Consider the following 115,074-nt stretch of genomic DNA (forward strand, 5'->3'; position numbering starts at 1 on the left):
CGCACCGAGAAGAGCGTGCTCTTCGTGATCCCGTGGGGCCGGCACTGGCTGGTCGGCACGACGGACACCGACTGGTACCTCGACAAGGCGCACCCGGCGGCGACCGCGGCGGACATCGACTACATCCTCGAGCACGTGAACAAGGTCCTCGCGGTCCCGCTCACGCGTGAGGACGTCGAGGGCGTGTACGCCGGACTCCGGCCGCTGCTCGCGGGGGAGTCCGACCAGACGTCGAAGCTCAGCCGCGAGCACGTCGTCGCGCACACGGTCCCCGGGCTCGTGGTCGTCGCCGGCGGCAAGTGGACCACCTACCGCGTGATGGGCAAGGACGCCATCGACGAGGCCGTCGCGGCGATGGACGGGAAGATCCCGGGCTCGACCACCGAGGACATCCCACTGCTCGGTGCCGAGGGGTACCCCGCCGCCTGGAACCGACGCGGCCGCACCGCGCGGAGCTTCGGCGTGCACAAGGTCCGCATCGAGCACCTGCTGAACCGCTACGGCACGCTCGCGACCGAGGTGCTGCGGCTCGTGAAGCAGGACCCGTCCCTCGCCGAGCCGCTCCCCGGTGCCGACGACTACATCGGCGCCGAGGTCGTCTACGCGGCCTCGCACGAGGGCGCCCTGCACCTCGAGGACGTCCTCGCCCGCCGCACCCGCATCTCGATCGAGGCGTGGGACCGCGGTGAGTCGGCGGCCCCCGTCGCCGCGAAGCTCATGGCGGACGTGCTCGGCTGGGACCAGGAGACCACCGAGAACGAGGTCTCGAACTACCTCAAGCGCGTCGCCGCGGAACGCGAGTCGCAGCTGCAGCCCGATGACGCCTCGGCGGACCGCGTCCGGCTCGAGGCGCCGGACATCGCGTTCGGCTTCGACGAGGACGACGTGGTGGTCGGCGGTGGCCGGTCGAGCGGCGCCGAGGGTGCCAAGGCGTCCGACGAGCAGGTGGTCGGCGAGAAGACGAGCGAGCCCGAGTAGGACGCGCCCCGTGCCTCCCGGCTCTCGACTGCCTGGAGGCGCGGGTCGGCTCCGTCAGGCAGCGCGCGACCGGTGCGTGGTCCGGCGAACACTGATCGCCTGGCCGATCACGAGGACGAACGGGACCGCGGCCAGCGCGATCGCGCTGGTGACGAGGAGGACACCGGCCCAGGCGGTGTGCGCTCCACCGCCGACGCCGTACGCGTCGGCGACGTCCATGCCGAGCCAGAAGCCGCTCCACCAGGTCATCGGACCGCCGAGCGCGACCACCCCGAGCAGGACCGCGGCGGTGACGTACGGTCGCGCGCGGGTGACGACGAGGGAGCTGCCGAGGCCGATCGCCAGGGCGACGCCGACGACGGCGATCCCGACGACGGCGGCGATGTCGGTGCCGACCGAGAACCCCTCGCGCTCGAGGTGCGCGTGGATGCTGCCGAGCGACGCACCCGGCACCGCGGCGAGCGGATCGAGCACGAGTCCCTGGACGGCGAGCAGCGCGGCGTAGAGTGCCACCACCGCGATCCCGGTGCCGGCCACCAGCCGGTTGGTCCTGTCCTGCTCGTCCACAGCGTTCCCCCTGTCGTCCCCGTCCACCGGACTGTAGCGGAACGGAATGGACGGACCATCGCGGTGGTTATCATCGGGGTACTCGAAAAGGGAGCCATCATGGTCGACGTCCATCGCGTCAAACTCCCCGGAGTCGGCGTGCTGCACAGCTTCTACACCGACGACGGTGGCAAGTGCGGTGTCATCACGCACCGGTCGGGTCACTCCGACCTCATCTCCTTCGCCGACGTCTCGGACGGCGCCGACAAGTCGGAGAAGGTGTCGCTGCGCCTCAGTGAGGACGAGGCGCACACGCTCGCCGAGCTCCTCGGCGGCACGCGCATCACCGAGGGCCTCGACAAGCTCGACGAGATCCCGGGCCTCAGCATCGACTGGTTCTCGGTCGACTACGACGACGCCATCGCCGGCAAGCCCCTCGGCGACCTGCACGACTCGGGCTTCATCGGCCTGACCGTCGTGGCGGTCGTCCGTGGTGACAGCGCCAACCCGGCCCCGTCGTCCGACTTCGTCGTGTTCCCGGGCGACACCATCGTCGTCGCCGGTGCACCCGAGAAGGTCGCGAAGGCGTTCTCGTTCTACCGCAGCGGAGAGCTTGCGGCCGCTGCGGCCGAGGCCCCGCCGAGGAGCTAGCCCGTGCACCTGGGTGGTGAGCTCCTCACCATCGGCATCCTCTTCATCATCGCCTACGTCCTCGGACGACTCGGCAAGACGATCGGGTTGCCCGCGATCCCGATCTACATGGTCGTGGGGCTCATCGCGAGTCCCCACACCCCGTGGATCGGGCTGAACGTCGAGTCGCACACGATCGAGCTGATCGCGACGTTCGGGCTCATCCTGCTGCTGTTCAACCTCGGGTTGGAGTTCGACCAGGAAGAGTTCTACGGCAACGCCGGCAAGCTCCTGGTGTCCGGTGGCACGTACGTCGCCATCAACATGGGCGTCGGGTTCGCCTTCGGGTTCTCGCTCGGGTGGGGCACCCGCGAAGCCCTCATCATCGCCGGCATGACGGCGACCTCGTCGAGCGCGATCGTGACGAAGCTCCTCATCGAGCTCCGTCGCCTGGCGAACGACGAGACCCCGATGATCCTCGGCGTCACCGTGATCGAGGACGTCTTCATCGCGATCTACCTCGCGATCGTCTCGGTGGTCCTCTCCAGCGACACGAACGTGTGGGGCGTCGTCGGCAAGCTCGCGCTCGCGTTCGGGTTCCTCATCGTGATGTTCACGCTGGCCCGGTTCGCCGGCAAGTGGGTGTCCCGGATCTTCGCGACCCGTGACGACGAGCTGTTCACCGTGCTGTTCTTCGGCCTCGCGGTCATGTTCGGCGGCATCGGCGACCTGCTCGGCGTCACGGACGCGATCGGGGCGTTCGTGATCGGCCTGCTCTGCGGCGCCACGCGCTACCGCGACCGCATCGAGCAGCTCGCCCTGCCGATGCGCGACGTGTTCGCGGCGTTCTTCTTCGTGAACTTCGGGCTCGGGCTCGACCTGTCGACCTTCGGCGAGGTGCTCTGGCCGGTGCTCGGTGCGATCGGCATGACCGTCGCGCTGAACGCCATCGCGGGACAGCTCGTCGCGCGCATGAACGGCTTCACCGTCCAGCAGGGGATCAACACCGCCGTCATCCTGGTGAACCGCGGCGAGTTCGCGCTGATCCTCGCGACGCTCTCGGCCGCTGCCGGGCTCGAAGCCCGCATCACCGCCTTCGCGGGTCTGTACGTCCTCGTCATGGCGATCCTCGGGCCGTTGCTCGCGGTCAACTCGGACCGCATCGGTCGGCTCGTGATCCGCCCGGCCCGTCTGGCACGCCTGCGGACGCGTCTCGGTGGCCGTCGAGCGGTCGCAGCGGCTGCCGCGGCCGAGGCGGCAGAGGCCGAGTCGGACGCCGCCGCTGCCGCTCGTCGGGCGGAGCGCGACCGCCAGTTCGCCGAGGAGTTCGCCCTGGTGGAGGCCGCTGGCAGCCAAGAGCGGGAGAATGAGTCTCCGGAGACGGTGTCCGAGCCCCGGACGTCGTCGGTCGAGACCCCCGCCGAGCGCCCCGAGCGCCCGGTCCGCCAGCGCGATCCGGAGTACTGATACAGATGTGGGCCGTAGCCCGACGACCGAGGTGGATTGCGCTGCTGTTGCTGGCGCTCGTGCTCGCGGCGGTGTTCGCCGGGCTGGGCAAGTGGCAGCTCGAGCGGAGCATCGCCAACGGCACCCCCCTCCCCGCGACGACCGAGAACCGGAAGAGCCTCGACGCCGTGACCGGGCCGATGCAGCCCGCGACCGAGAAGATGGCCGGGCAGAAGGTGACGGTCACGGGGACGTTCGTCGCCGGTGACACCACCGTCCTGACCGGCCGGACCGGTGGCGGGACGTACCAGACCGTCGGACACCTGGTGGACGACACGAGCGGCGCGAGCCTCCCGGTGGTGATCGGGTGGTCCGACCAGCGGTCCGCCGCCGTCGCCGGTGGTGCCCGTCTGGCGGACGGCACGCGGCTCACGGTCGAGGGGCGCTACTACCCGGCCGAGTCGCCCGACCAGGACACCTACGACAAGGGCGAGTACTCGGCGGTCGCGCCGGCCCGGTTCGTGAACACGTGGAAGGCGTTCGACGACCGGATGTACCTCGGGTACGTCGTCGCCGACGGCACCACGGCGAAGGCGGCCGACCTCGGCACCATCGCCGACCGTGCGCCCTCGCGCGAGGTCCAGTTCGACTGGCTCAACCTGTTCTACGCGATCGAGTGGGTCGTGTTCGCCGGATTCGCCGTCTTCCTCTGGTACCGGTTCGTGAAGGACGCCTGGGAGCGTGAGGAAGAAGAGCGGCGTGAGGCCGCACTCAGCGTCGACGGTGCCCTCGTCGACCGACGGTAGGATGGCCGATATGGCTCTGACCGTCCGTACCCGCGACATCCCGAAGATCCCGGGCGCGGTGAAGTGGTACCGCGTCTCGGCGTACATAACCGGCGTGCTGCTGCTCGCCCTGGTGGTCGAGATGGTCATCAAGTACACGCCGCTGCACCTCGAGATGCAGCTCGGCGGCGGTGCGTTCTTCGTGCCGGAGGGCACGGCGGGCAAGGAGCCCGGCACCTTCAACCTGTCGATCGGCATCCTCATCGCCCACGGCTGGCTGTACGTGCTCTACCTCTTCACCGACTTCCGTCTGTGGAGCATCATGCGCTGGAAGCCGATCCGCTTCCTGCTCATCGCCCTCGGGGGCATCATCCCGTTCATGTCGTTCGTGGTCGAGCACCGCATGCAGAAGATCGCCATGGACACCTACCACGAGCTGACCGCTGCCCAGCAGCGTGAGAAGGAGGCCGCTCGGTGAGCGAGACCGAACAGCGTCCCGTCCTCGTCGTCGACTTCGGTGCCCAGTACGCGCAGCTCATCGCGCGTCGGGTCCGTGAAGCGAACGTCTACAGCGAGATCGTCCCGCACTCGATCACGGCGGACGAGGTCCGTGCGAAGGACCCCGCGGCCATCGTGCTGTCCGGCGGTCCGTCGTCCGTGTACGAGACCGGTGCGCCCGCGCTCGACGGCGACATCCTCGACCTCGGCGTCCCCGTGCTCGGCATCTGCTACGGCTTCCAGGCTATGGCGACCGCACTCGGTGGCGAGGTGGCGAACACCGGGCTGCGCGAGTACGGCGCGACCGACGTCACGCTCTCGCCCGGCACGAGCACACTTCTCGGCGACCAGCCGGAGTCCCAGGTGACCTGGATGTCCCACGGCGACTCCGTGGCGAAGGCACCCGAGGGCTTCGAGGTCCTCGCGTCCAGCGCCTCGACTCCCGTCGCCGCGTTCGCCTCCGACGAGCGCAAGCTCTACGGCGTGCAGTGGCACCCCGAGGTCAAGCACTCGGTGTACGGCCAGGCCGTGCTCGAGAACTTCCTGCACCGTGCCGCCGGGCTCCCCGGCGACTGGAACTCCGCGAACGTGATCGAGGAGCAGGTCGAACGCATCCGCGCACAGGTCGGTTCCGCCCGGGTCATCGCCGGGCTCTCCGGTGGCGTCGACTCCGCCGTCGCCGCGGCGCTCGTGCACAAGGCCGTCGGCGACCAGCTCACGTGCGTCTTCGTCGACCACGGGCTCCTCCGCGCCGACGAGCGCAAGCAGGTGGAAGAGGACTACGTCGCCTCCACCGGTGTGCGGCTCATCACGATCGACGCCGAGCAGCAGTTCCTCGACGCCCTCGCCGGCGTGAGCGACCCGGAGCAGAAGCGCAAGATCATCGGGCGCGAGTTCATCCGCACGTTCGAGGCCGCGGCCGAGGCCCTCGTGCTCGAGGCCCGCGCCGAGTCGGCCGAGGGGTCGGACGCCGGCGAGGTCGAGTTCCTCGTGCAGGGCACGCTCTACCCGGACGTCGTCGAGTCCGGCGGTGGCTCGGGCACGGCGAACATCAAGTCGCACCACAACGTCGGCGGTCTCCCCGACGACATGACGTTCGAGCTCGTCGAGCCGCTCCGCACCCTGTTCAAGGACGAGGTCCGCGCGGTCGGTCGCGAGCTCGGTCTGCCCGAGGTCGTCGTCGGTCGCCAGCCGTTCCCCGGCCCGGGGCTCGGCATCCGCATCGTCGGCGAGGTCACGAAGGACCGCCTCGAGCTCCTCCGCGCGGCCGACAAGATCGCCCGCGAAGAGCTCACCGCGGCCGGCCTCGACGAGGAGATCTGGCAGTGCCCGGTCGTCTTGCTCGCCGATGTCCGTTCCGTGGGCGTCCAGGGCGACGGTCGCACGTACGGCCACCCCATCGTGCTCCGTCCGGTCTCGTCGGAAGACGCCATGACCGCCGACTGGACGCGCCTGCCGTACGACACCCTCGCGAAGATCTCGAACCGCATCACGAACGAGGTGCCCGACGTGAACCGTGTCGTGCTCGACGTCACGTCGAAGCCGCCGGGGACGATCGAGTGGGAGTAGTCCTCCCGCGCTGACGGCCCGGCACGCGTCCTGCGTGCCGGGCCGTCCTGCGTCCGGGGGCCAGTCGGCGAGGTCGTGCGTGCGGCGAGGTCGTGCGGCACGTTGTGCGACCTCGGCGATGCACGTGCGGCATGTCGTGCGATCTCGGCGTGGGAGGGTCGTCGGCCGCCCCCGAACCGGGAACGACGAAGGGCCCCGGCGTGTTCGCCGGGGCCCTTCGGGTCGTGCCGAGTACTAGTTGCGCTGGCTGCTCGCCACGATGGCGAGGATGCGCAGGATCTCGAGGTACAGCCACACGATCGTGACGATGAGCCCGAACGCCGCCGTCCACGCGTAGATCCGGGGAGCGCCACGACGGACGCCGGTCTGGATCTGGTCGAAGTCGAGGATCAGCGAGTACGCCGCCATGACCACGACGAGGATGCCGATGATCACGCCGAGCGGGATGCCGAAGATCTCGAACCCGAGGGCACCGAACGCGGTCTGCGTCACGCCGGTCCACATGAGGACCAGGTTGATGAGCGAGAACACCAGGTACCCGACCATCGCGACGAGGAAGAAGCGCGTGGCCTTCGGCGTCGCGCGGACCTTGCCGGAGGCGAACAGCGCGAGCGTCACGGCGAAGACACCGAGCGTGCCGAACACGGCCTGCACGACGATGCCCCCGAACGCGTTCTGGTAGTAGTGCGAGATGCCACCGACGAACAGGCCCTGGGCGAAGGAGTACGCCAGGACGAGCCCGGGCGACGGCTTCTTCTTGAACATGTTGACGAGCGCCAGCACGAACCCGGCGACGGCGCCGATGATCCAGACGATCATCGGTGCGTTCCAGCCGGCCACGGCACCCACGACGAGCACGCCGAACGCGAGCAGCGTCTTGACTATGGTGTCCTCGTAGGACATGCGGTCCGTGTCGACCGTGCTGGCCGCCGGGCGGTCGTACATGTACTGCAGCTGCTCGGGGGTCATCCCGCCCTGTGCCTGCTGCGGGGTCTGTCCCCAGCCAGCCTGCTGCTGACCAGCGCCGCGCCCACCCCAGGTGTTGGGCCCCTGGTTGTTGAAGGCGGGGGACTGGTCGAAACCGGGCTTGAAGGCCATGGTGTCCTCTTCCTTGGAGATTCGAGTCCTCTCAGCCTAGGTGGGCTCGGTCGCGGAAGGCTGAGGATTCGCGGCGAGCGGAAGGTTCGTTCCATCGCCGCCTGCGGTGATCGTTGCACCTCCGGCTTCGGATCCGCCGTGCATCGGGACGTCCGCGTGGTGCCACCCGATGTGTCCGACCCACCTGCGTCGGAGCCTCTTGCCCGACCGGACCATCGCTTGCACCCCGGCGTGCGCCCACCGACGGGTGCGGATGAGTCGGCGTCGCGAGATGCCGGTCCCTCGTCGACGCCATCGGCGCCCGCGTGCGTCGGTGAGGTCGACCCAGAGCACGTCGACCGCGATTCCCACCAGCTGTTCGCGGGTGAAGCCGCTCGGCGGATCGTGCAAGAACATCGAGAGCACGAATCCCAGAGCGTCGCCGAGGTCTCTGACCACGGGCTCGTCATCCGTGGTCCATGGGAGTTCCTCCCGGCCTTCCATACCCGGCCAAACGACCCGGACGCCTGCGGCGAACGTCGGTGTCAGTGATTCGGTGTGCAGGTGTCGCCGAGTGGTCCGTCGCCGGAGACCCCGCGACGTCCCCGCACCCGGGACGAGGAACCAGGTGTGCTGGTACTCGTCGTCGCGCGGGTCCAGGTCGATCGCGGCCGTCCACCGGAGCCGGATGTTGTCGATGCGCACGGGGCCGCCGCTGTCGTTCCGCAGGTGGAACACGGGCGCGGCGGTGCGTGCGTAGGGGCTGCCGTCGACGCTGCCCGTGGTCCACCCGCCGATTTCGAGGTCTTCCGGAGAAGCGCGGAGAGGAGAGAATCCGTAGTCCTCGGAGACACACCGGACGTACCGATCGTCCACCCACACGTGGGTGCTCGCCGCCTGGGCGCTCGCCGCGTCGTTGACCGACCGGCGGTAGGTGACGAGTGCTGCGAACCCGCCGACGCCGGTCACCGCGGCAGTCACCCATGTGGCGAGCCCGACCGAAGCGGTGGTCGTCGAGAGCAGCCACGTTCCGAGGTCCATGTTCATGAGCACAGCTCGTATCTGAGCAGATGGGCTGCCGGATGACGGCGAACGACACGCGCCCCGTTCGGGTCACCCGGATTCGACATGAGTCCTGCCGGTACGGTGCACGCATGACCCTGGTGATCGCCCACCGCGGCGCGTCCGGCTACCGTCCCGAGCACTCGCGGAGCGCGTACGAGCTCGCGATCGAACTCGGTGCCGACGCGATCGAGCCGGACCTCGTGCCCACGAAGGACGGCGTGCTGGTGCTGCGGCACGAGAACGAGGTCTCCGGCACGACCGACGTCGCCGACCACCCCGAGTTCCGGCACCTGCGCACGACGAAGACGGTCGACGGGCAGAAGACGACGGGCTGGTTCACCGAGGACTTCACGTGGGCCGAGCTGCGGACGCTGCGGACCCGCGAGCGCCTCCCCGCCCTGCGACCGGGGTCGGCGGAGCACGACGGCGAGGAGCCGGTCCTCCGCCTCGAGGACCTGCTCGCGATCCTCGACGCGGCTCCCCGGCCGGTCGGACTCGTCGCGGAGGTCAAGCACGCCGACTTCTTCGACCGAGCGGGCTTCCCGATGGGGCAACTCCTCGACGGGGTCCTCGCCAAGACCGGGTGGCGCGGGGACGAGCGCCTCACCGTCGAGAGCTTCGAGAAGGGCGTGCTGCGAGACCTCCGGGAGCGCGGGACCGGCGGGCGGCTCGTCTACCTCCAGGAGGCGCGGGGCAGCGCGGCGGACGAGGTCGCGTCCCACGGGTCGTTGGCTCCCACCTACGCGGCCGAGCGGTCCGACGACGCGCTCACGGCCTTCGCGACGGAGTTCCACGGCATCAGCGTCGACCTGGGGACGCTGATGGCCGGGGTGGACAGCGTCGCGCTCGAGGATCCGGCACCCGTGCGGAGCGCCGTCGTCGACCGCGCGCACGAAGCCGGGCTCGCCGTGTACACGTGGACGCTGCGGCCGGAGAACCGCTTCCTGCCGGCGCCGTTGCGTCGCGGCGGCGAGGTCGCGGCGTTCGGCGACTGGGAGCGGTGGTTCACCTCGGTCGTCCGCACCGGCGTCGACGGGGTGTTCGCCGACCACACCGACCTGGCCGTGCTCGCCCGCTCGGCTGTCGGAGGCCCGGCCTAGACTGTCCCGGACATGACGATCGTGCTCGACCCCTTCGACTCGACGCCCGGCCGTGCTGACGGTTCCGGCGCCGGTGACCGCGCCTACGACGACCCCTTCACCGCGGGTCTGAACCCCCAGCAGAAGGAAGCCGTCGAGTACCGCGGCGAGTCCCTGCTCATCGTGGCGGGTGCGGGCTCCGGCAAGACGAGCGTGCTGACCCGCCGCATCGCCCTGCTGCTCGCCAACCGAGAAGCCTGGCCGTCGCAGATCCTGGCGATCACCTTCACGAACAAGGCCGCGGCCGAGATGCGCGAGCGCGTGCGGGCGCTGGTCGGGCAGGCGTCCGAGGGGATGTGGATCTCCACCTTCCACTCGGCGTGCGTGCGGATCCTCCGGCGCGAGGCCGAGCGCTTCGGGTTCGCGCAGTCGTTCACGATCTACGACTCCGCCGACTCGAAGGCCCTGCTCAAGCGGATCATCAAGGAGCTCGAGGCGGACTCGCTCGGGCTGACCGTGGGCGCTGCGGCCTCGAAGATCTCGAAGCTCAAGAACGAGCTGCAGGACATCGACTCCTACGCCCGGAACATCAACGCGAACGACCCGCAAGAAGTCATGTTCACCGAGGTCTTCCGGCGGTACACGAACGAGCTGCGCCGGGCGAACGCGTTCGACTTCGACGACCTCATCGGCCAGACGGTGTTCCTCTTCCGCGCCTTCCCCGAGGTCGCCGCGCTCTACCAGCGCCGGTTCCGGTTCATCCTCGTCGACGAGTACCAGGACACCAACCACGCGCAGTACGCCCTCATCCGCGAGCTCACGCGGCCGGTCCCGGTCGAGCAGGTGGACAAGCTCGAGGACGCCGGGCAGCACGTCGCCCGCATGCGCGAGGCCGACGGGTCGATCGCCCCGGCGTCGCTGACCGTCGTCGGCGACTCCGACCAGTCCATCTACGCCTTCCGCGGGGCGGACATCCGCAACATCGTCGAGTTCGAGCGGGACTTCCCGAACTCGAAGGTCGTCCTGCTCGAGCAGAACTACCGGTCGACGCAGAACATCCTCGACGCCGCGAACGCCGTCATCGCGAACAACTTCGACCGGCAGGCGAAGAACCTGTTCACGGACGTCGGCGCCGGCGACAAGATCGTCGGGTTCACCGGCTACACCGGGCACGACGAGGCCCAGTTCGTCGCCGACGAGATCCAGCGCCTGCACGAGGACGGCATGTCCTACCGCGACATGGCCGTCTTCTACCGGACGAACTCGCAGACCCGTGCGCTGGAGGAGATCTTCATCCGGGCGGCGATCCCGTACCGGGTCCTCGGCGGCACGAAGTTCTACGAGCGCGCCGAGATCAAGGACGCCATGGCGTACCTGATCACCGTCGCCAACCCGGCCGACCCGATGGCACTCCGACGGGTCCTCAACGTCCCGAAGCGCGGCATCGGCGCGGTCACCGAGACCACCCTGCAGCGCTACGCCGACGAGCACGAGACGACGATGCGGGACGCCCTCCGGCACGCTGACGAACTCGGGTTCGGGCCGAAGGTGCGCAACGCGATCACGGCGTTCGCCGCCCTGCTCGACGATGTCTCGTCCCGCGCCGGTACCCAGCCGGTCGTGGACACCCTCACGCAGCTGCTCGACGGCTCGGGGCTGCTCGAGAACCTCCGGAAGTCGCCCGACGCGCAGGACGCCGCCCGTGCGGACAACATCGACGAGCTCGTCGCGGTGACGCGGGAGTTCCAGAAGAACAACCCCGAGGGCACGCTGTCCGACTTCCTGACCGAGGTCTCCCTCGTCGCCGCTGCGGACGAGCTCGACGACTCGTCGGGAACGGTGTCGCTCATGACCCTGCACACGGCGAAGGGGCTCGAGTACGACGCGGTGTTCCTCACCGGCGTCGAGGAAGACCTGCTGCCGCACCGGATGTCGGCGAACGAGCCGGGTGGCCCGTCCGAGGAACGCCGGCTCTTCTACGTGGGGATCACCCGCGCCAAGAAGTCCCTCTTCCTGTCGCTCGCGATGACCCGCGCGCAGTTCGGTGACGTCAACGTGGCGATGCCGTCCCGCTTCCTGCAGGAGATCCCCGAGGGGCTCATCGAGTGGAAGCAGTCTCCCGGCATGGCGAACAGCCGCGGCGGGACCGAACCCCGGGCCCTCAACGCCCGACGGGGCGGCGGGATCGGCGGCTCGGGCGGCGGCGCCGGCGGCGGGTACCGCGGCGGTGGCGGCTGGGGCGGTGGCTCGTACGACCGGGCGGCCGCAGCGCAGAAGACCCGTCCGAAGACCGAGTGGGCGAACCGCGTGTCCGGGCAGGTCCGCGACAACGGCGACATGGAGCTCGTGGCCGGCGACCGCATCAAGCACGTCGACTTCGGCGAGGGGACGGTCTCGGCCGTGACCGGCATCGGCGCCAAGCGCATCGCCGAGATCGCGTTCGACTCCGCGGGCCGCAAGAAGCTCCTCATCAAGATCGCGCCCATCGAGAAGCTCTGAGGCGCTGAGCTCCTGACGCCGACGCGCCCGGCCATGTCGGGAGCGCGCTGCCGCGCGTGACAATCGCCGCGAGGTGAGGTTAGCCTTACCTAACGTGACAGCCCTCATCGAATTGCTGACCTCTGCCAACGCCGAGCGCTACCGGACCACCGTCACCACGACGGTCGACCGGCTCGCGGACCGCATCTCCGACGTCGACCGACCGACGACCGACACCGCCGCGGACGAACTCCGGGCCCGCGTCGCCGCCGTCGACCTCGACGCGGAACCCCTCGGGACGGACCGGGCGCTCGCCGAGCTCGACGACCTGTTCGTCCGCGAGGCCGTCTGGTTCCACGACCCGGCGTACCTCGCCCACCTCAACTGCCCCGTCGCGCTGCCCGCGGTCGCGGCGGAGTCGGTGCTCGCCGCCGTGAACACCTCGGTGGACACCTGGGACCAGTCACGGATCGGGACCGACATCGAGCGGCACGTGGTGGCGTGGCTCGCCGGGCGCATCGGGTTCGCGAGCGGTGACGGGGTGTTCACCTCGGGCGGGTCCCAGTCGAACCTGCAGGCGCTGCTGCTGGCGCGAGAAGCAGTGACGGCAGCGACGGCCGCGACAGCCGCGACGGCCCCGATGCTCACCGTCTTCGCCACCGCCGAGTCCCACTTCAGCGTGCGCAAGTCCGCCCGGCTCCTCGGCCTCGCCGACGACGCCGTCGTCGACGTCCCCACCGACCGAGCTGGCCGGATGCGTCCCGCGGCTCTCGCCGAGGCGATCGCGGCCGCCCGCACGGTCGGCCGCACCCCGATGGCCGTCGTCGCCACGGCGGGCACCACCGACCGCGGCGTGATCGACCCGCTCGAGCCGATCGCCGACGTGTGCGACCTCGAGGACGTCTGGCTCCACGTCGACGCGGCGTACGGCTGCGGCCTGCTCGTGTCCCCGACCCGTCGGCACCTGCTCGACGGGATCGAGCGTGCGCGGAGCGTGACCGCCGACCTGCACAAGTCGTTCTTCCAGCCGGTGTCGTCGAGCGCTCTGGTCGTCCGCGACCCCGCCGACCTCGGCCGCACGGCCTGGTACGCGGACTACCTCAACCCCGAGGACGCCGCCGAGCCGAACCAGGTCGACAAGTCCCTGCAGACCACCAGGCGGTTCGACGCGTTGAAGCTCTGGGCGACCCTCCGAGCGTCCGGCGCCGAGGCCGTCGGGCGGGCGTTCGACGCGGTGATCGACCTCGCGGCGGCGACGCACGCGATCGTCGACGAGCACCCGGACCTCGTGCTCGTCGCGCCGACGCAGCTCAGCACCGTGCTGTTCCGGTGGCAGCCCGCCGGCGTGACCGACGCGGACGCCGACGCACTGGTGGCCCCGATCCGTGCGGCCCTCCTCGCCGAGGGGCGGGTGCTCATCGCGAAGACCGTGATCGACGGGCGCCCCTGCAACAAGCTGACGCTGCTCAACCCGGAGACGACCCCGGCGCAGATGCGCGCCTCGCTCGACCACGTCGCCGCGACGGCAGCGCGCGTCCGCGCGGCCACCTCCGCCCCGGAAGGAGCAACGCGATGACCACCGCCGACGACCTCCGGACCGCCGACCGTCCCGCCGACGAGACCGCCGACCGCCCCGTCCACGACCTGATCGGCATCGGCATCGGGCCGTTCAACCTCGGCCTCGCCTGCCTCACCGACCCGCTCGACGACCTCGACGCGGTGTTCCTCGACGCCGCCGACGGCTTCGCCTGGCACCACGGCATGATGCTCGACGACGCCACGATCCAGGTGCCGTTCATGGCGGACCTCGTGACGATGGCGGACCCGACCTCGCCGTTCTCGTTCCTGGCGTGGCTCAAGGAGACCGGTCGGCTCTACCCGTTCTACATCCGCGAGGACTTCCACCCCCTCCGCAGCGAGTACGACGCGTACTGCCGGTGGGCCGCCGACCGGCTCGACACCCTCCGCTGGGGTCGTCGGGTCACGGCCGTCGAGCACGACATGACGACCGACGTGTTCACGGTGCACGCCGAGACCGATCAGGGTCCCGAGACGTACCGCGCACGCCACGTCGTCGTCGGCATCGGCACGGAGCCGTCCGTCCCCGCACCCCTGCGGGGCATCGACGGGCCGGCGATCCACTCCGCCGAGTTCCTGCCGAACCGTGACGACCTGCGCCGTGCCGGGTCGATCGCGGTGATCGGCAGCGGCCAGTCCGCCGCCGAGGTCTACCGCGAGCTGCTCGAGGACGTCCGGCGGGACGGCTACCGCCTCGACTGGATCACCCGCTCGCCGCGGTTCTTCCCGATGGAGGACACCAAGCTCACGCTCGAGATGACGAGCCCGGAGTACACGGACCACTTCCACGCCCTGCCCGAGGACGTCCGCGACCACCTCGGTCGCGAGCAGCGCGGACTGTACAAGGGCATCAGCGCGGACCTCGTCGACGCGCTCTACGACCAGCTGTACCGGCTCAGCGCCGCGGGACCGGTCCCGACGACGCTCCGCACCGAGACGAGCGTGGTCGACGCCGTGTGGCTGGCGGACCGGGGGACGTACCGGCTGACGCTCCGGCACGAGCAGCTCGGCGAGACGTACGAGCACGAGGTCGAGCGGCTGGTCCTGGCGACCGGGTACCGACCGCGGTCCGCGGCGTTCCTCGCACCGGTCGAGCACCTCGTCGCCCGCGACTCCCAGGGGCGCCTGGCGGTCGCACGCGACCACCACGTCGACCGACTCGGCGGCCGCATCTGGGTGCAGAACGCCGAGGAGCACACGCACGGCCTCACCGCACCCGACCTCGGCATGGGGGCGTGGCGGAACGCGTCGATCATCCGCTCGGTCACGGGTCGGCCCGTGTACGGCCTGGAGGCGCGGATCGCCTTCCAGGAGTTCGGCCTGCCCGCCTCGGCCCGCTCCACGGCACGTGGCAGCACCGCGGACGGCGCGCCGCCCCGGCACGCGGCCGAGCGCGCGGAGGTCTCCGCATGACCGTCGACGCGACCGCCCTGCCGGACGTGACCGAGGTCGGCGGGGCCGAGCCGCGCCTCCTGGCCGTCGAACCCGTGGACCCGGATCGTGACGCCGCCCTCGTGCAGTCGTGGCTCGCGCACCCCGCGTCGTCGTGGTGGGGCATGGGACACCTCGACGTCGACGCGGTGCGGACGTACCTCGCGGACGTACAGGCGGATCCCGCGCAGGCCGCGTGGCTCGGCCTCCGTGACGGCGTCGCGGTGTTCCTCGCGGAGACGTACGACCCGGCACGGGTCCTGCTCACCGACGTGTTCGCCGCCGAACCCGGCGACGTCGGCATGCACCTGCTCGTCGCGCCGCCGCCCGCCGACGGACGGGTGCACGGACTGACGAGCGCCGTCATGCGCACCGTCGTCGAGCACTGCCGCGACGTCCTCGGAGCACGCCGCGTCGTCGTCGAGCCCGACGTCCGGAACACCGCCGTGCACGCGAAGAACGCCGAGGTCGGGTTCCGCGTACTGCGCGAGGTCGACGTCGACATCGACGGCAAGCGCGCCCTGTTGTCCGTGCTCGACACCGACCGGATCGGGCTGCCCGACGGCGACGGGCCCGCGGCGCACCTCCGGCCGGAGCACCTCGAACCGGCCCAGCGGCACCTCGTGGCGAAGGCGATCGCCGAGTTCACGCACGAGCGCCTCGTGGAACCGCAGCCGGACGGCGACGCCTGGCGGCTCGACGCGGGGGAGTCGACCTACCGGTTCCGCGCGCGTCGGCACGTGCTCGAGCACTGGTCGATCGACGAGGCGTCGCTGACCCGCACCCGCGCCGGTGCGGCGGCCCCGCTCAGCGCGCAGGAGCTCGTCCTCGAGCTGCGCGACGGGCTCGGGATCCCCGACGCGCTGCTCGGCACGTACCTCGAGGAGATCGCCTCCACCCTCGCCAGCGCCGCCGCGAAGCACCGTCGCGGTGGGCCGTCCGCAGCGCAGCTCGCACGGGGGCGCACGGAGGGGGCCGACCGCGTCGTCGCGTCGTTCCAGGATGTCGAGTCGGCGATGACCGAGGGGCACCCGGCGTTCGTGGCGGCGAACGGGCGGATCGGGTTCGGGTTGGACGAGTACCGCGCCTACGCTCCCGAGGCCGGCGGTCGGTTCCGCTACCGCTGGCTCGCCGCACGCCGGGCCTGCACACACGTCGCGCTCGCTGCGGACCGCACCGAGCGCGACCACTGGGCGGCCGAGCTCGACCCGGAGACCACCGCCGGGTTCCGGGCCGTGCTCGTGTCCCGGGGACTCGACCCCGACGACTACGTCTGGATGCCCGTGCACCCCTGGCAGTGGCAGCACCGGATCGCCGTCACGTTCGCGCCGGACCTCGGGCGGCAGGACCTGGTCGACCTCGGCGAGGGGCCGGACGAGTACCAGCCGCAGCAGTCGATCCGGACGGCGTTCGACCGCTCCCACCCGGAGCGCTCCTACGTCAAGACAGCGCTCGCCGTGCAGAACATGGGGTTCCTGCGGGGAATGTCGCCCGCGTACATGCGGAACACCCCGGCGGTGAACGACTGGGTCGCGGCGCTCGTGTCCGCGGACGAGACGCTGGCCGGAGCCGGGTTCTCGGTGCTCCGGGAGCACGCGGCCATCGGGTACACCGGGGACGCATACCACCGGGTCGACGTGTCCTCACCGCAGCGGAAGATGCTCGCGGCGCTGTGGCGGGAGAGCCCGCTGCCGCGGGTGACGGACGGCGAGCGACTGCTGACGATGGCCGCCTTGCTGCACCGGGACGCCTCGGGTGACGCCGTCGTGTCGGCGCTGATCGAGGCATCGGGGCTGCCGGCCGACGAGTGGGTGCGGCGCTGGCTCGACGCGTACCTGCTGCCCGTGGTGCACTGCCTGACCGTGCACGACCTGGTGTTCATGCCGCACGGCGAGAACCTCGTGCTCGTCGTCCGTGACGGGGTCGTGGTGCGCGCGGTGATGAAGGACATCGGCGAAGAGGTCGCGGTGCTCGGGCGGCACGCCGACCGCCCGGTGCCCGCCGACATCGAGCGCATCGTGCACCCGGTGGACGACGACGAAGCGGCGCTCGCCGTGTTCACCGACGTGTTCGACGGGGTGCTGCGCTTCGTCGCGGCGATCCTCGACGACGATGGGGTCCTGCCGGAGTCGCGATTCTGGCAGGTGGTGGGGGAGTGCGTCGACGCGCACGCCGCGGCCCACCCGGAGCGCCGGCGGCCGCTGGACCTGCGGGTGCCGGCGTTCGAGCACTCGTGCCTCAACCGGCTGCAGCTGCGGAACACGCTGTCGATGGTGGACCTGGCGGACCAGTCGTCGTCGCTCATCCGGGCGGGGGCGATGTCGAACCCGATCGCGCGGTAGCGCGGGCGCGCGCGGCGCGGCCGCGGCGCGGCGCGGCCGCGGCGCGCGGTCCGGGGCGCGCGGCGCGGCGCCCCGCCCCGCGCGCGCGCGGCGGCTGGGACGGTTCGCGTTCGCACAACGAAAGTGCGCTCGAGCCACGGGATTGCGTGGTTCGAGCGCACTTTGGTTGTGCGGCAGGCAGGCAGGCAGGCGGGCCAGCGGCCGCCCGCCGCCCGCCGCCCGCGCCGCGTTACGGCTGCAGCCGCGCCGACGACCACGCACCGTCGGCGAGCACGTACTGCAACCGCCGGTGCATCCGGTCGCGGCTGCCGTGCCAGAACTCGACGCGGTCCGGCTCGAGTCGCCACGCCACCCAGCCCTCCGGGCGGGGCACGTCGTCCTCGGACTCGTCGAGCAGCGCGTTCGCGTCGTCGATGAGGTCCTGCAACGTCCGGGGCTCGAGCACCGAGGACTGGTCGGCGATCGCGGTGGCGGCGCGGGACTTCGGCGACCGGTCGGCGAACAGCGCGTCGGACTCGGCGTCGGAGAGCTGCACGGCCCGGCCCTCGAACCGCAGCTGCTGCATGGTCTCCCGCCAGTACACCTGGAGCGCGGCGAGCGGGTTGTCGTCGAGTTGCCGGCCCGTCGGGCTGAGCGTCGAGGTCCCGAACACGAGCCCGCGGTCGTCGAGCCGCTTCACGTCCACGGTCCGCGCCGAGACCCGGCCGTCGGACCCCGCGGTGGCGAGCGTCATCGACATCGGCTCGGACACGTCGCCGTCCCGCGCCTCGTCGATCCAGGTGCGGGCGACGTCGAACGGTGATGCTGGCGGGTCGGTGTACTCCGGGAACGCGAACGAGGTGTCACCGGACAGCGGGGCGGAGGGCATGCCCCCACCCAACCGCGATCAGCCCGCCCACGTCCAGGTTGCCGGGGGACGGCCGCCACGGACCGCGGCCGTGGCCGGTGCGTCGGCCCGGACGAGCGCCGGGTTGGTCCGCAGCGCCCGGTTCGTGTTGCCCGGGTCCGGCTGCACGCCCGTCAGTGCGGTCTGCAGCGCGGAGGCGTCGGAGGTGGTGAACACCTCGCCGAGCAACGCGCGCGTGAGCGGCAGGTCGCGCCAGATCCGGGTACGGACGTGGTCGAGGGCGGCTCGGATGATCGCGTCGTGGTCGAACGGGAGGCGCGGGTCGTCTCCCCCGGGCACGCGCCAGACCGCGGGTCCGGCGGCCGAGGGCGGGGCCACCACAGCGGCCGCCGCGGCCGGCGTCGGGGTCGTCACCGCCGGTGCCACGACGGCCAGGAAGGCGACGCTGATCGCGGCGCTCCGCGGGTCGCGGTCGGGTCCGTCGAACGCACCGACCTGCGCGAGGTGCCGGACCGCCGCCGCGTCGATCCCGGTCTTGGTGCGCAGTGCGCGTCGTGCACCGTCGGCGAGGAGTTCCGCACCCTCCAGGAGCACGCCGGGGAGCGCCTCCTGGCCCGCGTACGGCGCGTACTGCCGACGCGCGGTGGCGACCCGCAACCCGTCGCTCGTCGTGAACGACATCGGGACGACGTCGATCGCGATGAGCGGCTGGTCGCGGGCCGCCGAGGTGGCGTCGGTCACGCCGTCGCCCGACGGGCCGCGCGGTCGGCGCGCTCGGTGCGTTCCCGGCGGAGGGTCTCCCGCACGTCCGCGAACGACTGCAGGACCCGGAACCGGCCGTCGACCCACACGGGCTGGAGCAGGCTCGTCGCCTCGTCCTCGGCGGTGGCCTGGTCGGTCTGGCGGATCTCGCCGGTCGCGTCGCGGTGCAGGGCGATCCGGCCCTTCGCGCTCTTCTTGCCGCTGCCCGTCTTCGGGTCCTTCTGGATGTCGACGGGCTCGCCGTCCACCAGCGCCCAGGTGGCCTTGACCGCGCTGCCGAGGTTGTCGCGGGTCATGTACTGGTACGTGTACGAGCCGATGCCGAGCACGATGTTGTCGCTCGCGTAGCCCTTGGCGGCGAGCCGCTCGTAGATGCGGCGGGCACGGTCGAGGGTGATGCTGTCGCCGTAGATCACGCCGATGTGCTGGTCGAGGACCTTGAAGCCCTGGTCGTTCACGGTGTGCCCGAAGATCTCGTCGAGGAGTTCGACGACGCCCTTCTCCTCGTGGCTGCGGGCCGGGTCGGTCAGCGCCGCGGTGTCGACCCCGTGGACGGTGCCGGTGACGATGTCCACCGGGTCGCCCGAGTCCGGGCGGATGACGAGCTTGCCGTCGCGACCCGTGATGCGGTCCTTCAACTGCGGGAGCGTCTCGGTGATCACCTTGAAGAGGTCGAACCCGTCGCTCACGGCCGACACGATGCCCGTCGGGTACACGTCGAGGATCTGCTCGAAGGTCGCCAGCTCGCCCTCGGCGCCGCGCACGCACATCACGCTGTGCTCGGTGGCCGGGACGCTCGCGGCCACCCAGCCGTTGTCACCCGGGTAGTAGCGGTCGATGAAGTCGAGCGACGGCATCGAGTCGGTGCCGAGGAACGAGAGGAGGTGCCCGGCGCCACCGGCCGCGGCCGACTCGATGCTCGACTGTCCCCGGAAGGAGAAGTCGTGCGCGGCGAAGTCGATGCTGGCCGGGTCGGCGCCGGTGCGGGCGGCCCAGTCCTCCATGAGGTCGCGGTACTCGAGCGCCTTCGTCGCGACGGTCGACGGGTGCCAGATCGAGGCCGACAGGGCCGTCTCGATGTAGTTCGGCAGCCAGAAGAACTCGTCGACGGTGTTCTCGACGGTGAGGGTCGCGACACCGATCGGGGCGAGGGTGCCCTCGGGGAGCGCGCGGATCTCGAGCGGGAGGTACCCGAGGCGGTGGAGTGCCCGGACGTGGTCGGTGCCGATGTGGTTCGGGCCGAAGTACCCCTGCAGTGCCTGCTCGAACAGGCCGGCGACCTCGTCCTCGTCCGCGGCGAAGAACGGCGCCCACGCCTCGACGAGGGAGCGCTGGATGAACGCCTGCAGGCCGAACACCACGGCGTGCGTCGACTCGGGCATGTGCGCGTTCGAACGGTTCGTCCAGTTGATGAGGATCCGGGTGGTGCCGGCCGGGTAGACCTGCCGGTGCGAGTGCTTGTAGCCGTCGACGGCGAGGAGCGGGGCGATCGGGCTCTGGGCGGTGAGGCGGGGCGCGATGCCGGTGGTGCCGTCGGTGCCGGTCGTGGTGGTGTCGGTCTGCGTCATCGGATCTGCTCCGTCAGGTAAGGGGTGAGTTCGATCGTGCGCAGGCCCTCGATGGCATTCTGCGCGGGGTAGGAGTCCGTCGTGACGATCTCCCCGAAGTGCTCGGCGAGCTGCGGGGCCCGACCGGAGAAGACGCCGTGCGAGACCCACAGGCCGAGGCGGTCCTTCGTCAGCCCCGTCGCGGTCGCGAGGCCCATGAAAGTGCCGCCGCCGTCGCAGATGTCGTCGACGACGAGCAGGCGACCGGTGTCCGGCAGCGGCTCGCACGTGAAGCCGTCGAGCTTGCCGGTGTCCGGGTTGCGGTGCTTCTCGGCGCGGAACACCGGCAGCCCGCAGGCGTCGGCGACGGCGGAGGCCCGCGCGACCGCGCCCTTGTCGGGGGCGATGATCCCGCTGTAGTCCGAGCCGGCGACGACCTGGTCGCGGACGACGGTCTCGCTCGTGACCACGGTCAGGCGCTCCACCAGGTCGACGATCACCGGCGAGTGCGGGTCGAACGCGATGACCTGGTCGATCCCGAAGCCGTTGATGACGTCCGCGTAGACCTTCGCGCCGAAGGGGAGGCCGCGGTCCTGCCGGGCGCCGGGCAGGTACGGGACGAGGGCGACGGACCGGGATCCGCGCTGCCGGACGGCGTCCGCCCACATGCCGAGCATGAGGAGGTCGTCGCCGTTCGTGCCGCGCAGGGTCGCGATCTCGATGAGGTCCCCCGCGTCGGCGTCGTGTGCGACCTTGACGTGTGCTTCACCGGCGGGGAACCGCATGGTGGAGAACGTCGGTGTCGCCTGGGTGCCCCGGGTGGTCCGGGTGCTGAGTTCGACTGCCATGACCCGACCGTACCACGGTATTTGTCATTTTGACAAGAACTGGAGCGTGGTCACGGGACCGGCACCTGCACCGACACCAGTTCGCCGTCACCGAGGTGCACCAGCGCGGAGCCGACCTGCACCCGTTCGACGATGCTGCTGCGCGGCAGACGCATGCCGAGCAGGTCGCCCTCGGTGATCGCCTGCGGGCTGAGGAGCGCGCCCGAGCGACGTCGCTTCATGTCCACCTGCCAGCCCGTGAACCCGACGCCGAACTCGGCCGTCAACCCCGCCGCGACGATGGCCTGGCCGTTGTCCGCCGCGCTCTTCACGAAGCCCTGCAGCCAGCTCTTCGCGGGTGCGTCCTTGACGAGCTCGGCATCGTCGATGACGAGGACCCGGCGGCCGGGTTGCCCGTCGAACAGCGGCGCGAGGTCGGCCTCGGTGACGTCGACGCCCTCGTGCGCGCCGAGGACGCCGGGCTCGGACGCGAGGGCGCGCAGGGGCGACTGCCGCGGGGTGACGAGCACGATCTCGCCCCCCTCGCGCAGCACCGACCGTGCGATCGACAGCAGGACGGAGCTCCGACCGGACTTCGCGGGACCGCCCACGACGAACGAGCCCGCGGCGGCGAGGTCCGGCCCGATGGCGGTGAGGTCGTCCCCGCCGATGCCGACGAGGCCGAACAGGGCGGCGTCGTCGTCGCGCATCTCCCACGCCCGGTCGAACGGCACGGGCCCGGACAGCTGGTCGACGCGGAACGGCCGACGGGCACGCTCGACCGCGCGGTCGCGCTCGGTCGCGAAGGTCGCGAGGGCGGTGATCGCCGCGGCCTGCGACTGACCGGTGCCGGCGGCGGCGAGCAGGGCGATCTGCGTCTCGGTGGCGGACTCCGACGCGAACGCCCGTCCGTCCGGGACCTGCTCGGGCAGCTTGCGGGGGTTGAGCGACGCGAGGCCGTAGTCGCCGCGGTCGGAGAGCCGGAGGACGAGCTTGTCCTCGACCAGGGTCGCCATCCGGCTCGACAGGAGCTGACGGTCCCCGGTGACCACCAGGTGGATGCCGACGCTCGCCCCTTCGCGCAGGAGGGTCATCACCTGGTCGGTCGGTGCACCGTGGTCGAGTTCGCCGAGCGAGCCGACGAACCCTTCCCACCGGTCGAGCATGAACACGATGTGGGGGAGCCGGTCGGCCGGCACGACCGCGGCCGCGCGCTGCTCGACGATGCTCGCGAACCCGCCGTCGGCGAGGACCTGCTGCCGGCGGGCGAGCTCCTGGGTGAGCTTCGTGAGGAGACGCTGCGCGCGTTCGGTCTGCACGCGCTGCACGACGGCGCCGGCGTGCGGGAGGGCCTGGATCGGCAGCAGCGCTCCGTTGCCGCAGTCGAGCGCGTACACGTGGACGTCGGCTGCCGAGGTGTTCCGGGCGACCGCGGCGGCGATCGTGCGGAGCACCTGCGACCGACCGCTCCGCGGAGCACCCACCACGTAGAGGTGCCCGTCCGAGTCGAGGTCGAGGCTCCGGACCCGCTGCGCCTGCTCGGCCGGGAAGTCCTGCAGCGCGAAGGGCAGCGGGCCGACCCGGGCATCGGTCGTGCTGCTGTCGTCGAGTTCCCACGCCCGGTCGTTCAGGTCGGTGAAGAGCAGCGTCTCCGGCAGGGCGTCGAGCCACGGACGGTAGGGCGCCGGTCCACCGAGCTCGGTCGCCGCCTCGGCCACCGCGCCGACCAGTTCCTGCAGGTCGGTGCGTTCCTCTGCCTGCAGCTCCTTCGACTTCGGTGGCGCCGGTGGGGTGGTGCCGAGCGACGACCACGAGACGGCTCCGGCCCAGACCTGCTTGCGTCCGGTCGACAGCCCCGGACGCCGGCCGCCCACCCGACCGGCTTGGAACGGCAGCAGCGCGCCGGCCCCGAGCCGGATGTACCCGCGGCCGGGCGTGCTCTTCTGGATCTGCGCCGCGTCACCGGCGTCGATGACGTCGGTGCTCTCGCTCGAGTCCGTGACCCGGAGCGCGATCCGGAGGTTGGTGTTGGCGCGGATGTCGTTCGACACGACACCCGTCGGACGCTGCGTGGCGAGGATCAGGTGGATGCCGAGCGACCGTCCCCGCTGTGCGATGTTGACCAGGCCGGTGACGAAGTCCGGGAGTTCGCGCACGAGACTCGCGAACTCGTCGATGACGATGAGCAGACGCGGCATCGGCGGCAGCGGCTCACCGCGGACGAGGCGGTCGACGTAGTCCTCGATGTCCTTCGCGGCGGCGTCGGCCAGCAGGTGCTCGCGGCGACGGAGCTCGGCGCCGAGCGACTCGAGGGCGCGTTCCACCAGGTGCGTGTCGAGGTCCGTCACCATGCCGACCGTGTGCGGCAGCGGCGCGAAGTCGCGGAACGCCGCACCGCCCTTGTAGTCGATGAGGACGAAGTTCATGCCCTCCGGGGTGTTCGTCGCCGCCAGGGACGCGACGATCGTCTGCAGGAGCTCGGACTTCCCCGACCCGGTCGTGCCGGCGACCAGGCCGTGCGGGCCGTCCCTGCGGAGGTCGAACGCGAACGGGCCGTCGAGGCTCTCGCCCACGACCACCTCGGTGGTGCGCGCACGCACGTTCCACTTGCCCGTGATCGCCCGCGCCGTCGGCGGTTCCAGCAGCATCACGTCGAGCAGTCGCGACGACGACGGCAGCCCACCGGCATCGCTCTCGTCGTCGGCGTCGACCATCGGCGCCACCGCCCGGGCGACGGTCTCGAACCAGCCGTCCGGGATGCGGTCCGGTCGGACGTCGGTGACCGTCGCCTGACGCTGGGCGGCGACACGGATGCGCTCCGGACCCACCGTGACGACGACCGAGCACTCCTCGGGCAGCAGGCGTGCCTCTTCCTCGATGCAGATCGCCCGGACACCGACCGCGGGGCCCTCCTTGAGGATGCGGATCAGGCCCGGCAGTGCGCGCAGCCGTCGAGCGCCGTCGAGCACCACGACCACGTCGGGACCGGGGATCCCCCGCACGTTCGACTCGCGCATCGCCCGCTGCCGTGCGTCGATGAGCTGCCCGATCTCGGCGACGCGCGCGCCCAGCGTCTCGGCGTCGTTGCCGATCGCGATGACGGCGTCCTGCCCGAACCCCGGTCGCGCCTGTGGCACCCAGCGCAGCCAGGCCCACTCGTCGGCGGACTGCGCGTCGGTGAGCACCACGAACTGGGTGTCCCGCGGGCTCTGCAGCACCGCGAGCTGCGCCACGAGCCACGACGTGAGGTGCCTGGTGTGCTCGTCGCGTCCGGCGACACCGACCACCCCGTGCTCGCCGAGGTCGACCACGACCGGCACGTCCTCGGCCAGCTTGTCGACCGCCCGCCGGTGCTCCAGCGCTGCCGGGTCCTCGAGCACGACGCCCGACGGCACGTCCGCCGTGCCGACGCGCAGCGTGAGGTAGTCGGGGTCGGTCCGCCGACGCTCCCACAGCCGGGCGCGACGGCGCAGGGCGATGTCGAGCACCGTCGCCGGATCGGGCGCGCTGGTGCGTGACTCGCGCTGGTACCGGACCACTGCCTCCAGGGCGTCCGCCTCGACCGCCTTCTTCGTCTCCTCGTACTCGGCCACCCGCTGCCGGTGCGTCTTCTTGCCGTTGCGGCGGTCCCACCAGGCGTTGCCGAACATGATGATCGGCGACATGAGGCCGAAGGCCAGGTACGCGACGTTGTGGAAGATCGAGATCATCACGGCCGCCATGCCGAGCGGCGCGAGCGCCGCGATGATCGGGATGGAGCGGCGCGACTGCTGCCCCGGCGCGGCCGGCAGCTTGAAGACCGTCGGCGTCTCCTCCGGCAGCAGGCGCGGCGGCCGGGTGTAGTCGAGCGTCCCGCCACCTGGTGTCAGCGTGATCGCCGCCCGGTCGGCGTCCGGGACCGCGACCGACAGCAGCGTGTCGCCGATCGTGACGACGCTGCCGGGCTCGACGGACGTCTCCTCGTCGAGCTCCGTGCCGTCGAGGAGGACGCGCGAGCCGCGCGTCGGGATGATCGAGAACCGCCGGTTGAGGTCGAGGCGCAGGATCGCCGCGTACTCCGGGGCGGTGCGGTCCGGCAGGTGCACCGTGGCGTCCGGAGCGGAACCGACGTGTGCGATGCCCGCGTCCAGCACCACGACCGTGCCGGCTCCGGGCCCGCCCACGATGCGGACGCTCGGCAGGTCGGCCGGCAGCGGGAGGACCGGCGCGGGGGCGCCGAAGGTCAGGCGGGACCCCTCGAGCAGGACACCGTCACCGAGCCGGGCGTGCGGGGTCGTCGGGACGGCGTCGACCGCGACCTCGACGATGGACTCGGCGCTCAGGCCGAAGCGACGGGCGACGATCTCGACGACCCCGCCGAGGACGGTGTCCTCGTCGCACTCGACCACGAAGTCCGCGGTGGCGTCGGTCGGCAGGTGGGTCGCGGTGAACGTCAGGCGCACGCGGCACCTGCCACGTCGTGGGTCCTGGTCGTCGCGGAGCACCCCGTCGAGGCCCCCCGCAGCGTCGTGCTGCCGCTCATGGGTCGATTCTCGCAGGTTCCTGCGACGTGCAGGCCGGGTTGCGTCCGGCTTGTGGATGGGCGGTCGGACTGGAGGCGCGGTGCAGGGGAACGGGCTCTGCTCACCCATGCGTGCGGTTGCGGGCTCAGCGAGGCGGGTCGCTATCCTTCGTGCTGTGCACGGCGCCCCACCGGAGATCCTGGAGTTCAGTCCGGTGCAGCTCTCCAAGTGGCGGATCATCTTCGGCGGTCTGGGGCCGACAGCGCTCTGTGCACTGATCGGCGGCATCGTCGTGCTCTTCCCTGCTGGCAGGAGCGCCGCGATCGGCCTGGCGTTCTACGGTGCGCTCTACGCGGTCATGGTGTGGCCGGCGATCGGCCTCGCCGTGTGGCAACGCAGGGTCGCGACGATCCGGATCACCGACGATGCGGTCGAGTTCCGAGGGATCGTCCGGCGCCGACTCCTCCCGCGGGACGCGGACCTTCGCTGCCTTCGCTCGGCGTTCGACAACTGGCCCGCCAACGAGATCCTCTTCATCGTCCACGGCGGCCGTAGGAGGCGTCGGATCAGGATCGACTCCTGGAACTGGACCACCCCGAGGATCCGCGAGATCAGCGGGGTGCTGCGTGCCCGGACGCGGTTGCCGAGCAAGGGGAAGAAGATCGAGCAGCTGGTACCGGGCGCCACCCGCTACTGGGAGCGGTCGATCGTGAAGCTCTTCGCGCTCATCTTCGCGGGGTGTTTGTTGGCGATCATCGCGGTCGTCATCGTGTTCGGGTTCATCATCCCGATGGGGTGACACCGCACCGCGCAGCGTCTGGACATCTGTCCCGACGGGTCGTCATCGTCCGCCACGCGCTCGACGGGATGACCGCAGGTGGCGGCTCCCGATGCTGACGCCGACGACCAGCGCGAACGCCCACACGATGTACCGGATGAGCCACGCGGTCGGTCCGTCCCAGGGGCCCGTGTCGTACTTGCCTCCTGGGAGGAGTGAGACGCCGACACCGATCGCGAGCACGATCACCGTGTCACGGGCGAATGCGACCCAGCGGCGTCCGGGCGTGAGGGGGCGTCGTCGTGTCATGGCTTCCTTGGTGGTGCGGTTGTCGTCATTGACGTCATTGGGAGTCCGGGTTGAGCACCAGCCCGAGCGCGAACTGATCGACCAGTGGCGCAGCGAACGACTCGTCAGCACGTTTCGGGATGAAGGTGGTCAACACCGCGGTCAGCGGATCGGGCAGCTGCGCGATCGGCTGCACCCAGCGGATCGTCGTGGCCGGGACCGCACGGCGCACGAGTGAGCGTCCTGGTGTTTTCGCCCGGTCGAGGATGCGCGTGGCCGGGCCGAGCGCCGTCACGCAGGTCGACACATCGGGATCGCCGGTTCGTCCGGCGAGCGGGAGCAGTGCGTCGTCGACCGCCTGGGCAGCAGAATCCAACCCAGGGAAGTACTGGATGACCGTGTACGCGAGTACCTCGACCGTCGGAGCGTCCGTCGTCAGGACGAAGAAGTCGTGGGCATCGACCTCGTTCCGCAATTGCGCCAGTTTGGTCATGGTCGATTCGAGCGACGATTCCAGGCGCTTCGGGACCGGCCGCTGGAGGTGACTGATCACGTTCGCTGTCGCGGCGCGCCCGGTGGTGGTCGGGTCGCCCTCGATGAACTTCGTCCAGGCGTTGACGTAGTCGAATTCGAGTCCCATCAGGTGCTCTCCGTCCTCGGTTGCCCGGTCACTTCGGCAGTCCTCAGCGACGACGCTCACGCCCAATCGACACGCACGTCGCGCAGAAGCTCGTCGAGCATGGGCCGAGCGAGGACGCTGTCGTTCTCGTCGCGGACGAAGAACGACACGACCACCGTGAGCTCGTTCAGGCCGTCGACGATGGGGATGATCGCACGAACGACCTGCATCACCGGCCGCCCCCGGCCGCCGGCGCTGCGTTCCCGCATCTCCACGAGCGTTGCTCTGCCGAGGGGCAGATCCAGTGTCCCGACACTGGCGTCGCCGATGCCGGACGCCCGCGGTGCACGAGCGTCGTCGATGAAGGTGTCCGCGCGGTCGACACCGGCGACGGTGTGCACGACCGCGTACGCGATCGCTCGGACCGTCGGTGCCGTGGTCGAGAGCACGAAGCAGGTCTCCGCCTTCGCCGCGGTCTGGAAAGCGGCGATGTCGCGCACGACCGTTCGGAGCACAGTGCGTTCTCGACGCTTCGGCCGCTGCTTCGCCTGCGCGAGAGCGTGCTCCACCGCTGCGTCGGTGACCTCGTCGATCGCACCCTCGTCGTCGAGCAGCGTCCAGGCGCGGTTGTAGTTCCACAGCAAGCGAATCAATCAAGTCCCCTCGTTGCACCGCACGCGACCGCTCGAGGCATCGCGGTCGGTGTTCGGTCTGTGACCCGGACGCCGCCGTGCTCAGCAACCGGACTCATCGCGCCGAGACATCCTGTACGAGCCGATCGATCATCGGCAGCGCGACAGGCAGGTAGAGCTCGTCGGGGATGAAGGACGACTGCGCAACAGCCAGGTCGTGTCCGTGGCTGTCGATCCGGATGATCCACCGCACGATCGTCTGCAGACTGGACTTGCGACCTTCACCGATCCGCTCACGCGTCAGTATGCGGGTTGCTTCCCCGACCGCGAGTTGGTGACGACTCACGTCCGCGTCACCGAGGCCAGAGGGCCTCGAGGCGAGAGCGCTCTCGACGAACTCGTCCACGAGGTGCGCTCCCGGCGACGAGTGCACGAGCGTGTAGGCGATCACCTGCACTCTCGGCGTGGTGCTGCAGAGCGCGAAGCAGGACTCGGCCCGGACCTCGTCCTGCAGCCGCGCCAAGTCTTCCATCCGCGAGCGAACCGATGACCGCTCTCGTCGCGTCACCTTCTGCTGAGCCTGCGCCACGGCTTCGCTCGTGGCCAGATCTGCGACCATCTCAGGATCGCCGTGTTCCAGCAGCGTCCAAGCCCGACTGTATGAGTACAGGACCTCGGTCATTCGTCACCTCTCTGCGCCCCGGTACGAAGCCACCGGACGAATCCGAGCGGCCGGTGGCCGCGTTCGGCCAGCCGCCTTCGGCTCATGAGCCAACTGCCGATGACGAAGGCACCGGCGAAGAGCGCTGCGTCGATGGCGCCCAACCAATTGTCTCTGTGGAGAAACCACCCGAAGAGGGCTCCGCCAGCAAGGACGGCGATCGCAATGTTCCGCTGGCCCCGAGTCGGGAACCGCCCTGGAGTCGGTGCCTGGTCTTGGACGTGTCGGGCGACGGGGATCCGGGTTGCAGACTCGATGATGATGGTCGCGAACACGGCGACGACCACCGCTATCGCGAGCACCCATCCGATGATGCGCAGGGGCAGCGCCTCCTCAGTCATCGGCACGGACGCAACCATTCCGCAGAAGAACGCTGCCCCAGCGACCAGGGGTATCGGCTGGACCCCGAGCCGACCGTTGGCGAGTGACTCGACCGAGATCGACCTGCTCCGTTGCGGATCGAGGCTCCTGCTCGCAGCCCATTCCGTGGTCGAAGTCGAGGAGGTCAGGATTCCGCGACCCGTGAGCCACTCCCACAGCTCCGACCGCCGAACCTCATCCGGGAACCACGCCCACGCCGGAAGTTGCGCGCGGATGGTCCCCGTACCGTCGCGGAGCACGGCGGCAGCGCCGTATTCACCTTGAACGAACTCTGCGCGGCGGAGAGCCGCGTCGCCTGAACCGGCCTGGTCGACCGACAGCAACTGCTCGGCACCTTGACCGTCGCGGAGCACGACGAGCTCGTCCCGGAGACCGATGCAAGCCGTCCTACGGAACCACGAAGGACCGTCCGCCGGTGCGATGCCGTGGTCTTCGACGCGCTTGCGCCGGACACGTCCAGACAACGCGACGAACACTGCCGTCGCGAGCCCCAGGAGGACGGTAGTCTTGATCGCGACCCAGACAGCGTCGGAATCGGGCCCGTTCATCAGCGTGGTGACCAAGGGTCCGTAGACGACGGCGAGGAACGCGAGACCACCGCCGATCACGATGGCCGTCATCAAGGCTGTCGAGCGGGCTGCGCGGTGACCCGCGGGCCGAACCAGATTCGCCTCTCGTACCAGAGCTCCGACACTGCTTTCGTCATGACGCGGGAAACGTTCGAGGAGCACGCTCAGCCCACTTGACCGCAAGGCAAGCTCCCTTGACGTCACCGTGACCGGCTCCATCCACCAGTCGTCGACAGCAAGCAGCCATGATCCGTTGTCACCACTGAGCAGGATGCCTCCGTTGCCAGCTGTCAAGGACACTGTCGGGGGGAGTTCGGTCCAATCGATGAACGTCGCGTTGCGGAGCGTCGAGGTGACGTTCCGGCGGCCCCGGTCCGACTCCGCGACCAAGGCGTCGTCCACCAGCCACAGTTGGCGTGTGTCGAAACGCGCAGCCCATCGATCGCTGGTCAACGCGGCTCGGGCGAGCGGCTCAGTCATCGAACCTGATTATCGCAGCCAGTTGATCGACGATGGCGATCACGGCCTCCACATTGACTGCTTCCATCGACTCCGTCGAGAGGACCGCGATCGAGTCCGCGACGTGCCACGACCAGGAAGCATGCGTTGCGACGACCATCCCACGCTCGGGGAAGGGCTGGGGGAACCGTTGGACGAGCCGGAGAGCGGGGCCGGCGTGAGTCTGGATGATGCGTTCGTCGGGATCTTCGAGCACATCTGAAGCGCGGAGCCCCCGACGCACCTCACCCGGGCTGCGTCCGTCGAGCGGAACGACCCTGCCCACCAGCCATCCGATCGGACCACGGCGTTCGTCCACGACGAGCCATGCGGCGTTCGCTGCGCCGCTCAGAAGCAGTTCGGCGAGCGGATCCAAGTCATGTTCGCCGTCGCGGACGAGTGGAAGTGGAACCAGGGCGGGCGTGTCTGGCCAGCGAATCGAGATCATGCGGTCGTCCAGGCGAATCCGCTCATCAGGATGTCGAAATGTGCCACCCGCTGATCAACGAAGTCGGTGCCGACTCCTCGGAACGAGACGACGACGAATGTCCCTGACTCATCCGGCACTCTGATGAGGTATTCGACGCGAGTCTGGTCGAGCGTTCCTGCTGCGTCCTCATCGCCTCGCAGGGCGCTCGTGTAGGCAAGGAGTCCGTCCGGCGTCGTCGTGTCGCCCGAAGCGCCCGCGAGCGTCGAAGAGATGCTGTCTCGCGTACGGACCGCCGGACCCGCTGGCAGCTCGATCAGATCGCCGCCCAGGCCCGCGGCGAGGTCGTCGGAACGCAGCTCAGCAACCTTCGGCCCGAGGTACGCGGCCGTGACGGTGATCATCATGTTCGCCCGGTAGCCGCCGAACTGCCCATCGAAAAAGAAGACGTCAGCCGTACCGATGTCACGCAGACCGGAGAGGGCGCGTTCGATGTCGCGTTCTGCTCTCTGGCGAGCGACAACCCGATCTCGTTCAGGCAGGTCCGAGCGCTTCGCGAGCATGGGGATGTGCCGCTCGACGAACCGTTGAGCCATCGACGGTCCAGCGTCTGCGGTCCGGTAGCGGTACCACCCGTCAGGCGTCAGGAAGCGGTAGGCCGTCGTCACAGTGACCCGACGTGGATCTCTGTCTTCGAGTGCCAGTAGCTGTTCCAACCGGATTGAAGGTCGGTCTTCACGTCGCCCAGGGTCTGGATCGTCGACATGTTGCCGAGCGCCTGCGTCTCGATCGTCACGAGCGACGGCTTGACTGCCCTGATGTAAGCCTCACGCATGAGCGGTGCATTCCACGCGAGCTTCCGGACCATCACGGCCTCGGCGAGTCCGCCTGAGATCAGGTTGTCCGCGAGCCGGACAGAGCGGCCGTTCTCGACTGCCTTCGCAGCGTCGACTCCTCGAGTCGCCCCTCGGAGGAACGCGTTCGTCTCCTCGGCGACGGACCCGCCCCTTGCCACAACGCCAGCGGCGGCTTCTGAAGCCGTCTTGGTACCCACAGTCGCCCGGAGCATCTGCATTGCTGGCTTGGCTGCCGAGGCCGCTTTCAGCCCGACGGCGGAGAGTGCGAACATCACTGCGTCGTTGGTGACGTCGCCAGCCGTGGCATCACCGGCCACCGCCTGCGCTGAGGTCAGCAGGAGCTTGGTACCCGCTGCCACGAGCCCGATCACCGCGATGGCGAAGAGTGCACCGGGGATGAACAGGGCGGCGAGGACGGTCGCGAGCAGCAGTACCGGGCCGAGGGCGTCCAGGGCGTCCTTGATCACGTTGATGACGCCCCGCGCCCCGTGGATGGCCTGCTTCACGTGGTCGAACCAGCCGTCCTTCAGCCCGTCGTCCGCGCCCTGTCGGATGCGATCGGCGACCCGACCTGCCAGCTCCCCGTACTCGCCCTCTTCGCCGAAGGGCCCGGCGAGCCGGTGGATGATCGCCTTCGCCGCGTCGATGTCGCTCTGCGCCGCACTCAGCGCCCGGTCCTGCGCGTCGACCTGGTCCTGGTGTTCCGGACTGTCGGCCTCGGCCGTGATGGTCTGGTTCGCCGCAGCGCGGTGCGCGTCCCGCGCGTCCTGCGCCTGCAGCAGGGCTGCGTCGGCCTCGCGCTGGAGCCCCTCGAGCCCGTCCGCCCACTGGTCGAGCGCGGCGGCGAGCTCGGTGTAGCGGCCCTTGGCCTTCTCGATGGCACCGGCGAGGTCTCCGGCGGAGTCGCGGAACTTCGTCCCCGACTCGCTCTCCCAGCCCTCGCCGTCCTTCAGGCTGTTGAGGCGGTTGACCTGCTCGGTGATGGCCTGCTCGATCGAACGGGCACCGGAGGCGGACTGCCGGATCTCGGCCGGGTCGCCGGGCACCGGGTCGAGCTGCATGTCGACGGCGCTCCAGTCGCTGGGCCGTGCCATCAGCTGTCCTTCCCGAGGATCTTGTTCGCGAGCTCGACCTCGGTCTGGGTGAAGCCGTCGTGCGCGCTCTCGGCCATCTCGGCCACGGCCTTGATCGACTCCTGGAGGCGCCCGCGCCGGATGTCCCAGTTGCCGGCGAAGTCGTCGATCGCACTGCCGACCGTCATCGAGCCGATGCCGGTCTTGTAGTCGGATGCGGCAGAGGCGACGTGTTGGAAGTCGCCGTGCAGTCTCGAGAGGTCGGATGCGAGATTCCCGATCAGGTCGAGATCGAGCTTGATGGTGCCGGCCACGGTTCCCCCGGTGGATTCCTACTGCTGCTGGTCGTTCGACGCCGCCCCTGCGGCGAGAGCGGTGGCCGGCACCCCCAGGCGCCGGCCACCGTCGTGCTTGTCCTGACTAGCCGATGCTCGAAGCGAGCTGCTCGTCCGTCGACTCGAGCGTGTTCGCCGCGCTCTCGAGGAACCCGGCCATGCCGTCGATCGCCTGGATCGTCTGCGTCGCGCCGGAGTTGAACTCCGAGTACGTCGCGTCGAAGGCCTTGGACGACTTGTCGGTGACGTAGCCCGACGACACGAGGTTGTCGATCTGGCTCTTGAGCTGGCTCAGCTGGTCCTCGATGGACTTCTGGCCGTTGCGCAGCTGCGAAGCCTGGTTGCGGAGATCGTCGTAGGTGACGTTGACGTTTGCCATGTGCATACCCTCCCGATGCGGTATTTGATGTACCGGGAGCCCCCGGCGGTTCGACGATACTTGATTCCGTTGCATCTCGCACCAGGTGGGGACAAGAACCAGAACGAGGGGTACACCGTGGCACGACGTCGCAAGGACGAGGGGACACCGGAGCGTCCGGTCGTCACCCACGCCGAGGTCGAGCGCGATCGACAGGCCGGTCACCTGTCGCGGGCGTGGGTGCTGCCGAGCGCCCCGGTGTCCGACCGCGAGCCGGACGCCGTGGTGCACACCGACCAGCCGCTGCCCACGATCGGCGTGGTGCCGCGGCTCGTGCTCGAGGTCGCACCGGGCAACGTGGTGCCGCTCGACCAGCCGGTGGTCCTGGGGCGCAAGGTCCAGACGGCACCCGGGCGGCGTGCGGTGCTGCTCGACGACCCGGGTCGTTCGGTGTCGCGCGAGCACGCGGCGATCCGGCCGACGGGCGACGGTGGACTCGTGGTCGAGGACCTCGGCTCCGCGAACGGCACGGTCGTGGTCCGGGCGTCCGGGGCGCAGGAGCCGAGCGTGGGTGGCGCGCAGGTCGTGGCCCGACCCGGTGACGTGGTGATGGTCGGCGACTACGCCGTCCGGGTCCTCGCCGGCTGACCACCGGCCGCGTGCCGCCGCATCGCCCGCAGGAGCAGCGGCCCCGGCAACCGCAGCAGCCACCCGGGCAGGATCGCCCGTGCGACCCGCACCCGGCGCACGGTCCGCCGGAAGCGCCGCTGTTCGCGCGGCCCCCACGCGAAGCCGTACTCCGACCGGAGGGCGTCCGGGAGCATCCCGACGGTGACGACCCGCACGAGCGGCATCGCGGCCCGCACCCACAGCGGCGCGAACCGGGGGTGCAGCAGGTCGCGCACGACGCCGCGGGCGTCGTCGGTGACGCGGAGCCCGGCGAGCGTGCGGGTCCAGTACCGGTCGAAGTCCGGCACCGTCGCCGGCCACCGGTCCGCCGGCACGCGCAGCGCCGTGCCGATCGGGGCGTAGGCGTCGAGCACGCGTTCGGCCAGCGCGGGTCCCGCGGGCGTACCGAACAGCTCGTGGGCGCGCATCGCGGAGTCGTACAGGGTCGCGGCCACCCAGAGCTGCCGGTCCACGTCGTCGGCTCCGGCGACCGGCCGGTGGGCGCGGTCCACGAAGCCGGCCGCGACGGCAGCGTCGGCGTCGGTGCCGACCACCACCGCGTACACGAACGTGAGGGTGTGGGCGAGCCGTTGCTGCGGCCGTCGAGCGAAGTCCGAGTGCCGCCGGACCCCCGCGGCGACCACGGGGTCGGCGATCTGGAGCAGGATGGCCCGGCCTCCGGCGGCCACGGGCGTGCTGTCGGCGAGGAACCGACGCAGGTCGCGTTCCGGGACCCCGCCCGAGGACGGACTGGAGGGACGGCGCGGGCCCGGCCCCGTTCCTCCCGTCCGGCGACCGCTCACGGTCGTGGCCCGCGCCGTCCGGCGCGGAGGCGGGGGAGCACGTCGATCAGGATGGCAGCGGCGAGCGCGAGCGTCCCGCCCACCAGGGCGGCGACGAGGAACGCCGCGCTCCCGACCTGCCCCGTCGCGGCGGCGACCAGGACGGCGACCAGCCAGATGGCCGGGAGCGGCCAGAGGTGGCTCGGCGATCCGGCGACCACCGCGAGCAGCACCCCGGCGACGACCAGCGGCACCCAGAGCACGTTCGTGCCGCACGGTGGTCCGTACGTGCCCGGACCGCAGTCGGTCACGCCGGACCGGACACCCGTGTGCGCCGCGGCCGCGACGAGCAGGAGCGATGCGAGGGCCAGCAGCCGAGCCACGGGGGGCATGCTGCGGACACTGTCCTGGACGCGACGGAGCACGGCCCGATCGTACTGGGCCGTGCTCCGTGGGGGCCGTCGGTCAGAGGGGCTTCGTACCGAGGTCGTTGCCGAGGTCGGGACGGTCCTCGTCGTCGTCGTGCTCCCACAGGTCGGGGGAACCCTCGCGCGGCGAGCCACCGGTCGGCCCGTCGTCGGTACCGTCACCGGGCTGCGGCTCGACGGTCTCGCCGGCGACGGCGTCGTTCGTGACGGTCTCGAGGGACTCCTCGGACTCGTCCACCTCGTACGGGCCGACGTGCTCGCGGTCGACGTCGTCGTCGCGACGCTGCTGGGCCTCGAAGTCGTCGACGGGGCTGATGCCGGGATCGCTCATGGTGGTTCCTTTCCGTTGCGGGCTTCCTGCCTACCCGTCAGGCCTCGACGGGCGTCCGGTTTCGTGTCGTGTTCACCCGGGGGACACCTGCCGGTCACGCCGCCACGGCAGCATCGCGGGTGCTCGGGGGAGTGGAGCGCGGTCGCCGACGGGTGGTCGAGCGACCGCGCCTTCCCCGCCCGGGCGGTCGCGGCGGGTCAGAGCCGTTCGAGCAGGTCGTGCCGCTCGATGTCGGCCAGCGCGAGCGTGCGGTAGCCGGCGGACTCGAAGAACACCGTGATGCGGTCCTCCTCCGTGCTCATCACGACACCGGTGCCCCACTCGGCGTGCTCGACCCGGGCGTCCGGCGGCCAGGCCGTGTCGTTGGCGCCGTCGGCGACGTGTGCGGCGGCCTCGTAGGCCGTCCCCGACGAACAGGTGTCGCAGTTCCCGCACGGTTCCGGCAGCTCGTCCCCGAAGTAGCCGAGCAGGAACTGCCGCCGGCAGCCGGTCGTCTCGGCGAGCTGGCGCATCATCGCGATCCGGGACTCCTCCACCCGCTCCCGCTCGGCGGCGCGGTCCGCGGCGGCACGGGCCGCACGGTCGGTGTCCCGCGGACCGTCCGGCACCCGGGCGATCCCTTCCACGTCCTCGCGCAGGGCCCGGGCGTCGAGCAGGGCGTTGAGCGCGCGACCCGCGGTCCGGCCGGAGAGGCCCGAGGCCTCCTCGACCGCCGAACGGGGCGACGAGCCGGTGGCCGGGACGGCGTCGAACACGGCACGGACCGAAGCGGGGCGCGGTGCCCCGGACGCGAAGAACGTGCGCAGGCCGAAGTCCTCGGCGCGGTAGTGCAGGGTGGCGCCGGCGGGTTCGGCGTCCCGTCCGGCACGCCCGATCTCCTGGTAGTAGGCGTCGATCGACTCGGGCACGTCGGCGTGCACGACGTACCGGACGTCCGGCTTGTCGATGCCCATGCCGAACGCGCTGGTCGCCACCACGACGTCGACGTCGCCGTCCAGGAACCCGGTGTGCACGGCCTCCCGCTCGCGGACCGGCATGCCGGCGTGGTACGGCCGGGCCCGACGACCCCGGGCGGCGAGCGCGTCCGCGTACTCCGTGGTCGCGGCACGAATGGCGACGTAGACCACGGTGGCGCCGTCGAGCTCGGCCACCTGCTCGACCACGGCCGCGCGCTTCTCGGCGTCCTCGGCGTGCCGGACGACCTCGAGCCGGATGCCGGGCCGGTCGAAGCCCGACGCGAGCACGAACGGGTCGCGCATGCCGAGCCGTTCGACGATGTCGTCCCGCACCGGAGCGGAGCCGGTCGCGGTCAGCGCGAGCACGGGCGGACGGCCGAGACGCTCCGCGACCTCGCCGAGCGCCAGGTAGTCCGGGCGGAAGTCGTGGCCCCAGGACGAGATGCAGTGTGCCTCGTCGACGGCGAGCAGCACGACGCCGGCGTCGCGGAGTCGCTCGAGCACGTCGTCCTTCGCGAGCTGTTCGGGCGCCAGGAACACGTAGCCGACCGCACCGGTGGCGACGGCGTCCCAGGCCTCGGCGACGGCGCGGGCCTTCCTCGTGGCGTTCATCGCGACGGCGCGGGGAGCGCCCTCGTGGTGCTCGAGTCCGACGACCTGGTCCTCCTGCAGCGCGACGAGGGGTGAGACCACGACGACGACGCCGTCCAGCTCGATGCCGGCGACCTGGTAGATCGCGGACTTCCCCGATCCGGTCGGCATCACGGCGAGCGCGTCACGCCCGTCGAGCACGGCGTCGATGACGGATTCCTGGTCGGGGCGGAGGTGCCAGCCGAACACGTCGGCGGCGCGGGTGCGGAGGGCGTCGTTCACCGTTCCACACTGCCGGGCGGATGCTGGGGGACCGTTCGACGGGTGCGCCCAGCGGATCGGGCGGGGCGGAGGTGATCCGCGCCTCCCGACCGACGGGTGCGCGCGCGACGTGACGGGCGCGCACCGCGCGTCCACCTGCCGGCGCTAGGCTGGCTCCCGGCCGTTGTCTCGACATCGAGCGACCCTCGATGGTGAGTGTGGCGACCGGGTAACCGATGCCGATCGCACGGAACGTGCGGGAAGAAGAACAGCGTGGATCTTTTCGAGTACCAGGCCAGGGACCTCTTCGAGTCCTACGGCGTCCCCGTGTTGCAGGGGATCATCGCCGACACCCCGGACGAGGCGAGGGCGGCGGCCGAGAAGATCGGCGGAGTCGTCGTCGTCAAGGCGCAGGTGAAGGTCGGCGGTCGCGGCAAGGCCGGCGGCGTCAAGGTCGCGAAGACCCCGGACGAGGCCTACGAGCACGCCCAGGCGATCCTCGGCCTCGACATCAAGGGCCACACGGTCAAGCGGGTCATGATCGCCCAGGGCGCGGACATCGCCGAGGAGTTCTACTTCTCGGTGCTGCTCGACCGGGCGAACCGCTCGTACCTCTCGCTCACGAGCGTCGAGGGCGGCATGGAGATCGAGCAGCTCGCCGTCGAGAAGCCCGAGGCCCTCGCCCGCGTCGAGGTGGACCCCCTGACTGGCATCGACGCCGCAGCCGGTCGTGCGATCGCCGAGCAGGCCGGGTTCCCGGCGGAGCTCGTGGACCAGGTCGCCGACGTCTTCGTCAAGCTCTACGACGTCTACAAGGGCGAGGACGCGACCCTCGTCGAGGTGAACCCGCTCGTCCGCACGGGCGACGGCCAGATCCTCGCGCTCGACGGCAAGGTCTCGCTCGACGAGAACGCCGACTTCCGGCACGAGGGCCACAAGGCGCTCGAGGACACCGCGAGCGAGGACCCGCTCGAGGCCAAGGCGAAGGCCCACGGTCTCAACTACGTCAAGCTCGACGGCCAGGTCGGCGTGATCGGCAACGGTGCGGGGCTCGTCATGTCGACCCTCGACGTCGTCGCCTACGCCGGTGAGCGCCACGGCGGCGTGAAGCCCGCCAACTTCCTCGACATCGGCGGCGGCGCCTCGGCCGAGGTCATGGCCAACGGCCTCGACGTCATCCTCGGCGACCCCCAGGTGAAGAGCGTCTTCGTGAACGTCTTCGGCGGCATCACCGCCTGCGACGCCGTCGCGAACGGCATCGTCGCCGCGCTGGGCATCCTCGGCGACGCGGCCACCAAGCCGCTCGTCGTGCGCCTCGACGGCAACAACGTGGAAGAGGGTCGTCGGATCCTGGCGGAGGCAGCGCACCCGCTCGTCACCGTCGCCGCGACCATGGACGACGCGGCCGAGCAGGCCGCCGAACTCGCCGCCGCAGCGGCCTGAAGGGACTGACCATGTCGATCTTCCTCAACAAGGACTCCAAGGTCATCGTCCAGGGCATCACCGGCGGCGAGGGCACCAAGCACACCGCGCTCATGCTCAAGGCCGGCACGCAGGTCGTCGGTGGCGTCAACGCCCGCAAGGCCGGCACCACCGTGACCCACGGCGACGTCGAGCTGCCGGTGTTCGGCTCGGTGCGCGAGGCCATCGACACCACCGGAGCCGACGTCTCCATCGTCTTCGTGCCGCCGGCGTTCGCGAAGGACGCCGTGACGGAGGCCATCGACGCCGAGATCCCGCTCGTGGTCGTCATCACCGAGGGCATCCCCGTGCAGGACTCCGCGGAGTTCTGGGCGCACGCCAAGGCCCTCGGTGGCAAGACACGCATCATCGGCCCGAACTGCCCCGGCATCATCACCCCCGGGGAGTCGCTCGTCGGCATCACCCCGGCGACGATCACCGGCAAGGGCCCGATCGGTCTCGTCTCGAAGTCGGGCACGCTGACCTACCAGATGATGTACGAGCTGCGTGACCTGGGCTTCTCGACCGCCATCGGCATCGGCGGCGACCCGGTCATCGGCACCACGCACATCGACGCGCTCGCCGCGTTCGAGGCCGACCCCGAGACCGAGGCGATCGTCATGATCGGCGAGATCGGCGGCGACGCCGAGGAGCGTGCGGCCGACTACATCAAGGCGCACGTCACCAAGCCGGTCGTTGGCTACGTCGCGGGCTTCACCGCGCCGGAGGGCAAGACGATGGGTCACGCCGGCGCGATCGTGTCGGGTTCCGCCGGGACGGCCGAGGCGAAGAAGCAGGCGCTCGAAGCTGCCGGGGTGCGTGTCGGCAAGACGCCGTCGGAGACGGCGGCGCTGCTGCGCGAGGTGGTCGCGAGCAAGTAGCGCTCGCGCCTCCCGTCCGTCAGGCGGGCACGTTCAGCGGCTCACCGCCGGTTCGGTTGTAATCGCCCGCAGGACATCCGAAGTCCACGCCGAACGGACCTGATGGTCGTTGCCGGCCTCGTCGACGTTGGTCGAGGCCAACGTCGGCCCGTTCCCGATCGGCATGTGCAGGATCTGTCGATGGTCGTAGATGCCCACGGACTTCGGACTCGTCCCGGTCTCGACGGCCACGCGGTGCAGCCAGATGTCGTCGGCCCTCGGGGCGCTCTTGCGGAACTCAGAGCGACGGTCGCGCAGCGCCTCGAGCATCTTCGGCACCATGACGTGTCCCCAGCCTCCGGTTGCCAGGTGTCGTGCTGATGGTGGTCCGGCGGCGATCCGCTTCCAGTCGATGTACGGGGCGACGATGCCGCCGTGCATCTCGATACGCCGCGCGCGGTGCGTCGTGTTCGTCGACTGATCGGTTCGGTGCACGGACATCAGCGTCTCCAGCCACCGTCGCGGGAAGAGCCAGTCGTCGTCTGCGGTCACCAGCGGCACGCGGTGGACCGGGATCGACTGCACGTAGGGGTAGTACTTCTTGTGCGGGCCGTCATCCTCGGTTTGGAGAACTTCCGCTCCGCGTGCGATGAGCCGCTGCAGGCCCGGCGTCGGGTTCGCCACCGTCGAGGCGTCGTCGAGCCACAGGATCAGCCGGCTCGGGCGGGCGGTCCCTCGGGCGATGCTCTCGAGCGCGAGGTGCGCGGTGGCGATGCGCTCGCCGAAGCTCGTCATGCTCACCACGGGGCCACCGGAACGCGTCACCTGTTCCGCGGAGGTCATGTTTCGTGCCTGCAGGGTGAGGAGGCGCTGTCGAGTGCGGGCGACGAGTACTGGATTGCGCATACATCCAGTATGAAATACAAAATTTTGAATAGCAACGCGTCAACGCTGTCAGGAGCCACGCCTCGCGCATGAGCGTTGGCTTGCGCCGAGCCGCCGCGCGGCTGACACGGGATCGCGACGACGGCACGTATCCTCGCTGCGATGAACCGCCTGGGAACCGCAGTGCTCGCCGCGATCGAGGCGGTCGTGACGGTCGGCGTCGGCATCGGGATCGCCCTCGTGCCGCTGACGCTCCTGTGGGGCTTCGAGTACGGACTCCAGGTCGACTGGGACGTGTTCTGGAAGGCCACGGGGAGCGTGTGGCTCGTCGGGCACGGGGTCGACGTGTCGTTCGTGCTCGGCTCGGCGCTCGCGAGGTCGTCCGGGGTGAGCGGCGCCACCGACCCGATCCACGTGACGCTCGCGGCGCTCGGGTTCGCCCTCGTGACCGCCTGGCTCGCCGGACGTGCCGGGCGCCGGTTCGCCGAGACCGAGCACCGCACGACCGGGCTCCTCGTCGGCACCGGCGTCGTCGCCGTCCTCGGGCTCCTCGTCGCACTGTCGTCCCGGTCCGCGGCGACCGTGCCGACGCTCTGGCAGGCGATCGTCCTCCCGGCGCTCTGGTTCGGGATCCCAGCCCTCGTCACGAGCGAGGTGTGCCGACGGCGGCGGGGGCTCCCGGCCGACCCGGTCACCGGGCGCGTGCTCGACCAGCTCGACCGTGTCCCGACCGCCTGGCGTGCGATCGCTGCGTTCGGCCTCCGTGCCGGCACCGCCGCGACGGCTGCGGTCGTCGCCGTCGCCGGGGTCGTCGTCGCCTTCCTGCTCTTCGCCTCCTTCGCCGAGGTCATCTCCCTGTACGAGCGGTCGCACGCCGGCGTGGTCGGCGGGATCGCCCTGACGGTCGGCCAGCTCGCGTTCCTGCCGGACTTCGTCGGCTGGGCGACGTCGTGGCTCGTCGGGCCCGGCTTCGCGATCGGGACCGGTTCCAGCGTGTCGCCGATCGGCACGACGCTCGGGCCGATCCCCGGTCTGCCGGTGTTCGGTGCGCTGCCGGCGTCCGGGCACGCGTTCGGCCTGGTCTGGGTCCTCGTGCCGGTCGTGGCCGGGTTCGCGGCCGGCGGCTTCCTGCGCCCCCGGCTCGTGCAGGCCCTCGGCAGTGCGAACTCCGCCCTGCACCGGGCGCTCGGCGGCGTCGCGGCGGGCATCGTCGCCGGTGTGCTGACCGGGCTCGTGGCCTGGCTCTCGGCGGGGTCGTTCGGCCCGGGCCGCCTGGCCGACGTCGGTCCGCACGCGCTGGTCGTCGGGGCGTCCGCGGCCCTCGAGGTCGGTGTGCCCGCCGTGGTGGCGCTCGCGGCCGGCAGCGACCTCGTCCGGATGCCCGAGCGCGGGTGGGCCCGGGAACAGTGGCACGAGACGGACGACGGCCCTGCGGACATGGACGCCGAGACCGCTGCCGACGGCTCGCTGCTCGCCGCACTCGACCGTGCCGGTGCCGGTCGGACCACCGACGTGCACCGCTTCGTGGTCGAGGAGACGCACGGCGGCACCACGGCCGAGGCCGCACGCGCGGACGACGCCCATGCCGACGGCGGCCGCGCCGACGGTGCCCACGGCGGCGACGCCCGGGGTCTGCCGGGGCGCGGCGGACCCGAAGAGGGCGATCGGGCACGCGTCGCCGCCACGCGGTACGACCGCGACGACGCGACCGTGGGCAGCGCCCCGACAGCACCACGCGGCGAGCACGCCCCTGGGGTCGTCGCGGAGCACGACGGCACGACGGAACCGACCCGCACCGAGACCGAGGCGGGTGGCCCGGCGGAGTCGAGCCGCGCCTCCCGGACCGCCCCCGACCCCGCACCGGACCGCGACCCGGACGCCGACGTGGCACTGCCGGACTGGGCCCGCACCGACGCCGTCGCCGCCGACCGGGTGCCCGCCGACCGCGTCACCGATCGCTCGCGTGCCACCGGCCGCGGGGGAGTCGGCGCGATCCGCGACCGCCTGCGCGGAGCGGCCGACGGCGTCCGCGAGCGCGCCGGCGACCTGCGTGACCGGGTCACGGGAGCCGACGTCGACCGCGAGCCGGACGAGGCCGCCACCGCCGTGCCGCGTGCGCCGGGGACGGAGCCGCAGCCCGCGTTCCCATGGAGCACCGAGGAGTTCGTCGCGGGTCGAGACGACGTCGAGGACGTCGACGACCGTCACAGCGACCGTCGCGACGACCGGGGCAGTGCCGAGGGCGGCTCGGTGCCGTCCGCGCCGCCCGTGCAGCAGCAGCGGTGGGACGCCACGGACCAGATCCCCGAGGACGAGCTGCCGTGGTGGCGCCGCCCGAAGGACGACCGGTGACCGCAGCCCGGTAGGGTTGTCCCGTGCTCGAACTGGTCGTCCTGATCTCCGGTGCCGGCTCGAACCTCCGGGCCCTGCTCGAGGCGACCCTCGACGCGGAGTACCCCGCTCGGGTCGTCGCCATCGGTGCCGACCGCGACGCCGAGGGGCTCGGTCTGGGCGAGGAGTTCTCCATCCCGACGTTCACGGTGCCGTTCTCGCGGTTCGACTCGCGCGAGGAGTGGGGCCGCGAGCTCGCCGCCCAGATCCGGCCGTGGTCGCCGGACCTGCTCGTGCTGTCGGGCCTCATGCGGCTGCTGCCGCCGGCGGTCGTTTCCGAGTTCGGCCCCGCGGTGATCAACACGCACCCCGCGTACCTGCCCGAGTTCCCGGGTGCCCACGGCGTGCGGGACGCCCTGGCCGCCGGCGTGGAGCAGACCGGTGCGAGCGTGATCCAGGTCGACGACGGCGTCGACAGCGGTCCGATCCTCGCCCAGGAGCGCGTCCCCGTGCTCCCCGGCGACTCCGAGTCGACGCTGCACGACCGGATCAAGCCGGTCGAGCGACGCCTGCTCATCCAGACCATCCTCGACATCGCCAACGGCACCACCGACCTGAAGGGCACCCCGAGCGCATGAGCGTGCACGCAGCCGACCCCAGCCTGTACCGCGACCGGGACCTCGTCCCCGTGCGGCGGGCGCTCATCTCGGTGAGCGACAAGTCCGGCCTGCTCGAGCTCGCCGGGGCCCTCGCCGACGCCGGTGTCGAGATCGTGTCGACCGGTTCCACGGCGCAGACCATCCGTGACGCCGGGTACGCGGTCACGGACGTGTCGAGCGTCACGGGCTTCCCGGAGTCGCTCGACGGTCGGGTGAAGACGCTGCACCCGTCGGTGCACGCCGGGCTCCTCGCCGACCTCCGACTCGAGTCGCACGAGCAGCAGCTCGCCGACCTCGGCATCGAGCCGTTCGAGCTCGTGGTGGTCAACCTGTACCCGTTCGTCGAGACGGTGGCCTCGGGTGCCGACACCGCGACCGTGGTCGAGAACGTCGACATCGGCGGCCCCGCGATGGTCCGCGCCTCGGCGAAGAACCACCCGAACGTCGCGATCGTCGTGTCGCCGTCGTCCTACGCCGAGGTGGTCGAGGCCGTCCGCGCCGGCGGGACCACGCTCGAGCTGCGGAAGCGCCTCGCTGCCCAGGCCTTCGCGCACACCGCCGCGTACGACACCGCGGTCGCCGGGTACTTCGCGAGCGACGTCGTGGCGGACGCCGCGGCACCGACCACGCGCGGGGACATCGAGACGCCGGGGTCGTTCGACGAGCACCTGACGGTGGACGCCGACCTCGCGGCGACGCTCCGGTACGGCGAGAACGCCCACCAGGCCGCGGCGCTGTACACGAGCGCCGGTGGCACCGGGATCGCCCAGGCGGCGCAGCTGCACGGCAAGGAGATGTCGTACAACAACTACGTCGACGCCGATGCCGCCGTCCGCGCGGCCTACGACTTCGCCGAGCCCGCCGTCGCGATCATCAAGCACGCCAACCCGTGCGGGATCGCGATCGCCCCGGCGGACGCGGCCGACCCGATCGCCGCCGCGCACGCCGCCGCGCACGCGTGCGACCCGCTCTCGGCGTTCGGCGGGGTCATCGCCGCCAACCGACCCGTCACGAAGCAGATGGCCGAGACGGTCGCCGACATCTTCACCGAGGTCGTCGTCGCGCCGGCCTTCGACCCCGAGGCGATCGAGATCCTCTCGCGGAAGAAGAACATCCGCCTGCTCACGCTGCCGACCGACTTCGCCCTCGCCCCGCGCGAGGTCAAGCAGATCTCCGGCGGGTTCCTCGTGCAGGACGCCGACCGCTTCACCGCGTTCGACCAGTCCACGTGGACCCTCGTCGCGGGCGGACCGGCCGACGAGCAGACCCTGGCCGACCTCGCCTTCGCGTGGAAGGCGAGCCGTGCGGTGAAGTCGAACGGGATCCTCCTGGCGAACCAGGGCGCGAGCGTCGGTGTCGGCATGGGCCAGGTGAACCGGGTCGACTCGTGCCACCTCGCGGTGAACCGTGCGGGTGAGCGCGCCACGGGCAGCGTCGCGGCCTCCGATGCCTTCTTCCCCTTCGCGGACGGGCTGCAGGTGCTCCTCGACGCGGGCGTCCGTGCGGTCGCCCAGCCCGGTGGGAGCGTCCGCGACGACGAGGTCATCGCCGCGGCCACGGCTGCCGGCGTGACGATGTACTTCACGGGCGAGCGGCACTTCTTCCACTGAGTCGAACAACGGGCAACTCCGGGAAACGCTTGCGCACCACGTTCGACTGTGAATAGTCTGTAAGGCTCCGCGACAGGCACGCCGACGGCCCCAGTGTCCACGACAGACACCGGCCGGCGGCACCGCGGACACAACGGTGACGATGACGACGACTGGAGTGACGATGAACACGACGACCGGAACCGTGGCGACGGCTGCCCGTGCGGGTCTCGTGCTCTTCGTGGGGACCGCTCCCGACGCACGACCGTTCGGTGGGGCACGTGGCATCCGCCCACGTCCCGCACACGCGGCCGTCGCGCCGTACCCCCACCGGGGTGCGCCCGCCGTCACGGCACCGCTGTCCGCGTAGGGCTGCCTCCCACAGCCAGCGACGAGCCGCCGCGACACCAGCGACGACGACGAGCACGGGCCAGCGCGAGCCCACGCCTGAACCCGGGGGACGACTGTCTCCCGGTGCACTCCGACCGAACCGACGCCGCGCGCGACGCGGCGGCGGGCGACCGCGACGAGGACCGAGCACGCCCCACCGGGGTGGGCACGGCCCGGGACGCGACCGACCCGCTCGGCCGACGACCACCACGCAACGGACACCGAGCCTCCAGATCGACGGCTGCGACAGCAGCGGCCGGTCCAGAGGGTCTCGGCACGACGCACGAGGACGCAATCCATGTCCAAGACGCCAGACCAGGCGCGCCCGTCCACCGACCGCCCCTCGACCTTCCGCGCGATCGCGCGGATCTACCCCTACGTGAAGCCCTACCAGGGCCGGCTCATCGGCGGCATGTTCGCCGCCATGGGCGCCTCCCTGGTCGCGCTCGCGATCCCCTACGTCCTGCAGTGGCTCGTCGACGGCCCGCTGTCCTCGAAGGACTCCGCACAGATCTGGCCCGCGGGTCTCGGTGTGCTCGCGCTCGGCGTGCTCGAGGCCTTCTTCATCGCGTCCCGGCGCCGGATGGTCATGCGGCCGTCGACGCGCATCGAGACGAGCATGCGGAACGCGCTCTACGCGAAGCTGCAGGACCTGCCGGTGGCGTTCCACGACCGGTGGGAGTCCGGGCAGCTACTGTCCCGCTCCGTGTCAGACCTGTCGCTGATCCGCCGGTGGCTGGCCTTCGGCGTCGTGCTGCTGGTCGTCAACATCGTGACGATCGTCGTCGGCTTCGTCGTGCTGTTCACCTTCGGGTGGCTGCTCGGCCTGGTGTTCCTCGTCGCGTCGATCCCGCTGTGGATCAACGGCCTGCTGTTCGAACGCCGGTACTCCGTCGTCGCGCGCCGCAGCCAGGACCAGGTCGGCGACCTCGCCACGAGCGTCGAGCAGTCGGTGCACGGCATCCGCGTGCTCAAGGCGTTCGGGCGCGGTCGCTACAAGCTCGACGAGTTCAGCGAACAGGCCGAGGCGCTGCGCGGCACCGAGATCGAGAAGGCGAAGGCGATCGCGGGCATCTGGCTGTGGCTGCTGCTCGTGCCCGACGTCGCGTTCGCGCTCTGCCTGCTCGCCGGCATCTGGCTCGCGAGCCAGGGGGAACTGTCCGTCGGGCAGCTGTTCGCGTTCTTCGCGACGGCGACGGTGCTCCGGTTCCCGATCGAGTCGATCGGCTTCCTGCTCTCGATGACGTTCGACACGCGCACCGCGGTCGACCGCTTCTTCGAGGTCATGGACTCCGAGAACACGATCACGGACCCCGAGCACCCGGAGACGATCGCGGAGCCGCACGGTGCGCTGTCGTTCAACGGCGTGCACTTCCGGTACCAGGACTCCCCGCCGCAGTTCCCGGACCTCATCAACGGGGTCGACCTGCAGCTCCGACCCGGTGAGACCATGGCGCTCGTCGGGCTGACCGGCTGCGGCAAGACCACGCTGCTGTCGCTCGTGCCACGGCTGTACGACGTCACGGGCGGCTCCGTGACGATCGACGGCGTCGACATCCGCTCGCTGACCCGTGCGGAACTGCGTCGCCACGTCGGTGTCGCGTTCGAGGACGCCACGCTGTTCTCGACGACCGTGCGCGAGAACGTGCTGCTCGGTCGCCCGGACCTGTCCGGCGACGAGGCCGAGGCCCTCATGCGCGAGGCCCTCGACATCGCCCAGGCGTCCTTCGTGGACGACCTGCCCGACGGGGTCGACACCCGTGTCGGCGAAGAGGGCCTGTCCCTCTCCGGCGGGCAGCGGCAGCGCCTGGCGCTCGCCCGTGCGATCGCGGCGCGGCCGTCGGTGCTCGTCCTCGACGACCCGCTGTCCGCGCTCGACGTCGACACCGAGGCGCGGGTCGAGGCCGGTCTCCGCCGCGTCCTCGCCGAGACCACGTCGCTCATCGTGGCGCACCGCCCGTCGACCGTGACGCTCGCCGACCGGGTGGCGCTCATGGAGAACGGCGTCGTCACGGCCGTCGGCACCCACTCGGAGCTGATGGCGAACAACGACCACTACCGCTACGTCATCTCGTCGCTCGACGACGACGACGCCACCGCACGAGAGGAGGCGATGGCATGAGCCAGCAGGAGAAGAACCTCCCGGTCGACACGTCGGCCGGTCCAGGAGGCGCGGATCCTGTCGTCGACGACATCGCCGACACGCAGGCTGCCGCGCCCGTCACCGCGTCGATCACCACGCTCGGCGTGCGCGGCGAGGAGCGCGAGGACTTCACCAAGGCGGAGAGCAAGCGCCTGCGGCGCCGCTCCCTCGCCCTGCTCGGGTCGCTCGCCGCGCCGCTCAAGGCCCGGCTCGTCGTCCTCGCCGTCGTGGTCGTGGTCTCGACCGCGGGCACGGTCGCGGGCCCGGCGCTCATCGCCTGGGGCATCGACAACGCGCTGCCGGCGGTGATGGAGCAGAACGACTGGGTGCCGGCCTTCGGCGTCGTCGCGACGTACATCGTCGTGGCGGTCCTCGGCGCCGTGCTCACGGCCTGGTACACGGTGCTGGCGGCGCGGATCAGCCAGGCGATCCTGTTCGACCTGCGCAAGCGGGTGTTCCTGCACACGCAGCGGCTCTCGCTCGAGTTCCACGAGACCTACACGTCCGGTCGGATCATCTCCCGCCAGACGAGTGACCTCGACTCGATCCGCGAGCTGCTCGACTCCGGGCTGAACCAGCTCATCCAGGGCGTGCTGTACATGGTGTTCACCGCCATCGCACTCGTGGCGCTCGACCCGACGTCCGGGCTCGTGCTCGCGGTGTCGCTCGTGCCGCTGTGGTTCCTGATCCGCTGGTTCCAGTCCAACTCGCAGACGCTGTTCCGCGCCACCCGTGTCACCTCGGCGCGCGTGATCGTGCACTTCGTCGAGACGATGACGGGCATCCGGGCGGTGCAGGCGTTCCGCAAGGAGTCCCGCAACCGCGACGAGTACGGCGGCTACGTCGAGGACTACCGGCAGGCGAACACGAAGGTGTTCAACCTGTTCGGGACCTTCGACCCGGTGCTCGTGCTCATCGGCAACGTCACGCTGGCCGCGGTCGTCGTCGTCGGCGGTTTCCGGATCGTCGGCGGGACGCTCGAGGTCGGCGCGCTGCTCGCGGTCGCGCTGTACGCCAAGCGCTTCTTCGACCCGGCCCAGGAACTCGCGATGTTCTACAACGGGTACCAGTCGGCCTCGGCCGCGATGGAGAAGATCTCGGGCGTGCTCGAGGAGCGGCCGAGCGTGCCGGACCCCGCGAAGCCGGTGAAGCTGCCGGACGCCACCGGGATGATGGACTTCGACGACGTCGTGTTCGCGTACAACAAGGGCAAGGTCGTCCTGCCCGAGTTCGACCTGCACATCCCGGCGGGGCAGACGATCGCGCTCGTCGGGTCCACCGGTGCCGGCAAGTCGACGCTCGCCAAGCTCATGGCGCGCTTCTACGACCCGTCGCAGGGCTCGGTCAAGCTCGACGGCGTGGACCTGCGGGACCTCGACACGAAGGACATGCGCCGCGCGATCGTCATGGTCACGCAGGAGGCGTATCTGTTCTCCGGCACCGTCGCGGACAACATCGCGCTCGGCAAGCCGGGGGCGTCACGGTCCGAGATCGAGTCGGCCGCGAAGGCGGTCGGTGCGCACGAGTTCATCATGGCGCTGCCCGACGGGTACGACACCGACGTGAACAAGCGCGGTGGCCGGGTGTCGGCCGGGCAGCGGCAGCTCCTGTCGTTCGCCCGGGCGTTCATCGCGGACCCGAAGGTGCTCATCCTCGACGAGGCCACGGCGTCGCTCGACATCCCGTCGGAGCGGCTCGTGCAGGAGGGGCTCGAGACGCTGCTCGCCGACCGGACCGCGGTGATCATCGCGCACCGGCTGTCGACCGTGGCGATCGCGCACCGGGTGCTCGTGATGGAGTACGGCCGGATCGTCGAGGACGGCACCCCGGACGACCTCATCGCCGGGACCGGACGGTTCGCGCAGCTGCACGCGGCCTGGCGGGACTCGCTCGTGTAGCGGCACCGTCGATCGACGCCCTCGGACGAACCACGGATCCGACGTGGAACCACGCACTCGCGCTGGTTCCACGTCGGATTCGTGGTTCCACGTGGTTGGGTTGACCCATGAGCGACGACAGCGTGCAGCCCGGCGGCGTGGCCCTGCGCGACCCCTTCTACGGGGCACCCTTCACCGAGGCCGTCCGGCGGTTCTGGCGGAAGTACACCGTCTTCACCGGGCGGGCCTCCCGTTCCGAGTTCTGGTGGTGGTGGATCACGTCGCTCGCGATCGGCCTGGTGCTGCAGCTCGTGCCGCAGGTCTTCACGCCGGACACCCCGGTGCTCGAGAACCCGGTCGGCTCCTACCTGTTCGTGCTCTGGGGGCTCGCGACGCTGATCGGGTCCCTCGCCCTCGGCGCCCGACGGCTGCACGACGCGAACCTGTCCGGCTTCTGGCAGTTCCTGCACGTGGTGGTCGGCATCGGCTCGCTCGTGCTCTTCGTCATGTGCCTGCTGCCGTCGAACCCGAAGGGCGCACGCTTCGACGCGTGAGGGCGCCGCTCAGAACGGGTCGTCCGCGTCCGTGGCGGGTGACCAGCGCGCCCGACGCATGTCGATCCTCCAGGTCGTCGTCCCCTGCACGAGCGGGGTGCCCTCGGCGCGGTAGTGCTCGTGCGCCCGTGCCTCGTGGTGCACCGGGGGCAGGCCGCCGGACCGCACCACGCGCCACCACGGCAGGTCGGAGCCCTCGTGCGCCATGACCTTGCCGACGGCACGCGACGCCCGGGAGCCGAGCGCCGCGGCCACGTCGCCGTAGGTCATCACGTGACCTGCCGGGATGAGCCGGACGACCTCGGCGACGGCTGCGCCGAAGTCGTCGGGGGGAGCCTCGGTCACACCAACTGCAGGACCGCGAAGTGGTCGCCGTACTGGGTCTCGCGCACGACCTCGAACCCGACGGCGCGGAAGAACGCCTCGGGGCTGTCGTCGCCACCGGGTTCGTACACGACGGTGAGGCGCTCGAGCCCACGGTTGCGGGCCTCGTCGGCGAGGCCGTGCACCGCGAAGCGACCGACGCCGCGACCCTGGGCCGTCGCGGACACGTTGACCCGCCAGATCGCGCTGCGCAGTTCTTCCTCGGCGTTGTCCTCGTCGAAGGTGCCGATGATCATGCCGACGACCTCGTCGCCGTCGAGGACCACGCGTGTCCACGCCGAGCTCGGCTTCACGTCCGACTCCGCGACGCCGTAGGTCGTCGGCTGCACGAACTGCTCCTGCCCGGGCTTGAGCGTCAGGGAGTTCGCCGCCGCAGCGGTCGACGCGGAGAGTTCTTCGAGGCGGAGGTCCGTCATGCCGCTCAGGGTAGCCGTGCGACCCGTGTAGGGGCCACTACCGATCCCAACGTATGACATGTAATATGTCAACATCATGACCTTCGATCGACGGATCCGCCACGACCTCACCGCATTGCGGGCAGTCGCCGTCCTGCTCGTCGTCGGCGTCCACGCGTTCGGCGTCCCGATCGGCGGGTGGGTCGGCGTCGACGTGTTCTTCGCGCTCTCCGGGTACCTGCTCGCGCGATCGATGGTGTCCGAACGAGTGCGAACCGGACGCTTCGCACTCGGCGGCTTCCTCCGCCGCCGTTTTTGGCGGCTGTTCCCGGCAGCGGTGCTGACCCTCGCCGTCGTGGCGATCGGCGCTGTGGTCGCGCTCCGCCAGCCGCTCGCCGCGTCCGTCCTGCGCGATTCGGGAGCGGCCGCGCTCGGCATCGTGAACTGGGTGTTCCTCGGCCGTGACGCCGACTACTGGGCGTCGGCGTCCTCAACGTCCCCCCTCCAGCACTTCTGGTCGCTCAGTGTCGAGCTCCAGTTCTACGTCGTGTTCCCGCTGCTCGTGGCGGTCCTCTGGCGATCGCTCCGTCGACCCGACGCCGTCTCGGTGCGACGCATCGCCGTCGCGGCCTCGGTGCTCGTGCTCGTCGCGTCCGTGGCCTGGGCCGCGTCGGCGGGGACGACCGCGCCAGCAGCCTCGTACTTCGACACGGGATCGCGTCTCTGGGAACTGGCCGCCGGAGCCGCCCTCGGAGCACTCTCGGTCCCAGTCGGTGCGCGGACGCAGCGCGTGCCGGCCCGCATCCGCGTCGGCGGCGTCCTGTCCGGTCTCGGGGTCATCGGGGTCGCCGCCCTCACCGCCCCTGGTGCGGATGCCGTCCCGGTCCCCGACGCGGTCCTGGCGGTCGTGGGAACGATCGTGGTGCTCGTCTCCGGGCAGGGGCTCCCTCCGCTCTCTGTCCTCCGGTGGCGCCCGGTGCAGTGGGTCGGTGAAGCGTCCTACTCGATCTACCTCTGGCACTTCCCGGCGATCGTCGCGGCGGCGTACGTCTTCCCCGAGCAGCGAGCGGTCGCCGGGAGCGCGGCCGTCCTCGTCGGGCTCGTCCTCGGCGGACTGTCACGCCGCTGGGTGGAACTCCCGGCGATGCGGGTCGGACGCCGACCCGGTGCGACCGTCCGCGTCGTCGCCTCGGTCGCGTCTTTCGCGGTGGTGGCGTTCGGGACGGGTACGTTCACGGCAGCCCCGACCCCGCAGACCGAGCGGGTCGGCGACGGGGTGGCCAGCGCGGTCGCCGAACCCTGGACCCCGCGGTCCCTCGGTGCCGCGCTCGGGAATGGTCTCCGGTCGGAACGGTGGCCGGTCGGACTCACCCCGGCGCTGGACGAACTGGTGCCGGGGCCGCCGCAAGGGTACGAGGCGTGCGACCGGACTGTCATCGGCGATCCCGGGTCGTGTCGCTTCGCGGCGGATGATCCCGTCCGACAGGTCACGGTCGTGGGGAGCTCCGTGGGGGTCGCCCTGATGCCCGCGGCTGTCGGGGCCTTCGGACATGACTCGATCGTGCGCGGGTTGACCGCCAGCGGCTGTCCGATGCTCGACATCGCCGTGCGCGGGAAGTCAGACGACGATCGCAGGCGGTGCAATGAGCAACGAGCCGCGGCCATCGACGAGATCAACGAGACGACGCCGGACATCGTGGTCGTCACCCACGGGTACGACGGGGTCGCGCAGCTCGTCGGGCGCCCGAGTCTGCCCGAGGCTGCGCGCGAGTGGGAAGCCGCCGCCGGTCGGTTCGTCGACGCCGTCGCCGGCTCGGGCGCCCGGGTCGTCTTCGTCGCCGCGGTGCCGCAGGGCGGGGACCCGTCGCAGTGTGCGGCGTTGCGGCTGAACGGCCCGGGCGCGTGCACCTCGGAACTGTCGGACGCGTACCAGCTCGGAGCCGCTGCCGAGCGTCGAGTCGCCGAGTCCCGGGCGGGCGTGGACTTCGTCGATTCGAGCGGCTGGTACTGCGTCGACGGCCGCTGCCCGGTCCTCGCGGACGACGTCCTGATCCGGAAGGACGGCCAACACATCACGCGCGAGTTCTCCGAGCGTCTCGCCGTGGTCCTCCGCGAAGCGGTACTCGCCGAGCGGTGACAGCGCGGTATGGTCGCGGCATGGCAGAGCATCGGCGCGGGGCGAACCTCCCGTCGATCGGCGGGTTCAACCGGACGGTGGTGCTCGACGCCGTGCGCCGCTCGCCGGACGGGCTGAGCCGCGTCGAACTCGCGTCCCGTACGGGCCTCAGCGCGCAGACCGTGTCGAACGTCACGCGGTTCCTCATCGAGGCGGGGATGATCGCCGAGTCCGGCACGGTCGTGTCCGGTCGCGGCAAGCCCCGCACGATCCTGCGGCTCGAGGCCGGCAGCCGCTACGCCGTCGGGGTGCACGTCGACCCGGCCGTCGTGACCTACGTGCTGCTCGACCTCGCGGGCACCGTGGTCGCGTCGAGCACCACGTCGACCCCGACCGCGGACGACCCGTCCGAGGTCGTCCGGACCATCGCGACCGCGATCGACGAGCTCGTCTCGGGCGCCCGCGTCGACGTCGAGGCCGTGCTCGGGGTCGGCATCGCCAGCCCCGGACCCATCGACGTCGACGCCGGCGTGGTGCTCGACCCGCCCTTCCTGCCGCGGTGGCGCGACGTCCCCCTGCGCGACGCGCTCGCCGAGGCGACCGGGTACCCCGTCCTCCTCGAGAAGGACGTCACGGCGGCCGTGGTGGGGGAGATGTTCCTCGCCGGGGAGTCCTCCGCGCGGAACTTCGCCTTCGTGTACTTCGGCACGGGCTTCGGCGTGGGCCTCGCCGTCGACCACGAGCCCGTCCGCGGGGTCGGGTCGAACGCCGGTGACGCCGGGCACATCATGGTCGACCAGGGCTCCCTCGCCGGGACGCCGGACGGCGAGGGCACGCGGGGCGAGGTCGGAGCGGCGGTGGCACCGGACCGCCTCGTGCACATCGCGCAGGCCCGGGGGCTCGCGCTCGGCGGCGCACCCGCGGACGTCGCCGCGGTCGACCGTGCCTGGGACGCCCTCGGCGCGGCGATCGACGCCGAGGACCCGGTCGCGGTCGGACTCGCGGCCGAGGCGGGGACGGTGATGGGCAACGCCGTCGTCCTCATCGTCAACCTGCTCGACATCGACCGCGTCGTGTTCGGCGGCCCGTTCTGGTCGCGGATCGCGAGCGCGGCCCTGCCCGCCGCGCGCGAGGCGATCGTCGGTTCGCCGCTGCTCGTGCCGAAGCACCCCGTCGTCGTGACGGAGAGCGGGCGCGGAGCGGACGTGGCCGCGGTCGGCGCGGCCTGCCTCGTCCTCGACGCGGCGCTGTCGCCGCGGGCGAGCACCCTCCTCATCCGTCGCTGACGGGGGTCGGTCGCGACCAGCCCGTGACGGGAGGCGCGGTGCGGGCCCGACCCGCGCCTCCCGTCCGGCACACGGTGCCGTTCCCCGTGTCGGTCGCGACACCTGTCGTTCACCTCGCCGCCACCGGCCGGATGCCCGGATGCTGAACAGTCGTGCAGGTCCCCCCCGAACTCCTGAGAAGGACTCTGCATGCATCCCCGTGCTCTGCGCCTCGGCGCGTCCGTCGCCGCCGCCCTCGTCGTCGCCGCCGGCGTGCTGACGACGTCGCCCGCCTCCGCTGCCGTCGGTGACGACGACCCGTCCGTGGGCGCCGCGAGCCCGAACGGACTCGTCGTGAACGAGGTCGAGTCGAACGGCGACGACACCGACTGGGTCGAACTGCGGAACACCTCGTCGGCGGCGATCGACCTGTCCGGGTACGCGTTCCTCGACGACGACAGCTCGCACGAGGCGTACGTCCTGCCCGCCGGTTCGACCATCGCCGCGGGCGGGTACTTCGTCATCGACCAGGTGTCGGCGACCGCTCCCGGCTTCGACTTCGGGCTCGGCGGCGCCGACACCGCCAGGGTGTACGACCCGGCGGGCGAGCTCGTGCTGCGGTACTCGTGGACGGCGCACGCCGCGGTGACGTACGGGCGCTGCCCGGACGGGACCGGCGCGCTCGTGGACACCACGGCGTCGACGAAGGGTGCGGCGAACGACTGCTCCTCGCCGGTGCGCATCAACGAGGTGGAGTCCGACGGTGGGACCCCGGGCGACTGGGTCGAGCTGACGAACGTCGGGACGACCACGGTCGACCTCGGCGGGTACGTGTTCCGGGACAGCGACGACACGCACGCGTACACGATCCCGAACGGGACGACCGTCGCACCGGGTGGCTTCACCGTCCTCGACGAGCAGGACTTCGGGTTCGGGCTGGGCAAGGCGGACTCGGCGCGGGTCTTCGATCCTCGTGGCGACGTCGTCGACTCGTACACGTGGAGCGCGCACGCCGCGACGACGTACGGCCGGAACCCCGACGGCACCGGCGCGTTCGCGGAGACCTCGGCGCCGACCAAGGGCACCGCGAACCGGTTCGCCGGGGTCGTCACCGCCGAGGCGTGGCCCGGCGGTCCGGACGAGCGGGTGCTCGACGACGAGGACACCTTCACCGGTGACCTGAGCGGCATCGACTGGACGGCCTCGGGTTCGACGTCGGGTTCGGCCGCCGGGCGGCTCTGGGCCGTGCAGAACGGGGACGGGCTGCTCTACCATCTCGTGTCCGACGGCGAGGGCGGATGGGCGCCCTCGAACGCAGCCGGTACGGAACTGCACTACGCCGACGGCTCCGGCACCCCGGATGCCGAGGGCATCACCGTCACGTCCGACGACCCCGGCGCGGTCTACGTCTCGACCGAGCGGAACAACGACGTGTCCTCCACGAGCCGCCCGGCCGTCCTGCGCTTCGCCACCGCCGACGGCTCCCAGTCGACGCTCGACGCCACCGACGAGTGGAACCTCGCGGCGGACTTCCCCGGGCTCGGCGCGAACGCGGGCCTCGAGGGCGTCACCTGGATCCCGGACTCCTGGCTCACCGCGCACGGCTTCGCGGACGAGCACACCGGCGCCGCGTACACGCCGGCGACCTACACCGGACACGGCGACGGGCTGTTCTTCGTCGGCGTCGAGGGCACGGCCAGCGTGTACGCGTACGCCCTGATGTCCGACGGTGCCTTCCAGCGGGTGGCCACGATCGCGACGCCGTTCTCCGTCGTCGCGGACGTCCAGTTCGACCCGACGCTGGACGCGCTCTGGGTGGTCTGCGACGACGCGTGCTCGGGCCGGACGGCGCTGTACGAGGTGGCCGACGGGGCCTTCGCGGCGACGACCGTGTACGAGGCGCCGTCGAACGCCGACCGGACGCTGGCGAACGAGGGCTTCGCGATCTCGGGTGTCTGCACGGGTGGCTCGCGGGCGACGTTCTACGCCGACGACAACGACACGGACGGGTTCTCGCTCCGGACGGGCACCTACCCGTGCGACTCGCCGACGCCGGGCGACGGTGGGACGCCGGGCGACGGTGGGACGCCGGGCGACGGCGGCACGCCGGGCGACGGTGGCACGACGCCGACGCCGACGCCGACGCCGGGTGGCGGGTCGACGCCCGCCCCGGGTGACACCGCGCCGGGTGGCTCCACCCCCGGAGCGGGCGCATGGCCCTCAGGTGCGCCCGTCGCACCGTCCGAGTCGTCCCTGACCGAGGCGAACCGCGGCACGCTCACCGCCCCGGCCACGGCGCGCCCCGGCGAGACCATCACGATCGCCGTCGGCACCCGGTACGCCGGGCAGCAGGTGCACGTCTGGATGTTCTCCACGCCGACGCTGCTCGGGACGGCCACGGTCGCGGCGGACGGCACGGTCACGGCGACCATCCCGGCCGAAGCTCCCGCAGGCGAACACCGCATCGTGGTGACCGCCGAGGACGGCACGGTGCTGGGCTGGACCACGATCACGATCGACCCCGTGACCGGCGCGCTGGCGTTCACGGGTGCCGAGGGGCTCGGGGGTGGGGCCGTGGCGGCGTTCCTGCTCCTGGCCGCCGGTGCGGGCGTGCTAGTGGTCCGTCGGCGCCGGGGGATCCCCGCCTCGGAGTGATCCGGTGAGCAGGAATGGTCGGGTTCGTGGTGCGGACCCGACCATTCCTGCTCACGAACGCGCGCCCGCGGCCCCGCGAGCCCGCGGCCCCGCGAGCCCGCGGCCCCGCGAGCCCGCGGCCCCGCGAGCCCGCGGCCCGCGAGCCCGCGGGCCGCGCGCCCGCGGCGGTACGGTCGCAGGGTGCACAACGAGATCCTCCGGTACACCGCCTTCGACGCCGAGCCCGGCGGCGGCAACCCCGCCGGCATCGTGCTCGATGCGGCCGACCTCTCCGACGACGAGATGCTCGCGATCGCGCAGGAGGTCGGGTACCCCGAGACCGCCTTCGTCACCGGGCAGACCGCCACGGGCCCGCGCCTGCGGTACTTCTCGCCGGCGGCCGAGGTCCCGTTCTGCGGCCACGCCACGATCGCCACGGCAGTGGTGCTCGCCGAGCGCGAGGGTCTCGGGCGCCGGGTGTTCACGACCGCCGCGGGGGAGATCGCCCTCGACGCCACGACCGCTCCGGACGGCAGCGTGCAGGTCGCGATGACGAGCGTCCAGCCGGCGTCCCGGCCGCTCGACCCCGACCTCCGCGACCGCCTGTTCGCCCTGCTCGGCCTGAGGGTCGACGACGTCGCGGCGGGCTTCCCGGTGCTCGAGTCCTTCGCCGGCAACTGGCACCCGGTGATCGTGCTCGCCGACGTCGAGCTGTTCCACCAGTTCCGCTTCGCCCCGGAGCCTCTCGCGGCCCTCAAGCGCGAGGCTGGCTGGGCGGGGACGGTCACGGTCCTGCACCGTACCGACGCGCTGGAGTACGAGGCGCGCAACCTCTTCCCGGCCGGCCGGATCACCGAGGACCCGGCGACCGGTTCGGCGGCGGCGTCGACCGGCGCGTACCTGCGCGAGATCGGGGCCGTGCAGCCCGGCGACCGCGTGGTGATCCGGCAGGGACGCCACGTCGGACGGCCGAGCGTGCTGCTCGTCGACGTCCCGGCGACCGGCGGCATCACGGTCACGGGCGGTGCCACTCCGGTCTGAGCCGTCCGGGAGCGTGACCGAATCGACACGCCACAGCTCTTGACACGGATAAGTCAATACGGTGGAGTAATCCTGCGCGCGGGTGACGGAGCCCGCGAACATCCCGTGCAAAGGAGCACCGATGAAACGCCGCACCCGAATCATCGCCGGACTCGCAGCCGTGGCAGTCGCCGCGGTCGGTCTGGCTGGTTGTTCCAGCTCAGGCTCCGCCTCGAGCGACACCATCAAGATCGCGTACCAGAAGTTCGGTGCCTTCCAGCAGCTCGACGCCCAGATGAAGGTCGTCAAGACGGAGTACGAGAAGGAGAACCCGGGCAAGAAGGTCACGCTCGTCCCCATCCAGGCCCAGGGCAACGACTACTACACGAAGCTCGCGCTCATGAACAAGGCGCCGGCGACCGCGCCGGACGTCATGTACGAGGACACCTTCCTCATCAAGGCCGACGCCGAGGCGGGCTACCTCCTGCCGCTCGACAAGTACACGGCGAAGTGGAAGGACTGGAGCCAGTTCTACGACAACGCGAAGCAGGCCGGGCAGGGCGACGACGGCAAGATCTACGGCGTCCCGATGGGCACCGACACCCGGGCCCTCTGGTACAACAAGGACATCTTCAAGGAGGTCGGCCTGCCCGTCCCGTGGCAGCCCAAGACCTGGGACGACGTGCTCGCGGCCGCGAAGACGATCAAGGACAAGAAGCCCGACATCATCCCGTTCAACATCTACTCGGGCAAGGCGCAGGGCGAGGCCTCGACGATGCAGGGCTTCGAGATGCTCCTGTACGGCGCGGACGGCTCCGGCAACACGCTCTACAAGGACAAGAAGTGGGTCACCGGCTCGAAGCAGTTCGAGGACTCGCTGCAGTTCATCAAGGACGTCTACCAGGGTGACCTCGGACCCACGCCGCAGCAGGCGCTCGACACGAACGTCGGGACGACCATCGCCCAGACGTGGCTCCCGCAGGGCAAGCTCGCCATCGACCTCGACGGGTCCTGGCAGTCCGGCACGTGGCTGAAGTCCGGCACGGCTCCGTGGGCAGAGTGGAACGACGTGATGGGCCAGGCGCCGATGCCGACCCAGAACGGCCAGGAGCCCGGCTACAACTCGATGTCCGGTGGCTGGACCCTCGCGGTCGGCAAGAACTCGAAGAACCCCCAGGCCGCGTTCGACTTCATCACGAAGTTCCTCGACAAGGACGGGTCGCTCAAGTACGACAGCGAGAACAGCCAGATCGCCGTCCGCAAGGACGTCGCCGAGGACACCGCCTACACGGACGCGAACCCCACGTTCAAGTTCTTCTCCGGGCTCGTCGAGCACACCAACTTCCGCCCGGCGACGAGTGACTACTCGCAGGTGTCCAACGCGATCCAGGTCGCGATGGAGGCGGTGATGACGGGGCAGCAGACGCCGAAGCAGGCGGCCGCCGCCTACGACAAGGCCGTCGAACAGGTGGTCGGCAAGGAGAACACGGTCTCCGGCTGATCGCTGCGGTGACCACCTGACGGACTGGAGGCGCGGCTCGCGTCGTGCGCCGCGCCTCCCGTCCGACCCCACCCACCTTCGGAACCCCTCTCCGCACCCGGAAGGCAACCACCGTGTCCAGCACCCCCCTCGCGCCGACGCTGTCGGCGCCCGGTGCGCCGAAGCGCACCGATCCGCCGGTCCCGCGCAAGCGGAAGCCGCTGCGGAACGTGGGACGAGCGGTCCCGCTCCTCCCCGCCGTCGTCCTCCTCGTCATCTTCCTGCTCGGCCCCGTCATCTCGTCGTTCTACGGGTCGTTCACCAACTCGGCGCTGACCGGGGTCGGCGCCGCCGACCAGCAGTTCGTCGGCTTCCAGAACTACGTCGAGCTGTTCCAGGACCCGGACTTCCCGAAGTCCGTCATCCTCACCATCGTGTTCCTGCTCGCGTCCGCGGTCGTGGGCCAGAACGTGCTCGGGCTCGGGCTCGCCCTGCTCATGCGCTCGGCGAACAAGGCCGTCCGCGCGATCGTGGGCACGTTCGTCGTCGCCGCGTGGGTCCTGCCCGAGATCGTCGCCTCGTTCGCCGCGTACGCGTTCTTCAACGACGAGGGCACGCTCAACGAGTTCCTGCGGTCGATCGGGATAAGCGGCCCGAACTGGCTCTACACGTACCCGATGCTCGCCGTCATCCTGGCGAACATCTGGCGCGGTACGGCCTTCTCGATGCTCGTCTACTCCGCCGCCGTGCAGGAGGTCCCCGAGGAGATCACCGAGTCCGCCGAGGTGGACGGAGCCGCCGGCTGGCAGCGCCTCGTCTACATCACCCTGCCGGTCATCCGCCGGTCGATCTCGACGAACCTCATGCTGACGACGCTGCAGACGCTGTCGGTCTTCACGCTGATCTTCGTCATGACCGGCGGCGGTCCCGGGACCAACTCGTCGACGCTGCCGATCCTCGCCTACCAAGAGGCGTTCAAGTTCTCGCAGCTCGGCTTCGGGACGGCGATCGCGACGATCCTCCTCGTGGTCGGCGCGGTCTTCTCGATCATCTACATCAAGGCACTGAAGCCGGAGGTGGACTGATGGCCATCACTGCCCCGTCCCTCGACCAGACCACCACCCGTTCGGTGACCGCACCGGGCTCGCTGCACATGACCTCCCCGCGGGGTCGGACCATGCGCTGGGTGTCGAACGTCGTGCTGCTCGTCATCGCGGTGTGCTTCGCGGTCCCGCTGCTCTGGCTCGTCCTCGCGTCGGTCGACACCCAGGCGTCGCTGTCCGTGAAGATGCCGACGCAGTTCACGCTCGACAACTTCACGAAGGTGCTCACGCCGGAGCTGTCGTTCATCCCGCTCGCGAACAGCCTGCTGCTCTCCGGCGGCACGGCGGTCGTCACCGTGGTGTTCGCGCTGCTCGCCGCCTACCCGCTGTCCCGCTACAAGATGCGGGTCAACAAGCCGTTCCTGTACAGCATCCTGTTCGGCACCGGCCTGCCGATCACCGCCATGATGGTGCCGGTCTACGCGCTGTTCGTGTCGCTCAACCTCATCGACAACGTGTGGGGCTGCATCTTCTTCCTCGCCGCCACCTCGCTGCCGATGGCGATCTGGATGGCGAAGAACTTCATGGACTCGGTCCCGGTGTCACTCGAGGAAGCGGCGTGGACCGACGGCGCCTCGATGATGACGACCCTGACCCGCATCGTGATCCCGCTCATGCGCCCGGGGATCGCCGTGGTGTTCATCTTCGTGTTCATCCAGGCCTGGGGGAACTTCTTCGTCCCCTTCGTCCTGCTCCTCTCGCCCGACAAGGTGCCCGCCGCGGTGAGCATCTTCAACTTCTTCGGGCAGAACGGGGCGGTGGCGTACGGGCAGCTCGCCGCGTTCTCGATCGTGTACTCCGTGCCCGTCATCGCCCTCTACGTGCTCGTGTCCCGGGGCCTCGGCGGCGGCAACGCCCTCGCCGGCGGCATCAAGGGCTGACACCCGTCCCTGCTGGAAAGGAACCACCTCCATGCACCACGACGAACCCCTCGTCGAAGCCCGCATCGCCCGGCTCGTCCGGGACCGCATCGACCCCGCCGTCCTGCGCCGGTCCGCACCGGTGGAGATCGCCGCCTGGACCGTGCCGGACGAGCCGGTCCCGTTCGACGTCGCGGTCGCGGCCGACTACGAGCCGTTCACGGTGGGCGGCTCCTGGGGCGGCCGACCGTGGGGGACCACCTGGTTCCGGATCCGCGGCACCGTGCCGGAGGACTTCGGGACGGCGCCGGGCACCACGTCGGAGCTCCGGGTCGACCTCGGCTTCACGAAGCGCCACCCCGGGTTCCAGGCCGAGGGACTCGCGTGGCGGCCGGACGGCACGACCGTCAAGGGCATCGAGCCGAAGAACGACACCGTCCCGCTCGAGGTCGGTCCCGGTGAGTCCTTCGAGCTCTACGTCGAGGCCGCGGCGAACCCGGACATCGGCGGCGACTCGTTCCAGGGGGCGACCCCGCTCGGGTCGCGCTCCACGGCCGGGACGACGCCGATCTACAAGGTGAAGGCGCTCGAGATCGTCGAGCGGGACGACACCGTGTGGGAGCTCCAGCAGGACTTCTGGGTCCTCCGCGGCCTGATGGCCGAGCTGCCCACCGACGGCACCCGCGGCGCGGACGTCCTGCGCGTGCTCGAACGCGCCGCCGACGCCCTCGACCCGGACGACGTCGCCGGGACGGCCGCCGACGCACGAGCGGTCCTCGCGCCCGTCCTCGCCGTGCCGGCCAGCGCCGCCGCGCACCGGGCGATCGCCGTCGGCCACGCGCACATCGACTCGGCGTGGCTCTGGCCGGTGCGCGAGACCGTCCGGAAGTGCGCCCGCACCTTCTCGAACGTGCTCGACCTGATGGACCGCGACCCCGACTTCACGTTCGCCTGCTCCTCCGCGCAGCAGTACGCCTGGATCCGGGACGGCTACCCGTCGATCTGGGCCCGCATCAAGCAACGGGTCGCCGAGGGCCGGTGGATCCCGGTCGGCGGCATGTGGGTCGAGTCGGACACGAACCTCCCCGGCGGTGAGGCCCTCGCGCGGCAGTTCGTCGCCGGCAAGCGGTTCTTCCTCGAGGAGTTCGGGATCGACACCCCCGAGGCGTGGCTCCCGGACTCGTTCGGGTACTCCGGAGCCCTGCCGCAGATCGTCCGCGCCGCCGGCTCGAAGTGGTTCGTCACGCAGAAGCCCTCGTGGAACGAGACGAACGTCATCCCGCACACCTCGTTCCACTGGGAGGGCATCGACGGCTCCCGAGTCCTCACGCACCTGCCCCCGGCGGACACCTACAACTCGGACGTCTCACCCGCCGACCTGCACCGCGGCGAACGGCAGAACAAGGAGCGCGGCGTCGCGAACACCTCGATGCTGCTCTACGGCTTCGGCGACGGCGGCGGTGGACCCACCCGCGAGATGGTCGCCGCCGCCCGACGTCAGCACGACCTGGACGGGTCCCCGCGGGTCGACCTCGGCACCCCGGCGCAGGTCTTCGAGGAGATCGAGGCCGCACTGCCGACGCCGGCGGTGTGGTCGGGCGAGATGTACCTCGAATTCCACCGCGGCACGTACACGTCCCAGATCCGCACGAAGCAGGGCAACCGGCGCTCCGAGCACCTGCTCCGCGAGGCCGAGCTCTGGGCGTCCACCGCTGCCGTGCGACTCGGGCTCGACTACCCGTACGAGGAGCTCGAGCAGGCCTGGCACACCGTGCTCCTGCAGCAGTTCCACGACATCCTGCCCGGCTCCTCGATCGCCTGGGTCTACGAGAACGCCGAGGCGAACTACGCCGAGGTCGCTCGTGTGCTCGAAGGCCTGATCGGCAACGCCACGACGGCGCTCGCGAACGGCGGTGCCGCGGCGCTCGCCGGGGTCGGTGCGTCGTCCACCGCCCGGGCCGGCGGTGGGAGTGCCCTGCTGGACGCCCCGTCGGGGGCGGACGCCGCCGGCGGCAGCGGCTCGACCGGGAACGTCGTGCGCTTCAACGCCTCGCCGGTCGCGGCGGGAGACGCAACCGCCCTGGGTGGTTCGCTGGGCGACGAACCGCGAGCCGTGCCTCCCGTCCGGAACGGCGACCGCTTCGTGTTCGACACCGGCGTCGTCACGGCGACCATCGACGCGGCCGGTCACGTCGTGTCGCTCGTCGACCACGCGTCCGGACGCGACGCCGTCGCCCCGGGTGCGGCCGCCGCGGAGTACACCGTGTTCCGCGACACCCCGAACCAGTGGGAGGCGTGGGACATCGACCGCGCCTACCAGCGCAGCGGCACGGTGCTGGAGGCGTCCTCGGTCGAGGTGTCCGGCGACGAACTCGTCGTCCAGCGGTCCTTCGGGTCGTCGTCGATCACCACCCGGTACTCCGCCGTCGCCGGGCAGTCCGAGCTGACGATCGTGACCGAGGTCGACTGGCACGAGCGCCAGAAGCTCCTCAAGCTCGCGTTCCCCCTCGACGTCCGTGCGGCGTCGGCGTCGAGCGAGATCCAGTTCGGCCACATCGACCGGCCGACCCACCAGAACACCTCGTGGGACATGGCCCGCTTCGAGACGAGCGCCCACCGCTGGGTGCACGTCGCCGAGCCCGGGTTCGGCGTCGCCGTCGCGAACGACTCCACCTACGGACACGACATCACCCGGAGCACCCGGGCCGACGGCGGCACCACGACGCTCGTCCGGGAGTCGCTGCTGCGGGCACCGACGTTCCCGGACCCGCACGCCGACCAGGGGCACCACGTGTTCCGGACGGTGCTGCGGGTGGGTGCCTCGGTGCTCGACGCCGCCGATGCCGGGTACCGGCTCAACCTGCCGGTGCGCACGGTGGAGGGGACGACCACGGTCGACCCGCTCGTCACGGTGTCGTCGCCGCAGGTGTTCGTCGAGGCGGTGAAGCTCGCCGAGGACCGCTCCGGTGACGTCGTCGTGCGGCTCTACGAGGCGTCGGGCGGTCGCGCGGCCGACGTCGGCGTCGACTTCGGGTTCGACGTCGCCGGGGTGGCGGCGGTGGACCTGCTGGAACGCCCGCTGGGGGACTCGTGGGAGTCGGGGGAGCCGGTCGTGCTCACACTCCGGCCCTTCGAGATCGTGACCCTCCGGGTGCGTCGGGCCTGAGGCAGCGGGCTCGCGCGCGAAGGACCGCGGCGCCGGACGGGACACGGGTGCGTTCCGTCCGGCGCCGTGCTGCGGGTTGGCGTGGTCGTTCCGGGCGTAGGCGGTCGAATCGGGCGTACCTGGTCGAAAGATCTGCCCAGGTACGCCCGATTTCGTCAGGGATCGCGCCCGTCCTGGGAAAGAACGTTGGTCCTCCACAACAGCGTGGGTCTGGAGGCGCGTCAACAGTTGACGAGATCGGACCGCTTTGCGCGTGGCTGGCCGGCATCGTCTCGTCCATGAACGAACCGCTGCCCATCCTGCGGGCCTCCACCACGCGCGAAGCCGGCCTCGACGCCAGCACCCTCCGCCGCCGGACACGGCTGCACGGCCCCGGTCGTCTCGTCCGCGCGGGGCCGAACGCCTTCGTCGACGGGGCGGCGTGGGACGCAGCGGGGCCCCGGCAGCGGTACGTCACCCGCGTGTACGCGCGGCTCGGTCGACTCGGCGGCCGGGCAACCGCCTCGCACGCATCCGCGGCCGCAGTGCACGGGCTGCCGTCGCTCGGCGGGTGGAGCATCCCGGTCCACGCGACCGTGCCGGAGTCGATGTACCGCGCCCGGACCGCCGAACTGGTCCTGCACACCCGGCCGGTGTCCGACACCGAACGGACCCGAGCGGGCGACCTCGCGATCACCACGATTCCACGAACCGTCATCGACATCGCGATGACGGACGACCTGCGGACCGGAGTCGTCGTCGCCGATTCAGCGTTGCGCCGCGGCATCCGACGCGACGACCTGTGGCGGGCGCTGCACCCGAGCGCTCGGGGACGGGCACGGGCTGCGCAGGTCGTCGAGCTCGCAGACGGACGGTCGGGTTCCCCGGCGGAGTCTCTCGCGCGAGTGGTCTTCCGCGAGCTCGGGCTCCCCGTGCCCGTGCTGCAGCAGGAGTTCGTGATCGGTGGTCGTCGGTCCGCCGTCGACTTCTGGTTCCCGGACGAAGGGGTGATCGTCGAGATCGACGGACGCGCGAAGTACACGCAGGAGCGGTACCTCGGCGGTCGCGACCAGACCGAGGTGTTCATCGACGAGAAACGTCGGCACGCCCGCCTGCTCACGGTGCCGGGCGTCCGCACGGTGCTCCGCGTCGAGTGGCGCGAGCTGTTCGACCTCGACGCGCTGGCACTCCGGTTCCGTGCCGCCGGCCTCCCGTGTGCGGTCCGACCGGTGCGGAGCGCTCGACACCCCGCGACGACGCCGATGCGGTGAGTCGGCTCAGTGTCCAACGCCGCTCGTTCTTTCCCAGAGCGTCCGCGATGCATGGTGTTTCCGGGCGTACCTGCCCGAAACTTCCGACCAGGTACGCCCGAAACGGTCAGGTACGCCCCGGCGCCTACCCGCGCAGGGACTCGACGGCTTTGTCGATCCGACGCGCACGGGTCTCCGGGGACTTCGCCTGCACGACCGGGTCGGCGAGGGCCCGCTGCCGCGAGTTCGACAGCGTGTCGAAGGCCGCACGGACCCCGGCCTCCTGCAGCGCCGACGCGAGGTCCTCCGGCAGGTCGACGACGCGGGGCAGCGTGTCGACCTCGATCGTGACCTCGACGGTGTCGCCGGCCGCGACCCCGGAGGCGGCACGGTGCTCCGCCGACAGCGGGACGAGGGACTGCTCGTTCATCACGCCGATCGACGACCGGTACGTGTAGGCGCCGTTCAGGGTGACGACCACGGGCGGGCGGCGCCCCGCGCCCAGCGCGTCGACGACGTCGGACGGGACAGGCAGGCCGGTGGCCGTCTTCCGCGCCTGCAGGACGGTCGTCGTGAACTGCATCCGTGCCTCCTGGATTGAACCGGGCTGGACGGGCCGGCCCGATGCGGGCCGACGCCGGTGCCGGCGCCTGTGCCGACAAGCGAAACCGTACAGGCGAACCCGCTGTTCCGCCGCCGTTCACCGCCGCAGCACTGGCCGGAAACCGGACGCGTCCACGATCGTCCAGGACCCGGACCCCGGTCCACCCCGACGCACCACAGCACCCGAAAGGCACACCCCGTGCAGCACAAGCGCACCCTCGCCGGCATCGCCCTGGCCGCCGCCGCCATCGTCACCCTCGCCGGCTGTTCGGCCACGAGCTCCGCCAGCACGACCAAGGACGACACCGACTGGAAGACCGCCACGAGCGCCGAGTCCGCCGGTGGCATGGACGCCCTCGTGAAGGCCGCCAAGGCGGAGGGGCAGCTCAACGTCATCGCGCTGCCGCCGTCATGGGCCAACTACGGCAAGATCATCGACGGCTTCACCAAGAAGTACGGCATCAAGATCACCTCCGCGAACCCGAACGGCTCGAGCGCCGACGAGGTCGCCGCGGTGAAGTCGCAGAAGGGCCAGTCGACGGCACCGGACGTGCTCGACCTCGGCAACGCCGTGCTGCAGCAGAACCTCGACCTCCTGACCGACTACAAGGTCGCGAACTGGAGCGACATCCCCTCGGACCTCAAGGACGAGGACGGCGCCTGGACCCGCGACTACACGGGCCTGATGTCCATCGGCTACGACTCGTCGAAGATCACGGACGCCCCGAAGGACCTGGACGACCTGCTCGGCTCCGAGTACAAGGGCAAGGTCTCGATCGCGGGCGACCCGACCCAGGCGAACCAGGCCGCGTCGGCGGTGTACCTCGCGGCGCTCGAGAACGGCGGCTCGGCCGACGACATCACGAAGGGCGTCGACTACTTCGGCAAGCTGAAGCAGGCGGGCAACTTCCAGAACGTGCTGCCGTCGCAGGCGACCGTCGCCTCGGGTGAGACACCCGTCGTGATCCAGTGGTCCTACAACAACCTGGCGTGGGGCCCGGCGGCCGGCGCGAGCGGGAACAAGAACTGGAAGACCGTCGTCCCCGAGGGCCAGGCCCTCGGCTCGTACTACTCGCAGGCGATCAACAAGGACGCCCCGCACCCCGCGGCGGCGCGCCTCTGGCAGGAGTACATCGCCAGCCCGGACGTGCAGAACCTGTACCTCCAGGCCGGCGCCTTCCCGTCCACCCTCGCCGCGCTCGAGAAGTCGGGCAAGGTCGACCAGGACGCCCTCGACGCCGCCGGTGGCGCGCCGAAGGACTACGTCGAGCTGACCGACGAGCAGGTCACCGCCGCGGCGAAGGTGCTGTCGGCGAAGTGGGCCTCGACGATGGGCTCCTGAGCAGCATGACCACCGCATCGGCACCGGGTGTGCCCGCCCCCGCGGCGGGCACGACCGCATCGGCACCGGTCGCCGGGGCGACGCTCGTCACGAGCGAGCAGCCGGCCGATGCCACCGCCCGCCGCGTCGCCGGACCCCGTGTCCGGCGCCGCGGCGGCATCGCGTGGCTCGGCCTCACCCCGTTCGCCGCCTACGTCCTGCTGTTCCTGGCCGTCCCCGCGGTGGTCGCGATCGGCAGCGGCTTCTTCACGAGCGACGGCGCGTTCACGTTCGCCAACCTCGCCGCGTTCGCCGACCCGTCGGTCATCCGTGCCTTCGGCGGCTCGTTCGCCCTGTCGGCCGTGTCCGCCGTGATCGGTGCCGTCGTCGGGGCGATCGTGTGCTGGGCGCTCGCCGCACTCCGGCCCGACGGGCTCGTCCGGTCCGTGATCGACTCCGCCGCGAGCGTCCTCGCCCAGTTCGGCGGCGTCATGCTCGCGTTCGCGTTCATCGCCACGATCGGCGCGCAGGGCCTCGTCACGACGTGGTTGGTGTCCGTCTTCCACATCGACCTCAACGCCGAGGGCACCTTCCTCTACACGGTCCCCGGGCTCGTCATCCCCTACGTCTACTTCCAGGTGCCGCTGATGGTCCTCACGTTCATGCCCGCACTCGAGGGCGTCAAGACCCAGTGGGGTGAAGCCGCCGCCACCCTCGGCGCCTCCCGCGCGACGTACTGGCGCCGCATCGGCCTGCCCGTGCTCGCGCCGGCGTTCTGGGGATCGCTGCTGCTCCTCTTCGCGAACGGGTTCTCGTCGTTCGCCACCGCGGCGGCCCTGATCTCCCAGGGCGGGATCGTGCCGCTCACCATCCGCACGCAGCTCACGAGCGAGACGATCATCGGACTGCAGAACGTCGCCGGTGTGCTCGCCTTCGGCATGGTCGTCGTGATGGCGATCGTGATGGGCGCGTACTCGCTGCTGCAGCGTCGGGCATCGAGGTGGCAGCGATGAGCGCGGCCGCCCCGGTGCGTCCGTCGCGTGGGTCGGGTGAGTCGCGCCCGTCGCGCCCGTCGCGCCCGTCGTCTCGTCGTCGGCCAGGAGGCGCGGCTCGCCCCGGCCGCTTCGGCGCGGCCCCGTCACGGGTCACCGCCGCGATCGTGCTCGTCGTGGTCGGCCTCGTGTTCGCCGTCCCGCTCGTCGCCCTCGCGCAGTTCACCTTCCGCCAGGGGACGGACGGCAGCCTGACGCTCGCGCACTACGGCGCACTCGTCGACCCGGTGAACGCCGCGACCTACCAGCCGGTGTTCGACGGTCTCGGGGCATCCCTGCTCATCGCGCTCATCACCGTGGGGATCGTGCTGCTCGTCCTGCTGCCGGCCCAGATCATCACGGCCCTGCGGTACCCGCGGCTCCGTCGGGTCCTCGAGTTCGTGTGCATCGTGCCGATCACCGTCCCCGTGGTCGTCCTCGTCGTCGGGTTCATCCCCGTGTACCAGGTCGTCGCCCAGGTCTTCGGCTCGGGCGCGTGGACCCTGTCGTTCGCGATCGGCATCGTCTCGCTCCCCTTCGCGTTCCGACCGATCGCCGCGGCCATCACCGCGATGGACATGGCCGTGCTCTCCGAGGCCGCCCGGTCGCTCGGCGCGTCGTGGTGGACCGTCACGTGGCGGGTGCTCCTGCCGAACCTCCGCCGCGGCATCACCGCCGCCTGCTTCCTGACCATCACGGTCGTCCTCGGCGAGTACACCCTCGCCTCGTTCCTCTCCCGCACGACGTTCCAGACGGCGCTCCTGCTCGTGCAGTCGACCGACCCCTACGTCGCCGCGATCTTCTCGCTGGGCGCACTCGTCTTCGGATTCGTGCTGCTCGTCGTCATCGGCCGGGTCGGCTCCCGCCGTCGCCGTGCCCCGAAGGAGTCCGCATGACCGTCACCGCCCCCGCCGCCCCGGCATCGCTCGCCACCGACGGCGCGACCGTCGAACTGCACGGCGTCGAGAAGCACTACGGCGCGCACCGTGCCCTCGCCGGCCTGTCGCTCCGCATCGAACCCGGCGAGTTCGTGTCGCTGCTCGGGCCCTCGGGCTGCGGCAAGACGACCGCGCTCCGGGCGCTCGCCGGCCTCGAGGCCATCGACGCCGGCTCCATCCGCATCGACGGCGTCGACGTCGCGGGCACCCCGGTGGACAAACGGGACATCGGCATGGTGTTCCAGCAGTACTCGCTGTTCCCGCACATGACCGTGCGGCAGAACGTCGCGTTCGGCCTGGAGATGCGCCGGGTCCCCGCCGCCGCGCGCCGCGAGCAGGTCATCGACGCGCTCGACATGGTGCACCTCGCCGAGTTCGCCGACCGCTACCCGCACCAGCTCTCCGGCGGCCAGCAGCAGCGCGTCGCCCTCGCCCGGGCCCTGGTCACCCGGCCCCGTGTGCTCCTGCTCGACGAGCCGCTGTCCGCGCTCGACGCCAAGGTGCGGGTCTCCCTGCGCGACGAGATCCGCCGCATCCAGAGCGACCTCGGCATCACGACCGTGTTCGTCACCCACGACCAGGAGGAGGCGCTCGCCGTCTCGGACCGCATCGCGGTGATGAACGCCGGCGACATCGAGCAGATCGGCACACCCGAGGAGCTCTACCGGTCCCCGTCCTCGGCGTTCACGGCGGACTTCGTCGGGCAGTCGAACCGGCTCCGCGGGGACCTGCGTGGGGGCGACGTGTTCGTCTACGGGTTCAGCGTCCCGGCCCTCGACGCCTCGGTGCCGGACGGCCCGGTGCTCGCCTACGTCCGCCCGGAGGACGTCGCCTTCGCCTCGGAGGGCGTCACCGGCACGGTCGTGGCCTCGAGCTTCCTCGGGTCGATCCGGCGCACCACGGTCCGGCTCGACGACGACACCGTCGTGACGGTGCAGCACGAGGTCGGCGACCGTCGTGCGGCCGGCGAGGCCGTCGCCGTGCGCCTGCTCGGCGCGCCCGTGGCGGTCGCCCCGCTCGCGTAGCCGCGATCTGACGGACGGGAGGCGCGGTGCGGGCCCGCACCGCGCCTCCCGTCCCGTGGGTCAGCGCTGGAAGCGCGCGGCCGGGTCGTCGGACAGGGCCGCCTCGATCCGTGCCCGCATGGTCGCGGGCATCTCCGGCAGCGCGTCGAGCCGCGCCCAGAAGGCCTCGGTGTTCTCGCCGTCGGCGGGGAAGGGATCCCCGGAGACGTACCGGCAGGCGAACACCAGGTCGAGGTACTGCGCCCGGTCGCCGTTCGGGTACGTCATCTCCGGCAGCACCTGCACCCACGCGAGGCGCTCGGCGACGGCGACGACGTCGGCTTCCTCGAGGACCTCGCGTTCGGCGGCGACCGCGGGTTCCTCGCCGGGGTCGACGATGCCGGTGACCGGCGTGAACGCGTGGTTGTCGGCCCGGCGCACGACGAGGAGCTCACGGTCCGGGCCCTCGCCGCGCGTCACGACGGCGGTGACCCCGGTGAGCCAGAGCGGCTCGTTCCCGATCCTCGATCGGAGGGACAGGACGAAGTCAGGCGTGGGCATGCCGCCACGCTACCGACACGGGACCCTGTCGCGGACTGGTCATGACCAGTAGGCTGTCACCGTGGAGATCATCATCCTGCCCACGCCGGCTGAGGTCGGTCGCGTCGCCGCGGCCAAGATCGCCTCCGTCATCGCGAAGAAGCCGTCCGCCGTCATCGGTGTCGCCACCGGGTCCAGCCCGCAGGGCATCTACGCCGACCTGCAGCGTCGTGTCGACGCGGGGGGGATCTCGTTCGCCGAGGCCCGCGCGTTCGCCCTCGACGAGTACGTCGGCATCCCGCTCGAGCACCCCGAGTCGTACGCCTCGGTGATCCAGCGCGACGTCATCGAGCCGCTCGGGTTCGAGCCCTCCCGCGTGCGGGTCCCGGACGGCCGCGCGTCCGACCTCGAGTTCGCGGCGAAGGAGTACGACGCCGCGATCCGTGCCGCCGGCGGGGTCGACGTGCAGATCCTCGGTATCGGCGCGAACGGGCACATCGGGTTCAACGAGCCGACGTCGTCGTTCGCGTCCCGCACCCGCATCAAGACCCTCGCCCCGTCCACGCGCGAGGCCAACGCCCGGTTCTTCGACAGCCTCGACCAGGTCCCGACGCACTGCATGACGCAGGGGCTCGGCACCATCCTCGAGGCCCGTGAGCTCGTCCTCGTCGCCCAGGGCTCGTCGAAGGCCGACGCCGTGGCCGCCGCGGTCGAGGGGCCGCTGTCGTCGTTCGTCCCCGGGTCCGCGCTGCAGCTGCACGAGCACGCCACCGTCGTCGTCGACGAAGAAGCCGCGGCGGGCCTCAAGCTCGCCGATTACTACACGTACACGTACGCGAACAAGCCGGCCTGGCAGCTGTTCGAGTAGGGCCGCGGATCAGCCGCCTGCACGTCGTTCGAACGCGGTGTGCAGGCGGCTGAGTCCGTCGTCGAGGGTCTCCGCCGAGCACCCGAAGTTGAGTCGCGCGAACCCGGCCCCCTGGCGTCCGAAGTCCGGTCCGCTGCCGAGCGCGACCTTCGCCTCGTCGACGAGCAGGGCTGCGGGGTCGTCACCCCACGGGAGCGCCCGCAGGTCGAGCCACGCCAGGTAGGACGCCTGTGGCTGCCGGTACCCGGTGCCGGGCAGCACGTCACCGAGTCGCTCGGCCAGGGTGCGGCGGTTCGCAGCGAGCTCGGTCAGCAGCGACGCGAGCCAGGGTCCGCCCTCGCTGAACGCCGCCACGCTCGCGGTGTACCCGAGGATCCCGGTGCGCTCGACGACCTCGCCGGGCATGCCGTCGAACCAGGCGCGAGCACGCTCGGAGGCGCCGACCATCAGGGCGCACTTCGTCCCCGCGAGGTTCCACGCCTTGCTCGCGCTCGTCAGGGTGACCCCGAGCTCCGCTGCCTCGGGGCAGGAGTCGAGGAAGGGCGTGAACGTCGCGTCCGCGTGCACGAGCGGCGCGTGGATCTCGTCCGAGACGACCACGGCGTCCCACTCGGCGGCGAGTCGGGCGAGGGCGGCGAGGTCCTCGCGGGTGTGGACGAGTCCGAGGGGGTTGTGCGGGTTGCAGAGCAGCACCGTGCGGGCCCCGTCCGCGAACGCCCGGCCGATCCCGTCGCGGTCCATCCGCCACCCGGCCGTCGTGTCGAACGGGTCCGCGGTGCCCTCGGGTGCGAGCAGCGGGACCTCGGTCACGGAGCCGCCGGCCTCGGCGACGTACTCCCAGAACGGCGGGTACACGGGCGGCATGATGACGACCTGGCCCCCGGGCTCGATGACCCGGCGGAGCGTCTCCACCGCAGCCACCGAGACGTCCGTGGTGGTCCGCACGAGGTCCGGGTCGAGGCGCCACGACCAGCGGGCCTCGGCGAAGTCGGCGAACGCCTCGGGGAGCGCCCGCCCGTGCCCGACGTACCCGGTGTCGCCGTTCGTGACCGCGGCCACGAGGGCGTCCCGCACGGGTTCGGCGAGCATGCTGTCCATCTCCGCGACGAACATCGGCAGCACGTCCGGCGGGTAGGCCGTGTACTTCTCGCTGGTGCGGGTGCGGTGCGCATCGAAGAGGGAGACCATGACGCTCATGGGGCCATCCTCGCAGCGGAGGGTGTGATCTGGACCTCAGTCGACGTCGGCGAGGGTGTACGGTCCGCTCGCGCCCGCGAAGGACACCACCTGCGCCCGGACGCCGACGTCGGCCTGCATGAACAGCAGGAGAGCGCTCGGTGACCGATCGCGCGTCCCCCGTCCGAGGGGTCTAGCGTCGCGGGCGTGAACCGTTCCCGCGTGCACCGTCGCCCGCTCCTCCGCCCGCTGCCGCTCGCCGCGGTGGCCACGATCGCCGCGCTGCTCGGGACGGGGATGGTCGCCGCACCGGCGGTCGCCTCGCCGACCGGGCAGGCAGGGCAGGCGGCCCGGACCGTCTCCGACCCCGCCCGGTACGTCGACCCGTTCATCGGCACGAGCGGCGACGGCAACACCTGGCCCGGCGCGACCGCTCCGTTCGGCATGCTCCAGTGGAGCCCCACCGGCACCGCGGGCGACCAGACCTCGACCCCGGTCGCGAACGGCTACTCGTACGACGTCGACCGACTGCGGGGGTTCAGCCTGACGCACCTCAACGGTGCGGGCTGCGCGCCGGGGGCCGCCGGTGACGTGCCGATCATGCCCGTCACCACACCGGTCACGACCTCGCCGTCGTCCGACCTCACCGACGCGGTCTACGCCGCCGGCTACTCGCACGACGACGAGTCGGCGAGCCCCGGTCGCTACACGGTCCGCCTCGACAACGGCGTCCGCACCGACCTCGCCGTCACCACGCGTGCCGGCGTCGGCGAGTTCGCGTTCCCGGCCGGCAAGGACGCGAACCTGCTCTTCCGCACGTCGAACTCGATCAACGGCAGCGAGGCGGCCACCACCCGCGTCGACGCACGGACCCGCACGGTCAGCGGCAGCGTCCTGACCGGCGGCTTCTGCAGCCGCCGTGCGAACGGGGGCGGGGCCACGAACCCCGACCGCCGCAGCTACTACCGCCTGTTCTTCACGGCGACCTTCGACCGGGCGTTCACGAGCACCGGCACCTGGCGGGACGGCACGGTCCAGCCAGGAGGCACGTCCTCCTCCGGCGGGGAGGGGTACCTGACCGGCGCCGACCGTGCCGGACGCGGCTCCGGCGCGTGGGTCGGGTTCGACGCGCGTCGCGGTGCGACGGTGCACGCGAAGATCGGCATCTCGTACGTGAGCGCCGCAGGAGCCGTCGCGAACCGCGACGGCGAGGTGACCCCGCGCTCGACCGTCGCCAGCGTGGCGGCCGGCACCCGGGCCTCCTGGAACCGCGAACTGTCGCGTCTACGCGTCGGAGGCGGCACCGCGGACCGCACCACCCAGCTGTACACGTCCGTCTACCACGCACTCATGCAGCCGAACACGTTGAACGACCGCGACGGCCGCTACCTGGGGCCGGACCAGCGGGTGCACCGGATGGACCGGGGACACCGGGCCGTCTACGGCACGTACTCCGGGTGGGACCAGTACCGGGCGCAGATCCAACTGCTCGCACTGCTCCGGCCGGACGTCGCCGGCGACATGGCGCAGTCGATGCTGCGGTTCGCCCAGCAGAACGGCGGGGTGTGGGACCGGTGGCTCCACCTCGGGGCGCCGACGCACGTGATGACGGGTGACCCCTCGGCTGCGACGCTCGCCACCTGGTACGCGATGGGGGTCCGGAACTTCGACGTGCGAGCCGCCTACGCCTCACTGAAGCACCAGGCGACCGTCGAGAACGCCGACGCCGAGAGCGACATCGGGTGCCCGGGCCAGTGTCTGGCGCAACGGCCGGCGCTCGACGAGTACCTGCAGCGGCAGTACGCGGCGAACGACGACTGCTCGTGCTGGGGTGGCGCTGCCGAGACCCTCGAGGACTCGATCTCCGACAGTGCGCTCGGGTACTGGGCCTCGTCGCTGGGGCTGCGCTCGGACGCCCGGATGTTCGCGGAGCGCGGGACCTACTGGAAGAACACGTTCAACCCGGCCGTCGGGTACCAGGCGGCTCGCCAGGCCGACGGATCGTGGCCGAACTGGTCGCCCTCGACCGGCACCGGGTTCGCGCAGGGGACGAGTGCGCAGTACACGTGGCTCGTGCCGCAGGACGTGCACGGGCTGTCGACCGCGCTGGGCGGAGACGATGCCGCTGCGGCTCGCCTGGACGCCTTCTTCCACGACAGCTCCGGCGCGTTCGCGGTGACCGGTGGTGACCCCACGAAGTTCGACCCGACCAACGAGCCCGACATCCACACGCCGTGGATGTACAACGCGCTCGGCAAGCCGTGGAAGACGCAGGAGACCGTGCGTCGGGTCGTCGACGACGCCTACACGACCGGGCCGAGCGGGCTGCCGGGCAACGATGACCTCGGCACGATGAGCGCCTGGTACGTCTTCGCGTCGATCGGGTTGTTCCCGCAGACGCCGGGGCGGGCGGAGATGCTCATCGGCAGCCCGACGTTCAGCACGGTCGACATCCGGCGGTCGAGCGGGGAGCGGATCGTCGTCCGGTCCTCCGGCACGGAGCCGTATGTCCGCGGTGCACGCCTGGACGGCCGGACGCTCGAGAAGTCCTGGGTGCCGGCGTCGTTCGTGACCCGCGGTGGGACGCTGTCGCTGCGGGTCGGGGCCACGGCGGACACGTCCTGGGCGAGCGGGGTGCGGGGACGGCCGGTCGACCGGTAGGCGCCGCGGCGATCAGCGGAGCGGCCGCCCGGCACCCCAGACGCGGCGGACCTCGAACGACGGCGACAACGCCACGAGGTCGGCGGCGTACCCCGGTGCGAGCCGACCCAGCCGGTCGCCGAGCCCCAGCGCCGCCGCCGGCACGCTGGTCAGCGCCGCCACGGCGTCCGGCAGCGTCTGTCCCGCGAGGGTCACCGCGTTCCGCAGCGCGACGTCCTGGGTCAGGGTCGACCCCGCGATGGTGTCCGTCCCCGTGACGTGCGCGATCCCGTCCGTCACGGTCACGGCGAGGGAACCGAGCGTGTACGAGCCGTCGACCGCACCGGCAGCGCCCATGGCGTCGGTGATGAGGGCGACACGGCCCGGTGCCGCACGCAGCAGCATCGACGCCACGGACGGGTGCACGTGCACGCCGTCGAGGATGAGCTCGAGCGTCACGCGGTCGTCGGCCACGGCGGCCGCGATCGGCCCGGGAGCCCGGTGGTGGATGCCCGGCATGGCGTTGAACGCGTGCGTGAGCAGGGTCGCGCCGGCGTCGAACGCTGCCCGGGCCTGGTCGTACGTGCCGACCGTGTGGCCGACGGCGACGGTGACGCCCGCGGCGACGAACCGTTCGGTCGCGTCGAGGGCGCCGGCGAGCTCCGGCGCGATGGTGACCTGGCGCACGACGTCCTCGCCGGCCTCGAGCAGGTCCGCGACCGGACCGGGCGCCGGGTCGACCAGGAACGACTCGTTGTGGGCACCCTTGTTGTGCGGGGAGAGGAAGGGGCCCTCGAGGTGGACGCCGAGCACGAGCGGGTCGTCGGCCATCACCGTGCGGATGCGGTCGAGCGAGGCGGTCAGCGCGGGCACCGGGTTCGCGACGAGGGACAGGACCGAGCGGGTCGTGCCGTGCGAGCGGTGGACCTCGAGCGCGGCTGCGATCGAGTCGTCCTCGTACGCGGTGCCGCCGCCGCCGTGGCCGTGCAGGTCGATGAAGCCGGGCGTCAGGACGGCGTCGCCGAGGTCCACGACCTCGTGCACCGAGGTCGCCGCCGGTGCCTCGGGGCCGGCACCGACCGCGTGGATCGTGTCACCGACGACGAGGACCCAGCCGTCCGCGGTGGAGCCGGCCGCGTCGACCACGTGGGCCGAGCGGATCAGGGTGCGCCGCGCCTCCTGGCCGCCGGAGCCGCCGACGTTCACCGGGTCTCCTTGCGGAACTGCACCACTCCCGACAGGGCTGCCACGAGGATGAAGACCAGCCCCACCACCGGGTGCCCGATCGAGATCCAGCACCCGCCGGCCGCGATCACGAGGGCGACCTCGACGATGGTCTTGCCGACGATGTCCGTCTCGATCGGCGACGCTTGCGACCGGAACAGGTACCAGACCACCGCGGCGAACACCGGCGCGCCGATCATGAACAGGATGCCGGGCATCGGGAACGGCCACGCGATGTAGCCCCAGTACGCCAACGAGACCAGGCCGAAGGCGCACACCAGGATGCGGAGCACCGTCCAGCCGTCGAGCCTCCGGGGGCGGATGGCGTGCGGGTCCGGGGTGTCGCCCCAATCGACGGGGGACTGCGGTGCTGACATGCGGTGCCTACTTGAAGATAATGGTGCGGGCGCCGTCGAGGAGGACACGGTCCTCGGCGATCCAGCGCACCGCCTGGGTGAGCGTGCGGGACTCTTCGTCCTGGCCGATCGAGACCAGCTCGGCGGGGTCCTTCGTGTGGTCCACGCGGACGACGTTCTGCTCGATGATCGGGCCCTCGTCGAGGTCGCTCGTCACGAAGTGCGCCGTGGCACCGATGAGCTTGACCCCGCGGGCGTGCGCCTGCCGGTAGGGGTTGGCGCCCTTGAAGCCCGGCAGGAACGAGTGGTGGATGTTCACCGCGCGACCCTCGAGTGCGGCGCACAGCTCCGGCGAGAGGATCTGCATGTACCGGGCGAGGACGACGAGCTCGATGTCGTGCTCCTCGACCGCCTGCAGCACCCGGCGCTCCATCTCCTGCTTGCTCGCGGCGTCCGTCACCGGCCGGTGCTCGAACGGCACGGAGTAGAACGACGCGAGCTCGGAGAGGTCCGCGTGGTTCGAGAGCACGAGCGGCACCTCGATCGGGAGCTGTCCGCCGCGCTGCCGGTACAGCAGGTCGTTCAGGCAGTGTCCGGCCTTCGACACGAGGACGAGGGTGCGCAGCGGCCGGCCGACGACGTCGAGCTGGACGCGGGCGTCGTAGCGCTCGGCGACGGGGGCGAGCGCGGTCTCGAACGTGGAGCGGTCGACGGGGGCCATGACCTGGAGGCGCATGAAGAACGTGTTCGTGTCGACGCTCGAGAACTGCTGTGACTCGGTGATGTTCCCGCTCGCGGCGACGACGGCTCCGGAGACGGCGTGCACGATCCCGGGCTGGTCGTCGCAGACCAGCGTGAGGGTCCAGTGCGTGGGGGTCTGCTCGCTCGGGGCGGTCGGGTCGGTCACCGGATCAGGGTACCGGGATCGGGCTGTCGGGAGGCGCGGCGCGGCCCCGCCGGTCGGCCTGCGGCCCGCCGCCGGTCGCGCGCGGGCGCGGCGCGCGGCGTGCGGGCGCGGCGCCGCGCCCCGCGGCTCCGGCGGGCGGCGCACAACCAAAGTCACGTCGAACCGGACGATCGCGCGGTTCGACGTGTCTTTGGTTGTGCGCACGTCTGGCCGGCGGCCGGCCAGGCGGGCGCGCCGCGCCCGGCGCCGGCCCGCCGCGCCGCGGCGCGCCGCGCTCGGCGCCGCCCCCGCCGTGCGGTCAGCGCGGGAGCGGCCGCGACAACGCCCGGTCGGCGATCGTCAGGACGCTCAACAGCACCGCGACCCCCACGATCACCCACGCCAGCACGTGCAGGTCCGGCGTCGTCGGGGCCTGGCCGAACACCCCGCCGATCAGCGAGGACGCCCCGATCGCCCCGATGTACACGCTCGTCCGGGACAGCCCCGCCGCGGTCCCGATGTACTCCGCCGGCACGACCCGGTAGAGCGCCGCCTGGTTCGACACGGACGCCAGGGCCTGCGGCACGCCGAACAGCGCCGGCGCGAGGACGAGCAGGAACACCGGCGACCCGGTGTGGAGCAGCAGGAGGAGCAGCCCGCCGACGATCGGCACCACGGCCGCGACGATGAGCGGCCCCCGCACGGCGGTCTTCCGGGCGATGAGGAACGACGCGACCCCGGCGACGATCGCCGCGGGCAGCTGCATGTACCCGGCGACGTCGCTCGAGTACCCCGCGACGTCCTGCACCCACTGCGAGAAGCCGTAGGTCATCGTGTACGCCAGCAGGTACACGAGGAAGAGCCGCATGTACGTGCGCGAGAGGGCACCGTTCCGGGCGAGCATCCGCACGTCGACGAAGGGCCGCACGGCGCGGAGCTCCCAGAGCACGAGCGCGACGAGCAGCACGACTGCCGTGCCGAGCAGCCACCAGAGTCCGGCGGACAGGTCGAGCAGGAACACGAGGAGCGCCGACACGAAGCCGGTCATGAGCAGCATCCCGAACGGGTCGAGCGCGGTGAGGACGGGCAGGTCCTCGTCGGTCCGCGGCCGGAGCCTGTCGGACGGCAGCCACAGCGCGGAGACGACGATCCCGAAGGCGGCGAGCGGGACGTTCACGAGGAAGATCGCGTGCCACCCGAACGCGGCGATGAGCGCTCCACCGAGGGGCGGCCCTGCGGCGGCGGACACGAGCGACGTGATCGACAGCGCACCGAGCACGAGCGGCGGGGTGGGCTTCCCGATGCGGGCGGAGTGCTGGCGCAGGGTCGTCAGCGCGGCCGGGTACGCCGACGAGGTCCCGATGCCGATCAGCACGCGCGCGAACACCGCGCCACCGAAGCCGGTCAGGAACTCGGGCACGATCCCGGCGATCCCGACGATGACGAGTCCGGTCAGGAACACCTTCTTCGGTCCGAACCGGTCGGCGAGCTTGCCCATCGTCGGCTGCGCGATGGCGCTCGCGAGGTACAGCGCCGCGACGAGCCAGATCGCCTGCGCGGCACCGATCCCGAGGTCGCGGGAGATCGGCGCGAGGGCGACCGACACCATCGTCGTGTTGATCGGGTTGAGCAGCGGTCCGACCAGGACCGGCACGAGGAGTTTCGGGCCGAAGCCGCTGCCGCCGGGGCCGGTCGACGGGGAGACGGGTGTGGGGGCGGTTGCGGTGGACGTGGTCGGCTGCCTTTGCGAGGGGGTCGCGTCGTGACGGCCAGGAGGCGCGGCTCGCGTCGGTCGACGCGGGTCGCCCCTCCTGGTGGTCACGGTTCGACGAGGGGTTCGAGGATGCGGAGGGAGCGGGCGACCGTGGCACGGTCGTCGGGGTCGAGCGTCGCGAGGCGCTCGGCGAGCAGGCGGGTCCGGGTGCGGTGGGACTCGTCGCGGGCGGTGCGGCCGGCGTCGGTCGCGGCGACGATGGTCCGGCGCCCGTCGGTCGGGTCCTGCGTGCGGGTGACGAGGCCGAGGTCCTCGAGCGCCTGGACGGTCGCGCCCATCGACTGCGGCCGGACGCCCTCGGCGCGGGCGAGTTCGGCCGTCGTGGTCGCACCGTCGCGGACGAGCCGCCCGAGTGCGGCGGACTGCGAGGCCGTGACGTCGTCGACCTTGCCGACCAGGGTCGTGCGGCGGATCTTGCCGTACAGCGTCAGCAGCGCACCGGCGAGCACGTCCGAGCCGTCGCCGTCCGATTCCATACCGTCACGGTACTACTTCGACAGGCGAACTTGCAAGGCTGCCTTCTGAAATCAGGGCTCGAAGACGATCCGCCGCTTCGTCACCACGAACCCCGCACGCTCGAACGCCCGACGCATCGGGGTGTTCGTCGCGTCCGTCGTCCCGACCACCCGCGGTGCACCGGCAGCGGCGTGCACCCGGACCGCCTCGGCCAGCAGTCCGTCGACGATGCCGCGCCCCCGGTGCTGCGGCAGGACGCCGATGGAGCTGACGGCCGCGTCGTACGCCGTCCGGGTCGCGATGACGAAGCCGACGACGAGCCCCTCCGCGTCGAGGGCGATCCGCCACCCGTCCCGTGATCCGGGCAGCGACCGGTAGAACGCGAGGTCGTCGGCGGCCGCGCCCCGCGAGCCCAGTTCGGCGACGGAGGCCAGCGTGTGGGCGTCGAGGCTCCCGACCGCGACGCGCGCGAAGAGGTCCACGAACTCGGCGTCGTCGCCACCGCGGAACCGCAGGGCCGGCGTCGACACCGACCCCGTCGCGGGAGCGCCCGGCTGTTCGAGCGCGACGCTGACCCGCTCGGTCATCCGTCCGAGTCCGGCGGCACGGGCCGCTGCCGTCCGCCACCGCACGGCCGCGACGGCGTCGTCGTCCGTGTGCCAGTCCACCGCGACGTCGACGATCCACTCCGGCAGCGAACCGAACGCGGCGGCCCCGGCGGCGATGAGTCCGGCGGCGATCTCCCGGCGCTCGTCGGGGTCGGACGACCCCGGCGCGACCAGCAGGTCGTCGAGTGTCGACGGTGCCGTGGCGTCCGCGCCGCCCCACCAGAGCGCACGGCCGACGGGACGACCGTCCCGCAGGGCCAGCCACGACCACTCCGGGCGGTAGTTGCCCGTGGCGGACTCGGCCCGGTACCGGTCCGCACCGATCCACGCGACCGGTTCGTCCGTCGAGAAGGCGAGCAGCGCCTCCAGGGTGTCACCGTCGACGGGGCGGAAGGCGACGCTCACCGCGGACCGGTCAGGGTCTCGACCAGGTGCTCCTGCACGTACCCGAGCCAGTCGTAGACGTCCCGGAGGCCGACGCCCGCGTCGGCGGTGTACGACTGCTCCTCCGTGGCGGAGTCCACGATCCCCAGCCGGTCCGCGATCGTCAGCCGCAGGTCCGTCAGGCAGCGCAGCCAGGCCTGCTCGTCCGAGGTCTCGAAGGCGCCGTCCCGTGCCCCGGTGAGCCACGCGTGCACGGCCCGGGCGTTCTCGGTCTTCCTCGCCACCAGGTCCGACTCGGTCCACCGCCGGAACTCCGCGCTCGCCTCGGCGTCGTCGCGGTAGGCGTCCGGGAACATCCGCGCCGCGACCGGGTCGGATGCGAGGTCCCCGTCGAGCACCTGCTGCAGCTGCTCGGTCAGCGACGTGAGCACGCCGCGCTCGCCGGAGGACATGGCGAGGTGCACGCCGTCGGCACGGCGGACGAACGGGATCACGGAGCGGGCGCCCTGTCCACCGAGGCCTGCAGCCCGTAGCCGTACATGGCCTCGACGTGGGCCTCCATCGCTTCGCGGGGGCCGGTCGCCACGATCGCGCGTCCCTCGTCGTTCACCTGGCGCATGAGTCGCTCCGCCTTCGCCCGCGGGAAGCCGAAGTGCTGCTGGAAGACGTAGGTCACGTAGGACATGAGGTTCACCGGGTCGTCCCACACGACGGCGACCCACGGCGTGTCCGGTCGCACGCTCGTGCGGGCGTCGGTGCGCTCGTCCACGTCGGGCGTCAACAGGGTCATGCACCCAGGGTGACACGAACCTGCTCGCTCGGTACGATCGGGGGGTCGCGACTGGCGTTGGATGGGTCACCATCGGGGAGCGACACCTGACACGGTGCGCGGCCGTACGCCTGGGCCGCGCCCACCCGTCCACCTCGTCGTGCTCGTGCGCGACGGAACAGACAACGAGGAGTCCCGTGTCCATCACCGATCTGCCCCCCGCAGCCACCAACACCGCCTTCAACGCCCCGCTGAACGAGGTCGACCCCGAGATCGCCCGCGTCCTCGAGCAGGAGCTCGGCCGCCAGCGCGACACCCTCGAGATGATCGCGTCGGAGAACTTCGTGCCGCGCGCCGTCCTCGAGTCGCAGGGCTCCGTGCTCACCAACAAGTACGCCGAGGGCTACCCGGGCAAGCGCTACTACGGCGGCTGCGAGTACGTCGACGTCGCCGAGCAGCTCGCCATCGACCGCGCGAAGGCCCTCTTCGGCGCCGAGTACGCCAACGTCCAGCCACACTCGGGTGCGACCGCGAACGCGGCCGTCCTGCACGCCATCGCGTCCGCCGGCGACACCATCCTCGGCCTCGAGCTCGCGCACGGCGGTCACCTGACCCACGGCATGAAGCTCAACTTCTCCGGCCGCATCTACAACGCCGTCGCGTACGGCGTCGACCCCGAGACGTTCGAGGTCGACTACGACGACATCCGCGCGAAGGCCATCGAGCACCAGCCGAAGGTCCTCATCGCTGGTTGGTCGGCCTACCCGCGCCAGCTCGACTTCGCGAAGTTCCGCGAGATCGCGGACGAGGTCGGCGCGAAGCTCTGGGTGGACATGGCGCACTTCGCCGGTCTCGTGGCCGCCGGCCTGCACCCGTCCCCGGTGCCGCACGCCCACGTGGTGTCCTCGACGGTGCACAAGACCCTCGGCGGCCCCCGCTCCGGCATCATCCTGTCGAGCGACGAGTCGCTCTTCAAGAAGCTCAACTCGGCCGTGTTCCCGGGCCAGCAGGGCGGTCCGCTCATGCACGTGATCGCCGCCAAGGCCACCGCGTTCCTGCTCGCCGCCACCCCGGAGTTCAAGGAGCGCCAGGAGCGCACGATCCGCGGTGCACAGGCGCTCGCCGCACGGCTGACGGCCGACGACGCGAAGGCTGCGGGCATCGACGTCCTCACCGGTGGCACCGACGTGCACCTCGTGCTCGTGGACCTCCGCACGTCCGAGGTCGACGGCAAGCAGGCCGAGGACCTCCTGCACGAGGTCGGCATCACCGTAAACCGCAACTCCGTGCCGTTCGACCCGCGCCCGCCGATGGTCACCTCGGGTGTCCGCATCGGCACCTCGGCGCTGGCCACCCGTGGCTTCGGCGACGCGGAGTTCACCGAGGTCGCGGACATCATCGCGCTGACCCTCATGCCGAACCCCGACATCGACGCGCTCTCGGCCCGGGTGAAGGCCCTGACCGACGCGTTCCCGCTCTACGCGTGAGCGGCGCCGCCCCGTCGCCCGCGCCGCTGCCGCGCGAGCGCTGGGCGGGTGAGGGCAGTGCCGTCCGCATCGACGGCACCGCCCTCGCCGCCCGCACGCTCGACGACCTGAAGGTCCGCATCGACCGGCTGCACGACCACGGGTTCCGCCCCGGGCTCGGCACGATCATGGTCGGCCAGAACGCGGGCTCGGTGTCCTACGTCGCGGGCAAGCACCGCGACTCGGCGCAGATCGGGCTCGACTCGGTCCGCATCGACCTGCCCGAGACCGCGTCGGCCGCCGACATCCGGGCAGCGATCCTGCAGATGAACGACGACCCCCGGGTCACCGCGTTCATCGTGCAGCTCCCGCTGCCGCAGGGGATCGACCCGATCCCGATGCTCGAGCTGATGAACCCGGCGAAGGACGCCGACGGCCTGCACCCGACCAACCTCGGTGAGCTCGTGCTCGCCGTCCCGGGCGGTGCCGGCACGATCGACGCACCCTTGCCGTGCACCCCGCGCGGCATCGTCGCGATGCTCGAGGCGTACGACGTCCCGATCCGTGGCCAGCACGTCACGATCATCGGCCAGGGGCTCACGGTCGGTCGTCCGCTCGGGCTGCTCCTCACCCGGCTCGAGGCCACGGCGACCCTCACCCACTCCCTCACCGAGGACGTCGCCGCCGAGTGCCGCCGCGCGGACATCATCGTCGCCGCGGCCGGTGTCGCGGGGCTCGTGCAGCCGGACTGGGTGAAGCCCGGTGCCGCGGTCATCGACGTCGGCATCAGTCGCGTGGTCTCCCCGGACACGGGCAAGGCTCGCCTCCGGGGTGACGTCGACCCCGCGGTCGCCTCGGTGGCGGGCTTCCTGTCGCCGACGCCCGGCGGTGTCGGCCCGATGACCCGCGCGATGCTGATGAAGAACGTGGTCGAGGCCGCCGAGCGCCACCTGCACTAGCGCACGGCTTGCTTCGTGAGCAGAAATGGTCGGGTCCCGTCGTGGAACCCGACCATTTCTGCTCACGAAGCACGGTCGGGAGGCGCGGGTCGCCGCCGCCACGTCCGCGCGGGTCCGAGGTGGCCGGGCCCGGGGCGTGCCCCGGACGGGCGCTTCTGCCGCGGCCGGCACCGCGCTACCGTTCGAGCATGACCACCTCCGCCGCGGAGCCCCGGGCACGCGAGTCGCTCTTCACGAAGGACGCCCGCAAGCTCGTCGGGATCACGCTGCTGTGCCTGTTCCTGCAGGTCCTCGGACAGAACTGGTCCGCTCAGCCGCGGCTGCCCGGCAGCACGGACGTGCACGAACTCGGCTTCGTGCAGTTCGAGGCCCGGCCGTGGATCGGGTGGGTGCTCCTCACGGTCGGCTTCGCGGTGGCCGGCTTCGTCGTCGGGGTCGCTCGGCGCGGTGCCGCACGGTGGGACCAGGACCGCGTGCTCGCGCTCGGTCTGGCCGGGGTGGTCGGGGTGACCGTGCTGGTGTGGGTGCTGTTCATCGTGCAGTGGCAGTGGGTGTACTGGGCCGTCGCGCACGGCGACCTGCACCCGTTCACGATCGGTGACGTCTCGTGGTCGATCCAGCGACTCGAGGGCGCGCCGTGAGCGTCGACCGCGGTGCTCCGGTCTCGCACATGGGGGAGAACGTGCAGACCGCGCCCGTGATGGCGCACGCCGGACGGCAGCTGCGACCGCGAGCGCGGGGCCTCGTGCTGATCGGGGCCGTCGCGCTCCTGTCGTACCCGACGCTCACGATGTGGTCCGCCTCGTCGGAGTACGGCGGGACGGACGGCGACGGGCACTGGATCGACAACGCCGGCAACCCACTGTCGAGTGCGCCGCCCACCGTGAACGTCGAGGGACACACGGCGCCGGCCGCGATCGCCGTCCTGCTCCTCGTGGTCGTCGTCGGGGTGTTCCTGCCTCCGATGCTCGCGCGGTACGGCAAGCGATCGCTCGGCGACGTCGTCCGGTTCGCGGCGTACCTGGCCGTCCCGGTGGTCGTCGTGGTCGGCGTGCTGATCTACACCGTCTGGCAGGGGCACGTCGTGATGGACCAGATCGACCACGAGGTCCTGCACCCGCACGGCTTCCCGTGGGGCGGCGTGACCGTCACCACGGGGCACGCGACCCGCTGACCCGCGGCCCCCGGCCGGGCGGCCGGCGGGACCCGGCGCGTCAGTCGCGCCGGGCGCCCTGCGCGGCGTGCACCGTGAACACCGTCGGCTCGCGGTACCCGGCCGCGGCGAAGGCGGCGGTGACCGCGTCTGCGATCGTCTGCCGCGCCTCCTGGTCGACCAACGCGATCGCCGCACCACCGAAGCCGCCACCGGTCATCCGCGCGCCCACCGCACCGTGCTCCATCGCGGTCGCGACCGCGAGGTCGAGCTCCGGCACCGAGATCTCGAAGTCGTCCCGCATCGACTCGTGCGATGCGACCAGCAGGGACCCGATCGCCCGCGGCCCGTGCTCGCGCAGCGTGCGGACGGTGTCGAGGACGCGCTGGTCCTCGGTCACGACGTGCCGGACACGGCGGAAGGTCTCGTCGTCGAGGAGTTCCTGCGCGCGGGGCAGGTCGTCGACCGACAGGTCGCGGAGCGCCTCGACGCCCATCACGGCCGCACCGTGCTCGCACGACTCGCGACGGGCCTTGTAGCCGCCGGTGGCGTGCGCGTGCTCGACGCGGGTGTCGACGACGAGGACCTCGAGCCCGTTCGCCTCGAGCGCCAGGTCGACCACGGCGGTGTCGAGCGTGCGGCAGTCGAGGAACACCACCGCGTCCTGCTCGCCGAGCAGCGACGCGGACTGGTCCATGATCCCGGTGGGGGCGCCGACGGCATGGTTCTCGGAGTACTGGCCGACGCGTGCGAGCTGCTTCCGGCTCAGACCGAGCTCCCACAGGTCGTTGAACGCGAGTGCGACGCCGCACTCGATCGCCGCGCTCGAGGACAGGCCCGCGCCGACGGGGACGTCCGACTCGATGAAGACGTCGAAGCCGGTCTTGTCCGTGAGGTCTGCGCCAGCCTGCTCACGCAGCGCCCACGCGATGCCGAGGACGTACGCCGACCAGCCGCTCATCCGCGACGGCTCGAGCTCGTCGAGGGAGAGCTCGACGATGGTGCCCGCGTCGAACGCCGACGCGACGCGCAGCTGCCGGTCGTCCCGAGGGGCGATCGAGGCGGTCGTGCGACGGTCGATCGCGAAGGGCAGGACGTAGCCGTCGTTGTAGTCGGTGTGCTCGCCGATGAGGTTGACCCGGCCGGGCGCGGAGTACCGCACCGCGGGCTCGTACCCGTAGACCTGCTGGAACGTCATGCGCGTTCGATCCCTCCTCGGATGAACTCGGCCGCCTTCTCGGGGACGAGGTCCCCGATCCACGCGCCCATGGCGGCTTCACTGCCGGCCAGGAACTTGAGCTTGTCTGCCGCGCGGCGCGGGGACGTGATCTGGAGCATGAGCCGCACGGTGTCGCGGCCGGTGTGCACCGGCGCCTGGTGCCACGCGGCGATGTACGGCGTCGGGTCGTCGTAGAGCTTGTCGATGCCGCGGGTGAGCCGCAGGTGCATGTGTGCCAGCTCGTCCTTCTCGGCGTCGGTGAGCCCGGCGAAGTCGGGGACGTGCCGGTGCGGGAGCATGTGGATCTCGATGGGCCAACGCGCGGCGAACGGGACGAAGGCGGTGAAGTGCTCACCGGCGAGGACGACCCGGTCGGAGGCGCGCTCGTTCGCGAGGTGCTGCTCGAACAGGTCCGGCCCGAACCGCTCGATGCTCTCGAGCAGGCGCTGGGTGCGCGGGGTGACGTAGGGGTAGGCGTAGATCTGCCCGTGCGGGTGGTGGAGCGTGACGCCGATGGCCTCGCCGCGGTTCTCGAACGGGAAGACCTGCTGGATGCCGGGCATCTCAGACAGCGCCGCCGTGCGGTCCGCCCACGCCTCGACCACGGTGCGGGCGCGCGACTCGGAGATCGACGCGAAGGAGCCCTCGGTCGCGGGCGAGAAGCAGACGACCTCGCAGCGCCCGACGCTCCGGAACTGCCGGTTCAGCCCGACCTCGGTCAGGGAGTCGAGCGACGGCGGGGCGTCGTCCGCCCCGTCGGGTCCTGCGAGCATCGGGCCGAAGGACGGGGATCGGTTCTCGAACACCGCGACGTCGTACCGGCTCGGGATCTCGGAGGGGTTCTCCGCCGACTGCGGCGCGAGCGGGTCCTGGTCGGCTGGCGGCAGGAACACGCGGTTCTGCCGGCTCGCCGCGATGGACACCCACTCGCCCGTGAGGACGTCCTGCCGCATGCGCGCCGTCTCCGGCCGCGGGTCGAGGACACGCTGGTCGATGCTGCGTTCTGCGGGCAGCGTCGAGTCGGCGTCGTCGAAGTAGAAGAGGTCGCGTCCGTCCGCGAGCTTCGTCACGCGCTTGGTGATCACCGCACAACCCTAGCGGCTCCACGAAGCATTGCGAAAGTGTTCGTAAGCACGCGAAACTGGTGGCATGACGGACGACGACCTCTCCTTCCTGGCCGGCGCGCTCCCCGCGCCGCTGCGGCAGGACCGCATCGTCTCGATCGTCGAGGGCGCGCCCGGACTCGTCCGAACGGCCGCCCTGGCAGCGGCCCTGGGCACCAGCGAGGTGACCGTCCGGCAGGACCTCTCCCTGCTCGACCAGGAGGCGCGGATCCGGCGGGTCCGCGGCGGTGCCGTCCGCCTCGGGGTCGGTTCCACCGAGCGCCCCTTCGAGGAGACCGCCGTCGAGCACCAGGTGGCCAAGGCCGCCATCGGCCGCGCCGCGGCGGCGCTCGTGCGCTCCGGGCAGTGCGTCGTGCTCGACGTCGGCACCACGCCCGCCGCCGTCGCGACGGCATTGGTCGCCCGCGAGGACCTCGTCGACGTCACGGTGGTCACGAACTCGCTGACGACCGCGCTCGTGCTCGAGGCCGCCGTCCCGCGCTTCACCGTCATCGTCACCGGGGGGACGCTCCGTCCGCTGCAGCACTCCCTCGTGGCGCCGTTCAACGGCACGCTGCTGCCGATGATCGCCGCGGACCTCGTGTTCCTCGGTGGCACCGGGGTCGACGTCGCGCACGGCCTCACCAACGTGAACCTGCCCGAGACCGAGGCGAAGCGGATGCTCGCTGCCGCGGCTCGGCGTACGGTCGTGGTCGCGGACGGGTCGAAGTTCGGCCGGGCCCACATCGGGGTCGTCCGCGCGCTCGAGGACATCGACGTCGTCGTCACCGCCGAGACCACGGCGGAGCAGGTCGCCCCGATCCGGGCGGCCGGCGTCGAGGTGGTCGTGGCGGACGAGCCGGCAGTACCCGCACGATCCGCACGATCCGCACCATCCGCACCGGGAAGGACCCGTACCTCATGACCGCAGCCCCCACCGGAGGCCAGTACCACCTCCGCCACGCCGGACCCGACGGGGTCGTCGAGGCGATCGTCACCGAGGTGGCCGCCGGCATCCGGGAACTCCGCGTCGCGGGGTTCGACCTCACCGAGCCGTTCCCCGTCACGTCGCAGCCGCCCGGGGCGAACGGGATCGTGCTCGCGCCGTGGCCGAACCGCGTCGCCGGCGGCGTGTGGGAACTCGACGGCAAGCGGCAGCAGCTCGACGTCTCCGAGCCGAAGTACGGCAACGCCTCGCACGGGCTGCTCCGGTTCGCGCCGTACCGCGTGGTCTCCCAGACCGAGTCCGGCATCGTGCAGGAAGCCACGATCCACCCGCAGCACGGCTGGCCCTTCACGCTCGAGACCCGCGTGCACCACGAGCTCGTCGACGACGGCATCCGAGTGACGCACGAGGTCGTGAACCGCTCCGGCGTGCGTGCGCCGTTCGCGATCGGCGCGCACCCGTACCTCCGCGCCGGGGACACCCCCGCCGAGGACCTCGTCGTCCGGCTCGACGCGGCGACGGCGTTCACCGTGGACGAGCGGAAGATCCCGAACGGCACCGTGGCCGTCGACGGCACCCCGTTCGACCTGCGCTCCGGCGTCCGCGCCGGTGACGCCGACCTCGACACCGCCTACACGGACGTCACGCCCGACGCCGAGGGGACCCGCCGCACGACGATGCACGGGCCGGAGGGCGACGGCGTCGAACTCTGGCAGGACGGGTCGTTCGCGTACGTGCAGGTGTTCACCTCCCGCGAGTTCCCCCGTGGCGACGGCACCGGGCTGGCCGTGGCGGTGGAGCCGATGACGGCGCCGGCCGACGCGCTCAACTCCGGGGAGGGGCTGCGCTGGCTCGAGCCCGACGAGGCCTGGACCGGCAGCTGGGGCATCCGCCGCGTCTGGTCCTGACCCGGGCGCGGCCGGTCCGCAGCCGAGACTCGGCCCGGCGGACAGTTTCGCGTGTCCCGCGCCGCGACGGTGTCCGCGGAGCCGAGACTCGGCAGGGCGCGGGGCGACAGCCGGACCGCCGCGGCTGGTCCGCGTCGGACACGACGAAGGCCGCCCCGAGGTGGGGCGGCCTTCGTCGTTCGTCCGGGAGGGTCAGGCGCGACGCATGCGCAACGCCTCGACCGCGAGGGACTCGCTCGCGTAGCGGCCCACCTCGTGCGCCCACGCCGGGTCGTCCCCGCGGAGGGCGATGAAGTCCTTGCGCTGCCGGCAGACGTAGCCGAGCACCGCGGTGCCGGTCGCGACCTCGACGAAGTCCTTGCGGATGTGGCGGGTCGTGACCTGGGCGTTCCGGCGGAGCGTGTCGAGCAGGAGCTCGTTGCTCATCGTCGTGTTGGTCGCTGCTGCGAGCTCGACGATGCGGCGCGCGTCACCGGTGGTGCTGGTCTGCGTGGCTTCGATGGGCTCGATCACGGTGTACCCCGTTCGTTCTGCGATGGTGCGGTGCTGCAGGATCCGTCGATCGGATCCGGGAACGACACTATCGGCGGCAGCCCAACAGTCGGCTGAACGCGGACTGAACTGTGCAGTGGAACCACCTTGAGGCTCCTGAGGACGACTTGTACCCCGGTCGAGTGCTCAGAGGCACTGCTCGCCGTCGGGCTGCGTCGCGAGCTGCTCGAGCTCGGCGTCGATCTTGCCCGCGAGGTACAGGTACCCGGCGTCGTTGAGGTGCTGCTGGTCCGTCGCGGCGTAGCTGCCGCTGTTCATCGCGGTGAACCACTGCCCGTCGATCGCGTCGATGTACGGGACGCCCACGGCGCTGGCGCCGGCGGCCACCGCGTCGTTGATGCCCGTCGTGGCCTCGGCGCGCGGCTGGGGTGCCGACGGGCCGATCGTCACCACGACCGCGTCCGGCCACTGCACCTCGGCCTGCCGGAGCGTCCGCTCGACGGTCTTCTCGAGGGTGGCGGAGTCGGTGAGCCAGTCGTTCTGGCTGCCCTGGACGATGACGAGGTCTGGCGTGAGCGCTGCCCGCTGCTCGATCCGGGACAGGTAGACGGCGCGCGACGAGCGACCGCGACCGGGGTTCACGTAGCCGGTGCCCGGGTAGCCGTTGATGGTCGCGTCCCACTGCCGCTCGGACACGAGGTCCTGCGCCCACCCGTGCACATCGTCGTAGGAGCCTCGACCCGTCGTGTACGAGTCGCCGACGATGAGGACGTCGGAGCCCGGGGCGATCGCGTCCGCGACCTGCTCAGCGGAGAAGTCGGACGTCGCGGGCACCGGCTGGCAGGCGTCGGACACGGCGGGCAGCATGACGAGCAGCCCGGCGATGCCGAGGCACATGGCGCCGAGGGCGATCGCGGGGACCGCTCGTCGGCGCCTGGTCTGCGCGGTGGACCGACGGGAGCCGCCGGGCACACCGCCGTCGGTTCGTCGAGCCACACCGGGATTGTAGGTGCTCAGCATCCGTGCCCCCGGACACCCGCCCGGCGAGGTGCTGAACCGTCAGACAGCCTGCGGAACGGGTGGACGGCTCGAGAGCGACTTCGCGATGTGCTTCGCCAAGCGGTGCGCCGGCAGTTCCACGAGCCGCGAGAACACGTAGGCGACGCCGATTCCGATCGGGATCGCGACGAGGACCAGCCAGGACGGCAGGGCACGCGGGAGGAGGTTCGCGACGGACACCGTGATGGGTTCGTGCACGAGGTAGAGGCTGAACGAGAGCCGTCCGAGCTCGCGGGGGATCGCGCCGAGCAGGAAGCGCTCGGCGGGCAACCACCTGCCGGCGAGCACGACGATCGTGCCGGCCGAGGCGAGGATGATCGCGGGCAGCACGGGGGACCACCACGCCGTCGTCGGCAGCCACCACTTCACGGTGATGCCGAGCAGGCTCACCACGAGCAGGACCCAGCCGAGCAGCGTCGGGACGTCCGGCAGGCGCTCCCAGCCGGCCGCGAGCGCGGAGCCGAGCAGGAACATCGGCAGGTACATCAGCCACTTCGAGTGCTCGTACTCGCCGAGTGCCGACAGGAAGACGGCGACGATGGCGGTCACCCACCACCAGCGTCGGGTCACCGCGGCGATCGAGACGAAGAGCGGCAGGAGCAGGGAGAAGAGGACCTCCCACGTGAGCGACCAGAGCGGGCTGTTCACGAGCGTCGGAGCGAGGAGCGTGAGGTCGTTCACGAGCCCGTGCAGGGTGAACGGCTCGGCGTGCCGGTTGATCCAGAACGACTGGTGCGGCTGGTCCTGCCGGGGCACGAGGAAGAAGAACACGAGCGCGAGCGCGATCGACGCCACCACCGGCAGGTAGAGGCGGACGAGCCGGCTCGGGTAGTACGCGATCCAGTCCTGCGATCGGCGGAGGGCCGGGAGGGTCAGGACGAAGCCGCTCAGCACGAAGAAGACGAACACGGCCTCGCTGCCGGCCCACACGAGGTGGGCGGGGGAGTACACCATCCAGCTCGCCCAGTCGGGGACGTCGCGGCGGTAGTTGCCGTCCGAGAGGGTCGGGATCGAGAGGAAGGCGTGGTGGACGACGACGACGGCGGCAGCGACGCCGCGGAGTCCGTCCAGTGAGCCGATCCTGCCGGTTGGGCGATCGCGCATGCCGACGATCCTACGGGAAGCCCGGCCAAGCCAAGGAACGGTCACGTTCGGTGGGCGCGACATCGGAACACGATGTGGGCCCCGTGGGGCTCGAACCCACGACCCTCGGATTAAAAGTCCGGTGCTCTACCAACTGAGCTAGAGGCCCTCACCCGCAAGGCTAGCGGGTGAGGGCCTCCGGGAAGAACCGAGGGGACGGGTCAGCTGCGACGCCCGGTGAGCGTGCGGACGAGCCACAGCACGACCGCGACGATGAGCAGCACGAGGCCGACCCAGAGCAGGAACTTCAGGCTCGCGGTGAAGCCACCGACGAACAGCAGGATGACCGCGATCACGGCCAGGATGATGAGCAGGGGGTTCATGGGAGTCCTCTTCCTTCGCGTGCGGGAGGAGCGCCTCCCGATCAGACACCGTACGCGCGACGGAGCGGTTGCGTTCTGGGCGAACGGAGGGCGGGCGCGTCACCGGCCGTGCCTACACTGACGCGGTGCCTCGCGATCACCACCGTCCCGTCCACTTCACCGACCAGGAGTTCGCCGCGATCCAGGGCGGCGAGGACCCGGCCGTGGTGAACCGCGTCGCGCACGAGACCGCGAACGCCCTGCTCCACCGCGTGCGGCAGGACCCGGACCCGGCGGTCGTCGAGCGCCTGGTGACCTACACGGACGTGCACGGCATCGACGCCATCGCCGAGCTGTGGGCGCGGGTGGGGGCGCACACGCTCCCGGGCGCACTGTGGCGGATCTACCTCGTCCGCACCGTCATCCGGCAGAACCCGGAGGAGATCGCGTACCTCTTCGCGCGCGGCACGGAGCGGATCGGCACGATCGACCAGGCCGTCGCGGGCGCGGAGCAGCCGACCGGACCGGCGGAGATCCTGACGCTGGCCGACCGGATCCTGCACGGCCTCTACACGGGGGACCTCGCGGTGGCGCTCGACCGCGGTGCCGCGTTCTGCCGGCTCACCGCGGCGGGAGCGACCGCGGTGGCGGACGATGCGGACCTCACGGCGGGGGACCGGGCGTCCGAGCTCACGACGCGTGCGCTGCGCCTGTCGGAACTGGCGGCCGACCTCACCGAGGCGGCGTCGCTCTGGCGCCGCGACAGCCTGGACTGAGCGGGCCGCGGGGCGGACCCGCACCGCGCCTCCAGGCCCGAACGCGACGACGCCCACCGGGCACGCGACACGCACGCACGAAGCGCGCAGAGAAGAACCGGGCCGCAGAAGCGCCTCTCGGCGCGAGGCCGCTCGAAGCGGCGAATGTTGGAGCCCGGGGCTTGCTGCGGCCCGGCGACATCGATTCTACGAGACCGCGGCCGTGCACACGACCCTGTTCACTCTCGGTGGACAGAACCGACGCCGGGCGTGCCCCGAGCGCGCCCCAGCGACAAGCCGTGAGAACCGCTCCAATCCGGTTGGGCGAGGGTGCCGAATCATCACCGTGACAGGCGATGAGCCGGTCACGACAGCGAGGGTCCCGCGAGACCCGGTCCGCTCCCTGGCGGTCAATTCCCTGCGGGTCACGCGGGCCCTCGTGCTGTCCTGCACCACTGTCCCGACCACGAGACCCGAACGCGTGGTCGGACAGGACTCACAGCCAGATCGCAACCGAGAGGAGAGAAACCTGCAATGCTTGCCATCGTGGACAGTGACACCGAGAGCTGGAGCTCGACCGAGCCGGCTCAGGCGTCCCCAGACGACCTCCTCACCCGCGTGGCGACCGGCGACCAGGCAGCCTTCTCCGACCTGTACGACGTGCTCTCGGGCCGCGTGCTCGGCCTCGTGACCAGGCTCCTCCGGGACCGCGCACAGTCGGAAGAGGTCACACAAGAGGTCTTCCTCGAGGTCTGGCAGCAAGCCACCCGCTACGACCGCAAGCGCGGCACCGCAGCGAGCTGGATCCTCACCATGGCCCACCGCCGAGCGGTCGACCGGGTGCGGGCATCGCAGTCCTCGCACGACCGTGACACGAAGATCGGCATCCGCGACTTCGAGGCCGGCTTCGACCAGGTCTCCGAGTCGGTCGAGATCCGGATCGAACACGAACGCGTCAGCCGGGCGCTCGCGAAGCTCACCGAGTTCCAGCGCCAGGCAGTCCAACTCGCGTACTACGGCGGCTACTCGCACAGCGAGATGGCCGACCACCTCGGTGTCCCGATCGGCACCGTCAAGACCCGTCTCCGTGACGGGATGATCAGACTCCGCGACGAGATGGGGGTGACATCATGACCGAACGACACGACGACCCCGCACTGCTGACGGGTTCACACGCCCTCGACGCGCTGTCGGAGGACGAGCGGGCACTGCTCGACTCGGCGCTCTCCACTTCTCCGGAGCTGCAGGCCGAGACCGACTCGCTGCGCGAGACCGCGCTGCAGCTCGCCTACGCCGTCACCCCGATCGAGCCGCCCTCGTCGCTCAAGGCGTCGCTGATGGCCCAGATCGCATCGACCCCGCAGGCTGCTCCGGTGGCCTCGCGGTCCGAGCCTGCTGCCACGACCGCTCCGGTTGCTGACGCGCCGGCCGGCGATGCCGGCCAGGAGGCGCGGTTCGCCCCCGCCACGGACCTCACGTCCGCCGGTGGTGCGGCTTCGGAGAAGGCTCGCCGTCGCTGGTTCCAGCGTCCGGCAGCGGCACTCTCCGCCGCAGCCGCCGTCGCCGTGGTCTTCCTCGGCGTCGGACTCGGCGTCGGCACGTCCTTCACGCCCTCGAACGAGCCCGGCCCGGGCACGACCCAAGCGTCCGGCGGACTCGACCGGATCTACGCCGCGTCGGACTTCCAGCGCAGCACCGCCAAGGTCGCGGGTGGCGGGACGGCCACGGTCGTCTGGTCGAACGAGGTCGGCAAGTCCGCGGTCATCCTCGACGGGGTCCCCGCGGCTCCGGAGGGCAAGACCTACGAACTCTGGTACATCGGCTCAGAGGGCACCGGCGGCAAGATCAACGCTGCCGGCCTGATGGACGGGGTGTCCTCCGGGGTGCACTCGGCGGTCCTCAAGGGGTCGCTGTCGCACGGTGCGACGATCGGCATGACGGTGGAGCCCGCCGGTGGCTCGGACCAGCCGACGACGACGCCGATCATGGCGGTCCCGACCACCTCGGCCTGACCCGGGCACTGGTTCGCACGTCTCCCCGCTCGCGTGGCACGGTCCGCGGGCGGGGAGTTCGTCGTGCCCGCGGGTGGTGGTCGCGCGGCGGGGGCGTGGGCGGTCGTGCGCGGGCGGTTCTTGCCCGTGCATGTTCCGACATCGTGCTCGTCGATCGACACGTGCAACGTCGACACATGCACCCGCACCGTCTGCGTGCGCATCGTTCGACGTTCCAGCGGTCGATCGACTGGTGGAACGTCGGAACATGCCCGCGCACGAGTGGCCGGCGCCCCGCGCCCCGCGCACGCCGGAAGGCCCGGTGCGCTTCCGTGGCGGACGTGCACCGGGCCTCCTGGTCGACCGTCAGCGCGACGGGCGGACGACGATCACCCGAAGCGGCCGGAGACGTAGTCCTCGGTGGCCTGCACGGACGGGTTCGAGAACATCGTCGCGGTGTCGTCGAACTCGATGAGCTTGCCGGGGGCACCGGTGCCGGCGATGTTGAAGAACGCCGTCTTGTCGCTGACGCGCGAGGCCTGCTGCATGTTGTGGGTCACGATGACGATCGTGTACTCCTTCTTCAGCTCCTCGATGAGGTCCTCGATCGCGAGGGTCGAGATCGGGTCGAGCGCCGAGCACGGCTCGTCCATGAGGAGCACGTCCGGCTGCACCGCGATCGCCCGGGCGATGCAGAGGCGCTGCTGCTGGCCGCCGGACAGCCCCATGCCGGGCTTGTCGAGGCGGTCCTTGACCTCGTTCCAGAGGTTCGCGCCCTGCAGGGACCGCTCGACGACGTCGTCCGACTCGGAGCGGGAGAGGCGCTTGTTGTTGAGCTTCACGCCCGCGAGCACGTTGTCCTTGATGGACATCGTCGGGAACGGGTTCGGACGCTGGAACACCATGCCGACCTGGCGACGGACGAGCACCGGGTCGACGCCCGCGCCGTACAGGTCGTCGCCGTCGATCTTGACCGAGCCCTCGACGTAGGCGCCCGGGATGACCTCGTGCATGCGGTTCAGCGTGCGGAGGAAGGTGGACTTGCCGCAGCCGGACGGACCGATGAACGCGGTCACGGTGCGGGGCTCGATCGTCATGTCGACGCCCTCGACCGCCTTGAACTTCGAGTAGTAGACGTTGAGGCCGTCGACCTCGATGCGCTTGGACACTGTGTTCCTTCGGGGTGGGTGGATCCGCGCGTCAGCGCGAGAGCTTGGGGGCGAAGAGGCGGGTGATGAAGCGGGCGAGCAGGTTCAGCAGCATCACGATGAGGATGAGCAGGAGGGCTGCCGTCCAGGCCCGGTCGACGAACGGCACCGGGTTGGCGCCCTGCTGCGAGTACTGCGTGTACGCGAACACCGGCAGGGTCATCATCGGGTTCTTGAACAGGTCGTAGTTCATGCTCGCCGTGAACCCGGCGGTGACCAGCAGCGGGGCGGTCTCGCCGATGACGCGGGCGATCGAGAGCATGACGCCGGTGGTGATGCCGGCGAGCGACGTGGGGAGCACGACCTTGAGGATCGTGAGGTACTTCGGGACGCCGAGGGCGTACGAGGCCTCGCGGAGCTCCATCGGCACGATCTTCAGGACCTCTTCGGTGGAGCGCACGACGATCGGGATCATCAGCACCGACAGCGCCACCGAGCCGACGAGGCCGAAGCGGGCTCCCGGGCCGAGGAACAGCGCGAAGAGCGAGTACGCGAAGAGGCCGGCGACGATGGAGGGGATGCCCGTCATGACGTCGACGAAGAACGTGATGCCCTTGGCGAGGGCGCCCGTGCCGTACTCGACGAGGTAGATCGACGTGAGCAGCCCGATCGGCACCGAGATCAGGGCCGCGAACAGCGTGATCTCGAGCGTGCCGATGAGGGCGTGCAGTGCGCCGCCGCCCTCGGAGATGACGCCGCGCATCGAGTACGAGAAGAACTCCACGTCGAAGCGGGCGAGGCCGTCCGCGAGCACCGTGTAGAGCAGGGAGACGAGCGGCAGGACCGCGATCACGAACGCCGTGATGACGAGCGAGGTGATGAGCCGGTCGACGGCCTTGCGACCACCCTCGACGATCCGCGAGACGACGACGATGAGGACGTCGAACAGGACCGTGCCGAGGAAGAGCGCCGCGACGACGTTGAAGTCCTTGACCGCGCCGCCGGCGTTGAGCAGGGCGAAGACGAGGATCAGCGCGACCCAGGAGCCGACGAGGAGCAGCCACGGCACGGACTTGTGCAGCTTGCCGTTGGCGTAGACGTTGCCGGCGACGCCGGACTGACGGATGGCGAGGGACATCGGGTCGTACCTCTCAGCTCACTCGCTTGCGGACGATGTACCGCGCGAGCATGTTGATGACCAGGGTGATGACGAAGAGGATCAGACCCGACGCGATGAGCGCGTTCAGGGCCGTGCCGGACGCCTCGGCGAACTGCAGGGCGATGTTCGCCGCGATCGTCGAGGGGTTCAGCGACGTGAGCATCTGGAAGGTGACGTTCGTCGACACCGACAGCACCAGCGCGATCGCCATCGTCTCGCCGAGCGCACGACCGAGGCCGAGCATGATCGCGGACACGATGCCGGACTTGGCGAACGGCAGGACCGACAGGCGGATCATCTCCCACCGGGTCGCGCCGAGGGCCAGGGCCGCTTCCTCGTTGAGGCGCGGTGCCTGCAGGAAGATCTCGCGCATGACCGCGGTCATGATCGGGATCGCCATGACGGCGAGGACGATCGATGCGGTCAGGATCGTGCGACCCGTGCCGGACACCTGCCCGGAGAACAGCGGGATCCAGCCGAAGTAGGTGTTCAGGAAGACGTAGAACGGCTTCACGAACTGTGCCAGCACCACGATGCCCCAGAGGCCGTAGACGACCGACGGCACCGCGGCCAGCAGGTCGATCACGTAGCCGAGCACCGGCGAGATCCGGCGCGGGGCGTAGTGCGAGATGAAGAGCGCGATCCCGAGCGAGAGCGGCACGGCGATCACGAGCGCGATGAGCGCGGACCAGACGGTGCCGAAGACGAGGGGGCCGACGTAGTCCCAGAAGTTCGTGGCGCTGTTCGGCAGCTCGCCGACCTTCGCGGAGAACGCCGGGATGCTCTGCCAGACCAGGAAGGCGGCGACGAGCACCAGCACGAAGAGGATGAGCCCGCCGGCGATGACCGACGCGGCGGAGAAGACGCGGTCGCCGATGCGGACGACGGGCTTCGGCTTGGGGGTGACGGGGGCCACTGGCTGGGCCGGTGCGGTCGTCATGGGACTCCTGTCGGAGGAACGCCGGGGGAGGCGACGGGTCGGGGGTGTCCGGTGGTGCGCGGTCCGCTCGGAGCGTGGAGCGGACCGGCGAGGGCCCGGACGCCGGTCAGGTGGGTGGGACCGGCGTCCGGGCGCTCAGGGTGTCTTACTTGATGGAGGCGACGGCCTTCGCGGCCTTCTCGGCGAGGTCGGTCGAGAGGGCGGCCGACTTGGCCTCCTTCGCGGCGGCGTCCTGCGCGTCCTTCGAGACGACGTAGTCGAGGTAGCCCTTCACGAGCTTGCCCTTGTCGGCGTCCTTGTACTCCTGGCAGGCGATCGCGTAGGAGACGAGCACCAGCGGCCAGGCGTTCTCGGCCGTGTCGGTGCGGTTGATGTCGATCGCGAGGTCGTTGTCCGCGCGGCCGGAGACCGTCTCGGAGTCCGCGACGACCTTGGCAGCACCCTCGGCGGAGATCTCGGTGGCCTTGTCGCCGACCATGAGCTTCGCCTTGTCGAGGTCACCGGCGCCGGAGTCGTCGATGTAGGTGATGGCGTTCGAGGCGCTGGCCATGGCCGAGGCCACACCCGAGGTGCCCTTCGCGCTGTCGCCGACCTGGTACGGGAAGGTCTGGCTGGGGGCCTCGGTCCAGACGTCCTTGGCGTTCGCCGCGACGTACTCGGAGAAGTTCTGCGTGGTGCCCGAGTCGTCGGAGCGGTGCACGACCGTGATGTTCGCGTCCGGCAGGGTCGCGTCCTTGTTCAGGTCGGCGATCTGCGAGTCGTTCCACTTCGTGATCTTGCCCGAGAAGATGCCCGCGATGGTCTTCGCGTCGAGCGTGAGGTCCTTGACGCCGTCGACCTTGTAGGCGATGGCGATCGGAGAGATGTAGACCGGGATGTCGATGGCCTTCGAGTCCGCGGCGCACAGGGCGAACGAGCCCGCGAGCTCCTCGTCCTTCAGCGCGGCGTCGGAGCCGGCGAAGTCGGCAGCACCCGAGATGAAGTTCTTGCGGCCGGCGCCCGAACCGTCGGGCGAGTAGTTGACCGTCACGCCGGAGGCGACGTTCTGGAAACCAGCGGCCCAGGTGGCCTCGGCCGTCTGCTGGGCGGACGAACCCGAGCCGGTCAGCGTGCCCGAGAGCTTCGAGTAGTCGGTGCCGGAGCTCGAGCTGGACGAGGGCGTGTTGCCCGCGTCCTCGTTCGCCGCGCACGAGGAGAGCACGACCGCGCCGGCGATCGCGATTGCCGCGACCGTACCGATTCGCTTGATGTTCACAGGGGTCCCTTCGGGAATGTCAGTGCAGGTGGGACCGCTGCTGGTCCCGTGGGCCGGTGCTGACCCGGGAGCGACTGTAGGGACGCGAGGTGACGGGGATCACCCGCCCTGGTGAACGGGAGGTGAACGAGGGGTTGTCCTGGACGGGGCGCCGTGCGTCGGAGCGCGCGCGGGTGCAGGATCGGGAACGCCGCGCCGTGCGCGGGCGCATGCGTGTGCATGCACACCGCAGGGGCCTGGAGGCGCGGCTCGGCCCGGGCGCTCGGCCTACGCCGAGACGGGGTTGCGGTGCGTCTCGACGGCCACGAGCCTGCCGCCGGCGATGTGCAGCACCGAGAAGTCGCCGACCGAGAGCATCGCGGCACGGCGGAGGTCGAACCGTCCGGACTCGTCGGCCGTCGCGGTCGCGATGCGGGCGATGATGTCCGGCAGCACGGGCCCGTGCGAGCACAGGACCGTCGTCTTCGCCTTGTCGAGGCGCTTCTGCACGACGCCCTTGACGTCGGCGGCACCCCGGTCGTGGGCGTCCTGGCTGATGTCCGGCGTGCTCGAGACCCCGAGGTGCGTCCGGTCGGAGAGCGGTTCGACCGTCGCGAGGCACCGGGCGGCGGTGCTGCTGACGATCTTCTTCGGACCGAAGGCGGCCACCGGTGACGCGACCGACTTCGCCTGCGACCGGCCGACGGGCAGGAGCGGACGGGTGGCGTCCGGTCCGTTCCACTCCGAGCCGGGGACCGTCTTGGCGTGCCGGAGGGCGATGAGGGCGAAGGTGCGGTGTTCCCCGGCGGCGACGCGGTCGGCGAACCGGTCGAGGATCGCGACGTCGCGCTCGTACGTCAGTCGGTGCCGGGCGTCGTCGAGCGTGACCCACTCGACCGAGGCGACCTCGTCGTTCGGGCGGAACTTGCCGGCGCGCTCGTACTCCTTCGCGGGGACGCGGGCGGACCAGTAGTGCACCACCTTGTCGCGGCCGCTCGGCAGGACGTACTCGGCCGTGCCCAGCGGAGCGCCGAGGTGCACGCGGTAGCCGGTCTCCTCGTCGATCTCCCGCACGGCGGTCGTCGGGACGCTCTCGCCCGGGTCGACCTTGCCCTTCGGGAACGAGACGTCCTTGTGGTGGTCGCGGTGGATGAGCAGCACGAGCGGGACGCCGTCCTGTTCACGCCAGACGACGGCACCTGCAGCGACGACCGGCCCTGAGGAGCCGCCGCTCACCGAGTGGAGCGCTTCCGCGCCGAGATCTTCCGCATGAGGACATTCTGCACGTCATCGAGCGGTCGGCCGTCCTCGTCCGTCGAGTGGCGCGTCCACTCGCCGTCCGACTCGAGGTGCCACGAGCTCGTCGTGTCCGCCATGGCGAGGTCGAACATCTCGTGGACCTCGTTCACGTGTCCGGGGTCGGACAGCCGGACGAGCGCCTCGACGCGGCGGTCGAGGTTGCGGTGCATCATGTCCGCCGAGCCGATGAACACGGCCGGGTCGCCGTCGTTGTGGAACGCGAACGCCCGCGAGTGCTCGAGGTACCGGCCGACCACGCTGCGCACCCGGATGGTGTCGCTGACGCCTTCCATGCCGGGCTTGAGCGAGCAGATGCCGCGGACCCAGACGTCGATCGGCACACCGGCCTGGCTCGCCAGGTACAGCGCGTCGATGATCTGCTCGTCCACCATCGAGTTGACCTTGATGCGGATCCCCGAGGGCTTGCCGGCACGGGCGTTGTCCGCCTCGGTCGTGATGCGCTTGAGCAAGCCCTTCCGCAGGTGCAGCGGCGCGACGAGCAGGCGCTTGAACTTCTTCTCGATCGCGTAGCCCGACAGCTCGTTGAACAGGCGCGTGAGGTCCTTGCCCACGGTGTCGTCCGACGTGAAGAGCCCCATGTCCTCGTAGATGCGCGAGGTCTTCGGGTTGTAGTTGCCCGTCCCGATGTGGCTGTAGTGCTTGAGCGTGCCGCCCTCCTGCCGGATGACGAGCACGAGCTTCGAGTGCGTCTTCAGCCCGACCAGGCCGTAGACCACGTGCACGCCGGCCTTCTCGAGCTTGCGAGCCCACGTGATGTTGTTCTGCTCGTCGAAGCGCGCCTTGATCTCGACGAGTGCGAGCACCTGCTTGCCCGCGGCCGCGGCGTCGATGAGCGCCTCGACGATGGGGCTGTCGCCCGAGGTGCGGTAGAGCGTCTGCTTGATCGCGAGCACGTTCGGGTCGGCCGCGGCCTGCTCGAGGAACGCCTGCACACTGGTCGCGAAGGACTCGTACGGGTGGTGCACGAGGACGTCCTTCGCCGCGATCGCGCGGAAGAGGTCCGGCTTCGTGTTCGGTTCGCCCGGCTGGAACTGCACCGGGGTCGTCGGCACGTGCTTCGGGTAGTGCAGGTCCGGGCGGGCGATCTTGGCGATCTCGAACAGGCCGCCGAGGTCGAGCGGCGACGGCAGGCGGAACACCTCCTGCTCGGTGATGTCGAGTTCGCGCACGAGCAGGTCGAGCGTCACCGGGTCCATGTCCTCGGTGATCTCGAGACGGATGGGCGGCCCGAACCGACGACGGAGCAGCTCGCGCTCGAGGGCCTGGATGAGGTTCTCGGCCTCGTCCTCCTCGATCTCGACGTCCTCGTTGCGGGTGACCCGGAACACGTGGTGCTCGAGGACCTCCATCCCCGGGAAGAGGTCGTCGAGGTGGTTCGCGATGAGGTCTTCGAGCGGGATGAAGCGGAGCAGCCCGGAGTCGTCGTCCGGCAGCTTGATGAACCGCGAGAAGTTCTGCGGGACCTTGAGGCGCGCGAACTCCTGCCGCTGCGACTTCGGGTTGCGCACGCGCACCGCGAGGTTGAGCGACAACCCGGAGATGTACGGGAAGGGGTGCGCCGGGTCGACCGCGAGCGGCATGAGCACCGGGAAGATCTGCTCGTTGAAGTACTCGCGCATCCGGAGCCGGTCGGCCTCGTCGAGGTCGGACCAGTGCTCGATGTGGATTCCAGCGGCGTCGAGGTCCGGCTTGAGCGACCCGATGAACGCCTGCGCGTGGCGGTCCTGCAGCTCGTGCGCCTTCGTCGCGATGTCGCGCAGCACGTCGCTCGGTGCGCGACCGACGTTGGTCGGCACGGCGATGCCGGTGTCGATGCGGCGCTTCAGGCCGGCGACCCGGACCATGAAGAACTCGTCGAGGTTGGACGCGAAGATCGCCAGGAAGTTCGCCCGTTCGAGGAGCGGCTGCGTGCGGTCCTCGCCGAGTTCGAGCACGCGCTGGTTGAACCGGAGCCAGCTGAGTTCACGGTCGAAGTAGCGGTCGGTGGGCAGCGACTCGTGCTCGATCTCGACGACCTCGTCGAAGTCGTCGAGGTCCGGTGCGACGGAGTCGCCGTCGAGCTGCGGTTCGGTGTCCATGCCCACATCCTGCCACCCGCCCCCTGCGCCAGGAGGGCCGCACGTGGACGCTGTGGAAACGGGCGGTGAACGACGCCGTGTGGAGGAGCGTCAGCCGGCCGCGTACTGGACGTCGATCGCGTGCTGCTCGAACCCGGATCGGCGGTACAGGGCCAGCGCCGGGGCGTTGTCGCCCTCGACGTAGAGCGCCGCGGCGGAGAGGCCCCGGCCGGTCAGGCGTGCCGTCCCCGCGCGCATCAGGACGCCGCCGAGTCCCCGGCCCTGCAGGTCGGGTCGGACGGCCACGGCGTAGAACTCGCCGGTGTCGCCCTCGACCTTGAGCCAGCACGACCCGGCGAGGTCCCCGGGGTCGTCGCGGAGCAGGAGCAGGTCGTCGCCGGAGAACCAGTCGTCGGCCTCGCGGGCGCGCAGGTCGTCGAGCGTCATCCGGCCCTGTTCCGGGTGGTGCGCGAAGGCGGCGGCGTTGAGCGCCAGCCAGTCGGCCTCGTCGGCGGGGTCGCCCGTCCGGAACGACGACAGGGACCAGCCGGCCGGCACCGCGGGGTCGGGGGCGACGGACGCGATCGGGGCGCGGAGCTGCAGGAGCGTGCGGACCGCCGTCCAGCCGAAGCGGGCCGCGAGTGCTCGGGCAGCGGGGTGGTCCCCGTGCGCCCACGCGAGCCGAGGGGCCGGCCCGTCCACGGGAGCGGCCCCGCCGCCCGGGGCGAGCGCCTGCCGGGCGAGGGCGGTGCCGAGACCGTGGCCCCGCGCCTCCTGGGCGACCACGAGTTCCAGCTCGCCGTCACGGACCACGGCGACCCCGCGCTCGTCGCCGAGCACGGTCGCGCGGCCGGCGCGCACGTCGACCAGGGTCTGGTCGGAGAACGGCGGTGCTTCGCCCGGGACGACGAAGCGCGACAGGTCGACCACTACTGGCCCGCGAGCCGGTCGGCCTCGTCGTCGTAGACGTTGAAGCGGTACCCGACGTTGCGGACCGTGCCGATGAGGGACTCGAGGTCGCCGAGCTTCGCGCGGAGGCGCCGCACGTGCACGTCGACCGTGCGGGTGCCGCCGAAGTAGTCGTAGCCCCACACCTCGCTGAGGAGCTGCTCGCGGGTGAAGACCCGCGAGGGGTGCGTGGCGAAGAAGCGGAGGAGCTCGAACTCCTTGAAGGTGAGGTCGAGCGGTCGACCGCGGACCTTCGCCGAGTAGCTGGCCTCGTCGATGACGACACCGGACGCCTGGATCTTCGACCCGGTCTGGTTCTTCGACGCGCGACCGGCCGTGAGCCGGATGCGGGCGTCGACCTCGGCCGGGCCGGCGGTCTCGAGCACGACGTCGTCGACGTTCCACTCGCTGTTGACCGCGGTCAGACCACCCTCGGTGACGACCAGGATGATCGGCGTCGTCGAGCCGCTCGTCGCGAGGATCTTGCACAGGGCCTTGGCGCTCGCCAGGTCCGTCCGGGCGTCCACGAACATGAGGTCGCTCTGCGGGGCGTTGACCAGCTGTGCGGCCTCGGCGGGGACGTGGCGGATCCGGTGGCTCAGCAGTCCGAGGCTCGGCAGGACGTCGCCGGGCGCGGCTGAGGTGAGTACCAGGAGCTGGGCCACAGGACCTCCAGGGCGTGGGGGAGTCGTGCACACATCCTAGTGATGCTCGGGAAGCATCCCTCCCGGCCGGACGGTCGGGGACGCGTTCCGGGCACCTTCGGCACGCGGCCCTGTCATGATGGGGCGCGTGACCGAGCCTGTGCAGCCCACCGACCAGCGCCGCCTCCGGCTGACGTCCGTGCTGCCGGTCTGGCTGCTCGCGGTCGTCGGCGCCGTGCTCGTCCTCACCCTCACCGACAAGGACTCGTTCGCGTGGCTGCTGCTCGTGTTCGTGCTCTGCGTGCTGGTCAGCTTCGTGCTGCAGCTCATCACCGCGACGAAGGACGGGCTGGTCGAGCGGATCAGCATCGCGTCGTCCGGGGCGTTCGTCGTCGTGCTCGTCACCGCGGTGGTCCTGCTGGTGCGTTGACGCGCCGCCGTCCGCCTGGCGTCGTCAGGCGTGACGCGTAGACTCCAGCCATGGATTCGCTGCTTGCGCTCGAGCTCTTCTACGTGGGCCTGCTCGGCCTCGCGTCGCTCGCGATCGCGTTCGTCTCGGTGACCGTCGTCGTGAAGCTGTTCAAGGGTCAGCGTTGATCGAACTGCCGGAGGGCCTCGCGCCCGAACTCGTCCCGCTGTCGTGGCTCGTCGGCGTCTGGGAGGGCACCGGTGTGGTCGAGTACCCCGTCGGTGACGAGGACGAACCCCGGAAGTACGAGTTCGGCCAGCGCGTGAGCTTCAGCCACGACGGTCTGCCCTACCTCAACTACTCCTCCACGACGTGGCTGCTCGACGAGGAGCACACCCCGCTCGCGGCCGAGATGGGCTACTGGCGGATCGACCGTCCGTCCGAGCCCGGTGACCGCGGCCCGGCGATGCTCCTCGGCGAGGGGCCGACGCCGTTCGGCACCGTCGAGAGCGTCGAGGCGCTGCGGAACACCACGGACGGCTTCGACGTCGAAGCGGCGATCATCCACCCCACCGGCGTCAACGAGCTCTACGTCGGGCGGGTCCGCAAGGGCCGCATCGACCTCGCGACCGACGCCGTGATGCGCTCGCCGAACGCCAAGGACTACTCCGCGGCGACCCGGCTCTACGGCCTGGTCGAGGGCAAGCTCTTCTGGGCGTGGGACATCGCCGCACTCGGCAAGGAGCTGACCTCGCACGCCTCGGGGCAGCTCGCGAAGGTCGACTGATGTCCGCCTTCGCCGGCCGCGCCGGCTTCGTGGCGACGGACTCCGGCCCCGCCGCGCACTTCGGCAACCCGCTCGGCGAGCAGCGTCTGCTCGCCCGCGGCCGTGCCGTCGTCGAACTCGGCCTCGGTGTCGTCACCGTCACCGGCCCGGACCGTCTGTCGTGGCTCAATTCGATCACCTCGCAGCTCCTCACCGGGCTCGCCGCCGGCGTGAGCACCGAGACGCTCGTGCTCGACCAGTCCGGTCGCGTCGAGCACGCGGCGCGCGTCGTCGACGACGGGTCGGTGGCGTGGCTGCTGACCGAGCCCGCCGACGCGGCACCGCTCGCTGCCTGGCTCGACTCGATGCGGTTCATGCTGCGCGTCGAGGTCGCCGACCGTTCGGCGGACTTCGCCACGATCGGCTGGTTCGGCGAGTCCGCGCCGTTCGCGTCGACCGACCTGCCCGAGACCCCGGTCGCCGAGTGGGTCGACCCGTGGGCGTCCGTCACGCCCGGCGGGTGGGGCTACGCCGACCAGGAGGCGCACCCCGCCTCCGACTGGACCCTCCGCATCGCCGTGGTCACCCCCGGCACCGCGGGCGCGATCGCCGCGTCGGACGAGCCCGTCGCGGGACTCCTCGCGTACGAGGCCCTGCGCATCGCCGCCTGGCGACCCTCACTGTCCGACGTCGACGAGCGCACGATCCCGCACGAGCTCGACTGGCTCCGCTCCGCCGTGCACCTGTCGAAGGGGTGCTACCGGGGGCAGGAGACCGTGGCCAAGGTCCACAACCTCGGACACCCGCCGCGCCGGGTCGTCATGCTGCACCTCGACGGGTCGGACGGCGTGCTGCCGGCCCCGGGGACGCCGGTCGTCTCCGGCGAGAAGGAGGTCGGGCGGCTGACGGCGTCGGGCATCCACCACGAGCTCGGGCCGATCGGGCTCGCGGTCGTGAAGCGTTCCCTCGACCCCGCCGCCACGCTGACGCTCAGCGCCGACGACGTGGTCGTGTCCGCCACGCAAGAGGTCATCGTGCCGCCAGGGGCCGGCGCCACCGCCGACGTCCCGCGGCTGCCCCGCCTCGGCGCCGTCCGCCGCTCGTAGCCCGCGCGGTTCGCCGGCGCGCGGCCCCGGCGCCCGGCGCCCGGCCCCCGGCCCCGAGACTCGGCTCCGCGGACACGTTCGCGCCATAAGGGCCACGAAACTGTCCGCCCGGCCGAGTCTCGGGGTCCCGCGGCGCCGGTCAGGCCGGGGCCACCGCGGCCCACGGGACGCTGAGCTCGCCGAGCCGCCACCGCGTCACCCCGTGCAGCACCGGCCACCCCCGGTCCCGCATGCCCCGGACCGTCGCGATCCACCGCTGCCGGGGGCCGTACGTGCCGAGCGGCGCCGCGACCGCCCACGCCAGGTCGAGGTCGCCGAGGAACGCGTGCACCCGCTCGCCGGGAACGTTCCGGTGGATGAGGGCCTTCGGCAGCCGTTCGGCCACGACCGAGGGGACGTCGAGCCCCGCCAGCCGGAGCGACACCGTGAAGGTGCGTGGTGCGACGTCGTCGAGCGTCACCCACGAGGCCACCCGCCCGACCTCGTTGCAGGTCCCCTCGACGAGCGCGCCGCCCGGTTGCAGGCGGTCCTGCATGATCCGCCAGGACTCCACCACCGCGGACTCGTCGTACTGCCGCAGCACGTTGAAGGCGCGGATCACGGCGGGCCGGCGGTTCCCCGGTGTCGGTGTCTCGAACCCGCCGAGCCGGAACGTCACCCCGTCCCGCGTGCCGGCGTTCGCGAGGGCCACCCGTGCCGGCTCGATCTCGATGCCGGTGACCTCGACGTCGGGGCGGACGGCGGCCAGGCGGTCCCGGAGTTCGAGCGTCGTCGTCGGCGAGGCCCCGTACCCGACGTCGGCGACGAGCGGGTCGGCGCTCCGGCGGAGGGCCGGCAACGTGGCGATCCACCGGTCGACGCGGCGGAGCCGGTTGTACCCGGTCGTCCCGCGCGTCACGTTCCCGATGGGCATGCCGACCAGGGTACGGGTCCGGGGACCGGCTGCACGGCGCTCGGTAGACTCGGGGCATGACCTCCACGCTCGTCCTGCTCCGTCACGGCAACAGTGACTGGAACCAGAAGAACCTGTTCACCGGTTGGGTCGACGTCCGGCTCAGCGAGCTGGGCGAGAAGGAGGCGAAGCGCGCCGGCGACCTCATCGCCGAGTCCGGCATCGTCCCCGACGTCCTGTACACCTCGCTCCTCACCCGTGCGATCCAGACGGCCGACATCGCGCTGCTCCAGGCCGACCTGGCGTGGCTGCCGGTGAAGCGCGACTGGCGCCTCAACGAGCGCCACTACGGCGACCTGCAGGGCAAGGACAAGGCCCAGACGCTCGAGCAGTACGGCGAGCAGCAGTTCATGGAGTGGCGCCGGTCGTTCGACGTGCCGCCGCCCCCCATCGCCGACGACGCCGAGTGGTCGCAGTTCGGGGACCGCCGCTACGCCGACCTCGGCGACCAGCTGCCCCGCACCGAGTCGCTCAAGCTCGTGATCGACCGCCTGCTGCCCTACTGGGAGTCCGACATCACGAAGGACCTCGGTGCGGGCAAGACCGTCCTCGTCACGGCGCACGGCAACTCGCTCCGGGCGCTCGTGAAGCACCTCGACGGGATCTCCGACGAGGACATCGCCGGCCTGAACATCCCGACCGGCATCCCGCTGGTGTACGAGCTCGACGACGACTTCCGTCCGACGAAGCCGGCGTACTACCTCGACCCCGAGGCCGCCGCGGCCGGAGCCGCCGCCGTGGCCGCCCAGGGCGCCAAGAAGTAGCAGCGCAGCGCTGCACACACGAACGCCCCGCCCGGACTGACCGGGCGGGGCGTTCTGCGCGTTCACACGAAGTGGGAGGCGATCTCCTGCACCAGGGCGCCGACGTCGTACGGCTTCGTCGTGTCGACGCGGACCACCGGGACGCCCGGCAGACCGACCGGCTGGGCGGCGCCGCCGTGCTCGTCCCAGAACGCGAGCACGTCGGCCAGGTCCCCGTGCACCTCGTGGCGCACCGGCACGGTGCCCGGGTCGTACCGGTCGCGCAGCCGCTCCTCGGCGGTGCCCCGGTCCGCGTCGCACCACACCTCGACAGCGCGCGGCGACCCGGCGGAGGCGAGCCGCGCCTCCAGGAGTCCGCGGTCCCGCGACGGCAGCCAGACGGCGTCGAGGACGACGCCGTTCTCGACGGCCTGCGCCATCGACCACATGGTGTCCATCGCGATGCCGCCGAGCGGACGCGACGCGATCATCGGGCCGACCAGGTCGGCGAGGGGCTCCTTGATCCGGTCCTTCGACAGGAACGGGCAGCCGAGCACCTCGGCGAGGGCGGCACCGATGGTGCTCTTGCCGGAACCGGGCATGCCGTTGACGATGATCGCGACCTGGGCCATGCCTCGATCCTGTCAGAACCCAGCGAGCCGAGCGGAACGCAGCGTCGGGTCAGGCGGGCGACACCGTCACCGAGGACGCGCCGGCCCAGTCACCCGTCGCCAGGTACTCGACCTTCTTGGCGATCGAGACCGCGTGGTCCGCGAAGCGCTCGTGGTAGCGCGATGCCAGGGTCGCGTCGACCGTGTCGATCGGCGCGCCCTTCCAGGTCTCGCCGAGCACGAAGTCGAACACGCTCGCGTGCAGCTCGTCGATGGCGTCGTCCTCGTCGCGGATCTCCCCGGCGAGGGCGATGTCCTCGGTGGCGAGCAGCCGCGTGAGCTTCTGCGCCATCGCGACGTCGAGCTGGCCCATCTTCTTGAAGGTGCCGCGGAGGCCCTTCGGCACGACCTTCTCGGGGAAGCGCTGCCGGGTGAGCTGGGCGATGTGCTCGGCCATGTCGCCCATGCGCTCGAGCGACGAGCTGACGCGCAGGGCGGTGACCACGACGCGGAGGTCGCGGGCGACGGGGGCCTGACGCGCGAGGATGTCGATCGCGATCTCGTCGAGGCTGTTCGCCGCCTCGTCGATCTTGACGTCGTCGGCGATCACCTCCTCGGCGAGGGACACGTCGGACTCGCTGAACGACTGCGTGGCTCGGGTGATGGCGGACTCGACGAGCCCGGCGATCTCGGTCAGTCGCTCCTGGACGTCCTGGAGTTCCTGCTGGAAGACTTCGCGCATGGGGGAGTACCTCTCTCTGCGTACCGGTCGAGTGTCGTCACGTCAGGTGAACGAACGGTGACGTGCGGTTGAACGCTTCGCGATCCGGCCTTCCGCAGACGGTGAACGGTACCGGAACCCCGCATGACCATCCCTACACTGACGGCATGGACAACGCGTGGCTCGTGCCACTGTCGATGCTCCTCGGCGGGGTGTTCGGAGCAGGCGTCGTGGTGCTGATCATCACCGCCGAGCGCACGGCTCGTGCTGCCGACGTGGCGGAACGCACCCTGCCCGACGGCGTCGCCGCGGTCATCGCCACGATGCACAACCCGGCCGTGGTGGTCGACCCCTCGAACACGGTCGTCGCCGCCTCGCCGCAGGCACTGACGGTCGGGCTGGTGGTGCGGCGGAAGCTCGTGCACCGCGAGCTCGTCGACCTGGTCGACCGTGTACGCAAGAGCGGGGAGATGGGCGCCGAGGACCTCGAGCTGCCCCGTGGCCGGGGCAGTGACCAGATCGGCTACCTGAGCTTCCGCGCCGCGCAGCTCGGCAACCGGTACGTGCTCGTCACGGCCGACGACCTGACCGAGACCCGGCGCATCGACGAGGTCCGGCGGGACTTCGTCGCGAACATCTCGCACGAGCTGAAGACCCCGATCGGCGCGATCGGCCTGCTCTCCGAGACCCTCGTCGCCGCCGCGGACGAACCCCAGCACGTGCGGAAGTTCGCCGCGCAGCTCGTCACCGAGTCGGAGCGGCTGGCCGCCCTGACGAAGGACATCATCGAACTCTCGCGGCTGCAGTCCGTCGACACGCTGGAGAACAGCGAGGAGACGTCGATCGACCGAATCGTGCAGGCCGCCGTCGACGCGAACGAGATCGTCGCCCGCGCCCGGGACATCGAACTCGTGCGGGCGAAGAAGTCGAAGCTCCGCGTGATGGGCGACCCCGCCCTGCTGCAGATCGCGGTGTCGAACCTCATCGCCAACGCGGTCAAGTACTCCCCGGACAACACCCGCGTCGGCGTGGGCGTCCGGTCCGCGAAGGGCTTCGTCGAGATCGCGGTGACCGACCAGGGCGTCGGCATCCCCGAGGCCGACCTCGATCGGGTGTTCGAGCGGTTCTACCGCGTCGACCCCGCCCGGTCGCGTGCCACCGGCGGCACCGGCCTCGGCCTCGCCATCGTGAAGCACGTCGTCGGCAACCACGGCGGGGACGTGCGTGTCTGGTCGCAGCCCGGCAAGGGCTCGACCTTCACCATCCGCCTGCCCGAGGCGGACCCAGAACTGACCACAGCACTCGAAGAGCAACTGGAAGAGCAGCCATCGTGACCAAGATCCTCATCGTCGACGACGAGCCGGCCCTGAGCGAGCCCCTGGAGTTCCTGCTGCAGCGCGAGGGGTACGACACCTCCGTCGCTGCGGACGGCGTGACCGCGCTGTCGAAGTTCGACGCGGAGAACCCCGACCTGGTGCTGCTCGACCTGATGCTGCCGGGACTCTCCGGCACCGAGGTCTGCCGACAGATCCGGACGCGCTCGAACATCCCGATCATCATGCTCACCGCGAAGGACTCCGAGGTGGACATCGTCGTCGGGCTGGAGCTCGGCGCGGACGACTACGTGACGAAGCCGTACTCGACCCGCGAGCTCCTCGCCCGCATCCGCGCGGTCCTGCGTCGCCGGACCGAGGACGACCCCGCGGACAGCGGGATCCTGCAGGTCGGTGGCATCCGGATGGACGTCGAGCGGCACACCGTGGCGGTGGACGGCTCGGAGACGCCGATGCCGCTCAAGGAGTTCGAGCTCCTCGAGCTGCTGCTCCGCAACGCCGGGCGCGTGCTCACCCGGGGGCAGCTCATCGACCGGGTGTGGGGCTCCGACTACTTCGGCGACACGAAGACCCTGGACGTGCACATCAAGCGCATCCGCTCGAAGATCGAGCGCGTGCCGAGCGCGCCGGAGATCCTGGTGACGGTCCGCGGGCTCGGCTACCGCATCGAGGGCTGACGCGAGGTCGGCTGACGCACAGGAGGCGCGGCGCCGGTCCCTGGGACCGGCACCGCGCCTCCTGTGCGTGCGTCTGCTGCTAGTTGCCGGCGTCCTGCGTCGTGTCGTCCGTCGGCGTGGCCGCGGGCGTCTCGACCGGGAGGGTGATCTCGCTGGTGGGCTCCGGCGAGGAGGTCGGCGCGAGCGTCGCGTACTCCTCCTGCTGGCTGGTCAGCACCGGGACGCTCGCCGAGACGCCCTCGGCGCCCGAGTACGAGAAGTAGACCTTGACCAGCGAGCCGGGCTTGGTGTCGGCGTCGTCGAAGACGACCTCGCGCGAGTCGCCGGCGGCCGTGCCCTGCGTGGTGCCGTCGCCCTCTTCCGTCGAGGCGGTGGCCTGCTCGGAGGGCTCCGCGGCGCCGCCGAGGTCGATGTGCGTGTTCGCCGGGACCGTGACGGTCTGGGTGTCCCCGCCGACCTCGATCGAGAGGGTGATGTCGTCCCGCTCGGCGTTGTTCACGATCGTGCCCACGAACCGGGCACCGTCGGCGTCGTCCGCGATGAGGAGCGCGTTGCGGATGTCCACCTTGCCGGTCGACACGTTCACGCCGTCGGTGATCTGCTTGATCTCCGTCGTCTGTGCGGGCGACATGAACTCGCAGCCGGTGGCGCCGAGCGCGATGGTTGCCGCAACGGCGACGGACACGAGTACCCGAGCTCGCAAGAGATTCCTCCGGAAGATCACGATTGTGGACCGGACGGTCCGGCACCATCCTACCGATCAGCGGGGGTGCCAGTTGTTAGGCGCCCCTTACCCGAACAACGCTTGTGGTAAACTGGGTGTCTCGGAACGGAGCCTGATACATGCAATTCGAGGTCGGCGAGACCGTCGTCTACCCCCATCACGGGGCGGCAACCATCTCTGAAGTCAAGACGCGCGTCATCAAGGGTGAGGAAAAGGTCTACCTGAAGCTGCGGGTCACCCAGGGTGACCTCACGATCGAGGTCCCGGCGGACAACGTCGACCTGGTCGGAGTCCGTGACGTGATCGGCAAGGAAGGCCTCGACAAGGTGTTCGAGGTCCTGCGTGCCCCCTTCACCGAAGAGCCCACGAACTGGTCGCGTCGCTACAAGGCGAACCTCGAGAAGCTCGCTTCCGGTGACGTCATCAAGGTGTCCGAGGTCGTCCGCGACCTCTGGCGCCGCGATCAGGACCGCGGCCTGTCCGCGGGGGAGAAGCGGATGCTCGCCAAGGCGCGGCAGATCCTGATCTCCGAGCTGGCGCTGGCCGAGAAGACCGACGAGGACAAGGCATCGACCGTCCTCGACGAGGTCCTCGCCTCCTGAGCGCACCGAACCACTGAACACGTCCTCGACCGTTCTGTTCCCCCACGGGGTGGACAGGGCGGTCGTCGTCGTTGCGGCCGGTTCCGGCACGCGGCTCGGCATCGGGACGGCCAAGGCGTTCGTCCCCGTGGCCGGCACACTGATGCTCGCGCGGGCGCTCGAGCCGCTGTTCGCCCTGCCGTCGCCGACGCTCGTCGTGGTGGTCGCGCCGGCGGCGCTCCTCGACGACTGCCGACAGGTGGTCGCGTCCGTCGCCGGGGCTGCGGTCGCGTACACGGCCGTCGTCCCCGGAGGCGCGGATCGCCATGCCTCGGTCGAGGCCGGCCTGGCCGTGCTGCCGGACTCCGTCACCGCGGTGCTGGTGCACGACGCGGCGCGCTGTCTGACGCCGCCCGCCCAGTTCGAGCGGGTGTTCGACGCCGTCGCCGGTTCGCTGCACGACGGTGCGGGTGCCGGGTTCGTCCCCGCACTGCCCGTCACGGACACGATCAAGCGCGTCGACGGGGACGTCGTCGTCGAGACCGTCGACCGCGCAGCGCTCGTCGGGGTGCAGACGCCGCAGGGCTTCCCGCTCGCCGCGCTCCGGCAGGCGTACGCCGTGTCGCAGCAGGCCGAGACCGACGACGCCGGGGTGTTCCAGGCGGCGGGCGGCACCGTGCGGTTCGTCCCGGGCGACGCCGATGCCTTCAAGATCACCACCCCGTGGGACCTCCATCGTGCCGAGTCGATCGTGCGTGCCCGCGCCGCCACCCCCGTGGACACCCGGGTCGGCCTCGGGGTGGACGTGCACGCGTTCGACGCGGCGTCCCCGTGCCGGGTCGGGCTGCTCGACTTCCCCGGTGAAGCGGGGCTCTCCGGCCACAGCGACGGCGACGCGGTCGCGCACGCGGTCTGCGACGCCCTGCTCTCGGCGGGCGGGCTCGGCGACATCGGCGGGACGTTCGGCACGTCGGACCCCGCCTA

The 115,074-nt window shown here is 71.1% G+C and carries 108 protein-coding genes, 1 tRNA gene and 1 riboswitch (2 of these 110 only partly in view); of the genes, 54 read left to right on the plus strand and 55 right to left on the minus strand.

Annotated features, from left to right (window positions below; translation table 11 throughout):
* On the plus strand, positions 1–978 hold the 3' portion of the coding sequence (locus BJK06_RS09705) for a glycerol-3-phosphate dehydrogenase/oxidase (RefSeq protein ID WP_070417717.1). 912 nt of this gene lie to the left of the window's left edge; the window shows 978 of its 1,890 coding nt (coding positions 913–1,890); the start codon falls outside the window, past its left edge; the stop codon is at positions 976–978.
* Between the two features lie 54 nt (positions 979–1,032).
* Here BJK06_RS09705 and BJK06_RS09710 read toward each other — a convergent pair whose 3' ends face one another.
* Complete coding sequence (locus BJK06_RS09710; RefSeq protein WP_083295167.1) at positions 1,033–1,545, minus strand: hypothetical protein; 513 nt, start codon at positions 1,543–1,545, stop codon at positions 1,033–1,035.
* Between the two features lie 99 nt (positions 1,546–1,644).
* Here BJK06_RS09710 and BJK06_RS09715 point away from each other — a divergent pair, with 99 nt between their 5' ends.
* From BJK06_RS09715 to guaA, 5 genes are read left to right on the plus strand one after another with little or no spacing between them, the layout of a single operon-like run.
* Entirely contained in the window at positions 1,645–2,175 is a 531-nt protein-coding gene (locus BJK06_RS09715; protein WP_022906983.1) for a cation:proton antiporter regulatory subunit, read from the plus strand.
* A gap of 3 nt (positions 2,176–2,178) precedes the next feature.
* Positions 2,179–3,621: a cation:proton antiporter gene (locus BJK06_RS09720; protein WP_070417718.1), complete on the plus strand. Its 1,443-nt coding sequence runs from the start codon at positions 2,179–2,181 to the stop codon at positions 3,619–3,621.
* Between the two features lie 47 nt (positions 3,622–3,668).
* Positions 3,669–4,406 carry an SURF1 family cytochrome oxidase biogenesis protein gene (locus BJK06_RS09725; protein ID WP_181015087.1) on the plus strand — a complete coding sequence of 246 codons (738 nt, stop codon included), beginning with the start codon at positions 3,669–3,671 and terminating at the stop codon, positions 4,404–4,406.
* A 10-nt stretch (positions 4,407–4,416) separates the two neighbouring features.
* The gene (locus BJK06_RS09730; RefSeq protein ID WP_070417720.1) at positions 4,417–4,863 is read left to right on the plus strand and encodes a DUF3817 domain-containing protein; all 447 of its coding nucleotides are present in this window, start codon (positions 4,417–4,419) and stop codon (positions 4,861–4,863) included.
* Positions 4,860–6,452: a glutamine-hydrolyzing GMP synthase gene (guaA, locus tag BJK06_RS09735; RefSeq protein WP_070417721.1), complete on the plus strand. Its 1,593-nt coding sequence runs from the start codon at positions 4,860–4,862 to the stop codon at positions 6,450–6,452. The genes BJK06_RS09730 and guaA overlap by 4 nt, the downstream gene beginning before the upstream one ends.
* Positions 6,453–6,686: 234 nt before the next feature.
* Here the strand turns inward: guaA and BJK06_RS09740 are convergent, their stop codons facing one another.
* Both BJK06_RS09740 and BJK06_RS09745 read right to left on the minus strand, forming a co-directional pair.
* Complete coding sequence (locus BJK06_RS09740) at positions 6,687–7,550, minus strand: Bax inhibitor-1/YccA family protein (protein ID WP_070417722.1); 864 nt, start codon at positions 7,548–7,550, stop codon at positions 6,687–6,689.
* 36 nt (positions 7,551–7,586) lie between these two features.
* Positions 7,587–8,576 (minus strand): hypothetical protein, encoded by a 990-nt coding sequence (locus BJK06_RS09745; RefSeq protein ID WP_156794824.1) that lies wholly within the window; start codon positions 8,574–8,576, stop codon positions 7,587–7,589.
* A 107-nt stretch (positions 8,577–8,683) separates the two neighbouring features.
* Here BJK06_RS09745 and BJK06_RS09750 point away from each other — a divergent pair, with 107 nt between their 5' ends.
* The 5 genes from BJK06_RS09750 (at position 8,684) to BJK06_RS09770 (ending at position 17,502) form a co-directional block, all read left to right on the plus strand.
* Positions 8,684–9,694 (plus strand): glycerophosphodiester phosphodiesterase family protein, encoded by a 1,011-nt coding sequence (locus BJK06_RS09750; protein ID WP_070417724.1) that lies wholly within the window; start codon positions 8,684–8,686, stop codon positions 9,692–9,694.
* Positions 9,695–9,706: 12 nt separating this feature from the next.
* Entirely contained in the window at positions 9,707–12,172 is a 2,466-nt protein-coding gene (locus BJK06_RS09755; RefSeq protein WP_070417725.1) for an ATP-dependent helicase, read from the plus strand.
* Positions 12,173–12,266: 94 nt separating this feature from the next.
* On the plus strand, positions 12,267–13,727 hold the full coding sequence (locus tag BJK06_RS09760; RefSeq protein WP_070417726.1) for a pyridoxal-dependent decarboxylase: 1,461 nt from the start codon (positions 12,267–12,269) through the stop codon (positions 13,725–13,727).
* The gene (locus BJK06_RS09765) at positions 13,724–15,142 is read left to right on the plus strand and encodes a lysine N(6)-hydroxylase/L-ornithine N(5)-oxygenase family protein (protein WP_070417727.1); all 1,419 of its coding nucleotides are present in this window, start codon (positions 13,724–13,726) and stop codon (positions 15,140–15,142) included. The genes BJK06_RS09760 and BJK06_RS09765 overlap by 4 nt, the downstream gene beginning before the upstream one ends.
* On the plus strand, positions 15,139–17,502 hold the full coding sequence (locus tag BJK06_RS09770) for a GNAT family N-acetyltransferase (protein WP_070417728.1): 2,364 nt from the start codon (positions 15,139–15,141) through the stop codon (positions 17,500–17,502). Before BJK06_RS09765 ends, BJK06_RS09770 begins: the two co-directional genes overlap by 4 nt.
* Positions 17,503–17,731: 229 nt before the next feature.
* Here BJK06_RS09770 and BJK06_RS09775 read toward each other — a convergent pair whose 3' ends face one another.
* Genes BJK06_RS09775 through BJK06_RS09795 form a run of 5 tightly spaced genes read right to left on the minus strand, consistent with a single transcriptional unit; the run spans position 17,732 to position 25,927 of the window.
* Positions 17,732–18,370, minus strand: coding sequence for a pyridoxal 5'-phosphate synthase (locus BJK06_RS09775; protein WP_070417729.1), 639 nt, complete (start codon positions 18,368–18,370; stop codon positions 17,732–17,734).
* Between the two features lie 18 nt (positions 18,371–18,388).
* Positions 18,389–19,090, minus strand: coding sequence for an NUDIX domain-containing protein (locus BJK06_RS09780; RefSeq protein WP_083295168.1), 702 nt, complete (start codon positions 19,088–19,090; stop codon positions 18,389–18,391).
* Positions 19,087–20,679 (minus strand): nicotinate phosphoribosyltransferase, encoded by a 1,593-nt coding sequence (locus BJK06_RS09785; RefSeq protein WP_083295169.1) that lies wholly within the window; start codon positions 20,677–20,679, stop codon positions 19,087–19,089. The genes BJK06_RS09780 and BJK06_RS09785 overlap by 4 nt, the downstream gene beginning before the upstream one ends.
* Positions 20,676–21,506, minus strand: a complete 831-nt coding sequence (locus BJK06_RS09790) for a phosphoribosyltransferase family protein (RefSeq protein ID WP_070417730.1) — start codon at positions 21,504–21,506, stop codon at positions 20,676–20,678. The genes BJK06_RS09785 and BJK06_RS09790 overlap by 4 nt, the downstream gene beginning before the upstream one ends.
* A gap of 50 nt (positions 21,507–21,556) precedes the next feature.
* Positions 21,557–25,927: an FtsK/SpoIIIE domain-containing protein gene (locus tag BJK06_RS09795; RefSeq protein WP_070417731.1), complete on the minus strand. Its 4,371-nt coding sequence runs from the start codon at positions 25,925–25,927 to the stop codon at positions 21,557–21,559.
* Between the two features lie 235 nt (positions 25,928–26,162).
* Here BJK06_RS09795 and BJK06_RS09800 point away from each other — a divergent pair, with 235 nt between their 5' ends.
* Positions 26,163–26,786 (plus strand): hypothetical protein, encoded by a 624-nt coding sequence (locus BJK06_RS09800; RefSeq protein ID WP_070417732.1) that lies wholly within the window; start codon positions 26,163–26,165, stop codon positions 26,784–26,786.
* Between the two features lie 42 nt (positions 26,787–26,828).
* Here the strand turns inward: BJK06_RS09800 and BJK06_RS09805 are convergent, their stop codons facing one another.
* The 10 genes from BJK06_RS09805 to BJK06_RS09850 all read right to left on the minus strand — a co-directional run bounded on the left by BJK06_RS09805 (position 26,829) and on the right by BJK06_RS09850 (position 33,544).
* Positions 26,829–27,074, minus strand: coding sequence for a hypothetical protein (locus tag BJK06_RS09805; RefSeq protein ID WP_070417733.1), 246 nt, complete (start codon positions 27,072–27,074; stop codon positions 26,829–26,831).
* Between the two features lie 34 nt (positions 27,075–27,108).
* Positions 27,109–27,753 carry a hypothetical protein gene (locus BJK06_RS09810; protein ID WP_156794825.1) on the minus strand — a complete coding sequence of 215 codons (645 nt, stop codon included), beginning with the start codon at positions 27,751–27,753 and terminating at the stop codon, positions 27,109–27,111.
* Positions 27,750–28,325 carry a hypothetical protein gene (locus BJK06_RS09815; protein ID WP_156794826.1) on the minus strand — a complete coding sequence of 192 codons (576 nt, stop codon included), beginning with the start codon at positions 28,323–28,325 and terminating at the stop codon, positions 27,750–27,752. Before BJK06_RS09815 ends, BJK06_RS09810 begins: the two co-directional genes overlap by 4 nt.
* A gap of 94 nt (positions 28,326–28,419) precedes the next feature.
* Positions 28,420–28,986: a hypothetical protein gene (locus tag BJK06_RS09820; RefSeq protein ID WP_070417736.1), complete on the minus strand. Its 567-nt coding sequence runs from the start codon at positions 28,984–28,986 to the stop codon at positions 28,420–28,422.
* Positions 28,983–30,455: a hypothetical protein gene (locus BJK06_RS09825; protein ID WP_156794827.1), complete on the minus strand. Its 1,473-nt coding sequence runs from the start codon at positions 30,453–30,455 to the stop codon at positions 28,983–28,985. Before BJK06_RS09825 ends, BJK06_RS09820 begins: the two co-directional genes overlap by 4 nt.
* The gene (locus BJK06_RS09830) at positions 30,448–30,921 is read right to left on the minus strand and encodes a hypothetical protein (RefSeq protein ID WP_070417738.1); all 474 of its coding nucleotides are present in this window, start codon (positions 30,919–30,921) and stop codon (positions 30,448–30,450) included. Before BJK06_RS09830 ends, BJK06_RS09825 begins: the two co-directional genes overlap by 8 nt.
* Complete coding sequence (locus BJK06_RS09835) at positions 30,918–31,496, minus strand: hypothetical protein (RefSeq protein ID WP_156794828.1); 579 nt, start codon at positions 31,494–31,496, stop codon at positions 30,918–30,920. Before BJK06_RS09835 ends, BJK06_RS09830 begins: the two co-directional genes overlap by 4 nt.
* A gap of 68 nt (positions 31,497–31,564) precedes the next feature.
* Entirely contained in the window at positions 31,565–32,851 is a 1,287-nt protein-coding gene (locus tag BJK06_RS09840; RefSeq protein ID WP_070417740.1) for a WXG100 family type VII secretion target, read from the minus strand.
* Entirely contained in the window at positions 32,851–33,144 is a 294-nt protein-coding gene (locus BJK06_RS09845) for a hypothetical protein (RefSeq protein ID WP_070417741.1), read from the minus strand. Before BJK06_RS09845 ends, BJK06_RS09840 begins: the two co-directional genes overlap by 1 nt.
* 106 nt (positions 33,145–33,250) lie before the next feature.
* The gene (locus BJK06_RS09850; RefSeq protein ID WP_070417742.1) at positions 33,251–33,544 is read right to left on the minus strand and encodes a WXG100 family type VII secretion target; all 294 of its coding nucleotides are present in this window, start codon (positions 33,542–33,544) and stop codon (positions 33,251–33,253) included.
* 117 nt (positions 33,545–33,661) lie between these two features.
* On the opposite strand from BJK06_RS09850, the gene BJK06_RS09855 reads away from it, so the two are divergent.
* Positions 33,662–34,171 (plus strand): FHA domain-containing protein, encoded by a 510-nt coding sequence (locus BJK06_RS09855; protein ID WP_070417743.1) that lies wholly within the window; start codon positions 33,662–33,664, stop codon positions 34,169–34,171.
* Here the strand turns inward: BJK06_RS09855 and BJK06_RS09860 are convergent.
* From BJK06_RS09860 to BJK06_RS09875, 4 genes are all read right to left on the minus strand, one after another.
* Complete coding sequence (locus BJK06_RS09860; RefSeq protein ID WP_258027612.1) at positions 34,144–34,881, minus strand: oxygenase MpaB family protein; 738 nt, start codon at positions 34,879–34,881, stop codon at positions 34,144–34,146. The two genes, BJK06_RS09855 and BJK06_RS09860, sit on opposite strands and share 28 nt — an antisense overlap.
* Before the next feature lie 110 nt (positions 34,882–34,991).
* Entirely contained in the window at positions 34,992–35,399 is a 408-nt protein-coding gene (locus BJK06_RS09865; RefSeq protein ID WP_070417744.1) for a hypothetical protein, read from the minus strand.
* 40 nt (positions 35,400–35,439) lie between these two features.
* On the minus strand, positions 35,440–35,733 hold the full coding sequence (locus tag BJK06_RS09870; RefSeq protein WP_070417745.1) for a hypothetical protein: 294 nt from the start codon (positions 35,731–35,733) through the stop codon (positions 35,440–35,442).
* A 197-nt stretch (positions 35,734–35,930) separates the two neighbouring features.
* Positions 35,931–37,562, minus strand: a complete 1,632-nt coding sequence (locus BJK06_RS09875; RefSeq protein ID WP_070417746.1) for a RecQ family ATP-dependent DNA helicase — start codon at positions 37,560–37,562, stop codon at positions 35,931–35,933.
* 252 nt (positions 37,563–37,814) lie between these two features.
* On the opposite strand from BJK06_RS09875, the gene sucC reads away from it, so the two are divergent.
* On the plus strand, positions 37,815–38,984 hold the full coding sequence (gene sucC / locus BJK06_RS09880; protein ID WP_070417747.1) for an ADP-forming succinate--CoA ligase subunit beta: 1,170 nt from the start codon (positions 37,815–37,817) through the stop codon (positions 38,982–38,984).
* Positions 38,985–38,995: 11 nt separating this feature from the next.
* Entirely contained in the window at positions 38,996–39,883 is an 888-nt protein-coding gene (gene sucD / locus BJK06_RS09885) for a succinate--CoA ligase subunit alpha (RefSeq protein WP_070417748.1), read from the plus strand.
* A 33-nt stretch (positions 39,884–39,916) separates the two neighbouring features.
* On the opposite strand, the gene BJK06_RS09890 is transcribed toward sucD, so the two are convergent.
* Positions 39,917–40,705, minus strand: a complete 789-nt coding sequence (locus BJK06_RS09890; RefSeq protein ID WP_070417749.1) for a hypothetical protein — start codon at positions 40,703–40,705, stop codon at positions 39,917–39,919.
* 204 nt (positions 40,706–40,909) lie between these two features.
* Here BJK06_RS09890 and BJK06_RS09895 point away from each other — a divergent pair, with 204 nt between their 5' ends.
* From BJK06_RS09895 to BJK06_RS09925, 7 genes are all read left to right on the plus strand, one after another.
* The gene (locus BJK06_RS09895; RefSeq protein WP_156794829.1) at positions 40,910–43,099 is read left to right on the plus strand and encodes a DUF6350 family protein; all 2,190 of its coding nucleotides are present in this window, start codon (positions 40,910–40,912) and stop codon (positions 43,097–43,099) included.
* Positions 43,100–43,122: 23 nt separating this feature from the next.
* Positions 43,123–43,716 carry a phosphoribosylglycinamide formyltransferase gene (purN, locus tag BJK06_RS09900; RefSeq protein WP_070417751.1) on the plus strand — a complete coding sequence of 198 codons (594 nt, stop codon included), beginning with the start codon at positions 43,123–43,125 and terminating at the stop codon, positions 43,714–43,716.
* Positions 43,713–45,347 carry a bifunctional phosphoribosylaminoimidazolecarboxamide formyltransferase/IMP cyclohydrolase gene (gene purH, locus BJK06_RS09905; RefSeq protein WP_070417752.1) on the plus strand — a complete coding sequence of 545 codons (1,635 nt, stop codon included), beginning with the start codon at positions 43,713–43,715 and terminating at the stop codon, positions 45,345–45,347. Before purN ends, purH begins: the two co-directional genes overlap by 4 nt.
* 142 nt (positions 45,348–45,489) lie before the next feature.
* A complete protein-coding gene (locus BJK06_RS09910; RefSeq protein WP_139199214.1) occupies positions 45,490–45,696 on the plus strand; it encodes a hypothetical protein in 207 nt (68 codons plus the stop codon).
* A gap of 318 nt (positions 45,697–46,014) precedes the next feature.
* Entirely contained in the window at positions 46,015–47,838 is a 1,824-nt protein-coding gene (locus BJK06_RS09915) for an ABC transporter ATP-binding protein (RefSeq protein WP_070417754.1), read from the plus strand.
* Between the two features lie 110 nt (positions 47,839–47,948).
* Positions 47,949–49,757, plus strand: coding sequence for an ABC transporter ATP-binding protein (locus BJK06_RS09920; protein ID WP_070419361.1), 1,809 nt, complete (start codon positions 47,949–47,951; stop codon positions 49,755–49,757).
* A 107-nt stretch (positions 49,758–49,864) separates the two neighbouring features.
* Positions 49,865–50,290 carry a DUF805 domain-containing protein gene (locus BJK06_RS09925; RefSeq protein ID WP_070417755.1) on the plus strand — a complete coding sequence of 142 codons (426 nt, stop codon included), beginning with the start codon at positions 49,865–49,867 and terminating at the stop codon, positions 50,288–50,290.
* 9 nt (positions 50,291–50,299) lie between these two features.
* Here the strand turns inward: BJK06_RS09925 and BJK06_RS09930 are convergent, their stop codons facing one another.
* Together BJK06_RS09930 and BJK06_RS09935 are read right to left on the minus strand one after the other, a co-directional pair.
* The gene (locus tag BJK06_RS09930) at positions 50,300–50,635 is read right to left on the minus strand and encodes an MGMT family protein (protein WP_070417756.1); all 336 of its coding nucleotides are present in this window, start codon (positions 50,633–50,635) and stop codon (positions 50,300–50,302) included.
* The gene (locus tag BJK06_RS09935; protein WP_070417757.1) at positions 50,632–51,090 is read right to left on the minus strand and encodes a GNAT family N-acetyltransferase; all 459 of its coding nucleotides are present in this window, start codon (positions 51,088–51,090) and stop codon (positions 50,632–50,634) included. The genes BJK06_RS09930 and BJK06_RS09935 overlap by 4 nt, the downstream gene beginning before the upstream one ends.
* 76 nt (positions 51,091–51,166) lie before the next feature.
* On the opposite strand from BJK06_RS09935, the gene BJK06_RS09940 reads away from it, so the two are divergent.
* From BJK06_RS09940 to BJK06_RS09980, 9 genes are all read left to right on the plus strand, one after another.
* Positions 51,167–53,206, plus strand: coding sequence for an acyltransferase family protein (locus BJK06_RS09940; RefSeq protein ID WP_070417758.1), 2,040 nt, complete (start codon positions 51,167–51,169; stop codon positions 53,204–53,206).
* 20 nt (positions 53,207–53,226) lie between these two features.
* Positions 53,227–54,471, plus strand: a complete 1,245-nt coding sequence (locus BJK06_RS09945) for an ROK family transcriptional regulator (RefSeq protein ID WP_070417759.1) — start codon at positions 53,227–53,229, stop codon at positions 54,469–54,471.
* Positions 54,472–54,660: 189 nt separating this feature from the next.
* Positions 54,661–57,105 carry a lamin tail domain-containing protein gene (locus BJK06_RS09950; RefSeq protein ID WP_070417760.1) on the plus strand — a complete coding sequence of 815 codons (2,445 nt, stop codon included), beginning with the start codon at positions 54,661–54,663 and terminating at the stop codon, positions 57,103–57,105.
* A gap of 180 nt (positions 57,106–57,285) precedes the next feature.
* On the plus strand, positions 57,286–58,125 hold the full coding sequence (locus tag BJK06_RS09955) for a PhzF family phenazine biosynthesis protein (RefSeq protein WP_070417761.1): 840 nt from the start codon (positions 57,286–57,288) through the stop codon (positions 58,123–58,125).
* Positions 58,126–58,246: 121 nt separating this feature from the next.
* Positions 58,247–59,605: an extracellular solute-binding protein gene (locus BJK06_RS09960; RefSeq protein WP_070417762.1), complete on the plus strand. Its 1,359-nt coding sequence runs from the start codon at positions 58,247–58,249 to the stop codon at positions 59,603–59,605.
* 113 nt (positions 59,606–59,718) lie between these two features.
* Positions 59,719–60,669 carry a carbohydrate ABC transporter permease gene (locus BJK06_RS09965; protein ID WP_083295172.1) on the plus strand — a complete coding sequence of 317 codons (951 nt, stop codon included), beginning with the start codon at positions 59,719–59,721 and terminating at the stop codon, positions 60,667–60,669.
* Between the two features lie 68 nt (positions 60,670–60,737).
* A complete protein-coding gene (locus BJK06_RS09970) occupies positions 60,738–61,568 on the plus strand; it encodes a carbohydrate ABC transporter permease (protein ID WP_181015180.1) in 831 nt (276 codons plus the stop codon).
* A gap of 31 nt (positions 61,569–61,599) precedes the next feature.
* Positions 61,600–64,713, plus strand: coding sequence for a glycoside hydrolase family 38 C-terminal domain-containing protein (locus BJK06_RS09975; RefSeq protein WP_070417763.1), 3,114 nt, complete (start codon positions 61,600–61,602; stop codon positions 64,711–64,713).
* 278 nt (positions 64,714–64,991) lie between these two features.
* Positions 64,992–65,963 (plus strand): hypothetical protein, encoded by a 972-nt coding sequence (locus BJK06_RS09980; protein WP_070417764.1) that lies wholly within the window; start codon positions 64,992–64,994, stop codon positions 65,961–65,963.
* 124 nt (positions 65,964–66,087) lie between these two features.
* On the opposite strand, the gene BJK06_RS09985 is transcribed toward BJK06_RS09980, so the two are convergent.
* A complete protein-coding gene (locus BJK06_RS09985; RefSeq protein ID WP_070417765.1) occupies positions 66,088–66,525 on the minus strand; it encodes a YdeI/OmpD-associated family protein in 438 nt (145 codons plus the stop codon).
* 219 nt (positions 66,526–66,744) lie between these two features.
* On the opposite strand from BJK06_RS09985, the gene BJK06_RS09990 reads away from it, so the two are divergent.
* The 4 genes from BJK06_RS09990 to BJK06_RS10005 are packed head-to-tail and all read left to right on the plus strand — an operon-like array spanning position 66,745 to position 70,860.
* Positions 66,745–67,887 (plus strand): ABC transporter substrate-binding protein, encoded by a 1,143-nt coding sequence (locus BJK06_RS09990; RefSeq protein ID WP_070417766.1) that lies wholly within the window; start codon positions 66,745–66,747, stop codon positions 67,885–67,887.
* A 5-nt stretch (positions 67,888–67,892) separates the two neighbouring features.
* Positions 67,893–68,879, plus strand: coding sequence for an ABC transporter permease subunit (locus BJK06_RS09995; protein WP_070419365.1), 987 nt, complete (start codon positions 67,893–67,895; stop codon positions 68,877–68,879).
* Positions 68,876–69,793, plus strand: coding sequence for an ABC transporter permease (locus tag BJK06_RS10000; RefSeq protein ID WP_083295173.1), 918 nt, complete (start codon positions 68,876–68,878; stop codon positions 69,791–69,793). Before BJK06_RS09995 ends, BJK06_RS10000 begins: the two co-directional genes overlap by 4 nt.
* Positions 69,790–70,860 carry an ABC transporter ATP-binding protein gene (locus tag BJK06_RS10005; RefSeq protein WP_070417767.1) on the plus strand — a complete coding sequence of 357 codons (1,071 nt, stop codon included), beginning with the start codon at positions 69,790–69,792 and terminating at the stop codon, positions 70,858–70,860. The genes BJK06_RS10000 and BJK06_RS10005 overlap by 4 nt, the downstream gene beginning before the upstream one ends.
* A 60-nt stretch (positions 70,861–70,920) precedes the next feature.
* On the opposite strand, the gene BJK06_RS10010 is transcribed toward BJK06_RS10005, so the two are convergent.
* Positions 70,921–71,400 (minus strand): NUDIX domain-containing protein, encoded by a 480-nt coding sequence (locus BJK06_RS10010; RefSeq protein ID WP_070417768.1) that lies wholly within the window; start codon positions 71,398–71,400, stop codon positions 70,921–70,923.
* Positions 71,401–71,461: 61 nt separating this feature from the next.
* On the opposite strand from BJK06_RS10010, the gene nagB reads away from it, so the two are divergent.
* Positions 71,462–72,247 (plus strand): glucosamine-6-phosphate deaminase, encoded by a 786-nt coding sequence (gene nagB / locus BJK06_RS10015; protein ID WP_070417769.1) that lies wholly within the window; start codon positions 71,462–71,464, stop codon positions 72,245–72,247.
* Positions 72,248–72,256: 9 nt separating this feature from the next.
* Here the strand turns inward: nagB and BJK06_RS10020 are convergent, their stop codons facing one another.
* Positions 72,257–73,444 carry a MalY/PatB family protein gene (locus tag BJK06_RS10020; protein WP_070417770.1) on the minus strand — a complete coding sequence of 396 codons (1,188 nt, stop codon included), beginning with the start codon at positions 73,442–73,444 and terminating at the stop codon, positions 72,257–72,259.
* Between the two features lie 186 nt (positions 73,445–73,630).
* On the opposite strand from BJK06_RS10020, the gene BJK06_RS10025 reads away from it, so the two are divergent.
* Positions 73,631–76,084: a GH92 family glycosyl hydrolase gene (locus BJK06_RS10025; RefSeq protein ID WP_258027614.1), complete on the plus strand. Its 2,454-nt coding sequence runs from the start codon at positions 73,631–73,633 to the stop codon at positions 76,082–76,084.
* A gap of 12 nt (positions 76,085–76,096) precedes the next feature.
* On the opposite strand, the gene nagA is transcribed toward BJK06_RS10025, so the two are convergent.
* The 8 genes from nagA to clpS all read right to left on the minus strand — a co-directional run bounded on the left by nagA (position 76,097) and on the right by clpS (position 82,541).
* A complete protein-coding gene (nagA, locus tag BJK06_RS10030) occupies positions 76,097–77,269 on the minus strand; it encodes an N-acetylglucosamine-6-phosphate deacetylase (protein WP_258027615.1) in 1,173 nt (390 codons plus the stop codon).
* The gene (locus tag BJK06_RS10035) at positions 77,266–77,664 is read right to left on the minus strand and encodes a YrdB family protein (protein WP_083295174.1); all 399 of its coding nucleotides are present in this window, start codon (positions 77,662–77,664) and stop codon (positions 77,266–77,268) included. Before BJK06_RS10035 ends, nagA begins: the two co-directional genes overlap by 4 nt.
* A gap of 7 nt (positions 77,665–77,671) precedes the next feature.
* Positions 77,672–78,550, minus strand: coding sequence for a formyltetrahydrofolate deformylase (gene purU / locus BJK06_RS10040; RefSeq protein WP_070417772.1), 879 nt, complete (start codon positions 78,548–78,550; stop codon positions 77,672–77,674).
* A gap of 298 nt (positions 78,551–78,848) precedes the next feature.
* Positions 78,849–80,183 (minus strand): MFS transporter, encoded by a 1,335-nt coding sequence (locus BJK06_RS10045; protein ID WP_083295175.1) that lies wholly within the window; start codon positions 80,181–80,183, stop codon positions 78,849–78,851.
* A gap of 164 nt (positions 80,184–80,347) precedes the next feature.
* Entirely contained in the window at positions 80,348–80,779 is a 432-nt protein-coding gene (locus BJK06_RS10050; RefSeq protein WP_070417773.1) for a MarR family winged helix-turn-helix transcriptional regulator, read from the minus strand.
* 51 nt (positions 80,780–80,830) lie between these two features.
* Positions 80,831–81,772 (minus strand): GNAT family N-acetyltransferase, encoded by a 942-nt coding sequence (locus BJK06_RS10055; protein ID WP_083295176.1) that lies wholly within the window; start codon positions 81,770–81,772, stop codon positions 80,831–80,833.
* Positions 81,769–82,245: a DUF2017 family protein gene (locus BJK06_RS10060; RefSeq protein WP_070417774.1), complete on the minus strand. Its 477-nt coding sequence runs from the start codon at positions 82,243–82,245 to the stop codon at positions 81,769–81,771. Before BJK06_RS10060 ends, BJK06_RS10055 begins: the two co-directional genes overlap by 4 nt.
* The gene (gene clpS, locus BJK06_RS10065) at positions 82,242–82,541 is read right to left on the minus strand and encodes an ATP-dependent Clp protease adapter ClpS (protein ID WP_070417775.1); all 300 of its coding nucleotides are present in this window, start codon (positions 82,539–82,541) and stop codon (positions 82,242–82,244) included. The genes BJK06_RS10060 and clpS overlap by 4 nt, the downstream gene beginning before the upstream one ends.
* Before the next feature lie 37 nt (positions 82,542–82,578).
* Positions 82,579–82,664: riboswitch (ZMP/ZTP riboswitch) on the plus strand.
* 59 nt (positions 82,665–82,723) lie between these two features.
* Here clpS and glyA point away from each other — a divergent pair.
* The 4 genes from glyA (at position 82,724) to BJK06_RS10085 (ending at position 86,119) form a co-directional block, all read left to right on the plus strand.
* The gene (glyA, locus tag BJK06_RS10070; RefSeq protein ID WP_308447487.1) at positions 82,724–84,007 is read left to right on the plus strand and encodes a serine hydroxymethyltransferase; all 1,284 of its coding nucleotides are present in this window, start codon (positions 82,724–82,726) and stop codon (positions 84,005–84,007) included.
* A gap of 26 nt (positions 84,008–84,033) precedes the next feature.
* On the plus strand, positions 84,034–84,945 hold the full coding sequence (locus tag BJK06_RS10075) for a tetrahydrofolate dehydrogenase/cyclohydrolase catalytic domain-containing protein (RefSeq protein WP_070419370.1): 912 nt from the start codon (positions 84,034–84,036) through the stop codon (positions 84,943–84,945).
* A 188-nt stretch (positions 84,946–85,133) separates the two neighbouring features.
* Positions 85,134–85,586, plus strand: a complete 453-nt coding sequence (locus BJK06_RS10080; RefSeq protein ID WP_070417776.1) for a hypothetical protein — start codon at positions 85,134–85,136, stop codon at positions 85,584–85,586.
* Positions 85,583–86,119 (plus strand): hypothetical protein, encoded by a 537-nt coding sequence (locus BJK06_RS10085; protein WP_070417777.1) that lies wholly within the window; start codon positions 85,583–85,585, stop codon positions 86,117–86,119. The genes BJK06_RS10080 and BJK06_RS10085 overlap by 4 nt, the downstream gene beginning before the upstream one ends.
* Before the next feature lie 40 nt (positions 86,120–86,159).
* Here BJK06_RS10085 and galK read toward each other — a convergent pair whose 3' ends face one another.
* Entirely contained in the window at positions 86,160–87,296 is a 1,137-nt protein-coding gene (gene galK / locus BJK06_RS10090) for a galactokinase (protein ID WP_070417778.1), read from the minus strand.
* Positions 87,293–88,402, minus strand: coding sequence for a galactose-1-phosphate uridylyltransferase (gene galT, locus BJK06_RS10095; protein ID WP_070417779.1), 1,110 nt, complete (start codon positions 88,400–88,402; stop codon positions 87,293–87,295). The genes galK and galT overlap by 4 nt, the downstream gene beginning before the upstream one ends.
* Positions 88,403–88,466: 64 nt before the next feature.
* Between galT and BJK06_RS10100 the strand changes: the two genes are divergently transcribed.
* The gene (locus BJK06_RS10100; protein ID WP_070417780.1) at positions 88,467–89,345 is read left to right on the plus strand and encodes a DeoR/GlpR family DNA-binding transcription regulator; all 879 of its coding nucleotides are present in this window, start codon (positions 88,467–88,469) and stop codon (positions 89,343–89,345) included.
* Positions 89,342–90,274 (plus strand): aldose 1-epimerase family protein, encoded by a 933-nt coding sequence (locus tag BJK06_RS10105; protein WP_070417781.1) that lies wholly within the window; start codon positions 89,342–89,344, stop codon positions 90,272–90,274. Before BJK06_RS10100 ends, BJK06_RS10105 begins: the two co-directional genes overlap by 4 nt.
* A gap of 192 nt (positions 90,275–90,466) precedes the next feature.
* On the opposite strand, the gene BJK06_RS10110 is transcribed toward BJK06_RS10105, so the two are convergent.
* The 5 genes from BJK06_RS10110 to BJK06_RS18845 form a co-directional block, all read right to left on the minus strand.
* Entirely contained in the window at positions 90,467–90,787 is a 321-nt protein-coding gene (locus tag BJK06_RS10110; RefSeq protein WP_070417782.1) for a hypothetical protein, read from the minus strand.
* Positions 90,788–90,952: 165 nt separating this feature from the next.
* On the minus strand, positions 90,953–91,762 hold the full coding sequence (locus BJK06_RS10115; RefSeq protein WP_181015088.1) for an SGNH/GDSL hydrolase family protein: 810 nt from the start codon (positions 91,760–91,762) through the stop codon (positions 90,953–90,955).
* Positions 91,763–91,825: 63 nt separating this feature from the next.
* Positions 91,826–92,929: an acyltransferase gene (locus BJK06_RS10120; RefSeq protein ID WP_070417784.1), complete on the minus strand. Its 1,104-nt coding sequence runs from the start codon at positions 92,927–92,929 to the stop codon at positions 91,826–91,828.
* A 75-nt stretch (positions 92,930–93,004) separates the two neighbouring features.
* A tRNA-Lys gene (locus BJK06_RS10125) sits at positions 93,005–93,077 on the minus strand.
* A gap of 52 nt (positions 93,078–93,129) precedes the next feature.
* Complete coding sequence (locus tag BJK06_RS18845) at positions 93,130–93,291, minus strand: hypothetical protein (RefSeq protein WP_175473634.1); 162 nt, start codon at positions 93,289–93,291, stop codon at positions 93,130–93,132.
* A 125-nt stretch (positions 93,292–93,416) separates the two neighbouring features.
* On the opposite strand from BJK06_RS18845, the gene BJK06_RS10130 reads away from it, so the two are divergent.
* The 3 genes from BJK06_RS10130 (at position 93,417) to BJK06_RS10140 (ending at position 96,037) form a co-directional block, all read left to right on the plus strand.
* A complete protein-coding gene (locus BJK06_RS10130; RefSeq protein ID WP_070417785.1) occupies positions 93,417–94,046 on the plus strand; it encodes a DNA-directed RNA polymerase subunit beta in 630 nt (209 codons plus the stop codon).
* A 513-nt stretch (positions 94,047–94,559) separates the two neighbouring features.
* Positions 94,560–95,159, plus strand: coding sequence for an ECF RNA polymerase sigma factor SigK (sigK, locus tag BJK06_RS10135; RefSeq protein ID WP_070417786.1), 600 nt, complete (start codon positions 94,560–94,562; stop codon positions 95,157–95,159).
* Complete coding sequence (locus BJK06_RS10140) at positions 95,156–96,037, plus strand: anti-sigma factor domain-containing protein (protein ID WP_070417787.1); 882 nt, start codon at positions 95,156–95,158, stop codon at positions 96,035–96,037. Before sigK ends, BJK06_RS10140 begins: the two co-directional genes overlap by 4 nt.
* Before the next feature lie 368 nt (positions 96,038–96,405).
* Here the strand turns inward: BJK06_RS10140 and pstB are convergent, their stop codons facing one another.
* The 8 genes from pstB to BJK06_RS10180 form a co-directional block, all read right to left on the minus strand.
* Positions 96,406–97,185, minus strand: a complete 780-nt coding sequence (gene pstB, locus BJK06_RS10145) for a phosphate ABC transporter ATP-binding protein PstB (protein ID WP_070417788.1) — start codon at positions 97,183–97,185, stop codon at positions 96,406–96,408.
* 31 nt (positions 97,186–97,216) lie between these two features.
* The gene (gene pstA, locus BJK06_RS10150) at positions 97,217–98,302 is read right to left on the minus strand and encodes a phosphate ABC transporter permease PstA (RefSeq protein ID WP_070417789.1); all 1,086 of its coding nucleotides are present in this window, start codon (positions 98,300–98,302) and stop codon (positions 97,217–97,219) included.
* A 13-nt stretch (positions 98,303–98,315) separates the two neighbouring features.
* Positions 98,316–99,263: a phosphate ABC transporter permease subunit PstC gene (pstC, locus tag BJK06_RS10155; RefSeq protein WP_070417790.1), complete on the minus strand. Its 948-nt coding sequence runs from the start codon at positions 99,261–99,263 to the stop codon at positions 98,316–98,318.
* A gap of 145 nt (positions 99,264–99,408) precedes the next feature.
* The gene (locus BJK06_RS10160) at positions 99,409–100,518 is read right to left on the minus strand and encodes a phosphate ABC transporter substrate-binding protein PstS (RefSeq protein ID WP_070417791.1); all 1,110 of its coding nucleotides are present in this window, start codon (positions 100,516–100,518) and stop codon (positions 99,409–99,411) included.
* A 267-nt stretch (positions 100,519–100,785) separates the two neighbouring features.
* On the minus strand, positions 100,786–101,733 hold the full coding sequence (locus BJK06_RS10165) for an NUDIX hydrolase (protein WP_070417792.1): 948 nt from the start codon (positions 101,731–101,733) through the stop codon (positions 100,786–100,788).
* Complete coding sequence (locus BJK06_RS10170; protein WP_070417793.1) at positions 101,730–103,895, minus strand: RNA degradosome polyphosphate kinase; 2,166 nt, start codon at positions 103,893–103,895, stop codon at positions 101,730–101,732. Before BJK06_RS10170 ends, BJK06_RS10165 begins: the two co-directional genes overlap by 4 nt.
* Before the next feature lie 90 nt (positions 103,896–103,985).
* Positions 103,986–104,804, minus strand: a complete 819-nt coding sequence (gene mshD / locus BJK06_RS10175) for a mycothiol synthase (RefSeq protein ID WP_070417794.1) — start codon at positions 104,802–104,804, stop codon at positions 103,986–103,988.
* Positions 104,804–105,487, minus strand: a complete 684-nt coding sequence (locus BJK06_RS10180; protein ID WP_022906634.1) for a winged helix-turn-helix domain-containing protein — start codon at positions 105,485–105,487, stop codon at positions 104,804–104,806. Before BJK06_RS10180 ends, mshD begins: the two co-directional genes overlap by 1 nt.
* Positions 105,488–105,614: 127 nt before the next feature.
* Between BJK06_RS10180 and BJK06_RS10185 the strand changes: the two genes are divergently transcribed.
* The 3 genes from BJK06_RS10185 (at position 105,615) to BJK06_RS10195 (ending at position 107,747) form a co-directional block, all read left to right on the plus strand.
* A complete protein-coding gene (locus BJK06_RS10185; RefSeq protein ID WP_083403399.1) occupies positions 105,615–105,896 on the plus strand; it encodes a hypothetical protein in 282 nt (93 codons plus the stop codon).
* 163 nt (positions 105,897–106,059) lie between these two features.
* On the plus strand, positions 106,060–106,662 hold the full coding sequence (locus tag BJK06_RS10190; protein ID WP_070417795.1) for an FABP family protein: 603 nt from the start codon (positions 106,060–106,062) through the stop codon (positions 106,660–106,662).
* A complete protein-coding gene (locus BJK06_RS10195; protein ID WP_070417796.1) occupies positions 106,662–107,747 on the plus strand; it encodes a folate-binding protein YgfZ in 1,086 nt (361 codons plus the stop codon). Before BJK06_RS10190 ends, BJK06_RS10195 begins: the two co-directional genes overlap by 1 nt.
* 139 nt (positions 107,748–107,886) lie before the next feature.
* Here BJK06_RS10195 and BJK06_RS10200 read toward each other — a convergent pair whose 3' ends face one another.
* On the minus strand, positions 107,887–108,660 hold the full coding sequence (locus BJK06_RS10200) for a methylase (protein ID WP_070417797.1): 774 nt from the start codon (positions 108,658–108,660) through the stop codon (positions 107,887–107,889).
* A 56-nt stretch (positions 108,661–108,716) separates the two neighbouring features.
* Between BJK06_RS10200 and BJK06_RS10205 the strand changes: the two genes are divergently transcribed.
* The gene (locus tag BJK06_RS10205; protein WP_070417798.1) at positions 108,717–109,463 is read left to right on the plus strand and encodes a phosphoglyceromutase; all 747 of its coding nucleotides are present in this window, start codon (positions 108,717–108,719) and stop codon (positions 109,461–109,463) included.
* Between the two features lie 62 nt (positions 109,464–109,525).
* On the opposite strand, the gene BJK06_RS10210 is transcribed toward BJK06_RS10205, so the two are convergent.
* Both BJK06_RS10210 and phoU read right to left on the minus strand, forming a co-directional pair.
* Positions 109,526–110,074, minus strand: a complete 549-nt coding sequence (locus BJK06_RS10210; protein WP_070417799.1) for an AAA family ATPase — start codon at positions 110,072–110,074, stop codon at positions 109,526–109,528.
* A gap of 49 nt (positions 110,075–110,123) precedes the next feature.
* The gene (phoU, locus tag BJK06_RS10215) at positions 110,124–110,795 is read right to left on the minus strand and encodes a phosphate signaling complex protein PhoU (protein ID WP_070417800.1); all 672 of its coding nucleotides are present in this window, start codon (positions 110,793–110,795) and stop codon (positions 110,124–110,126) included.
* Between the two features lie 146 nt (positions 110,796–110,941).
* Between phoU and BJK06_RS10220 the strand changes: the two genes are divergently transcribed.
* Positions 110,942–112,108: a cell wall metabolism sensor histidine kinase WalK gene (locus BJK06_RS10220; RefSeq protein WP_070417801.1), complete on the plus strand. Its 1,167-nt coding sequence runs from the start codon at positions 110,942–110,944 to the stop codon at positions 112,106–112,108.
* Positions 112,105–112,785, plus strand: a complete 681-nt coding sequence (locus BJK06_RS10225; protein WP_022906624.1) for a response regulator transcription factor — start codon at positions 112,105–112,107, stop codon at positions 112,783–112,785. The genes BJK06_RS10220 and BJK06_RS10225 overlap by 4 nt, the downstream gene beginning before the upstream one ends.
* 79 nt (positions 112,786–112,864) lie before the next feature.
* Here the strand turns inward: BJK06_RS10225 and BJK06_RS10230 are convergent, their stop codons facing one another.
* Positions 112,865–113,470 carry a hypothetical protein gene (locus tag BJK06_RS10230; protein ID WP_070417802.1) on the minus strand — a complete coding sequence of 202 codons (606 nt, stop codon included), beginning with the start codon at positions 113,468–113,470 and terminating at the stop codon, positions 112,865–112,867.
* 158 nt (positions 113,471–113,628) lie between these two features.
* Between BJK06_RS10230 and BJK06_RS10235 the strand changes: the two genes are divergently transcribed.
* Together BJK06_RS10235 and ispD are read left to right on the plus strand one after the other, a co-directional pair.
* Entirely contained in the window at positions 113,629–114,111 is a 483-nt protein-coding gene (locus BJK06_RS10235; protein WP_017888066.1) for a CarD family transcriptional regulator, read from the plus strand.
* Positions 114,112–114,160: 49 nt separating this feature from the next.
* Positions 114,161–115,074: the 5' portion of a 2-C-methyl-D-erythritol 4-phosphate cytidylyltransferase gene (ispD, locus tag BJK06_RS10240; RefSeq protein WP_083295180.1), read on the plus strand. 262 nt of this gene lie beyond the right edge of the window; only the first 914 of its 1,176 coding nucleotides appear in the window; its start codon is at positions 114,161–114,163; its stop codon lies beyond the right edge, outside the window.

It is taken from the genome of Curtobacterium sp. BH-2-1-1 (genome assembly GCF_001806325.1).
In the GTDB taxonomy this organism is placed as follows: domain Bacteria; phylum Actinomycetota; class Actinomycetes; order Actinomycetales; family Microbacteriaceae; genus Curtobacterium.

Coding starts and splice junctions, on each gene's coding strand:
- purH (WP_070417752.1), top strand. CDS start 43,713: ATGAGCGTGCACGCAGCCGACCCCAGCCTGTACCGCGACCGGGACCTC.
- BJK06_RS09740 (WP_070417722.1), bottom strand. CDS start 7,550: ATGGCCTTCAAGCCCGGTTTCGACCAGTCCCCCGCCTTCAACAACCAG.
- BJK06_RS09970 (WP_181015180.1), top strand. CDS start 60,738: ATGACCTCCCCGCGGGGTCGGACCATGCGCTGGGTGTCGAACGTCGTG.
- BJK06_RS09975 (WP_070417763.1), top strand. CDS start 61,600: ATGCACCACGACGAACCCCTCGTCGAAGCCCGCATCGCCCGGCTCGTC.
- BJK06_RS09985 (WP_070417765.1), bottom strand. CDS start 66,525: ATGCAGTTCACGACGACCGTCCTGCAGGCGCGGAAGACGGCCACCGGC.
- BJK06_RS10000 (WP_083295173.1), top strand. CDS start 68,876: ATGAGCGCGGCCGCCCCGGTGCGTCCGTCGCGTGGGTCGGGTGAGTCG.
- BJK06_RS09785 (WP_083295169.1), bottom strand. CDS start 20,679: ATGACGCAGACCGACACCACCACGACCGGCACCGACGGCACCACCGGC.
- BJK06_RS09950 (WP_070417760.1), top strand. CDS start 54,661: ATGCATCCCCGTGCTCTGCGCCTCGGCGCGTCCGTCGCCGCCGCCCTC.
- BJK06_RS09995 (WP_070419365.1), top strand. CDS start 67,893: ATGACCACCGCATCGGCACCGGGTGTGCCCGCCCCCGCGGCGGGCACG.
- BJK06_RS10120 (WP_070417784.1), bottom strand. CDS start 92,929: ATGCGCGATCGCCCAACCGGCAGGATCGGCTCACTGGACGGACTCCGC.
- BJK06_RS09890 (WP_070417749.1), bottom strand. CDS start 40,705: ATGACCTCCGCGGAACAGGTGACGCGTTCCGGTGGCCCCGTGGTGAGC.
- BJK06_RS09730 (WP_070417720.1), top strand. CDS start 4,417: ATGGCTCTGACCGTCCGTACCCGCGACATCCCGAAGATCCCGGGCGCG.
- BJK06_RS10010 (WP_070417768.1), bottom strand. CDS start 71,400: ATGCCCACGCCTGACTTCGTCCTGTCCCTCCGATCGAGGATCGGGAAC.
- BJK06_RS09850 (WP_070417742.1), bottom strand. CDS start 33,544: ATGGCAAACGTCAACGTCACCTACGACGATCTCCGCAACCAGGCTTCG.
- BJK06_RS09770 (WP_070417728.1), top strand. CDS start 15,139: ATGACCGTCGACGCGACCGCCCTGCCGGACGTGACCGAGGTCGGCGGG.
- BJK06_RS09765 (WP_070417727.1), top strand. CDS start 13,724: ATGACCACCGCCGACGACCTCCGGACCGCCGACCGTCCCGCCGACGAG.
- BJK06_RS09755 (WP_070417725.1), top strand. CDS start 9,707: ATGACGATCGTGCTCGACCCCTTCGACTCGACGCCCGGCCGTGCTGAC.
- BJK06_RS09935 (WP_070417757.1), bottom strand. CDS start 51,090: ATGACGGACCTCCGCCTCGAAGAACTCTCCGCGTCGACCGCTGCGGCG.
- BJK06_RS09960 (WP_070417762.1), top strand. CDS start 58,247: ATGAAACGCCGCACCCGAATCATCGCCGGACTCGCAGCCGTGGCAGTC.
- BJK06_RS10170 (WP_070417793.1), bottom strand. CDS start 103,895: ATGGACACCGAACCGCAGCTCGACGGCGACTCCGTCGCACCGGACCTC.
- BJK06_RS09940 (WP_070417758.1), top strand. CDS start 51,167: ATGACCTTCGATCGACGGATCCGCCACGACCTCACCGCATTGCGGGCA.
- BJK06_RS09830 (WP_070417738.1), bottom strand. CDS start 30,921: ATGATCTCGATTCGCTGGCCAGACACGCCCGCCCTGGTTCCACTTCCA.
- BJK06_RS09775 (WP_070417729.1), bottom strand. CDS start 18,370: ATGCCCTCCGCCCCGCTGTCCGGTGACACCTCGTTCGCGTTCCCGGAG.
- BJK06_RS09980 (WP_070417764.1), top strand. CDS start 64,992: ATGAACGAACCGCTGCCCATCCTGCGGGCCTCCACCACGCGCGAAGCC.
- BJK06_RS09835 (WP_156794828.1), bottom strand. CDS start 31,496: ATGGCTCAACGGTTCGTCGAGCGGCACATCCCCATGCTCGCGAAGCGC.
- BJK06_RS10200 (WP_070417797.1), bottom strand. CDS start 108,660: ATGCCCATCGGGAACGTGACGCGCGGGACGACCGGGTACAACCGGCTC.
- BJK06_RS09910 (WP_139199214.1), top strand. CDS start 45,490: ATGACGACGACTGGAGTGACGATGAACACGACGACCGGAACCGTGGCG.
- BJK06_RS10100 (WP_070417780.1), top strand. CDS start 88,467: ATGACGGACGACGACCTCTCCTTCCTGGCCGGCGCGCTCCCCGCGCCG.
- clpS (WP_070417775.1), bottom strand. CDS start 82,541: ATGACCCTGTTGACGCCCGACGTGGACGAGCGCACCGACGCCCGCACG.
- pstA (WP_070417789.1), bottom strand. CDS start 98,302: ATGTCCCTCGCCATCCGTCAGTCCGGCGTCGCCGGCAACGTCTACGCC.
- BJK06_RS10050 (WP_070417773.1), bottom strand. CDS start 80,779: ATGGAATCGGACGGCGACGGCTCGGACGTGCTCGCCGGTGCGCTGCTG.
- BJK06_RS09805 (WP_070417733.1), bottom strand. CDS start 27,074: ATGACACGACGACGCCCCCTCACGCCCGGACGCCGCTGGGTCGCATTC.
- BJK06_RS09840 (WP_070417740.1), bottom strand. CDS start 32,851: ATGGCACGGCCCAGCGACTGGAGCGCCGTCGACATGCAGCTCGACCCG.
- BJK06_RS09820 (WP_070417736.1), bottom strand. CDS start 28,986: ATGACCGAGGTCCTGTACTCATACAGTCGGGCTTGGACGCTGCTGGAA.
- BJK06_RS10020 (WP_070417770.1), bottom strand. CDS start 73,444: ATGAGCGTCATGGTCTCCCTCTTCGATGCGCACCGCACCCGCACCAGC.
- pstC (WP_070417790.1), bottom strand. CDS start 99,263: ATGACGACCGCACCGGCCCAGCCAGTGGCCCCCGTCACCCCCAAGCCG.
- BJK06_RS10140 (WP_070417787.1), top strand. CDS start 95,156: ATGACCGAACGACACGACGACCCCGCACTGCTGACGGGTTCACACGCC.
- BJK06_RS09870 (WP_070417745.1), bottom strand. CDS start 35,733: ATGAGCGATCCCGGCATCAGCCCCGTCGACGACTTCGAGGCCCAGCAG.
- BJK06_RS09925 (WP_070417755.1), top strand. CDS start 49,865: ATGAGCGACGACAGCGTGCAGCCCGGCGGCGTGGCCCTGCGCGACCCC.
- BJK06_RS10235 (WP_017888066.1), top strand. CDS start 113,629: ATGCAATTCGAGGTCGGCGAGACCGTCGTCTACCCCCATCACGGGGCG.
- BJK06_RS10035 (WP_083295174.1), bottom strand. CDS start 77,664: ATGTCAGCACCGCAGTCCCCCGTCGATTGGGGCGACACCCCGGACCCG.
- BJK06_RS09750 (WP_070417724.1), top strand. CDS start 8,684: ATGACCCTGGTGATCGCCCACCGCGGCGCGTCCGGCTACCGTCCCGAG.
- BJK06_RS09825 (WP_156794827.1), bottom strand. CDS start 30,455: ATGACTGAGCCGCTCGCCCGAGCCGCGTTGACCAGCGATCGATGGGCT.
- BJK06_RS09745 (WP_156794824.1), bottom strand. CDS start 8,576: ATGAACATGGACCTCGGAACGTGGCTGCTCTCGACGACCACCGCTTCG.
- sigK (WP_070417786.1), top strand. CDS start 94,560: ATGCTTGCCATCGTGGACAGTGACACCGAGAGCTGGAGCTCGACCGAG.
- BJK06_RS09915 (WP_070417754.1), top strand. CDS start 46,015: ATGTCCAAGACGCCAGACCAGGCGCGCCCGTCCACCGACCGCCCCTCG.
- BJK06_RS09895 (WP_156794829.1), top strand. CDS start 40,910: ATGAACCGCCTGGGAACCGCAGTGCTCGCCGCGATCGAGGCGGTCGTG.
- BJK06_RS18845 (WP_175473634.1), bottom strand. CDS start 93,291: ATGAACCCCCTGCTCATCATCCTGGCCGTGATCGCGGTCATCCTGCTG.
- BJK06_RS10005 (WP_070417767.1), top strand. CDS start 69,790: ATGACCGTCACCGCCCCCGCCGCCCCGGCATCGCTCGCCACCGACGGC.
- BJK06_RS10220 (WP_070417801.1), top strand. CDS start 110,942: ATGGACAACGCGTGGCTCGTGCCACTGTCGATGCTCCTCGGCGGGGTG.
- BJK06_RS09715 (WP_022906983.1), top strand. CDS start 1,645: ATGGTCGACGTCCATCGCGTCAAACTCCCCGGAGTCGGCGTGCTGCAC.
- BJK06_RS10205 (WP_070417798.1), top strand. CDS start 108,717: ATGACCTCCACGCTCGTCCTGCTCCGTCACGGCAACAGTGACTGGAAC.
- BJK06_RS10195 (WP_070417796.1), top strand. CDS start 106,662: ATGTCCGCCTTCGCCGGCCGCGCCGGCTTCGTGGCGACGGACTCCGGC.
- BJK06_RS10080 (WP_070417776.1), top strand. CDS start 85,134: ATGACCACCTCCGCCGCGGAGCCCCGGGCACGCGAGTCGCTCTTCACG.
- BJK06_RS10105 (WP_070417781.1), top strand. CDS start 89,342: ATGACCGCAGCCCCCACCGGAGGCCAGTACCACCTCCGCCACGCCGGA.
- BJK06_RS09790 (WP_070417730.1), bottom strand. CDS start 21,506: ATGGCAGTCGAACTCAGCACCCGGACCACCCGGGGCACCCAGGCGACA.
- galK (WP_070417778.1), bottom strand. CDS start 87,296: ATGACGTTCCAGCAGGTCTACGGGTACGAGCCCGCGGTGCGGTACTCC.
- BJK06_RS09945 (WP_070417759.1), top strand. CDS start 53,227: ATGGCAGAGCATCGGCGCGGGGCGAACCTCCCGTCGATCGGCGGGTTC.
- phoU (WP_070417800.1), bottom strand. CDS start 110,795: ATGCGCGAAGTCTTCCAGCAGGAACTCCAGGACGTCCAGGAGCGACTG.
- sucD (WP_070417748.1), top strand. CDS start 38,996: ATGTCGATCTTCCTCAACAAGGACTCCAAGGTCATCGTCCAGGGCATC.
- BJK06_RS10210 (WP_070417799.1), bottom strand. CDS start 110,074: ATGGCCCAGGTCGCGATCATCGTCAACGGCATGCCCGGTTCCGGCAAG.